This is a genomic window from Brevibacillus fluminis (assembly GCF_052072235.1).
Taxonomy (GTDB): domain Bacteria; phylum Bacillota; class Bacilli; order Brevibacillales; family Brevibacillaceae; genus Brevibacillus_D; species Brevibacillus_D fluminis_A.
The window spans coordinates 3288088-3403430 of record NZ_CM125436.1 but is presented as its reverse complement, the minus strand read 5'-3'; the positions used below and the strand labels follow the sequence as shown (position 1 = coordinate 3403430).

Annotated in this window: 114 protein-coding genes, 3 tRNA genes and 1 pseudogene (1 of these 118 running past the window's edge); 99 read left to right on the top strand and 19 right to left on the bottom strand. The window is 51.7% G+C overall.

All coding sequences use genetic code 11. The features are described from left to right. From rnpM to ACTID9_RS16825, 19 genes are all read left to right on the top strand, one after another. Positions 1 to 133: the 3' portion of an RNase P modulator RnpM gene (gene rnpM, locus ACTID9_RS16915; RefSeq protein ID WP_122916718.1), read on the top strand. Its footprint begins 158 nt before the window's first position; only the last 133 of its 291 coding nucleotides appear in the window; its start codon lies off the left edge, out of view; it ends in the stop codon at positions 131 to 133. After that, on the top strand, positions 130 to 438 hold the full coding sequence (locus tag ACTID9_RS16910; protein ID WP_122916498.1) for a YlxQ family RNA-binding protein: 309 nt from the start codon (positions 130 to 132) through the stop codon (positions 436 to 438). The genes rnpM and ACTID9_RS16910 overlap by 4 nt, the downstream gene beginning before the upstream one ends. A gap of 11 nt (positions 439 to 449) precedes the next feature. Next, positions 450 to 3026, top strand: coding sequence for a translation initiation factor IF-2 (gene infB / locus ACTID9_RS16905; protein ID WP_441065801.1), 2577 nt, complete (start codon positions 450 to 452; stop codon positions 3024 to 3026). After that, entirely contained in the window at positions 3026 to 3307 is a 282-nt protein-coding gene (locus ACTID9_RS16900; RefSeq protein WP_441065799.1) for a DUF503 domain-containing protein, read from the top strand. Before infB ends, ACTID9_RS16900 begins: the two co-directional genes overlap by 1 nt. Before the next feature lie 32 nt (positions 3308 to 3339). Beyond that, positions 3340 to 3711, top strand: a complete 372-nt coding sequence (gene rbfA, locus ACTID9_RS16895) for a 30S ribosome-binding factor RbfA (protein WP_441072627.1) — start codon at positions 3340 to 3342, stop codon at positions 3709 to 3711. Then, positions 3698 to 4699: a DHH family phosphoesterase gene (locus ACTID9_RS16890; protein ID WP_441065797.1), complete on the top strand. Its 1002-nt coding sequence runs from the start codon at positions 3698 to 3700 to the stop codon at positions 4697 to 4699. The genes rbfA and ACTID9_RS16890 overlap by 14 nt, the downstream gene beginning before the upstream one ends. Beyond that, positions 4692 to 5615 carry a tRNA pseudouridine(55) synthase TruB gene (gene truB, locus ACTID9_RS16885; RefSeq protein WP_441065795.1) on the top strand — a complete coding sequence of 308 codons (924 nt, stop codon included), beginning with the start codon at positions 4692 to 4694 and terminating at the stop codon, positions 5613 to 5615. The genes ACTID9_RS16890 and truB overlap by 8 nt, the downstream gene beginning before the upstream one ends. Before the next feature lie 2 nt (positions 5616 to 5617). Continuing rightward, the gene (locus ACTID9_RS16880) at positions 5618 to 6559 is read left to right on the top strand and encodes a bifunctional riboflavin kinase/FAD synthetase (RefSeq protein WP_441065793.1); all 942 of its coding nucleotides are present in this window, start codon (positions 5618 to 5620) and stop codon (positions 6557 to 6559) included. A gap of 141 nt (positions 6560 to 6700) precedes the next feature. Beyond that, entirely contained in the window at positions 6701 to 6970 is a 270-nt protein-coding gene (gene rpsO / locus ACTID9_RS16875; RefSeq protein WP_122916492.1) for a 30S ribosomal protein S15, read from the top strand. Between the two features lie 158 nt (positions 6971 to 7128). Continuing rightward, positions 7129 to 9258 carry a polyribonucleotide nucleotidyltransferase gene (locus ACTID9_RS16870; RefSeq protein ID WP_441065790.1) on the top strand — a complete coding sequence of 710 codons (2130 nt, stop codon included), beginning with the start codon at positions 7129 to 7131 and terminating at the stop codon, positions 9256 to 9258. Positions 9259 to 9405: 147 nt separating this feature from the next. Then, positions 9406 to 10386, top strand: coding sequence for a polysaccharide deacetylase family protein (locus ACTID9_RS16865; RefSeq protein WP_441065788.1), 981 nt, complete (start codon positions 9406 to 9408; stop codon positions 10384 to 10386). Positions 10387 to 10513: 127 nt separating this feature from the next. Then, positions 10514 to 11770 carry a M16 family metallopeptidase gene (locus ACTID9_RS16860; RefSeq protein ID WP_441065786.1) on the top strand — a complete coding sequence of 419 codons (1257 nt, stop codon included), beginning with the start codon at positions 10514 to 10516 and terminating at the stop codon, positions 11768 to 11770. Positions 11771 to 11855: 85 nt separating this feature from the next. Continuing rightward, entirely contained in the window at positions 11856 to 12122 is a 267-nt protein-coding gene (locus ACTID9_RS16855; RefSeq protein ID WP_441065785.1) for a YlmC/YmxH family sporulation protein, read from the top strand. 141 nt (positions 12123 to 12263) lie between these two features. After that, on the top strand, positions 12264 to 13166 hold the full coding sequence (dpsA, locus tag ACTID9_RS16850) for a dipicolinate synthase subunit DpsA (protein WP_441065783.1): 903 nt from the start codon (positions 12264 to 12266) through the stop codon (positions 13164 to 13166). Continuing rightward, positions 13163 to 13759 (top strand): dipicolinate synthase subunit B, encoded by a 597-nt coding sequence (locus ACTID9_RS16845; protein ID WP_441065781.1) that lies wholly within the window; start codon positions 13163 to 13165, stop codon positions 13757 to 13759. Before dpsA ends, ACTID9_RS16845 begins: the two co-directional genes overlap by 4 nt. Positions 13760 to 13793: 34 nt before the next feature. Continuing rightward, positions 13794 to 14834 (top strand): aspartate-semialdehyde dehydrogenase, encoded by a 1041-nt coding sequence (locus tag ACTID9_RS16840; RefSeq protein WP_441065779.1) that lies wholly within the window; start codon positions 13794 to 13796, stop codon positions 14832 to 14834. Between the two features lie 12 nt (positions 14835 to 14846). After that, a complete protein-coding gene (dapG, locus tag ACTID9_RS16835) occupies positions 14847 to 16070 on the top strand; it encodes an aspartate kinase (RefSeq protein WP_441065777.1) in 1224 nt (407 codons plus the stop codon). A 47-nt stretch (positions 16071 to 16117) separates the two neighbouring features. Further along, positions 16118 to 16984 (top strand): 4-hydroxy-tetrahydrodipicolinate synthase, encoded by an 867-nt coding sequence (gene dapA / locus ACTID9_RS16830; RefSeq protein WP_441065775.1) that lies wholly within the window; start codon positions 16118 to 16120, stop codon positions 16982 to 16984. 173 nt (positions 16985 to 17157) lie between these two features. After that, on the top strand, positions 17158 to 18834 hold the full coding sequence (locus ACTID9_RS16825) for a ribonuclease J (protein ID WP_441065773.1): 1677 nt from the start codon (positions 17158 to 17160) through the stop codon (positions 18832 to 18834). A gap of 93 nt (positions 18835 to 18927) precedes the next feature. Here the strand turns inward: ACTID9_RS16825 and ACTID9_RS16820 are convergent, their stop codons facing one another. The 4 genes and pseudogenes from ACTID9_RS16820 to ACTID9_RS16805 form a co-directional block, all read right to left on the bottom strand. Continuing rightward, a complete protein-coding gene (locus ACTID9_RS16820) occupies positions 18928 to 19059 on the bottom strand; it encodes a hypothetical protein (protein ID WP_441065771.1) in 132 nt (43 codons plus the stop codon). Positions 19060 to 19085: 26 nt separating this feature from the next. Next, positions 19086 to 19355: a hypothetical protein gene (locus ACTID9_RS16815; protein ID WP_441065769.1), complete on the bottom strand. Its 270-nt coding sequence runs from the start codon at positions 19353 to 19355 to the stop codon at positions 19086 to 19088. A gap of 172 nt (positions 19356 to 19527) precedes the next feature. Then, a pseudogene (gene thrC / locus ACTID9_RS16810) lies at positions 19528 to 20681 on the bottom strand (threonine synthase); the annotation flags it as partial. 79 nt (positions 20682 to 20760) lie between these two features. Then, on the bottom strand, positions 20761 to 20985 hold the full coding sequence (locus ACTID9_RS16805) for a hypothetical protein (RefSeq protein ID WP_441065768.1): 225 nt from the start codon (positions 20983 to 20985) through the stop codon (positions 20761 to 20763). 182 nt (positions 20986 to 21167) lie between these two features. On the opposite strand from ACTID9_RS16805, the gene ACTID9_RS16800 reads away from it, so the two are divergent. From ACTID9_RS16800 to ACTID9_RS16655, 30 genes are all read left to right on the top strand, one after another. Continuing rightward, the gene (locus ACTID9_RS16800; RefSeq protein ID WP_441065766.1) at positions 21168 to 21956 is read left to right on the top strand and encodes a ClpP family protease; all 789 of its coding nucleotides are present in this window, start codon (positions 21168 to 21170) and stop codon (positions 21954 to 21956) included. Next, complete coding sequence (locus tag ACTID9_RS16795; protein WP_441065764.1) at positions 21953 to 22183, top strand: YlzJ-like family protein; 231 nt, start codon at positions 21953 to 21955, stop codon at positions 22181 to 22183. Before ACTID9_RS16800 ends, ACTID9_RS16795 begins: the two co-directional genes overlap by 4 nt. A 439-nt stretch (positions 22184 to 22622) precedes the next feature. Beyond that, positions 22623 to 25001 carry a DNA translocase FtsK gene (locus tag ACTID9_RS16790; protein WP_441065762.1) on the top strand — a complete coding sequence of 793 codons (2379 nt, stop codon included), beginning with the start codon at positions 22623 to 22625 and terminating at the stop codon, positions 24999 to 25001. 214 nt (positions 25002 to 25215) lie between these two features. Next, positions 25216 to 26247, top strand: a complete 1032-nt coding sequence (locus ACTID9_RS16785) for a LacI family DNA-binding transcriptional regulator (protein ID WP_441065760.1) — start codon at positions 25216 to 25218, stop codon at positions 26245 to 26247. Between the two features lie 7 nt (positions 26248 to 26254). Then, complete coding sequence (rbsK, locus tag ACTID9_RS16780) at positions 26255 to 27157, top strand: ribokinase (protein WP_441065759.1); 903 nt, start codon at positions 26255 to 26257, stop codon at positions 27155 to 27157. Further along, the gene (locus ACTID9_RS16775) at positions 27138 to 28067 is read left to right on the top strand and encodes a nucleoside hydrolase (protein ID WP_441065757.1); all 930 of its coding nucleotides are present in this window, start codon (positions 27138 to 27140) and stop codon (positions 28065 to 28067) included. The genes rbsK and ACTID9_RS16775 overlap by 20 nt, the downstream gene beginning before the upstream one ends. 288 nt (positions 28068 to 28355) lie before the next feature. Beyond that, on the top strand, positions 28356 to 29414 hold the full coding sequence (locus ACTID9_RS16770) for a BMP family lipoprotein (RefSeq protein ID WP_441065755.1): 1059 nt from the start codon (positions 28356 to 28358) through the stop codon (positions 29412 to 29414). Between the two features lie 106 nt (positions 29415 to 29520). Further along, positions 29521 to 31059 (top strand): ABC transporter ATP-binding protein, encoded by a 1539-nt coding sequence (locus tag ACTID9_RS16765; protein WP_441065753.1) that lies wholly within the window; start codon positions 29521 to 29523, stop codon positions 31057 to 31059. Beyond that, a complete protein-coding gene (locus ACTID9_RS16760) occupies positions 31052 to 32125 on the top strand; it encodes an ABC transporter permease (protein WP_441065751.1) in 1074 nt (357 codons plus the stop codon). The genes ACTID9_RS16765 and ACTID9_RS16760 overlap by 8 nt, the downstream gene beginning before the upstream one ends. After that, a complete protein-coding gene (locus ACTID9_RS16755) occupies positions 32125 to 33066 on the top strand; it encodes an ABC transporter permease (RefSeq protein ID WP_441065749.1) in 942 nt (313 codons plus the stop codon). Before ACTID9_RS16760 ends, ACTID9_RS16755 begins: the two co-directional genes overlap by 1 nt. 184 nt (positions 33067 to 33250) lie before the next feature. Further along, complete coding sequence (locus ACTID9_RS16750; protein WP_441065747.1) at positions 33251 to 34441, top strand: stalk domain-containing protein; 1191 nt, start codon at positions 33251 to 33253, stop codon at positions 34439 to 34441. 46 nt (positions 34442 to 34487) lie between these two features. After that, entirely contained in the window at positions 34488 to 34640 is a 153-nt protein-coding gene (locus ACTID9_RS16745; RefSeq protein ID WP_183192296.1) for a hypothetical protein, read from the top strand. Positions 34641 to 34752: 112 nt separating this feature from the next. Then, positions 34753 to 36048, top strand: a complete 1296-nt coding sequence (gene yfmF, locus ACTID9_RS16740) for an EF-P 5-aminopentanol modification-associated protein YfmF (protein WP_441065745.1) — start codon at positions 34753 to 34755, stop codon at positions 36046 to 36048. A gap of 2 nt (positions 36049 to 36050) precedes the next feature. Beyond that, positions 36051 to 37340, top strand: coding sequence for an EF-P 5-aminopentanol modification-associated protein YfmH (yfmH, locus tag ACTID9_RS16735; RefSeq protein ID WP_441065743.1), 1290 nt, complete (start codon positions 36051 to 36053; stop codon positions 37338 to 37340). Between the two features lie 14 nt (positions 37341 to 37354). Beyond that, positions 37355 to 38086, top strand: coding sequence for an elongation factor P 5-aminopentanone reductase (gene ymfI, locus ACTID9_RS16730; RefSeq protein ID WP_441065741.1), 732 nt, complete (start codon positions 37355 to 37357; stop codon positions 38084 to 38086). A gap of 83 nt (positions 38087 to 38169) precedes the next feature. Further along, positions 38170 to 38427 carry a DUF3243 domain-containing protein gene (locus tag ACTID9_RS16725; RefSeq protein ID WP_441065740.1) on the top strand — a complete coding sequence of 86 codons (258 nt, stop codon included), beginning with the start codon at positions 38170 to 38172 and terminating at the stop codon, positions 38425 to 38427. Positions 38428 to 38546: 119 nt separating this feature from the next. After that, positions 38547 to 39332: a DUF3388 domain-containing protein gene (locus ACTID9_RS16720; protein ID WP_441065738.1), complete on the top strand. Its 786-nt coding sequence runs from the start codon at positions 38547 to 38549 to the stop codon at positions 39330 to 39332. 12 nt (positions 39333 to 39344) lie between these two features. After that, positions 39345 to 40253, top strand: coding sequence for a helix-turn-helix domain-containing protein (locus ACTID9_RS16715; protein WP_441065737.1), 909 nt, complete (start codon positions 39345 to 39347; stop codon positions 40251 to 40253). A gap of 108 nt (positions 40254 to 40361) precedes the next feature. Next, positions 40362 to 41708: a 30S ribosomal protein S12 methylthiotransferase RimO gene (rimO, locus tag ACTID9_RS16710; protein WP_441065736.1), complete on the top strand. Its 1347-nt coding sequence runs from the start codon at positions 40362 to 40364 to the stop codon at positions 41706 to 41708. Next, positions 41709 to 42284 (top strand): CDP-diacylglycerol--glycerol-3-phosphate 3-phosphatidyltransferase, encoded by a 576-nt coding sequence (gene pgsA, locus ACTID9_RS16705; protein WP_441065734.1) that lies wholly within the window; start codon positions 41709 to 41711, stop codon positions 42282 to 42284. 40 nt (positions 42285 to 42324) lie between these two features. Continuing rightward, positions 42325 to 43566 (top strand): competence/damage-inducible protein A, encoded by a 1242-nt coding sequence (locus ACTID9_RS16700; protein ID WP_441065732.1) that lies wholly within the window; start codon positions 42325 to 42327, stop codon positions 43564 to 43566. A 7-nt stretch (positions 43567 to 43573) separates the two neighbouring features. Continuing rightward, entirely contained in the window at positions 43574 to 45157 is a 1584-nt protein-coding gene (locus ACTID9_RS16695; protein WP_441065730.1) for a DEAD/DEAH box helicase, read from the top strand. A 148-nt stretch (positions 45158 to 45305) separates the two neighbouring features. Then, positions 45306 to 46364, top strand: coding sequence for a recombinase RecA (gene recA, locus ACTID9_RS16690; RefSeq protein ID WP_441065728.1), 1059 nt, complete (start codon positions 45306 to 45308; stop codon positions 46362 to 46364). 105 nt (positions 46365 to 46469) lie between these two features. Continuing rightward, on the top strand, positions 46470 to 47120 hold the full coding sequence (locus ACTID9_RS16685) for a RecX family transcriptional regulator (RefSeq protein ID WP_441065726.1): 651 nt from the start codon (positions 46470 to 46472) through the stop codon (positions 47118 to 47120). A gap of 260 nt (positions 47121 to 47380) precedes the next feature. Then, complete coding sequence (rny, locus tag ACTID9_RS16680; RefSeq protein WP_425456275.1) at positions 47381 to 48928, top strand: ribonuclease Y; 1548 nt, start codon at positions 47381 to 47383, stop codon at positions 48926 to 48928. Positions 48929 to 49003: 75 nt separating this feature from the next. After that, complete coding sequence (locus ACTID9_RS16675) at positions 49004 to 49804, top strand: TIGR00282 family metallophosphoesterase (RefSeq protein ID WP_441065724.1); 801 nt, start codon at positions 49004 to 49006, stop codon at positions 49802 to 49804. A gap of 119 nt (positions 49805 to 49923) precedes the next feature. Further along, positions 49924 to 50184, top strand: coding sequence for a stage V sporulation protein SpoVS (spoVS, locus tag ACTID9_RS16670; protein ID WP_003385776.1), 261 nt, complete (start codon positions 49924 to 49926; stop codon positions 50182 to 50184). A 176-nt stretch (positions 50185 to 50360) separates the two neighbouring features. Next, a complete protein-coding gene (locus ACTID9_RS16665) occupies positions 50361 to 51299 on the top strand; it encodes a dipeptidase (protein WP_441065719.1) in 939 nt (312 codons plus the stop codon). 178 nt (positions 51300 to 51477) lie between these two features. Next, complete coding sequence (locus ACTID9_RS16660) at positions 51478 to 53256, top strand: 2-oxoacid:acceptor oxidoreductase subunit alpha (RefSeq protein ID WP_441065718.1); 1779 nt, start codon at positions 51478 to 51480, stop codon at positions 53254 to 53256. Then, positions 53228 to 54094 (top strand): 2-oxoacid:ferredoxin oxidoreductase subunit beta, encoded by an 867-nt coding sequence (locus ACTID9_RS16655; RefSeq protein ID WP_441065716.1) that lies wholly within the window; start codon positions 53228 to 53230, stop codon positions 54092 to 54094. Before ACTID9_RS16660 ends, ACTID9_RS16655 begins: the two co-directional genes overlap by 29 nt. 137 nt (positions 54095 to 54231) lie before the next feature. Here the strand turns inward: ACTID9_RS16655 and ACTID9_RS16650 are convergent, their stop codons facing one another. Then, a complete protein-coding gene (locus ACTID9_RS16650) occupies positions 54232 to 55296 on the bottom strand; it encodes a YkvI family membrane protein (protein WP_441065714.1) in 1065 nt (354 codons plus the stop codon). Positions 55297 to 55436: 140 nt separating this feature from the next. Between ACTID9_RS16650 and ACTID9_RS16645 the strand changes: the two genes are divergently transcribed. Together ACTID9_RS16645 and ACTID9_RS16640 are read left to right on the top strand one after the other, a co-directional pair. Then, entirely contained in the window at positions 55437 to 55994 is a 558-nt protein-coding gene (locus ACTID9_RS16645; RefSeq protein ID WP_441072625.1) for a class I SAM-dependent methyltransferase, read from the top strand. An 85-nt stretch (positions 55995 to 56079) separates the two neighbouring features. After that, a complete protein-coding gene (locus tag ACTID9_RS16640) occupies positions 56080 to 57126 on the top strand; it encodes a YheC/YheD family endospore coat-associated protein (RefSeq protein ID WP_441065712.1) in 1047 nt (348 codons plus the stop codon). A 75-nt stretch (positions 57127 to 57201) separates the two neighbouring features. Here ACTID9_RS16640 and cbpB read toward each other — a convergent pair whose 3' ends face one another. From cbpB to ACTID9_RS16620, 4 genes are all read right to left on the bottom strand, one after another. Beyond that, a complete protein-coding gene (cbpB, locus tag ACTID9_RS16635) occupies positions 57202 to 57639 on the bottom strand; it encodes a cyclic-di-AMP-binding protein CbpB (RefSeq protein WP_122916449.1) in 438 nt (145 codons plus the stop codon). Positions 57640 to 57830: 191 nt separating this feature from the next. Next, on the bottom strand, positions 57831 to 58979 hold the full coding sequence (locus tag ACTID9_RS16630) for an acyltransferase (protein WP_441065710.1): 1149 nt from the start codon (positions 58977 to 58979) through the stop codon (positions 57831 to 57833). Then, positions 58943 to 59842, bottom strand: a complete 900-nt coding sequence (locus ACTID9_RS16625) for a lipoate--protein ligase family protein (protein ID WP_441065708.1) — start codon at positions 59840 to 59842, stop codon at positions 58943 to 58945. Before ACTID9_RS16625 ends, ACTID9_RS16630 begins: the two co-directional genes overlap by 37 nt. Positions 59843 to 60000: 158 nt before the next feature. Beyond that, a complete protein-coding gene (locus ACTID9_RS16620) occupies positions 60001 to 61239 on the bottom strand; it encodes an S-layer homology domain-containing protein (protein ID WP_441065706.1) in 1239 nt (412 codons plus the stop codon). A 391-nt stretch (positions 61240 to 61630) separates the two neighbouring features. Between ACTID9_RS16620 and miaB the strand changes: the two genes are divergently transcribed. The 6 genes from miaB to mutL all read left to right on the top strand — a co-directional run bounded on the left by miaB (position 61631) and on the right by mutL (position 70660). Continuing rightward, positions 61631 to 63142: a tRNA (N6-isopentenyl adenosine(37)-C2)-methylthiotransferase MiaB gene (gene miaB / locus ACTID9_RS16615; RefSeq protein ID WP_441065704.1), complete on the top strand. Its 1512-nt coding sequence runs from the start codon at positions 61631 to 61633 to the stop codon at positions 63140 to 63142. 5 nt (positions 63143 to 63147) lie between these two features. Continuing rightward, positions 63148 to 63597, top strand: a complete 450-nt coding sequence (locus ACTID9_RS16610) for a RicAFT regulatory complex protein RicA family protein (protein WP_441065702.1) — start codon at positions 63148 to 63150, stop codon at positions 63595 to 63597. Between the two features lie 110 nt (positions 63598 to 63707). Then, complete coding sequence (cotE, locus tag ACTID9_RS16605) at positions 63708 to 64271, top strand: outer spore coat protein CotE (RefSeq protein WP_441065700.1); 564 nt, start codon at positions 63708 to 63710, stop codon at positions 64269 to 64271. 104 nt (positions 64272 to 64375) lie between these two features. Continuing rightward, the gene (locus ACTID9_RS16600) at positions 64376 to 65722 is read left to right on the top strand and encodes a putative amidoligase domain-containing protein (protein ID WP_441065698.1); all 1347 of its coding nucleotides are present in this window, start codon (positions 64376 to 64378) and stop codon (positions 65720 to 65722) included. 41 nt (positions 65723 to 65763) lie between these two features. Continuing rightward, entirely contained in the window at positions 65764 to 68469 is a 2706-nt protein-coding gene (gene mutS, locus ACTID9_RS16595; protein ID WP_441065696.1) for a DNA mismatch repair protein MutS, read from the top strand. Between the two features lie 10 nt (positions 68470 to 68479). Continuing rightward, positions 68480 to 70660 (top strand): DNA mismatch repair endonuclease MutL, encoded by a 2181-nt coding sequence (gene mutL, locus ACTID9_RS16590; protein ID WP_441065694.1) that lies wholly within the window; start codon positions 68480 to 68482, stop codon positions 70658 to 70660. 83 nt (positions 70661 to 70743) lie between these two features. Here the strand turns inward: mutL and ACTID9_RS16585 are convergent, their stop codons facing one another. Next, positions 70744 to 71271: a GNAT family N-acetyltransferase gene (locus tag ACTID9_RS16585; RefSeq protein ID WP_441065692.1), complete on the bottom strand. Its 528-nt coding sequence runs from the start codon at positions 71269 to 71271 to the stop codon at positions 70744 to 70746. Between the two features lie 189 nt (positions 71272 to 71460). Here ACTID9_RS16585 and ACTID9_RS16580 point away from each other — a divergent pair, with 189 nt between their 5' ends. The 3 genes from ACTID9_RS16580 to ACTID9_RS16570 all read left to right on the top strand — a co-directional run bounded on the left by ACTID9_RS16580 (position 71461) and on the right by ACTID9_RS16570 (position 73488). After that, complete coding sequence (locus ACTID9_RS16580) at positions 71461 to 71628, top strand: hypothetical protein (protein ID WP_441065690.1); 168 nt, start codon at positions 71461 to 71463, stop codon at positions 71626 to 71628. A 229-nt stretch (positions 71629 to 71857) separates the two neighbouring features. Next, positions 71858 to 72889 carry an NADH:flavin oxidoreductase/NADH oxidase gene (locus ACTID9_RS16575; RefSeq protein ID WP_441065688.1) on the top strand — a complete coding sequence of 344 codons (1032 nt, stop codon included), beginning with the start codon at positions 71858 to 71860 and terminating at the stop codon, positions 72887 to 72889. A gap of 164 nt (positions 72890 to 73053) precedes the next feature. Next, a complete protein-coding gene (locus tag ACTID9_RS16570; RefSeq protein WP_441065686.1) occupies positions 73054 to 73488 on the top strand; it encodes a MarR family winged helix-turn-helix transcriptional regulator in 435 nt (144 codons plus the stop codon). A gap of 138 nt (positions 73489 to 73626) precedes the next feature. Here the strand turns inward: ACTID9_RS16570 and ACTID9_RS16565 are convergent, their stop codons facing one another. After that, positions 73627 to 73986 (bottom strand): DUF805 domain-containing protein, encoded by a 360-nt coding sequence (locus ACTID9_RS16565; protein ID WP_441065684.1) that lies wholly within the window; start codon positions 73984 to 73986, stop codon positions 73627 to 73629. Positions 73987 to 74144: 158 nt separating this feature from the next. Beyond that, positions 74145 to 75539 (bottom strand): MATE family efflux transporter, encoded by a 1395-nt coding sequence (locus ACTID9_RS16560; protein WP_441065682.1) that lies wholly within the window; start codon positions 75537 to 75539, stop codon positions 74145 to 74147. 222 nt (positions 75540 to 75761) lie between these two features. Between ACTID9_RS16560 and ACTID9_RS16555 the strand changes: the two genes are divergently transcribed. The 10 genes from ACTID9_RS16555 to ACTID9_RS16510 all read left to right on the top strand — a co-directional run bounded on the left by ACTID9_RS16555 (position 75762) and on the right by ACTID9_RS16510 (position 85482). Then, a complete protein-coding gene (locus ACTID9_RS16555; protein WP_441065680.1) occupies positions 75762 to 76547 on the top strand; it encodes a class I SAM-dependent methyltransferase in 786 nt (261 codons plus the stop codon). 2 nt (positions 76548 to 76549) lie between these two features. Further along, positions 76550 to 77503, top strand: coding sequence for a tRNA (adenosine(37)-N6)-dimethylallyltransferase MiaA (gene miaA / locus ACTID9_RS16550; protein WP_441065678.1), 954 nt, complete (start codon positions 76550 to 76552; stop codon positions 77501 to 77503). Between the two features lie 29 nt (positions 77504 to 77532). Continuing rightward, a complete protein-coding gene (gene hfq / locus ACTID9_RS16545) occupies positions 77533 to 77772 on the top strand; it encodes an RNA chaperone Hfq (protein WP_122916418.1) in 240 nt (79 codons plus the stop codon). A 170-nt stretch (positions 77773 to 77942) separates the two neighbouring features. Continuing rightward, a complete protein-coding gene (locus tag ACTID9_RS16540; protein WP_441072623.1) occupies positions 77943 to 78899 on the top strand; it encodes an AAA family ATPase in 957 nt (318 codons plus the stop codon). 79 nt (positions 78900 to 78978) lie between these two features. Then, positions 78979 to 80277, top strand: a complete 1299-nt coding sequence (gene hflX / locus ACTID9_RS16535) for a GTPase HflX (protein WP_441065676.1) — start codon at positions 78979 to 78981, stop codon at positions 80275 to 80277. Positions 80278 to 80299: 22 nt separating this feature from the next. Further along, positions 80300 to 81571 carry an aminotransferase class I/II-fold pyridoxal phosphate-dependent enzyme gene (locus ACTID9_RS16530; RefSeq protein WP_441065674.1) on the top strand — a complete coding sequence of 424 codons (1272 nt, stop codon included), beginning with the start codon at positions 80300 to 80302 and terminating at the stop codon, positions 81569 to 81571. 192 nt (positions 81572 to 81763) lie between these two features. Then, the gene (locus ACTID9_RS16525; protein WP_441065672.1) at positions 81764 to 82168 is read left to right on the top strand and encodes a MerR family transcriptional regulator; all 405 of its coding nucleotides are present in this window, start codon (positions 81764 to 81766) and stop codon (positions 82166 to 82168) included. Between the two features lie 32 nt (positions 82169 to 82200). Further along, a complete protein-coding gene (gene glnA, locus ACTID9_RS16520; RefSeq protein WP_441065670.1) occupies positions 82201 to 83535 on the top strand; it encodes a type I glutamate--ammonia ligase in 1335 nt (444 codons plus the stop codon). Between the two features lie 154 nt (positions 83536 to 83689). Next, a complete protein-coding gene (locus ACTID9_RS16515; RefSeq protein WP_441065668.1) occupies positions 83690 to 84898 on the top strand; it encodes a macrolide family glycosyltransferase in 1209 nt (402 codons plus the stop codon). A 98-nt stretch (positions 84899 to 84996) separates the two neighbouring features. Further along, positions 84997 to 85482, top strand: a complete 486-nt coding sequence (locus tag ACTID9_RS16510; RefSeq protein WP_441065666.1) for a DUF456 domain-containing protein — start codon at positions 84997 to 84999, stop codon at positions 85480 to 85482. 99 nt (positions 85483 to 85581) lie between these two features. Here the strand turns inward: ACTID9_RS16510 and lexA are convergent, their stop codons facing one another. Further along, entirely contained in the window at positions 85582 to 86205 is a 624-nt protein-coding gene (gene lexA, locus ACTID9_RS16505) for a transcriptional repressor LexA (RefSeq protein WP_441065664.1), read from the bottom strand. Positions 86206 to 86357: 152 nt separating this feature from the next. Here lexA and yneA point away from each other — a divergent pair, with 152 nt between their 5' ends. From yneA to ACTID9_RS16490, 3 genes are all read left to right on the top strand, one after another. Further along, entirely contained in the window at positions 86358 to 86714 is a 357-nt protein-coding gene (gene yneA, locus ACTID9_RS16500) for a cell division suppressor protein YneA (protein ID WP_441065662.1), read from the top strand. Positions 86715 to 86807: 93 nt separating this feature from the next. Beyond that, positions 86808 to 87005 carry a DUF896 domain-containing protein gene (locus tag ACTID9_RS16495; RefSeq protein WP_441065660.1) on the top strand — a complete coding sequence of 66 codons (198 nt, stop codon included), beginning with the start codon at positions 86808 to 86810 and terminating at the stop codon, positions 87003 to 87005. 104 nt (positions 87006 to 87109) lie between these two features. Then, positions 87110 to 89374, top strand: a complete 2265-nt coding sequence (locus tag ACTID9_RS16490; RefSeq protein ID WP_441065658.1) for a HelD family protein — start codon at positions 87110 to 87112, stop codon at positions 89372 to 89374. 51 nt (positions 89375 to 89425) lie between these two features. Here ACTID9_RS16490 and ACTID9_RS16485 read toward each other — a convergent pair whose 3' ends face one another. Continuing rightward, a complete protein-coding gene (locus ACTID9_RS16485) occupies positions 89426 to 89728 on the bottom strand; it encodes a HesB/IscA family protein (protein WP_441065656.1) in 303 nt (100 codons plus the stop codon). A 241-nt stretch (positions 89729 to 89969) separates the two neighbouring features. Between ACTID9_RS16485 and ACTID9_RS16480 the strand changes: the two genes are divergently transcribed. Next, positions 89970 to 90179: a hypothetical protein gene (locus ACTID9_RS16480; RefSeq protein ID WP_441065654.1), complete on the top strand. Its 210-nt coding sequence runs from the start codon at positions 89970 to 89972 to the stop codon at positions 90177 to 90179. Here the strand turns inward: ACTID9_RS16480 and ACTID9_RS16475 are convergent. Continuing rightward, positions 90170 to 90298, bottom strand: coding sequence for a hypothetical protein (locus ACTID9_RS16475; protein ID WP_441065652.1), 129 nt, complete (start codon positions 90296 to 90298; stop codon positions 90170 to 90172). The genes ACTID9_RS16480 and ACTID9_RS16475 overlap by 10 nt on opposite strands. A gap of 141 nt (positions 90299 to 90439) precedes the next feature. On the opposite strand from ACTID9_RS16475, the gene ACTID9_RS16470 reads away from it, so the two are divergent. From ACTID9_RS16470 to ACTID9_RS16455, 4 genes are all read left to right on the top strand, one after another. Continuing rightward, a tRNA-Ser gene (locus ACTID9_RS16470) sits at positions 90440 to 90532 on the top strand. Between the two features lie 8 nt (positions 90533 to 90540). Beyond that, positions 90541 to 90616 (top strand) — tRNA-Thr (locus tag ACTID9_RS16465). A 5-nt stretch (positions 90617 to 90621) separates the two neighbouring features. Beyond that, positions 90622 to 90708 (top strand) — tRNA-Leu (locus tag ACTID9_RS16460). Positions 90709 to 90871: 163 nt separating this feature from the next. Further along, entirely contained in the window at positions 90872 to 91984 is a 1113-nt protein-coding gene (locus ACTID9_RS16455; protein WP_441065650.1) for an aminopeptidase, read from the top strand. Positions 91985 to 92062: 78 nt separating this feature from the next. Here ACTID9_RS16455 and ACTID9_RS16450 read toward each other — a convergent pair whose 3' ends face one another. Further along, the gene (locus ACTID9_RS16450; RefSeq protein WP_441065648.1) at positions 92063 to 92608 is read right to left on the bottom strand and encodes an MgtC/SapB family protein; all 546 of its coding nucleotides are present in this window, start codon (positions 92606 to 92608) and stop codon (positions 92063 to 92065) included. A 274-nt stretch (positions 92609 to 92882) separates the two neighbouring features. Between ACTID9_RS16450 and ACTID9_RS16445 the strand changes: the two genes are divergently transcribed. The 14 genes from ACTID9_RS16445 (at position 92883) to ACTID9_RS16380 (ending at position 105298) form a co-directional block, all read left to right on the top strand. Next, entirely contained in the window at positions 92883 to 93956 is a 1074-nt protein-coding gene (locus ACTID9_RS16445) for a putative 2-aminoethylphosphonate ABC transporter substrate-binding protein (protein WP_441065646.1), read from the top strand. Between the two features lie 46 nt (positions 93957 to 94002). Then, positions 94003 to 95055: a putative 2-aminoethylphosphonate ABC transporter ATP-binding protein gene (locus tag ACTID9_RS16440; protein WP_441065645.1), complete on the top strand. Its 1053-nt coding sequence runs from the start codon at positions 94003 to 94005 to the stop codon at positions 95053 to 95055. Between the two features lie 15 nt (positions 95056 to 95070). Further along, on the top strand, positions 95071 to 96777 hold the full coding sequence (locus tag ACTID9_RS16435) for a putative 2-aminoethylphosphonate ABC transporter permease subunit (RefSeq protein WP_441065643.1): 1707 nt from the start codon (positions 95071 to 95073) through the stop codon (positions 96775 to 96777). A gap of 16 nt (positions 96778 to 96793) precedes the next feature. Next, positions 96794 to 97588 (top strand): phosphonoacetaldehyde hydrolase, encoded by a 795-nt coding sequence (gene phnX / locus ACTID9_RS16430; protein WP_441065641.1) that lies wholly within the window; start codon positions 96794 to 96796, stop codon positions 97586 to 97588. Between the two features lie 2 nt (positions 97589 to 97590). Beyond that, positions 97591 to 98712, top strand: coding sequence for a 2-aminoethylphosphonate--pyruvate transaminase (gene phnW, locus ACTID9_RS16425; protein WP_441065639.1), 1122 nt, complete (start codon positions 97591 to 97593; stop codon positions 98710 to 98712). A gap of 117 nt (positions 98713 to 98829) precedes the next feature. Next, positions 98830 to 99996 carry a saccharopine dehydrogenase family protein gene (locus tag ACTID9_RS16420; RefSeq protein WP_441065637.1) on the top strand — a complete coding sequence of 389 codons (1167 nt, stop codon included), beginning with the start codon at positions 98830 to 98832 and terminating at the stop codon, positions 99994 to 99996. Positions 99997 to 100021: 25 nt separating this feature from the next. Continuing rightward, positions 100022 to 100807: a DeoR/GlpR family DNA-binding transcription regulator gene (locus ACTID9_RS16415; RefSeq protein ID WP_441065636.1), complete on the top strand. Its 786-nt coding sequence runs from the start codon at positions 100022 to 100024 to the stop codon at positions 100805 to 100807. A gap of 39 nt (positions 100808 to 100846) precedes the next feature. After that, positions 100847 to 101236, top strand: a complete 390-nt coding sequence (locus tag ACTID9_RS16410; RefSeq protein ID WP_441065634.1) for a BMC domain-containing protein — start codon at positions 100847 to 100849, stop codon at positions 101234 to 101236. Further along, positions 101233 to 102711, top strand: a complete 1479-nt coding sequence (locus tag ACTID9_RS16405; RefSeq protein ID WP_441065632.1) for an acetaldehyde dehydrogenase (acetylating) — start codon at positions 101233 to 101235, stop codon at positions 102709 to 102711. The genes ACTID9_RS16410 and ACTID9_RS16405 overlap by 4 nt, the downstream gene beginning before the upstream one ends. 46 nt (positions 102712 to 102757) lie before the next feature. Beyond that, complete coding sequence (locus ACTID9_RS16400; RefSeq protein WP_122916394.1) at positions 102758 to 103045, top strand: BMC domain-containing protein; 288 nt, start codon at positions 102758 to 102760, stop codon at positions 103043 to 103045. A gap of 11 nt (positions 103046 to 103056) precedes the next feature. Beyond that, the gene (pduL, locus tag ACTID9_RS16395) at positions 103057 to 103842 is read left to right on the top strand and encodes a phosphate propanoyltransferase (protein ID WP_441065630.1); all 786 of its coding nucleotides are present in this window, start codon (positions 103057 to 103059) and stop codon (positions 103840 to 103842) included. 5 nt (positions 103843 to 103847) lie between these two features. Beyond that, positions 103848 to 104654 (top strand): hypothetical protein, encoded by an 807-nt coding sequence (locus ACTID9_RS16390; RefSeq protein WP_441065629.1) that lies wholly within the window; start codon positions 103848 to 103850, stop codon positions 104652 to 104654. 5 nt (positions 104655 to 104659) lie between these two features. Continuing rightward, positions 104660 to 104938 (top strand): EutN/CcmL family microcompartment protein, encoded by a 279-nt coding sequence (locus ACTID9_RS16385; protein ID WP_441065627.1) that lies wholly within the window; start codon positions 104660 to 104662, stop codon positions 104936 to 104938. Between the two features lie 165 nt (positions 104939 to 105103). Next, positions 105104 to 105298 carry a hypothetical protein gene (locus tag ACTID9_RS16380; RefSeq protein ID WP_441065625.1) on the top strand — a complete coding sequence of 65 codons (195 nt, stop codon included), beginning with the start codon at positions 105104 to 105106 and terminating at the stop codon, positions 105296 to 105298. Between the two features lie 25 nt (positions 105299 to 105323). Here the strand turns inward: ACTID9_RS16380 and ACTID9_RS16375 are convergent, their stop codons facing one another. Further along, positions 105324 to 106052 carry an alpha/beta hydrolase gene (locus ACTID9_RS16375; RefSeq protein ID WP_441065623.1) on the bottom strand — a complete coding sequence of 243 codons (729 nt, stop codon included), beginning with the start codon at positions 106050 to 106052 and terminating at the stop codon, positions 105324 to 105326. Between the two features lie 220 nt (positions 106053 to 106272). Between ACTID9_RS16375 and pdhA the strand changes: the two genes are divergently transcribed. The 5 genes from pdhA (at position 106273) to ACTID9_RS16350 (ending at position 111769) form a co-directional block, all read left to right on the top strand. After that, entirely contained in the window at positions 106273 to 107358 is a 1086-nt protein-coding gene (gene pdhA / locus ACTID9_RS16370) for a pyruvate dehydrogenase (acetyl-transferring) E1 component subunit alpha (RefSeq protein ID WP_441065621.1), read from the top strand. Between the two features lie 3 nt (positions 107359 to 107361). Continuing rightward, entirely contained in the window at positions 107362 to 108342 is a 981-nt protein-coding gene (locus ACTID9_RS16365; protein WP_441065619.1) for an alpha-ketoacid dehydrogenase subunit beta, read from the top strand. A gap of 112 nt (positions 108343 to 108454) precedes the next feature. Continuing rightward, positions 108455 to 109837, top strand: a complete 1383-nt coding sequence (locus ACTID9_RS16360) for a dihydrolipoamide acetyltransferase family protein (RefSeq protein WP_441065617.1) — start codon at positions 108455 to 108457, stop codon at positions 109835 to 109837. Positions 109838 to 109843: 6 nt separating this feature from the next. After that, positions 109844 to 111256, top strand: coding sequence for a dihydrolipoyl dehydrogenase (gene lpdA, locus ACTID9_RS16355; RefSeq protein ID WP_441065615.1), 1413 nt, complete (start codon positions 109844 to 109846; stop codon positions 111254 to 111256). Positions 111257 to 111358: 102 nt separating this feature from the next. Beyond that, entirely contained in the window at positions 111359 to 111769 is a 411-nt protein-coding gene (locus ACTID9_RS16350; protein WP_441065614.1) for a hypothetical protein, read from the top strand. An 84-nt stretch (positions 111770 to 111853) separates the two neighbouring features. Here ACTID9_RS16350 and ACTID9_RS16345 read toward each other — a convergent pair whose 3' ends face one another. Together ACTID9_RS16345 and ACTID9_RS16340 are read right to left on the bottom strand one after the other, a co-directional pair. Continuing rightward, positions 111854 to 112609, bottom strand: coding sequence for a hypothetical protein (locus tag ACTID9_RS16345; RefSeq protein WP_441065613.1), 756 nt, complete (start codon positions 112607 to 112609; stop codon positions 111854 to 111856). A gap of 79 nt (positions 112610 to 112688) precedes the next feature. Next, positions 112689 to 112838, bottom strand: a complete 150-nt coding sequence (locus ACTID9_RS16340; protein WP_441065611.1) for a small acid-soluble spore protein P — start codon at positions 112836 to 112838, stop codon at positions 112689 to 112691. 140 nt (positions 112839 to 112978) lie between these two features. On the opposite strand from ACTID9_RS16340, the gene ACTID9_RS16335 reads away from it, so the two are divergent. Both ACTID9_RS16335 and ACTID9_RS16330 read left to right on the top strand, forming a co-directional pair. Beyond that, positions 112979 to 113662: a hypothetical protein gene (locus ACTID9_RS16335; RefSeq protein ID WP_441065609.1), complete on the top strand. Its 684-nt coding sequence runs from the start codon at positions 112979 to 112981 to the stop codon at positions 113660 to 113662. 89 nt (positions 113663 to 113751) lie between these two features. Further along, positions 113752 to 115323 carry an ABC-F family ATP-binding cassette domain-containing protein gene (locus tag ACTID9_RS16330; RefSeq protein ID WP_441065607.1) on the top strand — a complete coding sequence of 524 codons (1572 nt, stop codon included), beginning with the start codon at positions 113752 to 113754 and terminating at the stop codon, positions 115321 to 115323. Positions 115324 to 115343: the final 20 nt, after the last annotated feature.

The following is a 115343-nucleotide window of genomic DNA, read 5'->3' as shown; positions in this document are numbered from 1 at the left end:
AACGTGCATGACACCGGATACGTTCGCCTCAGGCAAATGGAAAAAAACGTTGGAGCGCGCTTTGAACATGACGATTTCACAAGAGCAATATGATGCGTTTCGCAACCAATGGCTGGAGTTGATCGGGAAGTGAACCCGAAATTGACACAGATTCTAGGGCTTGCCATGCGTGCCCGTAAGGTGACAACGGGTGAGGAACTGGTAGTGCGTGCGATTCAAAGCAAACAGGCACGACTGGTTTTGTTATCCACAGATGCTTCTGCGAACACCGTCAAGAAGATAACGGACAAATGCCAGTATTATTCCATTCCTTGCTACCAGCCATTAAACCGGCAAGAGTTGGGTCATGCGATTGGAAAAGAAGCGCGCGTTACGCTTGCGGTTACAGACGTCCACTTTGCACAGAGCATCCAGCGCCTTCTCACACCTATTTCGTAAGGGGTGAAGTTATGAAAACACGCGTGTATGAATACGCCAAAAAACATAATATGAGCAGTAAGGAAATCTTGAATTTGCTTAAAAGGCTAAACATAGATGTATCGAACCACATGAGCATCATGGATCAGGAAATGGTGGATAAGGTAGAGCAGCATATGGCTAAATTAAGAGCAACAGCTCGAACCGGCAGCGAAAAAACCGCCGGTGAACCGAGTGCCGCTGTCAAACCGAGACCACCGCAAGTTTCCCAGCCTCAGCCGCAACAAAGCGGGCAAAGCAATCGTTCGCAACAGCAAAGTGGACAAAACAGCAGACCGCAACAAAATCAAGGTGGCCAGGGCTCTAGGCCACAGCAGGGCGGACAAGGCAGTCATGCAAGCAGACAGCAGGGGAACGCCCAGCAGGATCGAAGACCGGGGGGAGGCGGGCGACCGCAAACCGGTGAACGACCCAATCGATCCAATGCACCAGGCGCTTTTGAACAGCGCTCAAATCAACAAAAAACACAGGGGAAAAACCAATTGAGAAAATCAAACGACAATAAAAACCACACCGCAAAGCCGACGAACCAAGCCAAGGCGAACATTCAGCCGACTACGACTGTTGAAGACATCGACAACACTGCAGCACCAGCTGAAGATTTTGAGGACAAAGTGAAAATTCCCGCAAAAGTTGGATTGGAAAAGCGGGAAAAAATCAAGAAAAATCCGGGCGTAAAGAAAAGCTTCGAGGACAACAAAAAATCGCCATCCTTTACCAAAGGACAAAACAACCGCAACCAAAACAACCGAAGAGGTCAGTCCACTCCGCCGCCACAGCAGCGTCCACAGCTCGAACCGCCAGCAAAGATCGTGTTTACCGAATCTTTGACGGTAGGGGAACTGGCGAAAAAGCTGCGCAAAGAGCCGGCTGAAATCATCAAAAAGCTGTTTGGTCTGGGCATCTTGGCGACGATCAACCAGGATCTGGATAAAGACACAATCGAACTGATCTGCAGCGAATACAACGTTGAAGTAGAAGAAAAGATCGTCATCGACGAGACCAACTTCGAAACGATTGAAGAAGTGGATCAGCCGCAAGACATGCAGGAGCGTCCGCCGGTTGTCACCATCATGGGTCACGTTGACCACGGGAAAACAACGCTGCTTGACGCCATCCGTTCCACAAACGTGGTAGCGGGCGAGGCAGGCGGGATCACGCAGCATATCGGTGCGTATCAGGTAGAAATCAAAGGCAAGAAAATCACGTTCCTCGATACACCGGGCCATGCTGCGTTTACGACGATGCGTGCACGCGGTGCGCAAATCACCGACATCACCATTCTGGTTGTCGCAGCGGACGACGGCGTTATGCCGCAAACCGTGGAAGCGATCAGCCATGCCAAAGCGGCGAATGTACCGATTATCGTAGCGGTGAACAAGATCGACAAAGAAAACGCCAACCTCGACCGTATCAAGCAAGAGCTGACCGAGTACGGTCTGGTAGCGGAAGAGTGGGGCGGCGAAACGATTTTCTGCCCGCTTTCGGCAAAACAGCGCAAAGGGATCGAAGAACTGCTCGAGTACATCCTGCTTGTCGCAGAAGTGCAAGAGTTGAAAGCGAACCCGAACAAACGTGCCCGCGGTACGGTTATCGAGGCCGAGCTGGATAAAGGGAAAGGGCCTGTTGCCCGCGTTCTGGTGCAGCACGGCACGCTGAAAATCGGTGACCCGATCGTTGTCGGCGCTGCATTTGGCCGCGTGCGTGCAATGGTCAACGATAAAGGCAGAAGAATTAAAGAAGCAGGACCATCCACACCGATCGAGATTACCGGTCTGAACGATGTGCCGCAAGCAGGCGATCAGTTCATGGTCTTTGAAGATGAGAAAAAAGCCCGTGCAATCGGGGAAGTGCGTGCATCCAAGCTGCGCGAATCCGAGCGTCGTGCCAATACCCGCGTATCGCTGGACGATTTGTTCCAACATATCCAGGAAGGCGATATCAAGGAATTGAACCTGATCATCAAAGCGGACGTACAAGGCTCCGTCGAAGCGCTCCGCGGTTCGTTGGAAAAAATCGATGTGAACGGTACCCGCATCAAGATCATTCATACAGGCGCAGGCGCGATCACCGAATCGGATATTACGCTGGCAAATGCCTCCAACGCGATCGTAATCGGCTTCAACGTACGCCCTGAGCCGAATGCGCGCAACATGGCGGAGCAAGAGCAAATCGACATCCGTTTGCACCGCGTCATTTACAACGTCATCGAAGAAATCGAATCCGCCTTGAAAGGGATGCTCGATCCGGTTTACAAAGAGTCCATCATCGGTCAAGCGGAGATTCGCCAAGTATTCAAGATTTCCAAAGTGGGTAACATCGCAGGTTCCTACGTTACGGAAGGCAAGCTGAGCCGCGATGCAGGCGCTCGCCTGATCCGCGAAGGCGTTGTCATTTACGAAGGCAAGCTGGATACGCTCAAACGCTTCAAAGACGATGCCAAGGAAGTCGCAGCCGGTTACGAATGCGGATTTACATTGGATAAGTTTAACGATATTAAAGAGGGCGACATTGTGGAAGCCTTCGTAATGGTGGAAGTCAAACAATAATGGTTGGGACTGTGCGTTTGGAGCTGCATATCGCACACAGCCAAAGCTTGAAAGACAAACGTGCGGTTGTGAAAAGCCTCATTTCACAACTGCGCAACAAATTTAATGTGTCGGCGGCGGAAACCGCCTATCTGGAGCAGTGGCAGCGTACCGAAATCGTGGTCGCTGCCGTTGCCAATGAAATGGCGTTTTTGCAAAAGGAGCTCGATGCCGTCGTTCGGCTGGTGGAAATCGCTCCCGGCGTGGAGTTGATTGCCGTTGATACTGATTACTGCGACTGAGGCGGATAACAAGAGGTGAATGCCGCATGGGGATGAACAAAACACGCACGAATCGCGTGGGTGAAGAAATTAAAAAGGAATTGAGCCTGCTTTTGCAACGGGGCTTGAAAGACCCGCGGATCGGATTCGTGACCGTGACAGGGGTCGAGGTGACATCTGATCTGCAGCAGGCAAAGGTGTACATCAGCGTGTTCGGCTCTGCTGAACAGCGCAGCGGCAGCCTGGCCGGCCTGCAAAAGGCAAAAGGATTCCTGCGCACGGAAATCGGTCGCCGCATCAAGCTGCGCCATGTGCCGGACCTCGTTTTTAAACTGGATGAATCCATCGATTACGGCAACAAGATTGAAAACATCCTGCGCGAAATCTCCACACCTGAAGGAGAGGTCAAGCATGAGCAAGAATGAGTATCAGCTCGCTCTGGAGGCTGCAGGGGCGTTCATGCGTGAATCCGAACGATTTCTGGTTGTATCCCATGTCAATCCTGACGGCGATACGACCAGTTCGGTTCTCGCCTGCGCCTTGCTGCTTGAGCAGCTGGGAAAAACATATGTGATTGTCAATGAAGGGGAGACGCCAGCTAAATTCGGGTATCTCCCTCGTTTTTCGCATATCCGGAATTTGCAAAAAGATGAAGTGGCGGAGCGGTTTTCTCACGTGATTGCGATCGACGCTGCGGATTCCAAGCGAATGGGGAATGTTCGTCATTTGTTTCACGATGATGCACGCATTCTCAATATCGACCATCATCCGACGAACGATGAGTTCGGGAACGTAAACGTCATTCGGACCAATGCTGCCGCTGCTGCGGAAATCATGTACGAGCTTGCGGTCGCGAACGATTTTACGCTCAATCCGGAATTGGCGGTTTGCTTTTACACCGGCCTTTTGACGGATACAGGGGGCTTCCGCTACTCGAACACCTCTCCGAATGTGCTCAAGATCGCCTCAGAGCTGCTGCAATACGGCTTGAAGCCAGGAGAGCTTGCAGAGCGCTGCTTGGAGGAGACGACGCTTGAACATATGCTCCTGCTGCGCCGTTCGCTGCAGACGCTGGCCATCACGCATGGGAAACAGGTCGCTTCGCTAAAGGTGACGCGCGAGGATTTGCGAACGACAGGTGCTACCAGCGAGGATGCGGGCGGTTTCGTGAACCATTGCCGCAATATCGAGGGCGTGGAAGTGGGCGTGTCCTTTTTTGAAACGGAGGCGGGCCATGTAAAAGTGAGCCTGCGCTCGCGAAGCCGCGTGGATGTGGCTGAAATCGCCAAACAGCTGGGAGGCGGCGGTCATGCGCGCGCTGCAGGATGCACGCTGACCGTTTCGATGGACGAGGCCGAACGTGTGGTGTACGAAAAATTACGTGAAGCGCTTGGAGTCGATTCGGATGAGTAATGTCAACGGAGTCATCGTCATAAACAAGGCGGCGGGAATGACGTCGCACGATTGCGTGATGCGTGTTCGCCGGCTGCTCGGGCAAAAGAAATCGGGCCATACGGGCACGCTCGACCCCGATGTAACCGGCGTGCTGCCCATCTGCCTGGGGCAGGGGACGCGCATCGTCGAATATTTGCAGGAGCTGCCGAAGGCATATGAAGTGACGATGCGAATCGGCAGCACGACGACGACGGAAGATGCGAGCGGCGAGGTCATTGAAGAGCAGAAGATTGCCGAGGGAAGCATTACCCGCGAACAGCTTGAAGAAGTGTTCGCGCGCTTTTTGGGCGAAATCGAACAGGTGCCGCCGATGTACTCGGCCGTAAAGGTGAACGGGAAGCGCCTGTATGATCTCGCCCGCGAAGGAATCGTGATCGAGCGTCAGGCGCGAAAAGTGAAAATTTATGATTTTGTGTTTCACGGTTTTCAGCATGCGGATGATGGCTACGACGTTTCGTTTCTTTGCCGCTGCTCGAAAGGGACATACATACGCACACTATGTGTTGACATGGGCGCCGCATTGGGATATCCTGCCCACATGGCACGCCTTATTCGGGTGGAAAGCGGGCCGTTTCGTCTGGAGCAGGCCGTGACCATCGAGCAGCTGGAAGCTGCTGTTGAGGCGGGAACAAGTGCGGATTTGATCATACCGGTTGCGGACGCGCTCAGCTTTTTGCCGAGCTATGAGGTTGCGCCTGCGCGGAAGAAAGCGGTCTTGAACGGACTGGAAACCGCGCTGCCGGGCTGCAAGGAGCCGGAGGGCAGCCTGATCAGGCTGCTGTCGGAAGGTCAACTTCTGGGCTTGCATCGCATCGCCGCCAATTCGCGTGGATTGGTTGCCAAACCAGAAAAAGTTTTTCAGGGTGAGGTGTAAGGATGAGAACCATAGAGCTTGCGTATCCGCTGCCGCAAACGATCGAATTTGAGCCGTGCGCGCTTGCGATCGGTTATTTTGACGGCGTCCATCTTGGACATAGCCGTGTGATCCAGAAGGCGATGGATGTCGCTCATCAAAAAGAACTGAAAAGCGCAGTCATGACATTTGATCCGCATCCGCGCGAAGTGCTGGGACGCTCAGGCTATACGCGGTATTTGACGCCGCTCGATGAAAAATTGGAGCAGTTCGAGAAGCTGGGTGTCGACATCGTGTATGTGATGAAGTTTGACATTCCGTTCTCATCGATCTATCCGGAGGAATTCATCAACGAATGCCTCCTGCCGTTGCAATGCCGGCATGTTGTCGTTGGCTTCGATTACACGTTCGGCTATCGCGGGACCGGCACCGCGCAAACGCTGCAGGAGATGAGCGCAGGGCGCTACGGAATCGACATTGTCGGTCCGGTCAATCGCTTGGGCGAAAAAGTTAGCAGCACCATCATACGTGAATATCTTCACAATGGTGATGTGGAGCAAGCGCGCCATTTGCTCGGCCGTCCTTACAAGGTGAAGGGCGTTGTCGTGCACGGTGACAAGCGTGGACGCACGATTGGCTTTCCTACCGCCAACGTCGCCGTAGACAAGCCGTATCTCATCGGCAAAAACGGCGTGTATGGCGTACGGATGCATGTCGGCGGCAAAGCGTACTACGGCGTCATGAACATTGGCATCAAACCGACTTTCGAGCTGGAGAAGAAAGAAAAGTCGCTCGAGGTCCACATGTTCGATTTCCATGACACCATCTATGGGGAGCGCGTCGAGGTGGAGCTGTTGTTCATGCTTCGCGACGAGCAAAAATTCGCCGGTGTTGAACCGCTGATTGCCCAAATCAAAAAGGATGTCGCCGAGGCGAAGGAAAAGCTGGCCACGCAGCGCTATTAAATTTTTCTCTATGGTCCTTTGCTTTTCCCAACTCTATGTGCTATAATTCGAGTGTTGTATAAATTTAACCACAGCTTGGCTGACCGACTCTCACCGGCGGCGGACTCGGCTGATGGGGATACTAATAGGAGGTGAGTCTCGATGGCATTGACAGCTGAACGCAAAACTCAACTGATTCAAGAGTATCGTACTCATGAAAATGACACTGGTTCGCCAGAAGTTCAAATTGCGATCTTGACCGAAAACATCAACAATTTGAACGCACATCTTCGCACACACAAGAAAGATCACCACAGCCGTCGTGGTCTTCTGAAAATGGTAGGACAACGCCGTAACCTGTTGGGCTACCTGAAAGATTCTGACGTAGCGCGTTACCGTACGCTTGTTGACAAACTCGGTCTGCGTCGTTAATCAGAGGTCGATTGAAAAAGCGGGAAATTCCCGCTTTTTCTTTTACGTGCGTTTCTTTTTTTGCTGAGGAATTTTACGTTTCCCCTTAGCAGGAAATAATACATAAAAGTAGAAAAAATTCATGTTACACATTGTTTGTAAGGAGGGCTGCTAAGTACATGGAAGAACAGGTACGTACATATGAATTTGAGCTGGCAGGCCGAACGCTGAAACTGGAGTTTGGCAAAATCGCGAAGCAAGCGCAAGGTTCTGTTCTCGTTCGTTACGGCGACACAGCAATCTTGTCCGCTGTCACAGTATCGAAAGAACCAAAGCCGCTCGATTTCTTTCCGTTGACGGTCAATTATGAAGAGCGTTTGTATGCAGTAGGAAAAATCCCGGGCGGTTTCATCAAACGGGAAGGACGTCCAAGCGAAAAAGCGATTTTGGCGAGCCGCTTGATCGACCGCCCGATCCGCCCGCTGTTCCCGGAAGGGTTCCGCAATGACGTCCAGGTCGTCAACACCGTATTGTCGGTGGATCAAGACTGCTCTCCGGAAATCGCGGCGATGATCGGTACTTCCGCAGCGCTGTGCGTTTCCGAAATTCCGTTTAACGGACCGATCGCGGGTGTGATCGTAGGCCGCATCGACGGCAAGCTGATCATTAACCCGACGGTTGCGGAAGCGGAAGCGAGCGACGTGCATTTGACCGTTGCCGGAACATACGATGCCATCAACATGGTTGAAGCTGGCGCCAACGAAGTGCCGGAAGAAGTCATGCTCGAGGCGATCATGTATGGTCACAGCGTGATCCAGCAGCTGGTTGAGTTCCAAAACAAGATTCAAAGCGAAATCGGCAAGCAAAAAATGAACGTGGTCCTGCATGCGGTCGATCCTGAGATCAATGCTGCCGTTCGTGATTTTGCCGAAGCGAAATTGAAAGAAGTCATCCGTATCGAAGAAAAGCAAGCGCGCTATGATGCGATCGATGCGGTCAATGCCGAGACACAGCAGCATTTTGCTGAGATTTATCCAGAGCAAACCAGCGTGATTGCGGAGATTTTGCACGACATCTTGAAAGAAGAAGTGCGCCGCCTGATTACGCATGAAAAAATCCGTCCGGATGGACGAGCTTTGGATGAGATTCGTCCGATCTCCTGCGAGGTTGGCATTTTGTCCCGTACACACGGTTCCGGCCTGTTCACGCGCGGACAAACGCAAGCGCTCAGCGTGTGCACGCTCGGAGCACTGGGTGACGTGCAAATCCTCGATGGCTTGGGCCTCGAAGAATCCAAACGCTTCATGCACCATTACAATTTCCCGCCGTACAGCGTAGGGGAAGCGAGACCGCTCCGCCCGCCTGGCCGCCGCGAAATCGGTCACGGTGCATTGGGAGAGCGCGCGATTGAGCCGATCATCCCATCCGAAACCGAATTCCCATATACGATCCGCCTCGTATCCGAGGTAGTCGAGTCGAACGGTTCGACGTCCCAGGCTTCCATTTGCGCAAGCGTGCTCGCACTGATGCAAGCAGGTGTACCGATCAAAGCGCCGGTAGCAGGTATTGCGATGGGCTTGATCATGGATGAGAAAGGCGAGAAATTCTCCATTTTGAGCGATATCCAAGGGATGGAAGACCATCTCGGCGATATGGACTTCAAGGTCGCGGGTACGGCAAACGGCGTCACCGCGCTGCAAATGGACATCAAGATCGAAGGAATTAACCGCGAGATCCTTGAGCAGGCGCTGACGCAAGCGAAAAAAGGCCGCATGCACATCCTGGGCAAAATGCTGGAAGTGATTTCCGAGCCGCGCAAAGAGCTGTCGCCATACGCGCCGAAGATCATGACAATGAGCATCAATCCGGAAAAAATCCGCGATGTCATCGGGCCACAAGGCCGCATCATCAACAAAATCATCGAAGAAACCGGCGTCAAAATCGATATCGAGCAAGATGGCCGCATCTTCATCGCATCGGTCAGCGCTGAAGCCAACCTGCGTGCGAAACAGATCATCGAAGATCTGGTGCGTGAAGTGGCGGTTGGACAAACGTATCTCGGTACGGTGAAACGCGTGGAGAAATACGGTGCCTTCGTCGAGCTGTTCGCAGGCAAAGAAGGTCTGTGCCATATTTCCCAGCTTGCAGAAGAGCGCGTAGCTAAGACGGAGGATGTTGTAGCGGTAGGCGACAAGATCATGGTCAAAGTCACCGAAATCGATGAGCAAGGCCGCGTCAACCTTTCCCGCAAAGCCGTGCTGAAAGAGCAGGCAGCCGCAGCGGCAGCAGCGGAACCAAAAGCTGAATAACTCAAAAGCAAAAAAGCTTGGTCACATGAAGAACCTCTTCGCGTACACAAGCTTTTTCTTTTTACTTCTATCTGTTTTCCCTCTCTCATATGGTGAAGTAGTAGACAAACTTGACAGGTACTGTTTGGGATGAGGGGAGCTTTCCGGATGAAGAAAAAACCGTATGCCATGTTGCTCGTGACAGGCTTTTGGGCACTGGTCCTGGTGCAGCTGCTCAGTTCGGCTCCAGTGGAACATTACGTGCAAACGGTCAAGCATCAGGCGACGAAAGTGGATCGGGCATTCACCCGTGAAGAGGAATTGCGCAACATGATCGAAGGCTGGCGGCAGACGATGGAAAAAAAGCCGATAAACGCTTCCTATGACGAATCGTGGAAGGCCGCAGTTCCAGGCTATAACGGTCGTTCGATCGATACGGAAGCATCGATCATACAAATGAAGATGACGGGCAAGACAACCCAGGATCAATTGATCTTTAAGGAAGTGGAGCCGGACGTATCGCTAGAAGAGGTGGGCGTGTACCCCATTTATCGCGGCAATCCGGAAAAGCCGGCGATTTCCTTCATGATCAATGTCGCGTGGGGCAACGAATACCTGGATTCGATCCTGAAAACGTTGGAAGCCAATCAAATCAAAACCACCTTTTTTCTCGATGGCTCATGGGTGCGCCGCAATCCGGAGCTTGCCAAAAAAATCGCTTCCTACGGGCATGAGATTGGCAATCATGCCTATTCGCATCCCGACATGAAGTTCATGAGCGATTATCAAATTCGCCAGGAAATCGGGAAAACGCAGCAAGTCATTGAAAAAACACTGGGGATCAAACCGAACCTTTTCGCGCCGCCCTCCGGCTCTTTCTCCTCGCAAGTAGTCAAGATCGCCAAGAATGATTTTCAGATGAAGACGATCCTGTGGAGTGCGGATACGATCGACTGGATGAAGCCTTCACCCGATGTCGTCATTCGCCGCATCGACGCCAAAATGGGGAAAGGGGTCATGATCTTGATGCACCCGACAGCCGTAACCGCGCAAAGCCTTCCTGCTTTGATCAAAATGGCGAAGCAAAGAGGACTGACTCCGACCACCGTGTCAGAGGTGATTTCCAGCAAACGGATCGATACGCCGTAAGAACCATGGAGTGTTGAGAAGCCCATTGAAGTTTGCTATAGTTAGACATGTTCTATCTATACATAACTGAAATCGGCATAATCGGATATGCGAGGCCATGGGCCCATATCATAGAGGAGGATTCTATGTGATACAACGATATACATGCGAAAATGGCGTACGCATCGTCACTGAAAAAATTTCGTCTGTCCGTTCCGTTGCGTTAGGCATCTGGGTTGGCACAGGTTCCAAATTCGAGCGCGAAGCGAACAATGGGATTTCTCACTTTTTGGAGCATATGTACTTCAAAGGGACAAAGACGCGCACAGCCAAACAAATCGCCGAGGCATTCGACGAAATCGGCGGCAATGTGAATGCGTTTACCTCGAAAGAGTATACGTGCTACTATGCACGCATTTTGGATACGCACGCGCCGATCGCGCTGGATATTCTTTCCGACATGTATTTTAACTCGGTATTCGATGCTGAGGAGCTGGAAAAAGAGAAGAACGTCGTCATTGAAGAGATCAGCATGTACGAGGACACGCCAGATGATCTGGTGCATGATCTGATCGCGCGCGCCTGCTATGGCGATCACCCGCTGGGGTATTCCATTTTAGGTACGGAAGACGTGCTGCGCAGCTTGCGACGAGACGATCTGCTTGACTACGTGGAGAAGCATTACATACCGGAACAAACCGTCATCACCGTCGCAGGAAACTTTGACGATCGTCTGATCGAGGAAATTAAGCAAAGGTTCTCCACCTTTACGCGTCAAGGCTCTGTCCACGAGCTGACGGTTCCGCAGTTTGTAGGCAGAACGATCACCCAGCACAAAGCGACCGAGCAAGCGCATTTTTGCCTTTCGCTCCCGGGCTACCAGGTGGGACATGAGGAGATTTATTCGCTGATCTTGCTGAACAATGTATTGGGAGGCAGCATGAGTTCCCGCCTGTTCCAGGAAATCAGGGAAGAGCGTGGCTTGGCATATTCCGTCTATTCGTACCATTCCGCTTACCAGGAAGCCGGCACGTTCACCGTTTATACTGGCACGGCGCCTGAGCATGTGGGCAAAGTGTTCGACATCGTGACGAATGTGCTGCACGACATCAGCGAAAAAGGAATCACGTCGCAAGAGCTGAACAAAGGCAAGGAGCAGCTGAAGGGCAGCCTCATGCTGAGCCTCGAATCGACGAACAGCCGGATGAGCCGCCTGGGGAAAAATGAACTTCTTCTCGGGCGCCATCTGAGCTTGGACGAGATCATCGCGCGGATCGATAAGGTCAATCATGACTCGATTTTGCAGGTTGCCCGCGACTTGTTCCGCTCGCCGCTCGGCATCGCCATGGTAAGCCCATTGGAGGAGCTGCCTGCTAACATCAACAGCACGATTTTGGTTCCATAATGGAGCTGCGAACAATCGGAAAAACCCGGCATAGACCGGGTTTTTTTTCGTATAGTGTAGCAAACTCAAAAGGGGGACGAATCATATGAGGCTAAGCGAGTTGTGCGGAAAAGAAATCATCGAGATGAATAACGGTGAAAAAATGGGGAGCATCGCTCAGTCCGACCTGGAAATCAATCCGGCTACCGGCGAAATCCACTCCATCTTGCTTCCCTTGACCTCCTCCTTTTGGCGATTTTCCAAAAAGAAAACCGACCTCGTCATCCCCTGGAAATCCATTTATAAAATCGGTCCGGATATGATCATCGTTGCCCTCCATCGCAGCCAAAATGTGATTGCAGAACGTGAATAAGGCGTTTGTCACCGAACGCACCCAAAGCGAATAGGATGGGGGTAGACCACAACTTTTTCATGTGATTTTCTTTACGAACGGGAAAAACCTTTGCGTTGTGAGGTTTTTTTGCAGTAAAATGTGTGGAAAGGGGAACACAGCATGCTAACGGGGATACATGTTGCTTTCATCGGTGGGGATGCCCGCCAGATTGAAGTCATCAAAAAATGCATTCAGCTGGATGCAATCGTCACATTGATCGGCTTCGACAATCTGGAGAGTATCTTCACGGGAGCAACCAAAAAACCTTTAACATGCGATGTGTTGAAAGACGTTGACGCACTGATTTTACCCATTGTCGGGACAGACGACAAAGGATTTGTGGAGAGCATCTTCTGCTCGAAACAGCTCCAGTTTCTCGATACACATGCCGCTTCATTGAAGAAGGATTGTGTCGTCTATACAGGCATGGCCAAACCATATCTCAGACAGCTGTTAGCCGATCAGGAAATCAAGCTGGTCGAACTGTTGAGTCGCGATGATGTAGCCATCTACAACTCCATTCCGACTGTGGAAGGAGCGCTGATGATGGCGATCCAGAATACGGATTTCACCATTCACGGCTCGCAGGTGATTGTGTTGGGATTTGGTCGGGTCGGTATGTCGATGGCCAGAACGCTGGACGCGTTAGGCGCGCGTGTCAGGGTAGGTGTTAAACGTCCGGAGCACATAGCACGTATCTATGAAATGGGCATTCAGCCCTTTCATCTGGATGAACTGAAGCAGCAGGTCGGAAATGTCGATATCCTATTTAACACGATCCCGCAGTTGATCGTGACAGCGGATGTAATCGCGCAGATGACCCAAACCGCCTTGATTATCGATTTAGCCTCTAAACCTGGAGGGACTGATTTCCGCTTTGCGGAGAAAAGAGGAATGAAAGCGCTCCTCGCACCTTCTTTGCCTGGAATTGTTGCGCCGCGAACCGCAGGACAGATTATCGCCAACACATTGTCCCGCCTGATAGCCGAACAATCCAGCATCCAAAAGGAGGAATCCGTATGAGCGACCTGCAGGGGAAAACGATTGGTTTCGGATTATCCGGCTCGCATTGCACGTTTGAAGAAACGATGCCGCAGATTCAGCGGCTCAAAGATGCAGGAGCACGTGTTATTCCGATTGTTTCCAATACACTGATGACGACTGACACCCGTTTCGGGACATCGGCATCATGGCAGCAAAAGTTGCGGGATTTGACCGGTGAAGAGCTGATCTCCACCATTCCCGCCGCAGAACCGCTTGGACCGTCCAAACTGCTTGATGTGATGGTGATCGCACCGTGCACGGGCAGCACCACCAGCCGACTGGCCAATGCCATTACAGATAGCGCTGTGTTAATGGCAGCCAAGGCGACGATGCGGAACTTGCGCCCGTTGGTGCTGGCGATCTCCACCAATGACGGATTGGGCTTGAATGCAGCGAATATCGCGAAGCTTTTGGCAGCCAAGAATATTTACTTTGTTCCATTCGGCCAAGATGCGCCAGACAAGAAACCCAACTCGTTGGTGGCGCGGATGGAGTTGCTGAAAGAGACGTGCGAAGCCGCGCTCGACGGCAAACAGTTACAACCCTTACTTATAGAGAGGTTTAACTACTAATTATTGCTTATACGCGATAGGAGGAGCTTTAGAGATGCAGAACCAGAAAAAGGTGAATGTTGCTGTTGTTGGAGCAACAGGTGCAGTAGGTCAACAAATGATTTCTTTGTTAGAACAGCGTGATTTCCCGATCAATCAACTGAAGCTGCTGGCTTCCGGCCGTTCCGCCGGCAAGACGGTCAATTTTAAAGGGCAAGATGTTGTGATTGAGGAAGCGACACCGGATAGCTTTGCAGGAGTGGACTATGCGCTCTTCTCTGCTGGCGGTTCGATCAGTAAAGAGCTGGCTCCGCATGCCGTGCGCCATGGCGCTGTCGTCATCGACAACACGAGCGCTTTCCGCATGGACCCTGAGGTACCGCTTGTCGTGCCGGAAGTGAACATGGATGCGGCACACCAACACAAAGGAATCATCGCAAATCCGAACTGCTCCACCATCCAAATGGTCGCAGCTCTGAAGCCTCTCTACGATCGCTTTGGAATTGACCGCATCATCGTATCGACCTACCAAGCCGTATCCGGTGCAGGGCAGTCCGCAATCAACGAGCTGCAAGAGCAATCCCGGGACATCTTGGATGGCAAAGAAGCGAAAGCAAACGTGTTGCCTGTGAGCAAACTGCCAGTGCACCATCAAATCGCCTACAACGCGATTCCGCAGATCGATGTGTTCACAGACAACGGATTCACCTATGAAGAAATGAAAATGGTCAACGAGACCAAAAAAATTCTCGGCGATGACACCGTCAATGTTTCTGCAACATGCGTGCGCATTCCTGTCATTTATGGTCACAGCGAATCCGTTTATGTAGAGCTGAAACAGGACTACGATCTTGCTGAAGTGAAACAGCTGCTAAGCGATGCACCTGGTGTTGTCCTGCAGGATTCGCCAGAAGAACAGGTTTATCCGCTGGCGACTGAAGCCGCTGGTAAGCTGGATGTGTTCGTCGGTCGTGTACGCCGTGACCTGCACCATCCGCGCGGTTTGCACATGTGGATCGTATCTGACAACCTGCTGAAGGGTGCGGCATGGAATACCGTACAAATTGCAGAGGAATTAATTAAAGCACAGCAATAGGAGAGAGGCTCAATGAGAATTCTCGTCCAAAAGTTCGGAGGTTCCTCGCTTACGACGGCGGATTGCCGCAACCGGGCAATCCGGCACATCGAGAGAGCGTTGACAGAAGGGTATTCGCTGGTCGTAGTCGTTTCCGCTATGGGGAGAAAAGGGGAGCCGTATGCGACAGATACGCTCCTTGAACTCGTTTCCAGCAACGGCAATTCGCTGCCCAAGCGCGAAACGGATATGCTTTTGCACACGGGGGAAATTATTTCTGCAAGTGTGCTTGTAAGCATGCTGAATCAGCGAGGCATCGAGTCCATCATTTTAACGGGCGGACAGGCGAACATTGTGACGACGGATGACTATTCCAACGCACAGATATTGTCCATCGACGGTACCCGCATCAAACGGGAACTGGAAGGTGGAAAAGTTGTGGTCGTCCCCGGTTTTCAGGGACGAACCGAGGATTGGGAAATCACCACATTGGGGCGCGGCGGCAGTGATACGACAGCCACCGCGCTCGGTGTTGCCCTTGAAGCAGAAATGGTGGATATCTTCACTGACGTGGAAGGCATCATGACGGCTGACCCACGGCTTGTGGCTGACGCCAAGCCGCTCGACACCGTCACTTATACGGAAATTTGCAACATGGCACATCTCGGCGCGAAGGTGATCCACCCGCGCGCTGTTGAAATTGCCATGCAAACAAACGTACCGATCCGCGTCAGGTCTACGTTTTCCGATGACCCCGGAACGTTGGTCACGAGCATTAACGAGCTGAACGACCCTCATCATCATGTGAGGGATCGTCTGGTGGTCGGGATTGCGCATGTGGCCAACATCACGCAAATCAAAGTGTTTGCGAAGGATGGTCAATACGACACGCAGCTACAGGTCTTTAAAGCAATGGCGAATCACGGAATCAGCGTCGATTTTATCAATGTAAACCCGCGCGGCGTCGCGTATACGGTCCATGACCAAATGGCCGATAAAGCGACCGCGATTTTAACTGCGATGGATTATGAACCTGTCGTCATGCCGCATTGTGCCAAAGTCTCCGTTATCGGAGCCGGAATAGCCGGCGTTCCTGGAGTTATGGCACAAATCGTGGAAGCATTGACGAAAGAGGATATTCAAATACTCCAATCAGCCGATTCGCACACAACCATATGGGTGCTTGTGCCCGAAGCGGATATGGCAAAAGCAGTACGGGCATTACATCAGCAGTTTAAGCTGCATCTGTCACGCTGATCTCTCGGTTCCCGGGTGTTACGCTACCATGAAAGGAATGAATGAAATTGGCACGATTTGGGCGACTCCTTACCGCCATGGTAACCCCCTTTAACGACCAACTGGAGATCGATTACAAACGAACAGAGCAGTTGATAGATCATTTGTTGGCAAATGGTTCAGACGGTTTGGTTGTGAGCGGAACAACAGGTGAATCTCCGACCTTGACGAAAACAGAAAAACTGGAACTGTTCCGGCACGTCGTTTCTTATGTGAATGGACGCTGCCCCGTTATTGCAGGTACGGGCAGCAATGATACCGCATCGAGCATCGAACTGACCAAAGCGGCGGAAGAAACCGGTGTAGATGCCATCATGCTGGTGGCTCCTTATTACAGCCGCACCTCCCAGGAAGGGCTGTATCAGCACTTCAAGGCAGTAGCGGAAGCTACCAAGCTCCCGGTGATGCTCTACAACGTACCGGGTCGCGCTGCGGTCAATATGACGGCGCAAACAACGCTGCGACTGGCACAACTGCCGAATGTCGTTTGCATCAAAGAAGCGTCTGGAAACCTGTCGCAAATTGCAACGATTATCGAACATGCGCCGGAAGGCTTTGAAGTATATAGCGGGGATGATGGTTTGACACTTCCGATCTTGGCAGTCGGTGGAGTAGGACTGGTCAGCGTGGCGAGCCATGTAGTGGGTTCGGAGCTGGCAGACATGATCCACGCATATTTTGAAAAAGACAACGAGCGTGCGGCTTCACTGCATCGCAAATTGCTGCCGGTGATGGAGGGCTTGTTCGCTTATCCAAGTCCGACACCGACAAAGGTCGCCTTGGAAAAAATCGGCGTTCCTGTCGGCGGCGTGCGGTTGCCTCTCGTCGAGTTGAACGAACAAGAGCGCGATTTCGTATTCTCGCTTTTGAAATAAGCAAGAAGTGGGAAAGAGCTGTCCTCGGACGGCTCTTTTTTGTGCCATCCATCTGTTTGCGTCAATCCGTTTTTTGCTTGTGTTATCGTTTTGTTTTCGGATATAATGAGGGTAAGTGATTTGGGGCGGTCTTTGTAATGCAGTAACGCAACGAATTATAGGAGGTTTCTTTTTTGGCAAAGGTTACTAATCGAGTTCTCATTTTCGCACTGGGCGGAGTGGGCGAAATTGGGAAAAATATGTACGTCATCGAGAGCGACGATGATATTGTCGTGATCGATGCGGGTTTGAAATTCCCAGAAGAGGAAATGCTGGGGATTGACATGGTGATTCCCGATATCACCTATTTGCTTGAACATCGGGATCGAGTGCGCGGGATTATCATCACACATGGACACGAGGATCACATTGGCGGTCTGAGCTACGTCCTGAAACACTTGAATGTACCCGTATACGCAACCAAACTCACCTTAGGTCTCATTGATGCAAAATTGAAAGAAGCGGGTATACTAGGGGATACCAAGCGAATCCTGATTAACAGTGAGTCGGAAATTACGCTTGGTTCCATGAAAGCGACGTTTTTCCGTACAAACCATAGTATTCCAGATACCGTGGGCGTATGCGTAGAAACACCGGAAGGGTATGTCGTTCATACCGGTGACTTCAAGTTTGACCAGACACCAGTCAATGGACAAGCAGCAGATTTGGCAAAAATGGCTTTGATCGGAGAACGCGGCGTGCTTTGCCTGTTGTCCGATTCCACCAATGCCGAGCGTCCGGGCTTTACCGGATCAGAGCGTTCGGTAGGTGAGGCCATCAAGGATGTATTCAATCGTGCACCGGGACGAATTATCGTCTCCACGTTCGCATCCAATGTGCATCGGATTCAGCAAGTGTTCGATGCCGCGATGCTTTTCAACCGAAAAGTAGCGGTAGTGGGCCGGAGCATGGTAAACGTAATCAACATCAGCAAAGACTTGGGCTATCTTCACGTACCGGAAGGCGTTATTGTGGATACGGATGAAATCAACAAGCTCGCTGCTGATCGAGTCGTCATTTTATCAACTGGAAGTCAAGGAGAGCCGATGTCGGCACTCACACGCATGGCCCGATCCGCCCATCGGAAAGTCGATATCCTTCCAGGGGATACCGTGATCATTGCAGCAACACCGATTCCAGGCAACGAAAAGTACATCTCCCGCACCATCGATCAGCTGTACCGTATCGGCGCAGATGTGATTTATGGCGGTCATGGACCGAGCGGACCTGTACACGTGTCTGGTCACGGAAGTCAGGAAGAGCTGCGCTTGATGCTCAACCTGATGAGACCCAAATATTTCATCCCGATTCACGGCGAGTATCGCATGCTCAGAATGCATGGGATCCTGGCGGAACAGGTGGGAGTGCCGGAAGAAAACATTTTCCTGTTGGATAACGGGGATACGGTTGAATTCGCAGGTGGCAAAGCCCGCTATGGTCCGAAAGTGCATTCCGGCAACGTGCTGATCGATGGACTCGGCGTTGGGGATGTAGGAAATATCGTATTGCGCGATCGAAAATTACTGTCTCAGGACGGAATTCTGGTCGTTGTCGTTACGCTCAGCAAACAAAACGGTACGATCCTGTCGGGTCCTGACATCATTTCGCGCGGCTTTGTGTATGTTCGCGAATCGGAAGAACTGTTGGATGAAGCGAATCGTATTGTCACCCAAACACTTGTAAAATGCATGGAAGAAAACGTAAACGAATGGTCATCGCTGAAAAATAATGTGAAGGATACGTTGGGACGCTACTTGTATGAACAAACGCGTCGCCGCCCGATGATTTTGCCGATCATTATGGAAGTGTGACTGGAAAAGAAGCCGGACTGAAACAGGTCCGGTTTTTTACTATGTACGAAAAGAAGCATCTGGACGCGGTGCAATCCAGATGCTTCCAACGATTTATTTGATTCGTGCGTATTCGGAAACTTGTGCGGCTACGTCAATCAAGGCTTCGAAGCCCATGAAAGTTTGATAACCGATCATTGGCAGTGCGAATGCAAACAGCAATACCTCTCCGAAAATTTTAAACATTGTGTTTTCCTCCTTGTTAAATAAAGTCAGGGGCGGAAAAACAATGTGACAGGGTATGGATCACCATCGAGATCGGAGCGAATCGTTAACACATGATACAAGGGTGCAAGTGACGGATAGCGTTCAACCAAAACCGGGTTGATGTTCTTTTCATACGCCTGTTTCAGCACGATCGTAGTACGGGATGCAGGAAGTTGCACCCGACCGATCACGATGAACGGAGCAACCGCACCACACAGGAAGACGAACCACGAGATGAGCTCGTCAAAACTGACGTAGAGCAAAAGATCTTCCATGACGAGTCAACCCCCTTCCTGTAGTGGTTCCTAGTGTACACCCGGACAAAACGTATAGGCAATACGTAAAAGTTTTTTTATAGTATACGAATGGTCTTAAATAAAGTTTCACCCAAAGTGAAAAACCTGTTGGAATAGGCGTCTTCGCTTGATGGGAAAAGGAAAATAAAATTTAAGTGGCTGAAGAATGGAGACTGCTGTTTTGGATTGTACGCTGAAAACGACCATGTGATTCGCCGAGGTGGTACTGGTAGAGGGCGTCCGTATCTTTCAGCATGTTTCCGGTCAGAATGCAGAGGGCAGATTCCTCTTTATCGATGACATTCGTTTCGATTAAGGCACGCAGTCCGGCGATCGTTGCGGCAGAAGCCGGTTCACAACCGATTCCGGATTGATCAACCATCGCTTTCGCATCCAAAATTTCCTCGTCAGAGACCGCGATTGTCACACCGTTTGTAGCTTCAATCATGCGCAGTGCTTTTTTCCAACTGGGCGGATTCCCGATGTTGAGCGCGGAGGCAACCGTTTGTGGTGACGGTTCGGGCTCTAACGCATCAAGCTTTTGCACGACCATTCGGTGAAACGGGCTTGCGCCAACGGCTTGCACGATCGCAACCCGGGGGAGCTTATCGATGAAACCGAGCGTGTAGAGATCGTGAAGCCCTTTTCCCAAGGCGGTCGCATTGCTTAAAGCTCCGCCCGGAACGACGATCCAATCAGGCAGCTTCCATTCCAGCGTATGAGCAATTTCATAAATGATGCTTTTTTGTCCTTCAATTCGCATCGGGTTAACGGAATTGCACACATATAGACCGAGTTCTTCTGCGTGGTCGCACAAAAAGCGAATCCCGTCATCATACGTGCCGTCAAAACGGATCACATTCGCACCATAGGCCAACGTCTGTAATACTTTGTTTTGCGAGATGCGGTCTTGCGGAACATACACGTAAGACTCACCGTCTGCAAGCGCTGCATACATGGCCAGTGACGATGAGGTGTTTCCGGTCGAACTGCACGCGAATCGCGAAAATCCGAGGGAACGTCCGTGCGACACAGCAACCGTCATTCCATTGTCTTTAAAGAAACCGCTCGGGTTTTCACTTTGTGCTTTCACATAAAGCTGTTGAATCCCTGAGTATGACTGGAGTTTTTCCGATGTATACAAGCCAGTGTTCCCTTCATATTTGGTCGTAATGAAACGATCCTCCAGTTCAGGGAAGATCAGCTCTTTATACCGCCAGACCCCGCTTCGAACGGCGTTGTTCGCAAGGATAGCCTTTGATTAAAAACGTGCTTCAGTTGTTCAGCATCTGATCCACATGCGCAGCACCGGTCTGTAAGAAGGAAACGAAGCGATGAGAAAAGCCGAACCTCCCACTTTCGAGAAGTTCGGCTTTTTCATTTCTTACCGGTACTGCTGTTGCGGCTGGTGCTGGTCACCAACCTCGATGCTTTGCAGTTTCCCTTTCACTTTTTCGGTTTGGATCTGATAATCCTTTATCACTTCTGTTAAAACAGCCACCGATTCTTTCAGTTCATCATTGCTACTGATATGGTCGATTGCCCGGTGGATATGCATGATCTTGTCTTCGGTGGTTCTAAGGAACTCGACCAATTGCATGCCGTTCATGACTGTTCACCTCAATTCGTTTATTACTAATGTGTTTCTTTGAATCAGGGGATATGCATGCAGTTGTTGCCGAAACTTCAGGAGTGAAAAAACGAGCTGCATGGATAGGGTGCCCAAAGGTGGAGGTGCATTATTTCTGGCAGGCAATCCATACTATGTAGGACAGCAAAGGAGGTACCTACATGCCGAACAATGAGTTCCCGCCGCACCTGAACACCTTGCATCCGATGAATCGCCAAGGTCAGGAGCAGCCGCAACAGCCAGGGACATCTGATGAAGGAGCTGGCACTGACGATTCCAAGAAACGGATTCTCGATACCATTACACAGCTTGGGCAAACAAATGTGCCGCAGCTGGAAAGCAATATTTACTGCCTGACCATCATCGGTCAGGTGGAGGGGCACATCCAGCTTCCCCCGCAAAACAAAACGACGAAATATGAGCATCTGATCCCGCAGTTGGTAGCAGCCGAGCAAAATGCCAAAATTGAAGGCGTGCTCGTCATTTTGAATACGGTAGGCGGTGATGTGGAAGCCGGGCTGGCGTTGGCCGAAATCATTTCCTCCCTGTCGAAGCCGGTTGTAACGCTCGTATTGGGCGGTGGACATAGCATCGGGGTGCCGATCGCGGTATCGGGCGATTACTCGATGATCACGGAGACGGCAACGATGACGATCCATCCGATTCGCTTGACGGGATTGGTGATCGGCGTTCCACAAACGTTTGAATATCTGGATAAAATGCAGGATCGGGTTGTCCAGTTCGTTTCGCGGCATTCCAATATTACGGAAGAGCAGTTCAAAGACTTGATGCTGCGCACGGGAGAGCTGAGCCGCGATATCGGGACGAACGTAATCGGCGCGGATGCGGTCAAGTACGGACTGATTGATGAAGTAGGGGGCTTGGGCAAAGCGTTGGCCAAGCTGAACGAACTGATTGCGAAGCGCAAAGAGGAGAAGATTCTGCAATGATCATGTATACGACGATGCCGCTGGAATACATTTTTGAAAACCAGGAAGCAGTGGAAAAGCAGAGCGTGCAAGAGCTTTCGTTTGGCGATGTGACGATGATGGTTGAACCAACCGGGACGTTTGAAGGAAAAATCATTCGCCTCATCAGTCCCAATCCGCAAGATTATTTGAATCCGCGCTTTGCGCCTGGACAAAAAATTTATTTTCGTCCGGATTTGGGTGGATAAAAGCGGAGCTGCGGCAAACGGATCAGACAGCAAATGTTTCTTACCAAAAACACCCGGTCGCTCTGACGGGTGTTTTTTGCAGTTCCAAAAACAAAGCCAACCAACAAATTTTTTTATTTGCATTCAAGGTCTTTCATTCGTTAAAATATAAGAACATACATTCTGTGGACAAAACTTCCATTGCGGGTGCAGCAAGAACGAACCCGCATCTATGCATGCGAGCGGTTCATTTCGAGCAAAACTAGGGAGAATTCCAGTCATTTGGCACTGGTCATGAAGGAACAGCTTGTGAGGATCGATCGAGTGTCCCCATCATTTTTCGACCCGATTTGTCGGCATGATGTCCTGTATTTCTTTTATTTTCCTGTGCTATACTTGAAATTAGGCTTGCTGCAGCAAGGGTTTTGCTGCGCAGATTTCAGTAGAATGAAAAGGAGGCGTGCCAGTGAGAAAAGAGAAACACCCGCCTAAACCGGCATGGTCCTCGGTAGTCAAGGTAGAGCTTATCGGATTGGTAATCATCGCTGTTTCTTTAATCGGCTTGCTGGAAAGCGGCTGGCTGGGCAAACACGTGCTTGCGTTCCTCTTTCGATTTTTTGCAGGCTCCTGGGATTTCGTTTTGCCGATCATCATGATTGCCGTCGCCATACATATGATGTTCACCCGTAAAATGCCGCGGATAACGCCTCAGCTGTTCGGGACGCTGCTGATTTTGCTTGGCATTTTGATGTGGGACCATTTGCTGCTTTATAAAATGGTAACCGCTGACGGCAAATATGCCGATCAGAATATGATCCGGGCAACATGGGACCGTTTGCTGATGGACCAAAGCCAAAAAGTATCGACGACCGGCGTTGGGGGCGGCATGACAGGAGCGGTGTTCTTCACCATCAGCAACGCATTGGTTGGCACGGTCGGTACCGGCCTGATCATCGTGCTGCTGTTCCTGATTGGGGTCATGTTCTTGCTCAAGCTGTCCTACGTGGATATTCTGCTCTTCATCCGAACCAAGTGTTCTGAAAGCTATCGCAAAATCAAAGAGTCGGTGAAGGATTCTGTCCAGCTGCTGCAGGAAGAGTCGGAAAAACGCAAGCAACAGTCGGCGGAACGTGCTGCAGCCAAAAAAGAAGACAACCAGAAAAAGCCGATTGCCATCCAGGACACCTTCCAGTCGTATGACGATGCGCATGTAGACGAAGAGGAGCCAGTGGAAGAATCCCAGGCGGCACAGCTTGTCATCCACGATTTTGCCGATCGTCTCATCGAAGAGGCGCGAGCGGAAGGGCAAGACCGAAAGCCGCAGGCAGAGCAAAAAGCCAAATCAGCGGCAGATCCATCGCTTGAAGCCGACGATGCGTTGTTCGCTGACATTGAAATTAAGGAGCATATTGAAGCAAAACCGTACATCATGCCGGGTCTTTCGATGCTGCAACGGCTGAAGACACATGTGTCGGGCAAAGAGACGGATTTGCAGTCCAATGCGGACAAGCTGGTACAGACGCTGAAAAGCTTTGGTGTGCAGGCATCCGTATCCGCAGTACACCGTGGACCGGCGGTAACACGTTATGAAGTACAGCCTGCAACCGGTGTGAAAGTAAGCAGAATCGTCAGCCTTACCGACGACCTGGCACTTGCGCTCGCGGCGAAAGACATTCGGATCGAGGCCCCCATTCCAGGGAAATCGGCGATCGGGATCGAGGTCCCGAATTCGGAGGTAGCGGTCGTTTCTCTGCGGGAAGTGCTGGAGGAAGGGAAGTACAAAGACTCGCCGGCAAAACTGACGACCGCCCTTGGGCGCGACATCTCCGGGGAACCGATTGTCGCGGACTTGGCGAAAATGCCCCACTTGCTGGTAGCGGGGGCGACAGGAAGCGGAAAATCGGTATGCATCAACGGCTTGATCATGAGCATCTTGTTCAAGGCAACCCCTGATGAAGTGAAGCTGATGATGATCGACCCGAAAATGGTCGAATTGAACGTATACAACGGGATTCCCCATCTGCTCGCACCGGTCGTCACGGACCCGCGCAGAGCATCCGTTGCGCTGAAAAAAGTCGTGAGCGAAATGGAAAGACGCTACAACCTGTTCGCCAAAAACGGAAGCCGTAACATTGAGATGTACAACCAAATGATCCGCGAGCAGGAAGGACACGCAGCCGCTCTTCCCTATATCGTCGTAATCGTCGATGAGTTGGCGGACCTGATGATGGTTGCGCCAGGGGAAGTCGAGGATGCGATTTGCCGGTTGGCACAGATGGCTCGCGCTGCAGGCATCCACTTGATCATCGCGACCCAGCGCCCATCGGTTGATGTCATCACCGGTGTCATCAAAGCCAACATTCCTTCGCGCATCGCGTTTGGCGTATCGTCCATGGCGGATTCCCGCACCATTTTGGACATGGGAGGCGCAGAAAAATTGCTCGGTCGTGGCGACATGCTGTACTTGCCAATGGGCGCTTCCAAACCGACCCGGGTGCAAGGGGCGTTTGTTTCCGACAAAGAGGTGGAAGAGGTTGTCCGCTTTGTCAAAGAGCAGCAGGAAGCAACGTACCAGTCAGAGATGATACCGGAAGAGACCGAAGAAGAAAACAAAACGGTTGTCGATGACGATTTGTTTGACCAAGCGGTGCAAATTGTTGCGGAAGGCCAAACTGCGTCGGCTTCTCTGCTCCAGCGCCGTCTGCGCATCGGCTATACCCGGGCAGCGCGATTGATCGACATCATGGAAGCCAAAGGAATTGTCGGCCCGTATGAAGGAAGCAAGCCGCGTGAGGTGCGAATTCCACGCCCGGCGAATATCGAGACGAATATTTCATAATGAAAACGACCAGCAGCCGATTCAACACAATCAGCTGCTGGTTCCTTTTTTCGTGCAAAAATGTGCGCCACAACCCGTTGTTCATTGCAAAAAATTTCATTGATTTCTACGGAAAGCGCGTATATAATCGGAAATGTGGAAACGGTTACACAATACTTGTTTCTTTTTTTTAACCAGGGTGTAACCGATTACAGATACGGGTGGGGCATAGCAGATGGCAACCATTAAAGATGTGGCGAAACGAGCCGGGGTATCAGTCGCTACGGTATCACGCGTACTGAACAAGAATGGGTATGTGAATCAGGAGACGGAGCTGCGGGTGCTGGCTGCAATCGATGAGCTGGAGTATCAGCCGAATCTTGTGGCGCGCACCCTTGCGAACAAACGGTCGGGGACGATTGCCTTGATCCTGCCTGACATCACGAACCCTTTCTTTCCAGAATTGGCCAGGGCGATCGAGGATGTCGCTCGTTCCCACCAATATACGGTTATTTTATGCAATTCTGACGATCAGTTTGCCAGAGAAATTTCGTATGTGGAACTGCTAGCCCAGAGGTACATTGAAGGGATCATTTTTGCCTCCAACACCCTTTCTACCGAAGACATCATGCGTTTAAAAAATCAGAAGCTGCCGATGGTTGTACTTGACCGCGCGCTTGACTACGGCTACTGCAACGTTGTCCGCTGCAATAACTATCTCGGAGCCAAGATGGCAGTCGATCATTTGCTGTCGATTGGCTGTCAAAAAATTGCCCATATTTCGGGGGCAGCTCCTTTCATTACGGCGATGGAACGTTTGCGCGGCTATGAAGATCGTATTCGTACATACGAATGGTTTTCGCCAGATTTGACGGAGCCCGGACATTTTACCTTGGAGGGTGGACGGCAGGCGACACTCGAACTGCTGAGGCGCCATCCGGATTTGGACGGAATCTTTGCCGGAAACGATCTGATGGCGATCGGTGCATTGAAGGCATTGCGGCAACTGGGCATTGAAGTCCCCAAACAGGTGTCGATCTGCGGATTCGATGGAATTGCGTTGACGGAAATAACAGAACCGGAGCTTACGACAGTGGCCCAACCCATTTATGAAATGGGAGCTACGGCTGCCAAGCTGTTGTTTGCGGAGATTCAGGGGACGCTAGAAAACAAACAAGTCTATGAACTGGATGTTTCACTGATACAGAGAGCATCGACGGAAAGGAGCGGAGATGTTGTCGAACCCCAAAATAGTGGTCGTAGGTAGCTTGAATATGGATATCGTGGTGGAGACCGATGTCATCCCTATGCAGGGAGAGACCGTGCTCGGCCAGCAGGCGCATTTCATCCCAGGAGGAAAAGGGGCGAATCAGGCCGTCGCTTTGGCGCGCCTCGGCGCTGACGTACAGATGATCGGCGCTGTAGGAACGGACTCTTTCGGGAAAGATTTACTCCATGCCTTGCAAAGAGAAGGCATCTCTTTGGATGGAATCAAACAGGAAGATGGTGTCGCGACGGGAATCGCGATCATCCAGCTTTGCCAAAAAGACAATCGTATTACCGTAGTGCCAGGTGCGAATCACCGAGTGCTGCCAAGCGACGTGGATCGCCACGAATCGCTGATTGCTGCTGCGGATTTGGTCCTGCTGCAAATGGAAATTCCGCTGCCGACTGTGGTGCAGGCAGCCGGAATTGCCAAGCGCTACGGGAAAACGGTCATTTTGAACCCGGCACCGGCGCAAGTGCTGCCGGAGGGGCTGCTTGCGCAAATTGATTACATCACACCAAACAAAAGCGAGTTGGACGTCTTGGCTGGCAATGAGGGCCGAGACCAAAAAGGTTTGGAAGAAAGCGTTGCGCAAATGTTTGCCCAAGGGGCAAAATATGTCATTACAACGCTTGGGGCAAATGGTGTGGCTTTCGCTGGAAATGGCATCCCTTTGACGACCTGTCCGAGCTATGCAGTAGAAGTGGTGGACACGACTGGTGCGGGTGATGCGTTCAACGCAGGGCTTGCCTATTCCATCGCGACGGGAGCGAATCTTGCTGATGCGGCAAATTTTGCCAGCCGTGTCGCGGCATTGTCCGTCACAAAGCTGGGTGCGCAGGCCGGTATGCCGACGTTGGATGAGGTTATGACAAAGGGGATGTGTCTCGATGAGAAAGTTTCTGATTGATACAGATACGGCTTCAGATGACGCGATCGCGTTGATCATGGCACTGCGCGAGCCGACCATTCAAGTGGAAGCGATCACGGTTGTTTGCGGGAATCTGTCCGTGGACCAGGCGGTGAAAAACGCGCTTAACACCATCGAGGCTGTCAATTCCTATGCTCCGCCGGTTTATCGTGGCATGCACAAGCCGATCATGCGAGAGTTATTCACGTCAGAGTACGTTCATGGAAGCGACGGCATGGGCAATATGCATCTTCCAGCCCCCGCGGGAAAACCGGAAGACATGCATGCCATTGATGCAATCATTCATCATATCATGGCGAATCCGCATGAACTTGAAGTGGTAACACTCGGCCCGATGACCAATCTCGCTCTTGCCTATTTGAAAGAGCCGCGCATCGCCGAGTATGTCAAGCGCGTTATCGTTATGGGCGGACAAGGATTGGGTCCGGGCAATGTTACGCCTGTCGCCGAATTCAACTTTTACGTGGATGCTGAAGCCGTGGAGATTGTGCTGCAATCGGGCATGCCGCTGACTTTTGTCGGCTGGGATGTCAGCATGGGCAAAACGTTCATTGACGAGGGGGATATGGAGCGAATCGCCGCTTTGCAAACGCCGCTTGCTAAATTTGCGCTTTCCTGCACAAAAGTGCTGCAGGAGCACAATTTGTCCCAATATGGAAGGCGCGGCTTTGACTTGCCTGATCCAACGGCGATGGCTGTAGCGATTTGGCCCGATATGGTTTGTGCTGCATTCGAGACATACGGGTACATGGAGACGAAAAGCGAGCAAACATACGGACAATTGATCATTGATCGATTCCATGTTCATCAAAAGCCGGCGAATGTGACCATTTGCCAAGAAATCGACGCGGATCGTTTCAAGCAGAAACTGCTGGAATTGTTGTCCTAACATTGCGCAACGTCCAAGTTTTTGCATCATATTCATAACAGGCATACTGTACTTTTTTAAGCAAATGCTAACAGTATACCATTTGCAAGCAGACGCACGAACATCGTCTTGTCCTTGTCGTGCGCAAAAACAGTATCCGATTCCATGGATAAAAAATTATTGCTTGCACAAATCTTCTTAGATAGGGTAAAATTTCAAGCGTTCATAGGTATTTGCGGAAATTGGCGAGAATACTTGTTAGACTCGCTTGCAATTTCATGAACAACAATTCAATGGGGGTATCAGAGGATGAAAAAAATCGTTTCCGTTCTCTCCGTTGCAACACTCAGCCTTTCCTTGCTGTTGGCTGGCTGTGGCGGAAAGACAAATGAAGCTGCGCCATCCGGCAATGGACAAGCACCAGCTGCTGGCGGTTCCAGCATCACAGCAAAAATCGGTATGGTTACAGACGTTGGCGGCGTGAACGACAACTCCTTTAACCAAAGCGCATGGGAAGGTCTTTCCAAACTGAAGACTGACCTGAAGCTGTCTGATGAGCAAGTAAAATACTTGCAATCCACTGGTGACGCTGACTACGTTCCAAACCTGACCCAGTTTGTAAAAGACAAATGGGATCTGACTTGGGGGATCGGCTTCATGATGGCAGACTCCGTCAAAAAAGTAGCCGATGAAAACAAAGACGCGAAACTGGCGATCATTGACGCTGAAGTACAAGCGCCAAACGTGGAATCCGTTCTGTTCAAAGAGCAGGAAGGTTCTTTCCTGGTTGGGGTTGTAGCAGCTTCCATGACAAAATCCAACAAAGTTGGTTTCGTTGGCGGCGTGGACATCCCGGTTATCAAACGCTTTGAAGCTGGCTTTAAAGCGGGCGTAAAAGCAGTAAAACCGGATGCCAAAGTAATCACCATCTACACAGGTGCTTTCGACAAACCTGATATGGGTAAATCCGCAGCTTCCCAAATTTACGGTCAAGGCGCGGACATCATTTTCCACGCTGCTGGTTCTACTGGCGACGGCGTGTTTAATGAAGCGAAAGACCGCAAAGCAAAAGGCGAAAACGTATGGGTAATCGGTGTAGACAAAGACCAATCCCTGACTTTCGGCGATGATGTAACCCTGACTTCCATGGTGAAACGCGTAGACGAAGCGGTTTACCGCGTGTCCAAAGATCTGACTGAAGGTAAATTCGATGGCGGCAAAACAACTCTGCTCGGTCTGAAAGAAGACGGCGTAGGCTTGCCAGAAACATCGAAGAAAAACGTTCCGGAAGACGTTCTGAAAAAAGTAGAAGAGTTCAAAACAAAAATCGTCAATGGCGAAATCACTGTGCCAGACAAACCTGAGTAATTGATGTGTGTCGTTTTACAAAAGACAAGGCTAGTCGTTTGAACTAGCCTTGTCTTTCCTTCCTAAGCCAAAAATGATAACCCATAAAAACGGGGTGAATGTGAAGATGCAAACGCAGTCAGTTGTACAAATGCGCGGAATTACCAAACGCTTTCCCGGAATCATAGCGAATGACAATATTACTCTCGATGTAAAAAAAGGTGAAATCCATGCGCTGCTCGGTGAAAACGGAGCAGGCAAATCAACATTGATGAACATTTTGTTTGGTCTTTATCAACCAGATGAAGGTCAGATTTTAATCAACGAAAAACCTGTTACCATTTCAAACCCGAATGTGGCAAATGAGCTGGGTATCGGGATGGTGCATCAGCACTTCATGCTGGTGGAGCCGTTTACGGTCACCGAAAACATTATCTTGGGAAAAGAACCTAAAAAAGGGTTGAAGATAGATTCGCGCAAAGCGGCGGAAGATGTAGAGCGGCTTTCGCAGCAGTATGGGTTGAAGGTCGACCCGCATGCGAAAATCAGCGATATTTCCGTCGGGATGCAGCAGCGCGTAGAGATTTTGAAAACGCTCTACCGGGGCGCTGAAATTCTCATTTTCGATGAACCGACTGCCGTATTGACCCCGCAAGAGATTCAAGAGCTGATTGAAATCATGCGCAACCTGGTGAAGGAAGGCAAAACGATCATCCTCATCACGCACAAATTGAAAGAGATTATGGCGGTATGTGACGCAGTTACCATTATTCGCCGCGGCAAAGTGATTGATTCCGTCAAAGTTTCGGAGACCAACCCGGACGATTTGGCAGCCAAAATGGTTGGCCGCGAAGTCAACTTCAAAGTGGAAAAAGCGCCGAGCGTTCCGAAAGAAGTGATTTTGACCGTCGATAAAGTAACGGCAAAAGACAGCCGTGGCATCGATGCGCTGCGAAACATCTCGTTTGAGGTGAGAGCGGGCGAAATTTTGGGGATTGCCGGTGTAGATGGAAACGGGCAAAGCGAGCTGATCGAAGCATTGACTGGCTTGAAAAAAATCGAGTCGGGAAAAGTGCTGCTGAAAGGCAACGACATTACCAACAACAAGCCGCGGGCCATTTCTGAATCGGGCCTGTCCCATATTCCGGAGGACAGACACAAGCGCGGATTGGTACTCGATTTTACGATGAGCGAAAACATGGTGCTCGAAACGTATTTCCATCCGACATTCAACAAAAACGGCTTCTTGAATTACGACGCGATCAACAAGCACGCTGCCAAACTGATTGAGGAGTTCGACGTGCGCACGCCGAGCATCCATACGTTGGCGCGCGCCTTGTCCGGTGGAAACCAGCAGAAGGCGATCATTGCCCGTGAAGTGGACAAAGACCCGGATCTGCTGATTGCAGCGCAGCCGACGCGCGGCCTCGACGTCGGGGCGATTGAATTTATTCACAAGCGTTTGATTGAACAGCGTGACAAAGGCAAGGGAGTTCTGCTTGTTTCATTGGAATTGGATGAAATCATGAACGTATCCGACAGAATTGCGGTTATTTATGAAGGGCAAATTGTCGGGATCGTCAACCCACGTGAGACGACGGAGCAGGAGCTTGGCCTGATGATGTCCGGCGGAAAACGCATCTCAGGAGGAGGAAGCGATGAATAAAGTGATAGCAGTCTTTACAAAAGACTCGTTTCTTGTCCCTGTAGCAGCCATCATCCTTGGTTTGCTGGTCGGTGCGGTAGCGATGCTGGCGGGCGGATTTGATCCGATTCTGGCGTACCAGTCGCTGCTGAAGAAAGTTTTTGGTGATGTCTACAATTTCGGGGAAACGATTCGTCAGATTACCCCGCTCATTTTCACCGGTTTATCCGTTGCATTCGCGTTCCGCACAGGGCTGTTTAATATCGGTGCGGAAGGCCAATTTATCATGGGGTCGATTGCTGCCACATATGTCGGCGTCACCTTTGATCTGCCGGTATACATTCATGCGCCGCTCGCACTAATTGTCGGTGGTGTCGTAGGTGGACTGTGGGGCGCTTTGACCGGATGGTTGAAAGCTGCCCGTGGCGTGCATGAAGTCATTACGTCCATCATGATGAACTGGGTTGCCCTTTATTTCTCCAATTATATTCTCTCCGCTTTTCTCGTACCGGAGGGTCAACAGCGCTCCAAAGATGTGAAGGATACTGCAATCATTACATTCGGTTGGTTATCCGAGGTTTTTGACAATGCGCGTCTTCACTGGGGGACCGTCATTGCCCTTGCAGCTGCCGTTTTCTTTTTCATCGTGCTCTGGAAAACGAAAGCAGGCTTTGAATTGCGTGCGGTCGGCTTGAACCCGCATGCGTCCGAGTATGCCGGGATGAACGTGAATCGCAATGTCGTCAAGGCGATGTTTATCGGTGGCGTGTTTGCCGGTTTGGGCGGCGCTTGCGAAGTGTTGGGCGTTTTCCATTACCAAGCGATTGCTCCAGCGATGCCTGGTTACGGGTTTGACGGGATCGCGGTAGCGTTGATCGGCGGAAATACACCGTTTGGCGTCATCCTTGGCGCGATTTTGTTCGGGATTTTGACGTTTGGAGCCAACGGAATGAAGTTCGGCGCCGGCGTGCCGATCGAGCTGATTCGGATCGTAATTGCATCTGTCATTTTCTTTGTCGCTGCACATGGCATTGTCCGCTTCTTCTTGAAACCGATTCTTGCTAAGAAAAAGGAGGGACGTAGCTGATGGATTGGCTTTCGATCGGCAGCAACCTCGTTCACGATACCATTGTATTCTCTACCGCCCTCATCTTTGCAGCGCTCGGCGGCATTTACTCCGAGCGATCCGGCGTCGTTAACATCGGGATTGAAGGGATGATGACGATGGGTGCCTTTACCGGTGCTGTCGTCACCTTCTTCACCACATCGCCATGGGTCGGCTTCACGGCTGCCATATTCGCCGGCGCGGTTTTTGCGCTGCTGCATGCGGTAGCGTGTATCACATTTAAAGCTGACCAAACCGTCAGCGGTGTTGCGATCAACTTTTTGGCAACAGGGCTAACCGTATATTTGACCAAGATCATTTTCAATGGCGCAGGTCAAACAACAACATTGTCTACCGTTTTTACCAAATGGAAAATCCCGTTTCTCGGTGACATCCCGTATGTAGGTCATGCGATTTTTGAAGCGTACCCGACAAGCTACCTGGCGTTCGTCCTCGTTGCGGTTACCTGGTATGTCCTGTTCCGTACCCCGTTTGGCTTGCGTCTGCGTGCGGTAGGTGAACATCCGCGTGCAGCCGATACGCTCGGTGTAAACGTGGCGCGCATGCGTTACATTGCGGTCATGATCAGCGGCGCGTTGGCAGCGATGGGTGGCGCGACGATCGCACTCACGACGACCAGCAACTTCTCGCACAACACCGTTTCCGGACAAGGCTTCATCGCGATCGCTGCGATGATTTTCGGGAAATGGAATCCGACGGGCGCGATGTGGGCAGCGCTGTTCTTCGGTGTTGCGCAAGCCGTCAAATCGCTCGTGCAGGTGTTTGAGCTGAACAAAATCGTTCCGATTGAATTCATTTTTATGCTCCCGTACATTTTGACCATCCTCGTTTTGGCTGGGGTGGTAGGCCGCGCCAATGCGCCGGCAGCGTCGGGCAAACCATACGAGACCGGTTCTCGCTAATAAACCAGTGCAAAGCAGCACCGCATCGATTCGAGCGGTGCTGCTTTTTACATGGAAAAAGCGGGACGAATTCAGGCAATGAATTGCGGTTCCTGCACGGATGACTGGTACATTTTGTGCCTACGCTCCCCACTCGAATTATGTGATAATACCCTTTGTATTGAATGCATGGGGAGTGAACAGGATGAGTGTACATGTCAACAGACGGAGCCGCAGGCTGGCAGGGCTTGCGTTGGGGGTACTTCTAGGGACAAGCACGCTCTTTACAGGGATGGCCCCGGCCCATGCCGCTGGTACTACCGCATTGCCAACGATTTCGCTTTTGATTGATGGAAAAGGTGTGGCGAGCGATGTCAAACCGACGATTGAAAACGGGCGCATGCTGGTGCCGATTCGTGCCATCGCGGAAAATACGGGGGCAGCGATTTCCTATGAAGATGCAACCCAAACCGTTACGGTGACGCAAGGGACAAACAAGATTCGTTTGTATATTGGGAAAGCCATCGGATATGTTAACGAAAAACGCACGATCTTGGATGCGGCGCCGATGATCAGCAAAGGGCGCACATTGATTCCGCTGCGATTTGTCAGCCAAAGTCTCGGCTATCAGGTAGAGTGGGACAAACGGGCCGAGGTCGCGATTGTGAACACCAAAAAATCGGCGGGACAAGCTGTTTCAGCTACCGTCGCGCCTTCTCGCATGTACGTGGTGCAACCTGGCGATACGCTCGGCGAAATCGCCAAAGTGCATGGGACGGATGAGGATGACATCAAGAAGATCAACGGGATTGATGACAAAAATCTGTATCCAGGCCAACTAATAGCGTTGCCGAAAGATGCCAAAGACGCGACACATCCGGTAAGTGCGCTTCTTAAGGAAACGCCTCTGCTTGCAGAGGATTATGTTTTTCCTTTGGCATCAAACAGCTATGAACCGTATGGCGATTCATACGGGAATGGCAGGGACTGGGTCGACGGCCACTATGAAGAAAATGCGCGAAGCCACGAAGGCGTCGATATCATGACGCAGAAGGGCAATCCGGTCTATTCCGTTTGCGACGGCTACATCAACCGATTGGGCTGGAACGAGTACGGCGGCTGGCGCGTGAACATCACGGATGAGTCAGGGAACTATCGCCTGTATTATGCGCACATGGAAGCCTATGCGCCCGGACTTGAGCTGGGCGGCTATGTGAAAGCGGGGCAGCTGCTCGGTTTCGTCGGCAATACTGGGTACGGACCGACTGGGACCGAGGGCCAATTCGATCCTCATCTGCATTTCGGCCTGTATTACAACGATACCGGCAAATCATTTGATCCATACATGTACTTGCAATACTGGGAAAAAGAGAGCGGTAGCATTCCGGCCTCCTGATTCGGGCAAGCTAACGGATGAATCCGACGTAAGGGAGGAACGTTCGTTGATGTGGTCTTGTCCTTATTGTGGCGGAAGTGCGGGCCAGCCGTTTGAAGATCGGTCGCTGCGGGGGACGCTATGCCTTAACCCCGAGTGCGGCCGCTTTGACGATGTGGCGGAGAACATACAGGATGACTGGGATACAACCGATTTGTAAAGCATGGTAAAAGAGCCGGACAGGCTCTTTTATTTTTTTTGCTGAAATACCCAATCTTTGGTTACAATAGAAGCATTCAACCGTCATGAACCAAACGAGAGGAGCATGAGAGATGACAGCGTCGACCAAAGAGATTTTGTTTGAAACGTCTCACGTCAATGAAATGAACCTGCACATCCTTTCGACTGACAAGTTCAAAACAACAACCATCGTCTTGTTGATCCAACAGCCGCTCGCGGAAGAAACCGTCACCAAAACCGCGTTGCTGTCGATGGTCATGAAGCGTGCAACGGCACGTTTTCCTGAAACCAGACTGCTGCGAGAACATCTGGACTTCCTTTATGGCGCGATTTTTGACGTGGATGTGACGAAAAAGGGAGAGCGCCAGATTTTGCAAGTGTATATGGAAATCCCGAACGAAAAGTTCCTTTCCGAGCAAACGCCTTTGCTCGAGCAAGCGATCCAGCTTGTCGGCGAAGTCGTGACACAGCCTTACCTGGAGAATGGCAAATTTGCAGAAAAATACATCAGAACCGAAAAAGAATCGCTGCGCAAGCGGATCGAAAGCATCGTCGATGACAAAATGCGCTATGCCAATCAGCGCGTAACGGAAGAAATGTGCGCGGGCGAGCCGTTCGGTCTGCCCGTGAACGGACGAATTGCCGATCTGGCCGAAATTGACGGGGCTGTGCTGCACGCCCATTATGAAGACCTGCTTGCCCATTATCCGATCGACATTTTTGTGGTCGGCGATGTAGGGGCCGAACAAGTCAAATCCTATATCCAAACATACATAAACGTAAATGGGCGCCAGGTGAAAGCGTTCACAGTAAAAAGCGCGCCAAAGCATGTAACAAAAACCCGGGAAGTCATCGAGCGGCTCGATGTAAATCAAGGGAAACTGAATATCGGCTGCCGCACGCAGATCAGCTATCCGGATGACGATTACCCGGCCTTGCTGATCGCAAATGGCGTACTGGGCGGGTTTCCCCATTCCAAGCTGTTTGTCAATGTTCGCGAGAAGGCGTCGCTGGCATACTACGCGGTATCCCGGCTGGAAAGCCACAAAGGGATCTTGATGATCATGTCCGGCATTGAGGTGGGCAACTATGAAAAAGCGCTGCTCATCATCAACGAACAGTTGAAGCTTGTTCAGGCGGGGCAAATCAGCGAGCAGGAGATGGCCCAGACAAAAGCGACGCTGATCAACCAATTCCGTGAACTGCTCGACAGCCCGCGCATGATGGTCGACTTTACGTACAACGGCATTTTGAGCGGTCGTACAAGGCGGCTTGGCGAACTGCTGGATGAATTAACCCATGTCACCGTCGATCAAGTCAAAGCGGTAGCTGGCAAAATCCAGATGGATACCATTTATTTGCTGCGCGATCAGAAGGGGGAAGCGTAATCATGCAGACAACCACTTTTGAACAACTGAAGGAAACGCTTTACCATGAAACGCTGCCGAACGGCTTGTCTGTCTTTTTGCTGCCCAAGCACGGATTTTCCAAAACGTACGCGGTTTTTACTACGCGCTACGGTTCGATCGATTCGCATTTCCGCTTGAAGGATGGACGCGAGGTGCAGGTGCCGGATGGTGTCGCGCACTTTTTGGAGCATAAAATGTTCGACAAGAAAGATCGCGATGTGTTCAAGGAATTCAGTCAAAACGGTGCCTCCTACAATGCCTTTACCAGCTTCAACCGTACGGCATACCTGTTTTCCTGCACGGACAATCTCGAGGCGAACACGCGACTGCTGCTTGATTACGTTCAGGAGCCGTATTTCTCGGATGCCAGCGTAGAAAAGGAAAAAGGGATTATCGGGCAGGAAATTCGCATGTACGATGACAATCCCGATTGGAAAGTCTACATGAATCTGTTGAAAGGCATGTATCAAAAACATCCGATCAACATCGAGATCGCCGGGACGGTCGAATCGATTTCGGCGATTGATAAAGAAGTGCTGTACCAATGCTACGAGACGTTTTACCATCCAGCGAACATGGTCTTCTTCATGGTCGGTTCGTTTGATGTGGAGCAAATGATGCAGCTCATCAAAGAGAACCAGGCCGCGAAAACATTCCCGCCCGCGCCGGATATTCAGCGAATTTTTCCGGAAGAACCGGCTAAGATCGCCAAAGAGCGGACGGAGTTTGCCCTGCCGGTCGGACTCCCCAAATGCTTCCTCGGTTTCAAGGATACAGAAAACGGGCTTACCGGCGAACAGCTGCTGCGCCGGGAGTTCGCGACCAAGCTGGCGCTCGACTTGTTGCTCGGCAGCAGCACGCAGCTGTACCAGCAAATGTATGACGACGGCATCATCACGGAGTCGTTCGACTTCGACTACTCCAATGATAAAATGTACGGCTATACCATCATCGGCGGGGATACGCCCGACCCGGATCGATTCGTCTCGCAGATCACAGCCGAACTTGCCCGCGCGCAGCAAGCCGGCGTGTCCGAACAAGATTTTGAACGGGCGAAACGGAAAAAAATCGGGCAATTTTTGCGTTCCTGCAATTCGGTTGAGTTTATCGCCAACCAATTTACCAACTACCAGTTTAATGGCACCAGCCTGTTTGCGGTTGTGCCGGTGCTTGAACAAATCACTCGCAAAGAAGTGGAGGAGCGCATTCGCGAACATTTTAAACCGGAACAAATGGCGCTTTCCATCGTTCGTTCTGCCGCTGGAAAATAAGAGAGAGGTTTTGTATGACAGAAACACCGTGGGCATTGATTACAGGGGCTTCCGGGGAGCTGGGCGGCGCGATCAGCATGGCGCTCGCCCAACGGGGAGTTCCGCTTTATCTTCATTACCATCAGTCCGGACACAAGCTTGAACCGATTTTGGCTTTTTGTGCTGAGCGCGGCGTTCCGGCGCTTGCTGTTCAGGCCGATTTGCGCGACCCGCTTCAAATCGAGGGATTGTTCCAGCAGTTGCCAATCAAGCCGCTGCTGCTTGTGAACAATGCCTCGATCGAGCACTTTGGTTTGGTGCAGGACGTGACGCCGGACGCATTTGACGAACTGGTCGCGGCCAATGTCCGCTCCGCATTTTTTGTTTCGCAAAAGATGATTTCGGCGATGCTCCAGCATCGATACGGGCGCATCGTCAATGTCGCGTCGATTTGGGGCCAGACAGGCGCAGCGTGCGAGGTGCTTTACTCGCTGACGAAAGGTGCGGTCTTGGCCTTTACAAAGGCGCTTGCCAAGGAACTCGCCCCGAACAACATCACCGTCAATGCTGTCGCACCTGGCGCCATCCAGGGCGGCATGATGAACCGCTTCAGCGCAGAGGAAGTGGAGTGGATCGCCCAGGACATCCCGATGGGCCGGCTGGGACGGGCAGATGAAGTGGCCTCGCTCGTCGCTTATTTGCTTTCCAGCGAAGCGGGGTATGTCACAGGCCAGGTCGTCGCCCCAAATGGCGGATGGTACACGTGATGCATATTCCTTCTCCAAAAAAGGAAAAGTAGTAATATGCGGGCCAGCGATGTCCGTTCGAACTTTCAGGAGGAGGAATAGACATGTCTGTTCTTGAGAATTTTCACGATTGGAAATCATTTTTGGGTGAGCGTGTACAACAAGCCAAGACCGCTGGTATGGAAAGCGATACGATTGAAAACGTCGCGTATCAAATCGGTGGCTACCTCGCTGAGCAGGTTGACCCCAAGAACGATCAGGAGCGTCTGCTCAAGCAGCTGTGGGATGTTGCGGATGAAACCCAACGCAAAGACCTGGCATCCATGATGGTGAAGCTCGTTCAAGGCGGAAACGCACAATAACAGCGACAAATAGCAGTGAACCGTGAAAATCCCCTTTATTCAGGGGATTTTTCTTTTTTGCTTTGTCGAATGGGCACGAAATGGTATACTGTGTAAAAATAGGTGCGGGAGGAAACGCGATGGAGGTTAAAGAGAAAAAAGAGTGGTATTTCGAGTATGAAATTCACATCAACCGTCCAGGTCTGTTGGGGGATTTGGCTTCCATTCTGGGGATGCTAAAAATTAACATCGGCACAATCAACGGTGTCCAAAATAATCGACGCGGTTTACTCCTGATGACGGATGACGATGAGAAAATCGAAATTCTGCGTAATATTCTTCAAAAAGTGGACAACATAACCATAACCAAGCTGAGACCGCCTACGTTGCTGGATCGTTTGGCAGTACGGCATGGACGCTATATTGAACGCGACAACGAGGACAAGAAGACGTTCCGCTTTGTGCGTGACGAACTGGGGATTCTCGTCGATTTCATGGCTGAGATTTTCAAGAAGGAAGGACATCAATTGGTCGGGATTCGGGGGATGCCGCGCGTAGGCAAAACCGAGTCGATGATTGCGGCCAGCGTTTCGGCGAACAAGCGCTGGACATTTTTATCCTCGACACTGCTGCGCCAAACCGTGCGAAATTCACTCGCCATTGATGAAATGTCCAGTGATCATGTATATTTAGTTGATGGGATCGTCTCGACCATGCGTTCAACCGAGCGACATCACAGCCTGCTGCGTGAGATGATGGCGTTTCCGGCGACGAAGGTCATTGAACATCCTGATATATTCGTGCGCGAATCCGAGTATCAACTCTCCGATTTTCATTACATCATCGAGCTGCGTCACCATGCCGATGAAGAGATTACGTATGAGTTGATCAACACCAGTGGGATGAGCGACTTTGATTTTAGGTAAGGAGGATAAGTTGTGTCGGAGCTTGGCCAAGTGCTGCAAAGAGCTCGTGAAGAGAAAAACATTTCACTCGACGATGTCCAACGGGTGACCAAAATACAGCGCCGCTACCTGGAAGCCATCGAGCGTGGGCATTACCATCTCTTGCCGGGCCACTTTTACGCGCGTGCGTTTATCAAAAGCTATGCCGAAGCGGTTGGGCTTGAACCGAATGATCTGCTCGCCCATTTTCAGACCGATCTGCCTGCCCAACCTCCTCAGGAGCAGATGGCGCGTTTGCGCAGGAGAAGAGCGGCATCGAAAGAGCCGCTGCAATCCAGCAGATGGGTGACGCAGACGCTTCTCGTTTTGTTCGTGGCGCTTGTGATCGGCGTCATTTATATGGCGTTCGTCAATCGAACTCCGGTGGACACCAGTCCTTTGCCGGGGAATACGGCGAACGACAATCTGGACATGAAGCAACCGTCACCGAACATGAACATTACGCCGCCACCTGCGGCGACGATCCCGCCAACGACGACCAATCCGGCAGGGCAGGCGACGCCTCCGCCGGCGGGGACCGATACGCTCCCGCCAGCCACCGCTGATGGGACGACGGTAGAGAAGCCAGTCCTCACGTTCGTATCGCAGCAAGGCTCGCAATACGTGTTTAGCGTAGAAAAAGCGGAGAAGCTGTCGATCAAACTGGTGGGAACGGATAAGTCGTGCTGGACACAAGTGCGTGAAAAGCGCGGCGGCAAAAAGCTGGATGAAACAACGATCAAAAAAGGGGACGAGAAAGTGATCGAGGCAGGTAGCACAGCGTATATTGTGCTGGGCAACCCGACAGCCGTGCAATTGTCCATCAACGACAATCCGGTTGATATGTCCAAACTCACCTTCTTCCCGTCCAATCTTTCTGTTACAATTAAACAAGCGCAGTAAGGAAAAGGCGGGAAATACCTGCCTTTTTCTATTTTTGACACTCAAATAGCCATATATTATACTGTATAGGTGTAATCTGGGCAGGTGTGACTAATTGGAGGAAAACAAATGGCAGAGACAGGAATATCGCGGGAAAAAGTCGCGATTGTAACGCTTGGTTGTGAAAAAAATCTAGTAGATTCAGATATGATGGCTCACCTGATCGACGAGCGGGGCTATGAGCTGGTGGATGATCCGAATGAAGCGACCGTTGTCATCGTCAATACGTGCGGGTTCATTGATGCAGCGAAGGAAGAGTCCGTCAACAAGATTCTCGAAATGGGCGAATTGAAAGAGACCGGCAAGCTCAAATCGTTGGTCGTAGCGGGCTGCTTGACGCAACGATACAAAGAAGACATTTTAAACGAGATCAAAGAGGTTGACGGGATTGTCGGAACAGGCGATTTCATGTCGATTACGAAGGTGATTGACGATTCGCTGATTGGCAAACGGACCGCGCTCGTCGGGAATCCAATCTTTACCTACGAGGAAGTCGTGAAACGGAAAGTCAAGGAAGGCACGTTTTCGGCGTATATCAAAATCGCCGAGGGCTGTGACAACGCCTGTACGTTCTGCAGCATTCCGATGATGCGCGGAGCTTTCCGCAGCCGCACGATGGAATCGATCATCGAGGAAGCGCGCCACCTCGTTGCACAGGGTGTTGTGGAAGTCAGCTTGATCGCGCAAGATTCGACCAATTATGGTACCGATATTTATGATGGCAAGCTGATGCTGCCCGAATTGTTGCGCAAGCTGTCTGAAGTGGATGGACTTGAATGGATTCGCCTTCATTACGCTTATCCAGGCTTCTTCACGGATGAGTTGATTGAAGAATTTGCGAACAACCCGAAGGTTTGCAAATATATCGATATGCCGCTGCAGCACTCGGAAGACGCGATTTTGAAACGGATGCGCCGTCCAGGCCGTCAGCGCGATATTCGTGAATTGGTGGCGAAAATCCGTGCGCAAGTTCCGGATGTCGCCGTACGCACTTCGCTGATCGTCGGTTTCCCAGGCGAAACCGAAGAAGATTTCGCCAATCTGCAAGCATTTGTCAAAGATATTCGATTTGATCGGCTGGGCGTCTTTACGTATTCAAAAGAAGATGATACGCCTGCCTCCCGCCTGCCGGACCAAATCGATGAAGAAACGATGGAAAAACGATCCAACATCATTATGGAAATGCAACGCGAGATCGCTTCGGAACGGAACGGACGATTCGTCGGCCGTGAACTGGATGTATTGATCGAACGCTACGATGGACGAAACGACGTTTTTGTAGGACGCAGTCAATATGATGCGCCGGAGATTGATGGGGAAGTGTTCGTTTCCGGTTACAAAGGCGAACTGGGGAAAATCGTGAAAGTGAGGATTACGCATTCGTACGAATACGATCTTGCCGGGGAGGTTATCTAAGTGAATCTTGCCAATCGCATCACGCTCGTTCGCATATTCCTCGTGCCGGTCGTCATGTTCTTTTTACTGATAGGCCACAACTTCGGCACGTTTACGATTGGCACATTGAGCATCACCTACAATGAAATCATCGCTGCTGTTGTCTTCATTATCGCAGCCAGTACGGATGGTCTTGACGGGTATATTGCCCGAAAACGCAAGATCGTAACCAACCTGGGGAAATTCCTGGATCCGCTGGCAGACAAGCTGTTGGTTTCCGCAGCGCTCATTTCGTTGGTCCAAATGCAACGGTTAGAAGCGTGGATTGCGATTGTCATTATTAGCCGTGAGTTCGCTGTGACAGGGCTTCGCCTGGTCGCAGCGGCCGACGGCCAAGTGATCGCGGCCAGCGCGTTGGGAAAACTGAAAACGTGGGTGCAGATCGTGGCGATCGTGCCGCTGATGATCCAAAATTTCCCGTTTGAGTATATCGGTTTTCCATTTACGACGATTGCCAGTTGGGCGATGGTGATTATCACGATTTACTCCGGCTATGACTATTTTGCAAAAAATCGCAAGGTGATCCGCTACAGTTGACGGATGTACACCTAGTTAAGCAAAGATTGGGATGAGTCAGATGAAAGCTGAGATTATTGCTGTTGGTACAGAGCTTTTGCTTGGACAAATTGCAAATACGAATGCGCAGTTTCTGTCGCGCAAGCTGGCAGAAATCGGCGTCAGCGTTTATTTTCATTCCGTTGTTGGCGATAATGCAAAGAGGCTGGATGAGACGATCAAACTGGCGGCATCTCGCTCTGACCTCGTTATTTTCTCTGGCGGCCTGGGCCCCACGCAAGACGATTTGACGAAGGAAACCGTAGCGGCACATCTCGGGCGCTCCCTGGTGACAGATGAGCTTGCGATGCAGCGTATTACCGCGTTTTTTGAGCAGCGCGGCATCGTGATGACGGAGAACAACCGGAAGCAAGCGCTGGTTATCGACGGTTCGGCCGTATTTGCAAACGATCATGGGATGGCACCGGGCATGGGGTATACGAAAGATGGTGTCACCTATGTACTGCTGCCTGGGCCACCGAGCGAACTGTACCCGATGGTCGATCGGTATGTCATGCCCTTTTTGACGGATCTTTTGCCAGGCAAACAAGTTTTCCATTCCCGTGTCCTGTGCTTCTTCGGGATTGGGGAATCGGCCTTGGAAGAGCGCCTGCTTGATCTGATCGAGGGCCAGTCCAATCCGACGATCGCGCCGTATGCCAAAGAGTTTGAAGTGACGCTGCGCATCACCGCGCGGGCGCAGACCGTGGAGGAAGCCGAACGGTTGATCGTTCCAGTCGAAACGGAGATTCGCAGCCGTTTGGGGCAGTACGTGTATGCGACAGGGGAAACATCGCTGCATCAAGTGCTGGTCGAATCATTGAAGGAACGTAAGGAAACGATCGCTTTCGCGGAAAGCTGCACAGGCGGCACGCTTGCGTCGCTGATCACATCGATCGCAGGCAGCTCTGCCGTGTTTCCGGGGAGCATCGTCTGCTACAGCAATCAGGCGAAACATGATCTGCTGGACATTCCGCAGGAAGTCCTTGATGTCGAGGGCGCAGTCAGCGAAAAGACAGCCAAGCTTTTGGCTGAAAATGTACGAGGGAAACTACATACCACACATGGTGTCTCTGTAACCGGCGTAGCAGGACCGGATTCCACGGAAGGCAAACCCGTCGGACTGGTCTACATTGGGGTCGCCAGTGAGGGATGCCCGACTGTTGTCAAACAGCTGCAGTTATCGGGACGCCGCCAGGCCATCATCGGGCGCACCGCGAAAACGGCACTGTTTCATGCGTTGCAACGCTTAAAAGAAAGGTGAACGAGTAATGACCATTTTTTCAGACTTCGCTTTACATAAAACCGTACAACAAGCCATCTTCGATATGGGATTTGAAGAGCCATCGCCAATTCAGGCGGCTTGCATCCCGAAAATTTTGGAAGGCGGAGATTTGATCGGCCAAGCCCAGACGGGAACAGGCAAAACAGCAGCATTCGGCATCCCGCTGATTGAAAAAATGACGCCGGCAAACAAAATCCAGGCCATCATCCTGACGCCGACGCGTGAGCTGGCGATTCAGGTGGCAGGCGAGCTGCGCCGGATCGCCAAATATAAAAAGATCCGCACGCTTCCCATCTACGGGGGCCAATCGATTTCGCACCAAATCCGCGCTTTGAAGCAAGGCGTGCAAGTCGTGATCGGTACGCCTGGACGCGTGCTGGATCATTTGCGCCGCAAAACGCTGAAGCTGGACAACGTTTCCATGCTCGTCCTCGATGAAGCGGACGAGATGCTGGACATGGGCTTTATCGAAGACATCGAAACGATCATTACGCATATGACAGACGAGCGTCAGACGCTGCTGTTCTCGGCGACCATGCCATATGAGATCAAGCGTCTGGCTACACGCTACATGAAAAATCCGGAAACGGTCGCGGTGAGCCGTGAAGAAGTGACTGCACCGCTGATCGAACAGGTGTACTATAAAGTGTTTGATCGCAACAAGGTGGAGAGTCTCTGCCGCATTCTTGACAGTGAGGATGTCGAGCTTGGGATCATCTTTTGCCGTACGAAGCGTGGCGTCGACGAGTTGACAGAGGTGTTGCAGGCGCGTGGGTATCTGGCTGATGGATTGCACGGCGATTTGTCACAGGCACAGCGTGACAAGGTCATGCATTCGTTCCGCGAAGGAACCATCGAGCTGTTGATCGCGACCGACGTGGCTGCGCGCGGGATCGATGTGAGCAACGTGTCGCACGTCATCAACTTCGATATTCCGCAAGATCCGGAAAGCTATGTGCACCGCATCGGACGTACCGGGCGTGCGGGCCGTAAAGGGATTGCGATGACGCTCGTGACACCGCGTGAGATGCGCCAGCTGACCATTATCCAGAAGCAGACGAAAGCGGAAGTAATCTCCCGCAGCGTGCCGACGCAGGAAGAAGTCGCCGAGCGCAAGCAGGAGCAGCTTCGCGAGCAGCTCGTCGCCCTCCTGGAAACGAACGAGATCGCAGACATGTATGAAAAACTGGTAGAAAGCCTGTCCGACCAGTTCCCGCCAAGCAAAGTGGCGGCGGCTGCGCTTCATCTCGCATTCTACAGCGAGACAGGCGGGGCTTCTGAAGAGGAGTCGTACAACTTTGGCGAAACAGGCGCTGCCAAAGGGATGGTGCGTTTCTTCCTCAATGTAGGGCGCAACGCGAACCTGAAGCCGCAGGACCTTGTGAAAGAGATTTCCGAGAGCGTAGGCATCCCGGGCAAAGCTGTCGGACGGATCGACATCTTCGAGAGCTTCACGTTTGTGGAAGTGCCGGAGGAAGTTGCGCCATTCGTTTACGAATCTTTGCGCCAGACGCGAATCAATGGCAAGCGGATCAACATGGAGCCTGCCAAGCCGCGCGGAAAAAAATAAGCGAACGTCGAGAAGCCACCGTGCCTTCGGGCATGGTGGCCTTTTTGTCCCATGCGAATATTTGTTCGCAAAAAATACTTGGCAAAGGCTTCTGTCTCGATGTATGATGAAGATAAGAAAGAAATGAACTTGAAGGGGAGTGTCCTATTTGTCAGATCGTCGTGCGGCTTTAGAAAGTGCATTGCGTCAAATAGAAAAACAGTTCGGGAAAGGCTCGATCATGAAACTGGGGGATATGGCCTCGATGCAAGTATCCACTGTTTCGAGCGGCGCATTGGCGCTTGATATCGCCTTGGGCGTAGGGGGCTTCCCGCGCGGACGGATCATTGAAGTGTATGGACCGGAATCGTCCGGTAAAACGACGGTTGCCTTGCATGCGATTGCCGAAGTGCAAAAGCAGGGCGGACAAGCTGCTTTCATCGACGCCGAGCATGCGCTTGACCCGGTTTATGCGGCCAAGCTCGGCGTAAACATCGAGGAGCTGTTGTTGTCTCAACCAGATACGGGCGAGCAAGCATTGGAGATCGCAGAAGCTCTCGTACGTTCCGGTGCGGTAGATATCATCGTCGTTGACTCGGTTGCCGCGTTGGTGCCGAAAGCAGAGATTGAAGGCGAGATGGGCGATTCCCACGTCGGTTTGCAAGCGCGTCTGATGTCTCAGGCATTGCGCAAATTGTCCGGTGCGATCAACAAGTCGAAAACAATTGCCATCTTTATCAACCAGCTGCGTGAAAAAGTCGGCGTCATGTTCGGAAACCCGGAGACAACTCCAGGTGGACGCGCCCTCAAATTTTACGCGAGCGTGCGTCTTGATGTTCGTAAAGCGGAGAGCATCAAGGCTGGCAATGACGTTGTGGGTAGCAAGACGAAGATCAAGGTCGTCAAAAATAAAGTGGCTCCTCCGTTCAAAGTAGCGGAAGTCGACATCATGTACGGCGAAGGAATTTCGCGTGAAGGCAGCATTTTGGACATCGGTGCAGAAATCGATGTGGTACAGAAGAGCGGCGCATGGTACTCCTTCAACGAAGAACGCCTGGGCCAAGGCCGGGAAAACTCCAAGCTGTTCCTGAAAGAAAACCCGCACATCGCGGCTCAAATCGAAGAAAAAGTGCGCGAGTATTTCAGCTTGAATCCCAATTCAGTCCCTGCGATTGAAGCGGTTATCGATCCTGAGCAAGAGGAAGAACCGCAATTCGATCTGGAATAGAGAAATCGGCTTATCATCCAAAAGTCGGGAAGTGGAAGTCGTTGCAGCCTGCCGTTACTACGGCAGGCTGCAGCTGTATGAAGAGAAGGAAAGGCGGAGAAAAGCGTGACCTTGAAGGCGGGGCAGATCAGTTCCATCGTACAGCATGCGAAAGTCAAGCACCGCTATCACATTTATGTGAATGACGAGCATGCATTTGACGTGCATGAAGATATTTTGGTGAAGTATTCGCTCCATAAAGGAAAAGAGCTGGACCCGGCATTGTTTGCCGAGATTTTGGAGGAAGAGGAACGGAATCGCGCCTATTTATATGCGCTGCGCTATTTGGGCTTCCGCCCGCGAACAAGCGCACAGGTGCAAAGCTACCTGATCGAAAAAGGGTTTCCCTCGTCGCTGGCGCAAGAGATTTGCAAAAGGTGCGAGGAGCAGGGCTACCTGGATGATGCGGCATTTGCCCAGCAGTGGGTAAGGGAGCGGATGCTGAATAAGTCACGTAGCCTGCTGCAGTTGCGGATGGAGCTGCGGCAAAAAGGGATTGCCGAGGACGATATTCAAGAGGCTTCAATGCAGGTGAAAAAAACGGATCAGGTTGAGGCGGCGGCGAGGCTGCTTGCCAAGAAGCTGCGCAACCGAACGGAGCCGCCAAGCTATGAAGAGAGACAGAAGCTGTCCGCTATGCTGCAGCGAAAAGGCTTTACGCATGAGATCATTCGACAGGCGTTTGGGCTCGTACAGACGGAAGAGGAGTCGTTTTGAGGCAAAAAATGGCAGGATCAGTGCCGTGCTTCTTGACAAGCATTATTCACAAATAATAAAATAGGTTTGTATTTACAAGGTGTTTCATATTGATTCGCTCTTTCATTTGCTAATTCGTAGTGGAAAAACTGAAGAACCGTACACCCCATGTACGGCGTTCAGCGGACCGAGTGGCATCGGTCTTGTTTTTTAGGTGAATCGAAAACAAGTGCTGTGAAAGCGGGGAGATGTTTTTAACAAGGAGGTGAAATGAAAAGACTATGGCAGTGAACCCATTAGTAGCGATCCTATTGCTCATCATCGTGTTGGCAGTCGGTTATGGAATCGGTTACTTTGTCCGCAAGTCGATTGCGGAAGCCAAGATTTCCAGCGCTGAGGAAGCCGCGCGCCAGATTGTTGAAGAAGCGAAGCGCGAGGCAGAAGCCGTCAAAAAAGAAAAAGTTCTCGAAGCGAAGGACGAGGTCCACAAACTGCGCAGCGATGCGGAGAATGAAATTCGGGAACGGCGCAACGAAATCCAGCGTCAAGAGCGCCGCGTTCTTCAAAAGGAAGAAACGCTCGACAAAAAGCTGGATCAGCTGGAGCGCAAAGATTCGGAACTCGTTGAACGCGAGAAGGCGACAGCCGAACTGCAGAATCGAGTAGAGCAATTATATAAAGAGCAGGTTGCGGAATTGGAACGCATTTCCGGCCTCACGCAAGAGGAAGCGAAACAGATTATCTTGACGAACGTAGAAAATACGGTCCGCCATGAGATGGCGATGATGATCAAGGAGATCGAAACGCAAGCCAAAGAAGATGCGGACAAGAAAGCGCGCGAAATCATTTCGACAGCGATTCAACGTTGCTCCGCAGACCATGTGGCGGAAACGACCGTCTCGGTGGTTACCTTGCCTAATGACGAAATGAAGGGACGGATTATCGGCCGTGAAGGCAGAAACATCCGTGCTTTGGAGACCTTAACGGGAATTGATTTAATCATTGATGATACTCCGGAAGCCGTCATTCTCTCTGGATTCGATCCAATTCGTCGCGAGATCGCCAAAACGGCGTTAGATAAACTGGTGGCAGACGGGCGTATCCACCCTGCTCGCATTGAAGAAATGGTAGAAAAAGCCCGTAGAGAAGTGGATGAACGCATCCGCGAATACGGGGAACAGGCTACATTTGAAACTGATGTTCATGGTTTGCATCCGGATTTGATCAAGATTCTGGGGCGCTTGCGCTATCGTACAAGCTATGGACAAAACGTGCTCAAGCATTCCATGGAAGTGGCTCACTTGGCAGGCCTCATGGCAGCCGAGATGAAAGAAGACATCAAGCTGGCGAAGCGTGCAGGTTTGCTGCATGATATCGGGAAAGCGATCGACCACGAAGTAGAAGGCTCTCACGTAGAAATCGGTGTAGAATTGGCGAAAAAATACGGTGAGCACCCTGTTGTCATCAACAGTATCGCGTCTCACCATGGTGATACCGAACCGACATCCGTGATTTCGATGCTCGTCGGAGCAGCTGACGCCTTGTCGGCAGCGCGTCCGGGAGCACGACGCGAAACGTTGGAGACGTACATTAAACGTCTGGAAAAACTGGAGGAGATCTCCGAATCCTTCGATGGAGTCGAGAAATCCTACGCGATTCAGGCGGGACGGGAAATCCGCGTAATGGTACAGCCAGAAAAAATCGATGATGCTGATGCAATCCGATTGGCTCGTGACATTACGAAACGAATTGAAAATGAACTCGACTATCCGGGACATATTAAAGTAACGGTTATCCGTGAAACCAGAGCCGTCGAGTACGCAAAATAAAGTGGCGAAATGCCACTTTATTTTTCTATTACGTACATACTATGTTGGAAGAATGTTAGTGAAGAGGTGGACGCCATGCAAGTTAAGTTGCTTTTTTTGGGTGATATTTGTGGATCAAGCGGACGAGAGATGGTCAAGGAATACCTGCCACGGTTAAAGCGGAAGTATGACCCGACCTTCATCATTGCGAACGGAGAGAACAGTGCAAACGGGCGCGGAATTACCCAAAAGATTGCCAGAGAGCTGTATGATGCGGGCGTGCATGGCATCACGCTTGGCAATCATACATGGGACAATAAAGAGATTTTTGATTTTATCGATCAAGAAACCAAGATGGTTCGCCCGGCGAATTTTCCGGCAGGAACGCCCGGGAATGGCATGATGTATATAAAAAACGGATCACAGGAACTCGCCGTGATCAATTTGCAAGGACGCACCTTTTTGCCTCCGCTCGATTGCCCGTTCTTGACCGCAGACAAGCTGGTGGAGCAGGCACGGAAGCGGACACCGTACATTTTCGTCGACTTCCATGCAGAGGTGACATCTGAAAAGCAGGCGATGGGCTGGTATTTGGACGGACGCGTCAGCGCAGTGGTCGGCACGCATACGCATGTACAGACAGGTGACGAACGGATTTTGCCGAATGGCACAGGCTATTTGACGGATGCGGGCATGTGCGGCCCGTCGGATGGAATCCTTGGCATGGACCGTGAAGCGGTGTTGAAAAAGTTTCTGACGCAGCTGCCGGTTCGCTTCGAAGTGGCAGGCGGCCCGACGCAGTTGAATGCTGTCTTATATCATTTGGATAAAGGAACGGGGAAAACCGTCAAAATCGAGCGTATTCGCATTGACACATCCCACCCCTTAATGGAATAATAGGATCGAATCGGAATTTTTTGAATTTTTCCTTCTCTCTTGCAGGAATTTTTGGGGCACAAACGAAATATGATTCTAATAAACAACAGTATTCCTATCAGACGGGAGGTTTATAAGGGATGGAAGTATTAAAAGTTTCAGCAAAATCGAACCCCAACTCTGTTGCCGGTGCCCTAGCAGGCGTACTTCGTGAACGCGGTGCAGCCGAAATCCAAGCCATTGGTGCTGGGGCGCTAAACCAAGCTGTGAAAGCCGTCGCGATCGCACGAGGATTCGTAGCACCTAGTGGAGTTGACCTCATCTGCATTCCTGCCTTTACCGATATCGTAATTGATGGGGAGGAGCGTACTGCAATTAAGCTTATCGTTGAGCCCCGATAATGCGTGTTTTCATAAGAGAGGAGAGGTTCACCTGTTTATTCTCGGAATAGACAGGTTTTTTCGTATGTCCGGAAAAAAACGAACAAACACCATTTTTTGCTAGCCGCACATGGTCATGTTCCAGTACCATTGTGACGGGAGAGTCATTTTTCATACACAAGAGGGGGAACGCAAACATGCATGTATTTGATGCGCACTGTGACGCACTGTTGAAATTATGGAGACATGAGGATCTTTCGTTTACGGAAATGGATGAGCGGCTTCAAGTGAGCTTGCCTGCAATGGAGGCGGGACAAGTGCTGATCCAGACGTTTGCCATCTGGACGCCGCGCGAAATCGAGGCCGCGAGTCGATTCCATACGGCACTCGAGATGATCGAGCTGTTTTACCGCAAAATTGTACCGGCTGGACTAGCCCCTGTGCTCACCGCTGCGGATTTGGAAGACTGCGTATTAAACAACCGGAAAGGGGCTATTCTGTTTGTAGAAGGAGCGGAGCCGGTTGGCGAAAGCATGACCTACCTGCGGACGCTGCATCGTTTGGGCGTCAGAGGCATGGGCCTCACCTGGAATAACCGGAATGCGATTGCCGACGGTTGTTTGGAGCCATCGGCCGGCGGACTTTCGCAATTTGGCCGAGAAGTAATAGAAGAGATGAATCAGCTGGGCATGGTGATCGACGTGTCCCATCTGGCCGAGCCAGGTTTTTGGGATGTGCTGTCTGTAACCAGGAAGCCGATCATTGCGTCTCATTCCAATGTAAGAGCCTTATTCGATAGTCCGCGCAATTTGTCCGATGAACAAATCGCGGCTTTGATCGCCAATGGCGGCGTGATGGGGCTTGCACTGTTTCCGCCGTTTTATCGAGAGGACAAGGAAGGGCCCAGCATCGACGATATTTTGCGCCATGTCGAGCATATTTGTGGGCTGGGCGGGATTGATCATATTGCGATCGGCGCAGATTTTGACGGGATCGACGCGACTTTCCCGGGCTTGGAACACGCAGGTACATACCCACTTTTAGTCGAGGCCTTATTAAAGCGCTATCAGGAAGCGGAAGTTGAAAAAATTATGTATAAAAACTGGTTGCGTGTTTTCGGAAACGTGCTAAAATAGTAACTGGGAACATTAATGTACCGAGTACATCTAACGAATCGTTCTATAAGTAATTCCAGTAAAAAGTCTTGCAATTTATCGGTACGAGGTCTACAATTGGTAATGCTTGTTCACATTTTGCTCACATAATCGTTGAGCAGAATGCTTTTCTCACAGTCACTGAAGGGGTGGAATTAGAATGATTAATCAACTTTCTTGGAAAGTTGGCGGGCAACAAGGGGAGGGTATCGAGAGTACGGGCGAGATCTTCTCCATGGCGATGAGCAGACTCGGTTATCATCTGTACAGCTATCGTCACTTTTCTTCCCGTATCAAGGGCGGCCATACGAACAACAAAATTCGTGTGAGCACAAAACCGCGCCGTGCGGTTTCTGACGATCTCGACATCTTGGTTGCATTTGACCAAGAAACGATCGATTTCAATGCACATGAACTTCGTGAAGGCGGTATCATTATCGCCGATGCCAAGTTTAATCCAACGTTACCGGAAGGCTTGAAGCCTGTCCGTATGATTACAGTGCCTCTGACGCAAATCGCGGAAGAGTTGGGTACTTCCCTGATGAAAAACATGGTGTCGATCGGTGCTTCCAGCGCAATCCTCGGTTTGCCGGTAGAAAGCTTCCGCAACATCGTAGAAGATATGTTCCTCCGCAAGGGTGAAAAAGTTGTTGAGAAAAACATGGACGCGATCCGCAAAGGTTTTGATTTCGTAAATGAAATCACCGGCGGTATTCTGCCTGACTTCCAATTGGAAGCGGCAGACGGTCAAAAGCGTCTGTTCATGATCGGTAACGATGCGATCGGTTTGGGCGCTGTAGCGGCAGGCTGCCGTTTCATGCCTGCATACCCAATCACGCCTGCATCTGAGATCATGGAATACTTGATCAAAAAATTGCCGAAATTTGGCGGAACCGTTATTCAGACAGAAGACGAAATCGCAGCGATCACCATGGCAATCGGTGGTAACTACGGCGGTGTTCGTACAATGACTGCGTCTGCAGGTCCTGGTCTTTCCTTGATGATGGAAGCGATCGGCCTCGCAGGGATGACCGAAACTCCTGTTGTTATCGTAGATACACAACGTGGCGGTCCATCCACAGGTTTGCCGACAAAACAAGAACAATCCGACATCAACGCGATGATCTGGGGTACCCACGGTGAGATTCCAAAAGTGGTTATGTGCCCAAGCACAGTGGAAGAGTGCTTCTATGATACGATTGAAGCGTTCAACATCGCTGAAGAATATCAAGTGCCTGTCATCTTGGTAACGGACTTGTCCCTGTCCCTTGGGAAACAAACCGTTGAGCCATTCGATTACGACCGCATCCAAATCCGTCGCGGTAAACTTCTGACAGGTCAAGAATTGCCAGAGCTTGAAGCGAACGGTCAATTCAAACGCTACGAAGTGACAGAAGACGGCGTGTCTCCACGCCCAATTCCAGGTCAAAAATTCGGTTTGCACCACGTAACAGGGGTAGAGCATGCTGAAAACGGCCGTCCTTCCGAGAGCGCGGAAAACCGCAAAGCGCAAATGGATAAACGTCTGCGCAAGCTGAACAAGCTGGTTGAAACGTTCCCGAACCCTGTCTTGTTCGATGGCAACCATGAAGATGCAGATGTTCTGGTTGTAGGGATCAACTCCCTCGGTGGAACCATTGAAGAAGCGAAAGGCCGCCTTGAGCAAGAGGGCCTGAAAGTGAACCATGCGCAAATCCGTTTGGTGCATCCGTTCCCAACCGATGTACTGAAACCTTATGTAGATAAAGCAAAACATGTTGTGGTTGTCGAAAACAACGCAACCGGTCAAATTGCTGACTTGATCAAGCTGAACGTCGGTTCTGCTGAAAAAGTAAAATCCGTATTAAAATATGACGGTAACCCATTCTTACCTTCCGATATCTACAATGAAATTAAGGGGCTGGTCAAACATGGCGACTATGAAAGAATTTCGCAATAATGTAAAGCCCAACTGGTGCCCAGGCTGTGGAGACTTCTCTATCCAGGCTGCGATTCAACGCGCAGCGGCAAACGTTGGTCTTGAACCTGAACAATTAGCTATCATCTCCGGTATCGGCTGCTCCGGCCGTATCTCCGGTTACGTTAACTGCTACGGCTTCCACGGTGTGCATGGTCGCGCACTGCCAATCGCACAAGGTGTGAAAATGGCAAACCGTGAGCTGACTGTCATCGCTTCCGGCGGCGACGGTGACGGTTTTGCGATCGGTATGGGTCACACTGTACACGCAATCCGTCGTAACCTGGACATTACCTACATCGTAATGGACAACGCGATCTATGGCTTGACCAAAGGACAAACGTCCCCGCGTTCCGCTGCAGGTTTCGTGACAAAATCGACTCCACAAGGTTCGATCGAGTCCGCAATTTCTCCAGTTGAACTGGCGCTGTCTGTCGGTGCGACATTCGTGGCGCAATCCTTCTCCAGCGATTTGAAAGGCCTGACTGAACTGATCGAAAAAGGAATGCAGCACAAAGGCTTCTCCTTGATCAACGTATTCAGCCCTTGCGTAACCTATAACAAAGTCAACACATACGACTGGTTCAAAGAAAACATCGTCCCTGTTGACACAATCGAAGGCTATGATCCGCATGACCGCATCAAAGCGATGTCCTACTCCATGCAAAACCATGGCTTGCTGACCGGTTTGATTTATCAAAACACCGAGCAAAAATCGTACGATCAACTAGTTCCTGGTTTCAAAGAGCAAGGCTTGGCACACCAAGACCTCACGCTCAGCAAAGAAGATTTTGCGAAACTGGTTGCTGAATTTGCATAAGTCGACATTAGAAAACCTGGCTTCGCCAAGCTTTTGGCTTAAGCCGCGGTTGCACTTATACTGGATAAGAATTTTATAAATTCTTATCTGTACTAAAAAAGCTTCTCTGCAATTGCAGGGAAGCTTTTTTCTGTTCTTCAAGTCTTGCGGGGAGCTGTGGTGAATTGGGCTTGCAGCTGCCGGAAGCCGAGCATGACGAGAAAGACAAGCACGAGCTGTCCGAATAACGGGTAAAGGAACCCGAGAAGCGATCCAAAACCGACGAAGCTCACGACATAGCTGATGCCGAGTATAAACAAAACGCTGCCAAGGCGGGTGATCGCCATCTGCTGCATCATTTGGCGGGCAAGGCCGAAGACGTTGGCGGATAATGTCGAAAAGATTTCGCAGTAGACGAGCAAGGAGAAGAACACCGGGATCATGCGCCCGAGACCGGACAAGAGCGCGATCATGGGCATTTCGGCATCGTGGACAGTCGTTTGATGAGTTCGCAGCGACCAATAGCCGAGCAGCAGCAGCAAACCGATCCCGAGTCCGCCCATGATGCCGCCAAGCAGCAACGGCTTTTCGCTTTTGCATTCCTGGCCGATGGGGACGAGCACGGCTTGTGTCAACGCGATATTCATCGCGACATAGTAAAGGGGGGAGGTGATCCAGGCAAACGGCTTGACGACCTCTACGATCACGCCCGGCCCTCCATGTCCCGCCCAAGGCTGCACGTAGAAAAAAACGAGGCAGGTGAATGCAAGCAAAAGCGGGACAAACAACGTATTGACCGCATGGATGGCACCAAGGCCCCGATAGGAGACGATAAAGACCAACAGGATCGAAAGCCAAATCCCTGCCTGTGAATGAAAGCCGAACGATTCGATGAAAAGTGCACCTGTTCCCGCCAGCATGACAGAGGTTGTGCCCAGCAGCACGATGAACAACAAAATATTAAAGAGTGTCCCGAACGTTCGGCCGAATAAAAAAAGGCTGAAATCCTGGAAAGACCGCGCTTTCGTCCGGTGGGCGAACAGCATCACCTGCGTGCCTGCCCACGCAAAGAGCACAGTGGAAAGCAGGACGCCGATGAGTCCTTGGGTGCCATATTGCACAAAAAAGGTGAGGAGTTCTTTCCCTGATGCGAATCCGGCTCCGACGACTGTTCCGATATACGTGAAAGCGATTCGACGCGCTTCCCTCCACGAGTTGTGCATGAGTACCTCCTGTTCCCTTTTCCATCATCCTATGAGAATGGCGGGACAAACATGTCTGGCAGCCCGGACTTGCAGTTTTCAGGCTGACCGAATAGAGTGGGAAGAGAAAAGAAAGAATGACGAAAGTGGAGGAGATACGAATGCTGCCCAATATTTTGGAAGAAGCGAGACGATTGATTACACAACGGGTGCAAGCGGGTGAAACCGTTGTGGATGCGACGATGGGCAATGGCAATGATACGTTGTTTTTGGCGCATGTGGTTGGCGACACGGGCAAAGTGATTGCCTATGACATCCAGCCCCAGGCGCTGGAAAAAACGAAAGCGCGCCTGGCACACGAAGGGATGCTGCAGCGGGCAGATTTGCGGCTGCAGAGCCATGAGGAGATCGCGTCGATCGGGGAGCTGGTAGGAGCGGTCATGTTTAACCTGGGCTATTTGCCAGGCGGGGACAAAGAGGTCACGACCAAAGCGGAAAGCACGATTCGCGCGATTGAAGCGGGGTTGATGGCGCTGCGTCCCGGCGGAATCATGACGATCGTCGTATATTGGGGCCATGCGTCAGGGGTTGTGGAAAAAGAAGCGGTAGAAGCATTTTGCGAGCAAATCAATCAATCTGTCGCTCTTGTGCTCCGCTATCAATATGTCAATCAGCAGAATCAGGCGCCGTTTCTGTTTGCAATTGAGCGCCGCGCGTAAAAATAGGCAATCCTCCCGGACGGTGTGCACATACCTTGAAAAAGAATGCGAAGAAGTACAGCATCTGACACAAGAGGGGATCAGTGTGAAGCCGATAGGGATCATTTTGGATTGGACGATTATCGAGGATGCGCTTAAAGGGAAGAGCAACTACGAAAACCTCATGTACTATGTAGAGTCGGGGCGGCGTCTTGGCATGGAACCGATCTTCTTTCATCCGCGTCTCGTCAATTTCGCCACGGGAACGGTGCGCGGGTATGTCTGGCAGAACAACCGGCTTACGCCAAAACGCGTGCCGATCCCACCTGTCATGCATAACCGGGTCTTGTCCGGCCAAGCGGCCATACGCAACGGGATCAAACGGCTGAGCAAGCATGGAAAGCTGTTCAACGGGATCGTCGTCCGCAACAAGGAAGCGGTGCATCGCATGCTCTGGAAAAATGAGAAGCTGCAGCGCTACTTGCCGCATACGATCAGCTTTTCCCGCCAAGCGTTCATCGACATGCTCGGCAAATACCGTGTGCTGTACGTCAAACCGGTCGTCGGATCGGTTGGGATCGGGGTGGCGCGAATCGAGCGTGAAGGTGACCGGTATCATTTCACTTCATCCAAAATTCGCAAGGTGCTCACCAGGCAAGGATTGATTGCCGAGACGCTGCGATGGGTGAAGGGGCGGCGCTTCATTATCCAGGAGGCGATTGCGCTCGCAAAGTATAAGGGGCATACGTTTGATTTGCGTGTATCCGTTCAAAAAGGCGAGTCGCGGCAATGGGGCGTTTCCGGTATGGTATGCAAAGTGGCCAATTCACAAAACAAATTGAGCAATCTGTCGCGCGGCGGGCATGCTGAGCCGATCGACGAGGTATTTGCCACCTTGTTTACCACAGAGCAGGCAGAACAAGTCAAAGAGCGCATACGCATGGCTGCGATCGCGATCGCCAAGCAGTATGAGCGGCATTTCCGTTCGCTGGCCGATCTGGGCATGGACATGGGCGTAGATTTGCAGGGCAATCCGTACTTAATCGAGGTGAATGTTCGCGACCAGCGTTACTCGTTTTTCAAAGCGGGCGAGCTGGAGATGTTCAAGCGGACGTACCACACTCCGATGGCGTATGCTCGCACCTTTTACTAAGTCGTGCAGCCGTGTGCCTTGGGAAATGCAAAAGCCGTCCGGAAATCCAGACGGCTTTTCGCACTCGTGCAACAATTACGACTGGCGGAAATATTGATAAACGGCTGCCAGAATCGCGCGGCGCGTGAGGATCCCTTGAAACACACCCTCACTATCTTCAATACATACATACGGATGGTTAATGGAGAGTTCGAGCGCTTTCAAGAACGTTTCGTCCTCTTTCATGCGAGGAATTTTTTCATCCATCACTTCAGAGACGACGCGTTCCTCGAGTTTTTCGTATTCGATCCGCTCCAGGCCAAGGATGCTTTCCAAGATCATCGTTTTGCTGATCTGACCTTTGATTTTATATTCGTGATCCAGTACGGGAATGGCCGAGTACCTTGACTTGATCAAAACCAAAAGCGCATGCTCCAGGGAATTTCCCAATTGGACATGGGCCACCTTTGAGGCCGGTACTACCAGTTCATTGATGCGGTTTTGTAAAAGTTGATCTGTCTCTTGATTTAACATACCCATCACCTGCCTAATAAAAGTTCCACCCCACCCAAGCAAACAACAATTTCTATTATAACAGAAATGGAAAAAAAAAGACCTAGCATCATAACGCTAGGCGAATATCGAGGTGTGGAACGTATTGTCCCTTACTGTATAGTATGCGAAAAATCCGCGCAAGTTACATTAGGAGCTTACAGGAAGTCGCGTTATCCGGCATGAAATGTCCGGTAAGCGGGTTGTTCCTTTTCTGGCGATTGATCGGCGGTTCGCTTTTTAAACCAGGCCGGCAGTTTATGCGTATAGACCAAAATGCTGAGTGGCAGGGTCACCACGAACATGGCGAGCATGAGCGCGAACGCAGACCAATCCAGACGGAAGATCACATAGCTTTCCAAAAGGAACAGGATCAGCGGGTGAACCAGGTAAATCGCCAAATTGTGTTTGGCCAGCTGTGCGAACCATCCGCCGCACACCCGGGTTTGTCCAATCCAGGCGGAAACGGGATAAAACAGCAGAATAAACGAACTGGTGTAAACCAGATACAGCGGCGAAAAAATGTTCAGCGCTTCCCCATAGCTAATGGTTTTGACCAAAAAGCCGTGGGCCAGATACAATGTTGCACCAGCGCAAATCACACAGGCCCAAGCCCAATGCTTTTTGACGAATTGCCGCCAGCGATCCGGGGTAAGACCGGCATAGGCGCCAAGCAAAAAGTAAAAGACATACATGTACGGGTAATTTTGCGCAGATTGATAGCCATGTGCCAACGCTTGCATATACAATGGCGAGGTCTCGTTGACATCGAGCAGCAAGCCGGTTTCCGGCATGTGGATAAACAATACGTACACGAGCGTCTGCAAAACGAAGGCGATGAGCAGGAGCGGCAGCTTCAAATGGCGCTCCAGCCAGCCTTTTGTCAACATGAACAGCAGGTTCATCTGCAAAAACAGCGGGATGTAATACAGATGGTAAAACGAGCTGCCGGTAAACAGGCTGTTGAAAAAAGCCGGGAAAAACACATCCGGCGCAAACGTTTGCAGTTTGACAAACGTGTAAATACCGGTCCAGCCGATATACGGCACGATGATGTTGTGCCATCTTTTTCGCCAGAAGGTACCCCAGTCCATCGGTTTGTGCTTATACCAATAAAACAGGAGCATACCGGTCCCGAAAATAAAAAGGGACCGGCCGAACCGCAACAAAATCAAAGAGAGAGCCTCCAGGTCATAATTGCCCGGATAATCGTTATTTGCTTGGACGAAGAAGCCCAAGATATGGATTACCAGAACCGTAAAGGCACCGAATACGTAAAACGCATTCAGATCCTTGAACGATCCTCTGCGTGTGGTTGCCATGACGTTTGTCTCCTTATCCAGTTCTCATCGGCCATTTCTTGCGCTGTGTAAGAAAAGAGGCCAAGTTTGTCTTGCAAATGCTTGCGGGCGCTTTCGATTTCCGCCTCCGTCACCGCAAGCGGGGCCGGTGTCAGCTTCCACTCGGCAGAGAGCGCGGCGTAGAGCTGCTCTTTCAGCTCGGAAACGGTGACCAGCCGCCTTGTTTCCGCTGACAGGCTGGTGTCGGTCGAGCCATCCATAAAGGGGATCGGCTTATTGCTGGTCATTTCCTGCAGTCCCGCCTGCTCGTAGAACAGTTCCATCAGCTGTCCACGGTTATCCGGTTCCGCGTTGATGCACAGCTGCAAAATCGATCCATGGCGCGTCCGGCGCTGGGCCATCCCGCCGATTTTTCGGCCATTCAGTGAAAAATCATAGTCGCCTACACAATACGAGCCGACAACCTCTCCGATGGCAATCTCTCCATATCGCCGCAAGCCAGCAGTAAGAAGCCGTGCTGCCAACTGGAAAAAATCATCAATGGCAACGGACGTACCAGGCAAGTGAATGGCAAGGTTCAGTACACCGGAATCGAGTGGTACACATGCGCCGCCCGAGGAGCGAAGCAATGCCCGATAGCCAGCTTTGCCGAAAGCATGCAGGACGCGATCGAGGTGGGGTAATTTGGCATCGCGTCTGCCTAAAAAGAGCGCTCGCTCGCACACCCACAGATGGATCAGGGGCAAAGCGCCTTCGCGTCCCATCGAAGTGGCGATCGCTTCATCAATGGCAAGCGGACGAATGGGATTGCCGTCGTACGTGCCCGTATCCGTCCATAAAAAAGCACCGCTGTTCTGCTGCCCATTGGCAGGTAGAATCGTCATATAATCCGACTCCTTTAGTGGTAAAAACAAATCGCCCTCTATTATACACATGATGATTTGATTTTTCTATGGAAGAAACATTTTCTCTCCTTGACATCATGCGTAAAACAAAAAGCAAAACGGCCCGACGATCCGCGAGGGAATGTCGAGCCGCCTCATTATTTCAGCGTGGCTTTATAGGAGAAGTTGTCAAAGGTCGTCAATTTATCCGGGAAGTCGGCATTGGCATCACGATTGAGATACAGACCCAACTTCGTGCCGGAAAGATTTTGCCCCTCTTGGGAATAGACGAAAGAATCGTTTACGTAAAGCGAGTAATCGTTGCCGTTTACTTTGATTTTCAGCTTCGCCGCTTTTTGCTGTTTCAATGGTACTTTTGCGATCGAGGTCATGTCTTTTTTGCTGGTGTCTGTCATGCGTTTTACATAGAGAGCATCTTTGTCAAGGAAAACCACCGTCGCTTGCTTGTCGGTTCCATTGAAAAATAAACCACCCAACCCGCGACCGTTTTGCGTCAGATCGACTTGCAGCTCGTAGCTGCTCGTTTTGGCCTCGCTCCAGTTCAGAGGGAGCAAGTAGTGGTACAGTTTTTCGTTTTCCGAGAAAGCCGTTACTCTTTGGCCGCTGACGACCCAGGAGCCGGTTTGATGGTCGGTATCCCATTTTTGCAATTTTTCGTCAGTAAACGAATCGCTGATGGAAATGGTTTTCGGTTCTTCCGGTTTTGGCTGCGTTGGTTCTGCAGGGAAGACGATCTTGGTTTCATCCAGTTTTTCTTTTGCGCGATACAGCAGTGTCGCTGCTTCCGCACGCGTGATTGCAGCTTGCGGACGGAATGTCTGGTCGTTAAAGCCTTTAATCAGATCCGTATCGACGGCGATGGCAATGTAAGGGCGCAATTCCTTGGAGATGTCCGATTTGTCACGGAAACGGTCGATTGCGCTCGTGCTGGACGATTTGGATTGATCATAGCCCATCAATCGCACCAATGCGACAGCGATGTCCTCTCGCACGGCGTTTTCATTTGGCTTATAATAGTAGCGTTTGCCTGATTTGTAGCCGGTCAAGTAATTTTTCGCCCGCTCGACATAAAGGAAAGCCCAGTTGTCGCGACCGACGTCTTCAAAGGTTTGGGTTACGTTTCGAGCCGAACCGAGGTCGATCCCCGATGCGGCGATCATGATTTTGGCGAATTCGGCGCGGCTGATCCGGTTATCCGGTCGAAAGCTTCCGTCGTTGTAACCGCTGATGATCCCTTCTTCCGCCATTTTCGTGATCGCTTCATACGCCCAGTGGCTGCGAGGAACATCCCAGAAGGTCGTCGTGGCTGCATGTGCAAATGGAATCGCAGTGACAAACAACATCATTGTCAGCAGCATCGCCATCCATTTTTTCATTTGAATGCCTCCTATTATTTTCTATTTGATTGCGTTCACACCTTCTGACGAGGGGAAGGTAAAAAAGGTTTCAAAGAAATTTCCAAAAAATAAGCGCTTGCCAAAAAAGAGGCAGGGTTGATCCGGCTGGAATTCCCGGTAAATGATTTTTTGTCGTGTAAGAATTTATAAGTGCTCGCGCTTATAAATTCTGGAGCGGAAGACGGAGTACCTCAGCGTTACTTCCAGCATAAGCATCGGTAAAAACTTCCATTGCCCGAAGGAACTGCTTCTCGAAAGGACTTCTGAAAGATGTTTTTCTTATTCATGCCAAGCTATGCTATAATATCGTGATGGAATCAATATTCCATCTTAACTCGACGCTTATTAATCAACAGAGGTGAATAGATTCATGACAGGTAAAAATGAGGCGACACCGGACTTAAAATCCGGCAAGTCTGCGAAAACAGCGGAAGACTATGCGAAATACTTTCAGCCCCCCAGTCTGAAGGATGCCAAAAAACGGGGGAAAGAGGACATTCAGGTCCATTACGATTTCGGGATTCCGGAGGAAATGCGTGAAATCGGGAAGGGCAAGCATTATTTGATCCGCACGTACGGCTGTCAAATGAATGAGCACGATACCGAAACGATTGCCGGAATTCTCGAGCAGATGGGCTATGAAGCGACGGAGGAATACCAGGAGGCGGACGTCATCCTGTTCAATACTTGTGCGATCCGCGAAAATGCGGAAGATAAGGTATTTGGCGAATTGGGCCACATGAAAGTGCTCAAGCGCAACAACCCGAACGTGATCCTCGGCGTCTGCGGCTGCATGTCGCAAGAAGAGAGCGTCGTGAACAAGATCATGTCCAAGCATGCGCACGTCGACCTGATCTTCGGTACGCACAACATCCACAGGCTGCCTGTACTTTTGCGCGATGCCATGTTCCAAAAAGAGATGGTCATCGAGGTATGGTCCAAAGAGGGCGACATCATCGAGAACATGCCGAAAGTGCGTGAAGACAAAACCAAGGCATGGGTCAACATCATGTACGGCTGCGACAAATTTTGTACGTACTGCATCGTACCGTACACGCGCGGAAAAGAGCGGAGCCGCCGGCCGGAGGATGTCATCGCAGAGGTGCGCGATCTGGCGCGCCAAGGCTTTAAGGAAATCATGCTGCTGGGCCAAAACGTCAACGCGTACGGGAAAGATTTCGAGGACATCCAGTATGGATTCGGGGACTTGCTGGACGAAATCCGTCTGATCGATATTCCGCGCATTCGCTTTACGACGAGCCATCCGCGCGATTTTGATGATCATTTGATCGAAGTGTTGGCGAAAGGCGGCAATCTGGTGGAGCAGATTCACCTGCCATTCCAATCGGGAAGCACGGAAGTCCTGAAGAAGATGGCCCGCAAGTATACGCGCGAACAGTATCTGGAGCTGGTACGTAAAATTAAAGCGGCCATCCCGAACGCTACGCTTTCCACGGATATTATCGTCGGCTTCCCGGGGGAAACCGAGGAGCAGTTCGAGGAAACGCTTTCCTTAGTGAGTGAGGTCGGCTTCGATTCCGCCTATACGTTCATGTATTCCCCGCGTGAAGGCACACCAGCTGCCGCCATGGAAGATACCGTTCCGGAAGAAGTCAAGAAAAGCCGACTGCATCGATTAATGGAAGTGCAGCAAAAGAGCAGCCTGGAAAAAAATCTGGCGATGCTCGGCCAGACGGTGGAGCTGTTGGTGGAAGGGGAGAGCAAGAACAACCCTGAAGTGCTATCCGGCCGCACAAGAGGCGGAAAGCTCGTACATTTCAACGGCGACAAATCTTTGATCGGCACGTTTGTTCATGTAACAATCACAGATGCGAAAACATTCACCCTCTATGGGGAGATCGTAGCGAAAGTCGAGGTATGATGGCAATGGACAGCACAAAACTCTACACGCAAAAGGAAATTTTGGATAAAGCGCGCGAACTGGCGACGATGATGGCGCGGACCAAGGAAGTGGATTTCTACAAGCGGGCAGAAGCGCAAATCAAGCTGAACGAGCGTGTGCAGGATTTGATCCAGGAGCTGAAGCAAAAGCAGAAGCAAGTGGTCATGTTTGAATCCATGAATAAAAAGGAACTGGTTCAAAAGCTGGAAGCCGAATTGGATCAGCTGCATGAACAGCTCGACGAGATTCCGGTTGTTGCGGAGTTCAAACAGTCGCAGGTTGACGTGAACGATTTGCTGCAAATGGTGACCAATGTCATCACGAATGCTGTTTCCGAGCGCATCATTCTGGATACCGGCGGCGACCCGCTGAAAGGCGAGACCGGCAGCCCATCGGTTGCAAAAGGCCATGGCGACGGCTGCTGCTCCCACTAGGCGACAGGCGGCTGGCCTGAAAAAAATGGATTGATTCCCTGGACGTTTGCACCCTAGACGGATGACCTGCATACAAATGTACAGAAACATTGTATGGAGGAGGAAACAACATGTCGGGTACAGATAAAGACCTGCAATGCCGGGAGTTAATTGCTAAAGCAGTCGTTGGCAAAGGACATAAATTTTCCCAACAAACGTACACGATCACACCGAATCATGCACCGTCAACCATTCTTGGGTGCTGGATCATCAACACCACCTTTCAAGCGGCCAAATCGGGCGATGCGGTAGATGTCACGGGTTCCTTTGACGTCAACCTGTGGTACTCTTATGCCAACAACACGCAGACGGAAGTGACCAAACAGACGGTGAACTTCTCCGTGAGGGTGCCATTGTCATTCTATGACACCAACACCCGCGGTGATCTGGAAGTTGTGGCTCGCGCTGTCGAACAGCCAAAATGCGTCAAAGCGGAGCTGGGCAGCGGTGGAACCGTTCAAGTGAGAGTAGAGAGCGAATTTGCTGTTGAAATCATCGGGGAGACAAAAGTTTGCGTGGTCGTTTGCAACAGCTGCGATGATAAGGATTTTGGCATGAGCACCGAGTATGACGAGACAAGTGATGATGAATTCGACGATTTTGAATCGGCAGGACTGCTGGATGACTTAGATTAACAAGAGGAGACGGGATTCTCCTCTTTTTTTATTCACCGTTCCGCATACACGGTTTTCTGGGCGCGGGAATATGCTATTTCACCACAAAAATGGAGGGGACGGTAATGGATTACACGCAAGCATCGCCTTCATTCGATCGGCTTCCCGGCTCGCTTTTGCCGATGAATCGGCCGGAAGCCATTGCACGGTGTCAGCATCTTCCCACGTTGCGCCAAATCTTGCGGATGAACGGCATTCCCGTATTACGCGAGCAAGATCGGAGCGGATCGATGCCGATGCGGCGCTATCGCATGCTCGTGCACCAATTCCGCGTGGTCAAAGTGTGGATGGCGGAAGGAAAGACCGTCTGGCTCGATACGGTGTCGGCGCTCCCGCAGTCATTGCGCTTTGAGGAGGTTCCTGACCATCAAGACAACATGGAGATCAAAAAAATCGAACCGATGGCCATCCGCAGCATTTATGCGACAGGATTGGATGTCGGCATCGTGGAAATTGCAGCCATGTCTGAATTTCGCCAAGCGGTCATTACGATTCGGGTCGATGATGCGTCGATCGAGCCGTGCATGACTTTGATTCGCAAGCTTCAGGAGGAATGGGAAGAACAGCAGCTGGAAGCGCTGCTCCGGCAAAACGAGGTGGTTCTTGGCGCCGATCCGGAGTTCGCGCTGCGCGATCCGTCGGGGCAGATGGCTTTTGCTTCCCGCTATGTCGGACGCAGCGGCGCGATCGGCTACGATGCTGTTCGCTTTCGGGAAAAACCGTCCGCGCTCCTTCATCCGCTGGTCGAGTTACGGCCGAAGCCGTCTGCTGATCCCAATGAGCTTTTCGTCGAGATGTACCGCGCAATGCGGTTTGCAGCGACCAAAAAAATCGCGCCGGAGCTGGAATGGATCGCCGGCGGGATGCCGTTTGACGGTTATCCAATCGGCGGTCATATCCATTTCAGCGGAATTGCGCTGAACGCTGCACTTGTCCGCAAGCTGGATACGTATTTGACTCTTCCGTTGATGTTGCTAGAAGATGAAGGATGCCAAAGGAGAAGGCCGCGCTACGGCTTTTTCGGCGATGTGCGCGAAAAAAGCTACGGGGGCTTTGAGTATCGTACGCTGCCAAGCTGGCTCGTCACACCGCGTATTGCCAAAGGCATTCTCGCATTGGCGAAAGTCGTCGCCACCCATCACCGGGAACTCAGACAAGACCCGTTGCGGCGAATTTTGGTGCAGTCCGCTTACTATCAGGGGGACAAAGCGATCATCCGCCCGATCGTGCGGGGCTTGTGGCGGGAATTGTCGCTTCTTTCTACCTATCACGTCTACCGGCAATCGTTGGACCCGTTTTTTGCGGAGGCGATGTCGGCAGCCGCCTGGCCTGCGGATGAAGATTTCCGGCCTGCATGGAAGCTCACAGTCCCATCCACTACCGATGATGAGGATGCGATAGCTGTGATATAATGAATGTCGAGATTTTAAAGAAGCAGGAGACGAATAAACCTATGGCTCAGTATACACCGATGATCCAACAGTACCTTGCGATCAAACGAGAGTATTCCAATGCTTTCCTCTTTTTTCGCCTAGGCGACTTTTATGAATTGTTTTTTGAAGATGCGATCAAAGCGTCCCGTGAACTGGAAATTACCTTGACCGGAAGAGAAGGGGGCGGAGAAGAGCGCATCCCGATGTGCGGCGTGCCGCATCACTCGGCAGAAGCGTATATCGCGCAATTGCTGCAAAAAGGCTACAAGGTGGCGATATGCGAGCAGGTGGAGGACCCGAAGGAAGCCAAAGGTGTCGTTCGGCGCGAAGTGACAAGGGTCATTACGCCGGGTACCATGATGGAAGGCAAATGGCTGTCCGAAAAGGAAAACAACTACATAGCTGCGATTGTGGCTACCGGCCAGAGCGGATCGATCGCGGCCTGCGACCTGTCGACAGGTGAAATGCATGTCACCTCGCTTAGCGGAAGCCTGGATGCAGTGGTGGATGAAGCGCTGCAATACCGGCCGAAAGAACTGGTCCTCTCGGGTGTCGAGCCGTCGATCTTGCCGGCAGTGAACGCGCCGGTCAACGTGCTGGCGCAGGAGCAGGTGGACAGCGGGGCGGCGGAGCGCCAGTATGGCCCGGCTGCTTTGGAGCTTGCGGCGGAGCAGCAGCTGGCGGTCAGCGCCTTGCTTACCTACATCGGCACGACGCAGAAACGCAGCCTCGCCCATTTGCGGGCGCTGCGCGTGTATGAAGCGCGCCAGTTTTTGCAGCTTGATCCGTTTTCTCGACGCAATCTGGAGCTGACCGAAACGATCCGGGACAAAGCGAAGCACGGCTCACTCCTCTGGCTGCTCGACCGGACGGAGACTGCGATGGGCGGACGGTTGCTGCGACGCTGGCTTGAGCGCCCGCTTTACACGCACAGCGAGATCGAGTACCGCCTCAATGCGGTGGAGCAGCTCAAAGCGGATATGCTGCTGCGCTCCGATCTGCGCACCCTGTTGGACCAAGTGTACGATTTGGAGCGGCTGATCGGCCGGACGGCGTACGGGAATGCCAATGCCCGGGATCTTGTGCAGCTGCGCCATTCCCTTGCTGCAATCCCGAATTTGAAAGCGGCTTTGCATGCAAGCGGCTCCGCGATTTTATCCGCGATTGCCGATGAGATGGACGAGTGTGCCGATATTAAAGACTTGCTGGAACGAGCGCTTGTCGACGATCCGCCGATCTCGGTGCGGGACGGCGGCATGCTGAAGACCGGGTACGACGATTATTTGGACAAGCTGCACATTGCCAGCCGGGAAGGCAAGCACTGGATCGCCCAGCTGGAGCAAGCAGAGCGGGAAGCGACCGGCATCCGTTCGCTGAAAGTCGGCTTCAACAAAGTATTCGGCTACTATTTGGAAGTGTCGAGAGCCAACCTGGCGTCGGTGCCGCTCGACCGTTATGAGCGCAAGCAAACGCTGACCAATGCCGAGCGCTATATTACGCCGGAGCTGAAAGAAAAAGAAGCGCTAATTTTGGAAGCGGAAGAAAAAATGATCGAGCTGGAATACCAGCTTTTTACCGAAATCCGCACGGAAGTAGCCAAGCATGTGACACGCATTCAAGCATTGGCAGAGCGCGTCGCTACCATCGACGTGCTGCAATCATTCGCGACGGTGAGCGATGAGCGTGGATTCACGCGGCCGCACATCGTCACGACGGGTGAATGCGTCATTACGGACGGTCGCCACCCGGTGGTGGAAGCGGTGCTCAACTCGGAAAAGTACGTGGCGAACGATGCCCATCTCGATCAGCAAGGACGGCAGATTTTGCTGATCACCGGACCAAACATGGCGGGGAAAAGCACGTACATGCGGCAGATCGCCTTAATGTTCGTCATTGCCCAGGTCGGCTGCTTTGTTCCTGCGTCGTATGCCAAGCTGACGCTGGTCGACCAGATTTTTACCCGTATCGGCGCTGCGGACGATTTGGTGGGCGGCCACAGTACGTTCATGGTTGAGATGCTGGAAACCAAAAACGCGCTGCAAAAAGCGACCGCGAACAGCCTGATTTTGCTGGATGAGATCGGACGCGGCACATCGACGTATGACGGGATGGCCTTGGCGCAAGCCGTTATTGAATATATCCATGAGGAAATCGGGGCGAAGACGCTTTTTTCCACGCACTATCACGAACTCACACGCTTGGAAGAGATGCTTCCGCGCGTCGTAAATGTGAATGCCCGCTGCGAGGAGCGGGGAGGAAAGCTGCTGTTCCTGCACCGGATCGAGCCGGGCCGAGCGGACAAAAGCTATGGCATCCATGTGGCCGAGCTGGCAGCATTGCCGGATAAGGTGATTTCGCGGGCGCGCCAAATTTTGCATGAGCTGGAGAATGAAAAGCCGACAGCTCCGGCAGCGGAACAAATTTCGTTTGACTCGCTGTGGACGGCGCCGCAGATTGTGGCTGAACGTGAAGTGGCACAAGTACCTGCAGCGCAATCTGCGCCGCTCGCGACCGAACAGCAACCAATCAAGGAGCAAGCGGCGGCCGCAGCGATGCAGGCGGCACCGGAACCACAGCCGCAAGCAAAAGAGGAACCTGCGTTGACAGCGGATCAGCTGCTGGCGATGGAACTGCTGCAGGAGCTGCGCAAGGTGGACGCCAATCAGCTGACGCCATTGGCGGCGCTGATGCAGGTGTATGATTGGCAAAAACGGATGAAACAGTAAGGGGTGCGACATGGGACGGATTCGTGTGCTGGATGAGCATCTATCCAACATGATTGCTGCCGGAGAAGTGGTGGAACGCCCGGCCTCCGTAGTAAAAGAGCTGATTGAAAACGCCGTGGACGCTGAGGCAAAGCGGATCGAGATTCACATCAAAGAGGGCGGACTGGACCTGATTCGCATCGTCGACGACGGGGTCGGGATGGACCGCGAAGATTGCGAGCGGGCTTTCGAGCGTCATGCCACCAGCAAAATCAAGACGACGCGCGATTTGTTTTCCATCCACACGCTTGGATTTCGGGGGGAGGCGCTGCCCAGTATCGCCTCCGTCTCCAAGACCGAGCTGTTGAGTTCGCAAGCGAGCGGACAAGTAGGGACGCGCGTGCTCATTGAAGCCGGGCAAGTGAAGGAACTGAGCGATGCTGCAACCGTCAAAGGGACGGATATCCAGGTGCGCGAGCTTTTTTTCAATACGCCTGCGCGTTTGAAATACATGAAGTCGATTTCCACCGAGGTCGGCCATATTTCCGACTATGTGAATCGCTTGGCGCTCACGTATCCCGGCATCGCATTTCACTATACACACAATGACAAGACGATCCTGCAAACGTCGGGTGACGGCAAACTGCTGCACGTCATCGCCGCGATTTATGGCGTGCAGGCTGCCAAGCTGATGCTGCCGATCGAAGGCGAGACACTGGATTTCCGCTGGTCGGGCTTCATCTCCAAAACCGAGCTGACGCGTGCCAACCGCAGTTATTTGACCACGCTGATCAATGGCCGCTATATCCGCAATTTTGCCCTGACGAACGCGATTATGCGCGGGTATCATACGCTGCTGCCGATCGGTCGCTTTCCGGTCGTCTGTCTGTCCATCGAGATGGACCCGACGCTGGTCGATGTGAATGTGCATCCTGCCAAGCTGGAGGCCCGCTTCAGCAAGGAGGACGAACTGGTCGCGGCAATGGAAGCGTCTGTAAAAGGTGCGCTGCGCAAAGGCTTGACGATTCCGCAGCCGCTTGCGACGCAGCGGACGACAGCACAAGCGGGGCCGAAAGTTGTGCAGCCTGCGTTTGAACTGCCGATCAGCCGGGAAGGCAACTTGTTGGGAAGTCGGCAGGAGCAGAACCGGTACCAATCAGAAATACGCTATGAACGACCGCAGCAGCCGGAAGCGCGTGTGCGCGAGCAGCTGCCGCGGGTTGACAAGCCGCTGCCACAACAAGATCAGTTTGAAAGCCCATCTGTCGATACAACTTTTTCTTTGGAAAAGGTAGCTGCACAGACCGACACGCTGCAGCCTGAACAGGTGGAGGAGACGCAAAGTGTGCAGCCTACTTCTTTTGAAGCAGGTAGTACGGAACAGCAAGTGCCAGCTGGTTCTGCGCCTGGGAATGAACGGATTGAACGGATTCAGGTGCGAAATCTGAACGTTGCAGCGGTGCAGACGAATCAGTCCCAGAGGACGGAAAATGCAGTGGGCGGCGAGCAAAGAGAGGCTCATTCGGATGATTCGTCTCGAACCGATGAGCCGCTGAGTGAACTGATGCCAACCGATGCGTCTGAATCGACACATGTGCCAGCCGATGGCGAAGCGCATCCAGCCGTTCCGCCGATGTTTCCTGTCGGTCAGGTGCATGGGACGTATATCGTGGCGCAAAACGAAAACGGGATGTACTTGATCGACCAGCATGCGGCACAAGAGCGAATTTTTTACGAGTATTTCATGGAAAAGCTGAAATCGGAGAGCGTCGCCAGCCAAATGATGCTGTTTCCGCATACGATCGAGTGCACGTCACAAGAGACCGAGCGCCTGAAGGCTCGACTTGAGACGCTGATTTCGCTTGGGCTGGAAATTGAATGGTTCGGGAATCGGACGTTCATCGTCCGCGCGCATCCGCACTGGTTCCCGGAAGGAAGCGAGCTTGAGGTCATCGATGAGTTGGTGCAGGTTGTGCTGGAAGCAGGCGAAAAAGGCGGGTTCGACGTGCGCGGGATGCGGGAGAAAGCGGCGATCATGATGTCTTGCAAGGCTTCGATCAAAGCGAATCGCTATCTTACCCAGCAGGAGATGGAAGCGCTGCTGGAACGATTGCGGCTCACGACCAGCCCATTCACCTGCCCGCATGGCAGGCCGATCATCATTCATTTTTCGTCATACGAATTGGAAAAGCTGTTTAAGCGGGTCATGTAAACACGTTTGAACGCATGAAAAAATGCGTAAAGCCGGTATCTGCATCGGTTTTACGCATTTTTTTTGAAGTTTGGCAAAAACATTCACGATACTTCCAACGAATAAAAACAGTCGGTAACCATTTTTCCATTGATTTCCGTCGAATCCGGCACGATTTTATCCAGTTTCATTCCAACCTTTTCCAACACCCGGCGTGAAGCTGCATGCTCCTCCGAACAGACCGCCGTAAATTTTTTGAAGCCATACGTCTTTGTGGCAAAATCGATCATGTGTTTGACTGCTTCAGTCGCGTAGCCCTTGCCTTTGTATGCATCCAGAAAGATAAAGCCGATTTCCGCAGTGAGTATTTCTCGGTTACGGGTACACATACTGATGAAACCGACGTCGTTTCCGGAAGCATTTTCGCGGATGATCCAGGTGAGCCAATGGGTGGATGCAAGACTCCATGGCGCGAGTTCTTTTTCAAAATGTAGGCGGATTGCTTCCTCAGTCATCGTGGCACCGATGTGTTGCATGAGCGTCTGATTGGAATAGATGGAGCGGACCAGTTCCCAATCGTGTTCGGCCAGTTTCGTAAAAGTCAGGCGCTCGCTATAAATTTGATTCGGCATGAATTTCTCCTTTGGAAAGAGATTGTGCCCAGATGGGTTCGTTACGTAAGGATCGCAATGCGGGTCATCTTGGCCTCATTAAAAAAATAATACCGAAAAACAGGATGGAACTTCCACATGATTTTTATAGATGCGCAAGGAAGTCTTCTCCGATTTGAGGGAGATAATAAGCATGGGGGTGAAGGAAGCATGTCACTTGGCAACGAAGAGAAAAATGAAAAACAAGAGATGGGCTATAACGGAAGCAACATGCACGGGTATTCGTTGACAAAAAAAGAACACAAGCTGGATCAATTCGCGGGAAGCGGCACCGTTTCAAGCGAAAAGCAGGGTGAGCGAACCAATGAATTGGGATAAGGAATGGAGAAGCAAAAAACCTTCCTCATGACGACAGGGGAAGGTTTTTTGCAGCTATAGACACTGGAGGTAAAGGCTGCTGTTTTCTCTGTTTCGCACGAATTGACGAAACCAACGCAATCCGTTATGATAGATGTATGCGTATGCATGTAATTTTTTGCCCAAGTAAATGTATGTGCATGCATTTAATGTGTGCGATGACCGTTTGATAGAAAAAGGAGAGATTTCCATGCTGGATTTATTCACCCCGTATCGCCTGAAAGGATTGGAACTGAAAAACCGCGTCGTAATGCCGCCGATGTGCCAATACTCCGTAACGGCGAAGGACGGGATCGCGAATGATTGGCATTACACCCACTATGTAAGCCGCGCCATCGGAGGTGCAGGGCTGATCATCATCGAGATGACCGATGTCGAGCCGGACGGCCGCATCAGTGATTATGATTTGGGACTGTGGTCAGACGAGCACATTCCGGCCTTGGCACGTATCGTCGAAGCTTGCCATCGCCATGGCGCGAAAGTGGGCATCCAGATTGCCCATGCAGGTCGCAAAGCAGAAGATGCGGCTGTGCCGGTAGCACCATCTGCCGTGCCGTTTGACGAAAAATCGAAGACGCCTCGCGCGCTGACGACAGAAGAAGTTAACGAGATGGTGGAAAAATTCCGCAATGCGGTGCGCCGCGCGGTACAGGCGGGCGTGGATACGATTGAGCTTCATGGCGCACATGGCTATTTGATCCATCAATTCCATTCCCCGTTAACGAACAAGCGTGACGATGAGTACGGAAAAGATTTGACCAAATTCGGTGTGGACGTCATCCGTGCAGCAAAAAGTGAAATGCCTGCCGATATGCCGCTGATCATGCGCATTTCTGCCAGGGAGTATGTGGAGGGTGGCTACGGCATTGAAGAGAGTGTAGCGTTCAGCAAAGTCTACAAGGCGGCCGGTGTCGATATGTTCCATGTGAGCGCAGGTGGAGAAGGGCCGATTGCGGCGGCTGGCCGACCAGGCACGCATGTCGCGTATCAAGTTCCATTGGCGCGAGAAATCAAGCAGCAGCTCGATGTGCCTGTCATCGCCGTAGGCAGACTGGATGAACCAGGCCTCGCCAATGCCGTGATTGGCAACGAAGACGCCGACCTCGTGGCAGTCGGTCGCGCGATGCTCAAAAACCCGTACTGGACGCTGAATGCCGCCGCAGAACTTAATAAAGAAACGGCAATTCCGAAGCAGTACCAGTTCGGGTTTCCGAAAAAATAAAGGATGAGGAGAGGCCCGTGGGAACGGGTTTTTCTTTTTTGCACCGCATTCATCGCCGATGCAAAAACTCGTGTATAGGCGATGCAGATGGTATAATCAACCCAATAGTGTTGTGCGACATGATGTACTTTCGCTTTTACTTATCATGAAGGGAACTTGGCACGATGGGGATCGATCTGAATCATGACTTGATAAACAGTTGGTTTTCCTTGACCAACATCCAAATAAGCGTGGCGAATCAATTGGAGCAAGCCTTGCAAGAACAGCACGGCCTGGCATTGAAAGAATTTTATATGCTGTTGTTTTTATCGCAAGCGCCTGAAAAAAAGCTGAAGCTACAGCAGCTCGAGTCGATGGTCGGCTTAAGCCAAAGCGCGATGTCACGGCTTGTTGCCCGTTTTGAACACAGAGGCTGTGGCGCGTTGCGCAGATACGCCTGCGAAGAAGACCGGCGAAGCGTCTATACAGCCCTGACAGACATTGGGCAGGTAAAGATCGACAATGCCTACAGCACATTCACGACGGTGCTGGCGGAGGCTTTGCCTGTGAACGAACTGCAATCCTTACTTCAAGCGTTGCTGCAACACAAGCGTGAGTAACCATGTCCCCCGCCGGTCCGACATAAAAGCCCTCATGGCTCATGCGGGCTTTTTGCGACATTCGCAATCGATTTGCTCCAATACGAACGTTCTTGAGAAAACAAAGAGCCTTCACAAAAGACGAAGGCTCGAGGGCGGTTAGATCAAAATATTGGTTTGACCTTTTGGATTGGAACCGTATTGGTTGTCAGGATGGCTATCTTGGCACAAGAAGACAAGCAAAATGATGGTTCCGATCACAGGGATAAACGAGATGAGCAGCCACCAGCCGCTGCGGCCCGTGTCGTGCAATCTGCGAACACCAACGCCGAGCGATGGCAGCAGAATGATGAGGGTGTAAATCGTCGAAAGGATTTGGGGAAGACCGATCAGGTTCTCAATGATTGAGAGTACAATGGAAATGATTGCGCTGATCAGGAAGAACATCCAATATTCTTTACGACGAGCCCTCCCTTGAAAAACTGCGTACTGCTTTAATACCTTTACATACCATTCCACGTAAAACGCACCTCCATGTTTTTTGAACACTATCTATCCTATCACAAAAAATTGGAAAAATGATCTAACTTTAGTTATATTTTCTGATTTCATTCGACAAGATAAATACATCCAAAGTATGGGAATCGACAGCTTTTTACGCTGGGAACAATGGAAAACTAGGTCGAGGCCGCGATGCCGTCCGCTTCCTCGGAAGGTGAGACCAGCCCTTTTTTCTCCCATGCCCTGCTGCGCCAACGGAAAAACATGATGATGCCGCGCGTCCATTCATCACAAGCGATGGCCAGCCAAATGCCGGGCAGTCCAAGTTCGAAATGAAAGGCGAGCACGTAGCCGAGCGGCAAGCTCATTCCGACCATCGATAACAATCCCATATAGACCGGAAATTTGGCATCGCCGGCTGCGCGCAGGGAGCTGATCAGTATCAGGTTGAAAACGCGCCCTGTTTCCAAGAGGATGCTCAGCAAGATCACTTGCGAGCCTAATCGGATGATTTCCGGATCGGTGGTGAAAATACGGATGAGCTGCTCCCGGAACAAGATCGCGATGACATTGACGATCACTGTGAGTACCAGACCCCAGCGCAGGCTGCTCCAAACCCGCTTGTATGCTTCCTCCAGCCGCCCGGCACCCACCAGGCGGCCCGTAATGATCGATGTCCCCATTCCGATCGCCAGACTGAACATATAGATGAACATGGAAATATTCATGGCATATTGGCGCGAGGCCAGCGATTCGGCGCCCAAAAATGTCACATAGTAAAGGAAAACGGACTGGCAGGCGCTGTAGGTGATTTGCTCAAATGCGGATGGAATGCCAATTCGCAAAATTTTGCCGACATGTTCTTTGCCAATGAAAACGTAATCGCGCTTTTCCATTTTGACTTCCATCACCCGGTACAGCATCCACAAAAACACAAGCATGGCCACGCCGCGGCTGATGACGGTGGAAATCGCCGCCCCTGTGACGCCCAGCTCGGGAAAACCGAAATGGCCAAAAATCAGCAAATAATTTCCGACGATGTGGATAAGATTCATCCCGAATGAGACATACATGCTTTCTTTGGTAAAGCCATACGTGCGGATGAGGCTTGCCAACGTATTGATGAGCGCTTGCAAAAACAGACCGCCGCCAACGACAAGCAAATAATGCTGCGCATAGTCGAACAGGTCGCCATGCAGATTGACCGCCTGCAGCAACGCTCTGCCGAACAAGACGAAGGCAGCGCTGATCAAAAGACCGATGGCCAGGTTCAGGGTCAAGGCGACAGCCGATATTTTTGCGGCCTCCCGCCACTTTTTGGAACCGATGTATTGAGCGACGACGATGGAAGCGCCGTTTCCGATCACTTCCAGAACGAGGACCGCGATGAAAATATATTGGTTTGCGACGCCGATGGCCGACACGGCACGGTCAGACACGCCGCTCAGCATGAACGTATCAGCGCTGCCCATCAAAGTGAACAAGAGCAGCTCCAAAAAAATCGGCCAGGTCAGCTTTGCCAAATGATACGATTGCTGATCGTTTTGTTTTTGTATGGGGGAGTCTTCCATTTCAGTACCTCCGTATGCAGTCTGCGAATGAACATTGTGTATCGTAGCACAGTTTTCATGAATTTTCATTTACAAATCGTTAATGAAGTTGCAGAATCAAACAGAGTGGTCAATTTTACTTCGCCTGTATAAATTGTGTAAAATAATGTTGGTCATTCGTTTGCCTATGCAAGGAAAACAGGCGTAGACCGTTTGATTTTTGAGTAAGCGAGTGATGGTGCAGTGATAATCACAACAGGGCTTGAGCCGAACGAAACGACGATGGCCCATGCAATTGAATTGGCTGAGAGCTTCGCCTTGCCGCTCGTCTTGCGGCGAGAGGCATCAATCCAACAGCTGCGCAGGCAGCATCAGGACGATGCGGTCCTGGTGGTCTCTGCCAAAGGAGCGCGACTCGAAATTCCCGATCAACCTGCTTTCTTTTTTCATCCGAACAATTCGGCTTTTCGTATAAAGCGTTTGGAGCGCGGCGATACTGATACTATGCTCTCTGTCTGCCAAATTCAACCAGGAGACGAAGTGCTTGACGCAACGCTCGGGTTGGGGGCGGATGCCATTGTCTTTGCGTATGCTGCCGGCGAGAACGGTCGAGTGGCAGGAATCGAATCGCAGACAATCATCGCCAAATTGGTGGAAGACGGAATGAAGCGTTGGCGAAACGGCTCCGACGCGCTGGAGAGTGCGATGCGCCGGGTTGAAGTCATCGCGGGACATCATTTGGACGTCATGCGCAGCATGGAGGACAAGTCGTTTGATGTGGTGTACTTTGATCCGATGTTCGAGACGACGGTGGAGGCATCGGCGGGGATCGGCGGCGTGCGAGTTTTTGCAAATGCTGAAACGATTTCGGCGGAAGCGGTGCAGGAAGCGTTGCGCGTAGCGAGGCGCAGAGTCGTGCTGAAAGAAGTCAGCGAGGGAAGGCTTCATGAACGATTCGGTTTCACCCCGTATCGGAAGCGTGAGCGCCAAGCCGTTTACAGCTTTAGAGAGATAGGCGGAGGGGAGTGAACATGGCACAAAAGGAAAAACTGGTTGTGATCGTAGGACCTACAGCCGTCGGAAAAACGGAACTAAGCTTGAAGCTGGCTGGTGCGTTTGACGGAGAGATTCTTTCGGGCGATTCGATGCAGGTATACCGTGGGATGGATATTGGTACGGCCAAAGCATCGCCGGAGGAGCGGGCTATGGTGCCGCATCACCTGATCGATATTGTAGAGCCAGATGAAGAGTATTCGGTTGCCATCTTCCAGACGATGGCACGTCGATTGATAAGCGAGATCAATCAAAGAGGGCATATTCCTTTCATTGTCGGGGGAACTGGCCTGTACATACAATCTGTGACACATGCGTATGAATTCGCCGATACGGCGCAGGATGTGGAACTGCGCGAAAGGCTGCAGCGCTACGCCGAGCTGGAAGGCGTCGATGCCTTGCACCAAAGGCTCGCTGCGATCGACCCGATCACCGCAGCGCGTCTGCACCCCAATGATGTGAAGCGGGTCATTCGGGCCATCGAGATTTATGAAGTGACCGGCAGCCGAATGGCTGATTACCAGCATCGCGAGGAGCAGTCCGGTTATGATGTCATGATCATCGGGCTCACGATGGACCGCGCGCTTCTTTATGAACGGATCAATCACCGAGTCGATTTGATGATGGAGGCGGGCTTGGTGGAGGAAGTGCGAGAATTGCTGGATCGCGGCTTCGATCCAAACAGTGCTGCCATGCAGGGCCTTGGCTATAAAGAATTGGTGCCCTATCTGTACGGTGAAATCACGCTGGAAAAAGCGATCAACGACATTAAACAGCGGACCCGCCATTTTGCCAAACGCCAGCTCTCCTGGTTCCGAAGAATGCCGGAGATTCAATGGTTTGACGTGACCGAACCCGGTAGCCGGGAAGCGGCTTTCGCAACAATTAGCCAGACGCTGGCAGGAAAGTTTTCCCGTACGCCGAATATATAATTTACAAGTCCTTGTAGGAGGTAGTTTTCATGAAACAGACAATCAACATTCAAGATACGTTTTTGAACCAATTGCGCAAAGAAAATATTGCAGTGACCATCTATCTGGTAAACGGATTCCAATTACGCGGCTATATTAAAGCGTTTGACAATTTTACAATCGTGATCGATAGTGAAGGTAAGCAACAGCTTGTATATAAGCATGCGATTTCCACATTCACGCCGCAGCGCCCGGTTTCCTTGATGTCGCAAGAGAACAACCAGGCGTAACGATTGGAAAAGCTGTCCGTCAGACGGGCGGCTTTTTTTGTTCCCATCGGAATCTTTCCGGTTTCGGGAAATTTTTCCTTGGGCATGCGTATACTTGAGGTAGATCAACCCCATCCCGCTCCAGCTCACAATGGATGTGCGGGGCCATCAGGAGAGGGCAGGTGAACCAGGTGAAACCACAACCGTATGCACCCAGCAATCCCGCGGCAAAAACGACGGAATCTTCCTCCCACCGCATACAAGTCGTCATTAATCAGCCGCCGCAAAAGGCAAAAGAACCGCAGACGATGGCGGAAAATGTGCGCATTACGGCAAACGCAGGCCTCGCAAACGTGTTTGATGAATTGGAGAGGCTGATCGGCTTGCAGGAAGCCAAACGAACGATGTACGAAATTTATGCGCTCCTGCGGATGAATCAGGAGCGGGAAAAGCATAAGCTTCGCATTGAAAAGCAAGTGTACCATATGGTGTTTAAAGGCAACCCGGGAACAGGCAAAACGACGGTCGCAAGGATCGTCGGCAAAATATGCAAAGAGATGGGCATATTGAGTAAAGGACATCTGATAGAGGTGGAGCGTGCGGACCTGGTTGGGGAGTTCATCGGCCATACCGCACAGAAAACAAGGGATTTGATCAAAAAGGCAATGGGCGGCATCCTGTTCATCGATGAGGCGTATTCGCTTGCGCGCGGCGGCGAAAAAGATTTTGGCAAGGAAGCCATCGATTGCTTGACGAAAGCGATGGAAGACCAGAAAACGGAGTTCATCTGCATTTTGGCGGGCTATACCGACGAAATGGAAGAGTTTTTGCAAATCAATCCCGGCCTTCCGTCCCGTTTTCCGATCCAGATCCATTTTCATGATTATAACGTCGACGACCTCATGCGCATTTCCGATCTCATCATCACCGAGAAAGAGTACGCATTGTCCGAGGCCGCTCGTGACAAGCTGCGCCACCAGCTGATCCGGGTCAAAAATGATCCGTTCCTGTTCAATTTCAGCAATGCCCGCTATGTCCGCAACATGCTGGAGCAAGCGATCCGGACGCATGCAGTCCGGATGGTCAAGGTACACGAGCCAACCGTCGAGCAATTGATGACGATAAAGGCGGAGGACCTCGTTTTTTGACGGGACACGGGCATTGCTCCCGGCGTTTACGTAAGATTTGCCAAGTATGGTATGATAACCTGAGAGGGGAAGTGAATAAATGAATCTTGGCCAGATGAAAACGAGGGAGACCGCTATCCTTGTCGGTTGTCTGCTCGATACACGCGATAAAGAACGGATGCGCCTCTCACTCGAAGAGCTGAAAGACTTGGCGGAGACGGCAGGCGTACAAGTGGTTGACATCGTAACGCAAAACCGCGACCGGGTTGATGCCGCCTGGTATTTAGGCTCAGGCAAAATGGTGGAAATCGCCCAGCGAGCCGAAGAACTGGATATTGACCTGGTTATTTTCAACGACGAGCTGTCACCAAGCCAGAATCGGAATCTGGAAAAAGTCTTCGACTGCAAAGTAATCGACCGCACACAGTTGATCCTCGATATTTTTGCGCTGCGCGCCCAGTCCTCCGAGGGGAAAATCCAGGTGGAGCTGGCGCAGTACAATTACTTGCTGCCACGGCTGGCCGGACAGGGGAAAAACCTGTCCCGTCTCGGCGGCGGGATCGGTACGCGCGGTCCCGGCGAATCCAAGCTGGAGTCGGATAGGCGCCATATTCGCAGACGGATCGGCGAACTGAAAGACCGGCTCAATGAAGTGGTTCGTACACGCCATCTGCACCGTGAGCGCCGCAAAAAAAACCAGGTGTACCAAATCGCGTTGGTCGGCTATACCAATGCGGGCAAGTCAACGCTTTTGAACCGCCTGACGAACGCCGGCACGCTGGAGGAGGACAAGCTGTTCGCTACGCTTGATCCGACCACCCGTCAGCTTCAACTGCCAAACGGTCTGGAAGTGTTAGTGACGGATACGGTCGGTTTTATTCAAGATTTGCCGACGGCACTGGTGGCCGCCTTCCGTTCGACATTGGAAGGCGTCAAGGAAGCGGACTTTATTTTGCATGTGGTGGATAGCCATCATCCCGACCTCGCCATCCACATGGAAGTGGTCGAAAAAGTGATGCGCGAGCTGGATGCAGAAGACATCCCGCAGCTGGTCGTGTTCAATAAGCGCGACCTGATCGGTCCGGATCACTATTTGCCGAAAGTGGAACGCTCTGTATTAATCTCGGCGAACGATGAAAACGATTTGGCAAAACTGCGCAAACAGATTGAAGAGCAGGTGCTCGCATCGTATCAGTCGCTGACGCTCAACGTGCCAGCGGATCGGGGGGACATTCTCTCGCTTTTGCATCGGGCGGGCGTTGATATGGAGCAAGCTTTTGACGAGGCAGAGGATGCGTATCGCATCCAGGTACGCCTGAACCGGGATAACCCGATCTACGGCAAAATCGCTGAATTCGTGAATGAACCAACTGGACAACAGATAGCAACCGCAGAATGAGGAGAAAGGTGAGTCAGTTACAATGTATGAATTATTTACGCACGGGGCGCAATTGAAGCCGATCGTGGAAGAAGTCGAGGCGATGATCGCCAAGCGTCATCAGGAAATCAATCAAATGGTCGACTTCAACCAGCTGAAGGTGCTGCGCTCGTACCAAAAGCATGCCGTCAACGAATTTCATTTCGCACCGTCAACCGGATACGGCTATGACGATACCGGCCGTTCGACGCTGGAATCCATCTATGCGGATGTTTTCGGCGGAGAGGCGGCGCTCGTCCGCCCGCAAATCGTGTCCGGCACGCATGCAATCGCAATCACGCTTTTTGGCATGCTGCGCCCTGGCGATGAACTGATCTATATGACCGGCAAACCGTACGATACGCTTGAAGAAGTGGTCGGCGTTCGCGGAGAAAACCAAGGCTCCTTAAAAGAGTTCGGCATCGATTATCAAGCGGTGCCGCTCTTGGCAAACGGTGATGTCGACTTCGATGGCGTCGCGAACGCGATCTCGCCGAAAACGAAAGTAATCGGCATCCAGCGCTCCCGCGGCTATGCGGACCGCCCGTCGTTTACGATTGCCAAGATCAAGGAAATGGTGTCGTTCATTAAAGAAATCAACCCGAATCTGATCGTATTCGTCGATAACTGCTACGGCGAATTCACGGAAGACAAAGAACCGCTCCAAGTAGGCGCCGACATTATGGCTGGCTCCCTGATCAAAAATCCGGGCGGCGGCCTGGCGAAAACAGGCGGCTACATTTGCGGCCGCGCTGACCTCGTCCGTCTCGCGTCCTACCGCATGGCAGCGCCGGGGATCGGTGCGGAAGGCGGGGCGACGCTTTATTCGCTGCACGAGATGTACCAAGGCTTTTTCCTTGCACCGCACGTCGTCGGCGAAGCGGTTAAGGGAGCGGTGTTCTCGTCCGGCATGCTTGAGCGCCTCGGCTTTAAGACCAACCCGCTGTGGCACCAGCCGCGCACGGATTTGATCCAATCGATCGAGTTCGGCACGGCCGAGCGCCTCATCGCGTTTTGCCAAGGCATTCAGAAGGCGTCACCAGTCGATGCCCATGTCACTCCGTATCCGAGCGAAATGCCGGGCTATGCCGACCCCGTCATCATGGCGGCGGGCAGCTTCGTGCAGGGCGCAACGATGGAGCTGTCTGCAGACGGTCCGATCCGTCCGCCGTACATGGGCTTTGTACAGGGCGGTTTGACCTACTCGCATGTAAAAGTGGGTGTATTGACTGCGTTGGATGGTTTGCTGGCGCAAGGGCTGTTGGATTTGAAATAAGGATGCAAGAATGGGAAAGCCGGTTTCTCCTAGCAGGGAAGACCGGCTTTTTTCGAGCGAATCGATCATGTTGGTCGTACCAAACACTTGCGTTTGACTAATTCGTGTCAATTTTTCTAACAGTGATTGACAGATAAGGCTGACGCGAATACAATAGGGGTATGAATCGGTTTACGAGAGGAGGAGACTCATATGAGTGATACGATCCGTAGAAATATGGCGCTCTTTCCGATTGGCATCGTGATGAAGTTAACCGAACTCACTGCTCGACAGATTCGATACTACGAACAGAATGGCTTGATCCAACCAGCACGTACCGAAGGCAAACAACGTCTTTTTTCCTTTAACGACGTTGATCAGCTGCTTGAAATCAAGGCACTGATCGAAAAAGGCCTGAATATCGCTGGCATTAAACAGGTCCTGCTAATCCAGAAACCGCCTGTAGAGAAAACGGTTATTACGGAAAAATCCGAGGCAAAACGGAAGGAAATGTCCGACAAAGAATTGCGTCAGCTGTTGAAAACGCAAATCATGAATCCGTCCCGCCTAAATGACACATCTTTAATCCGTGGGGAGCTTTCGCGGTTCTTCCACTAAGATAACATAAGCACTAGGAGGAGAGAAAAAGAATGGGCAAGTATACAAAAGAAGATATTTTGCGCTTGGCAAAAGAAGAAAATGTGAAGTACATTCGTTTGCAATTCACCGATTTGATGGGGATTATCAAAAACGTGGAAATCCCATTGTCCCAACTGCCAAAAGCGCTGGATAACAAAATGATGTTCGACGGTTCTTCCATCGAAGGTTTCGTTCGCATCGAAGAATCCGATATGTATCTTGCTCCAGATCTTGATACGTGGGTTGTGTTCCCATGGGGAACCGAATCCGGCAAAGTGGCTCGTCTGATCTGTGACATCAACAATCCAGACGGCACACCATTTGAAGGCGACCCGCGCCAAATCCTCAAAAAAGTGCTGAAAGAAGCGAATGACATGGGCTTCACTTCTTTCAACGTTGGACCGGAGCCAGAATTCTTCCTGTTCAAAATGAATGAAAAAGGTGAACCAACACTCGACTTTAACGACCAAGGTGGTTATTTCGACTTCGCTCCGCTTGATTTGGGCGAAAACTGCCGCCGCGACATCGTACTGGCCCTCGAGCAAATGGGTCTGGAGATTGAAGCGTCCCACCATGAAGTGGCACCTGGTCAACACGAAATCGACTTCAAATATGCGGATGCGGTACAAGCTGCTGACCAAATCCTCACCTTTAAACTGGTCGTGAAAACGATCGCTCGCCAACATGGTCTGCATGCGACATTCATGCCAAAACCAATGTACGGCGTAGCAGGTTCCGGTATGCACGCGAACCAATCCCTCTTCCGTGGCAAAGAAAACGCGTTCTACGATGAGAAAGACGAATTGGGCTTGAGTGAGACAGCGCGTCACTATCTCGCAGGGATCCTGGCACACGCTCGCGGTTTCGCAGCGATCACCAACCCATTGGTTAACTCCTACAAGCGCTTGGTTCCAGGCTATGAAGCACCTTGCTATGTAGCATGGTCCGCGAAAAACCGTTCGCCATTGGTGCGCATTCCTGCAGCACGCGGCCTGTCCACTCGTATCGAAGTGCGCAACCCGGACCCAGCTGCAAACCCATACCTGGCATTGGCAGTTTTGCTGAAAGCCGGTTTGGACGGAATCAAAAACAAAATCGAGCTGCCACCATCCGTAGACCGCAACATCTACGTGATGTCCGATGCCGAGCGCGAAGAAAGAGGCATCGAAAACTTGCCAGCGTCCTTGAAAGAAGCGGTTGACTGCCTGAAAAAGGACCCAGTCATCTGCGAAGCGCTGGGCGAGCATGCACTGCTGCACTTTGTCGAAGCAAAAGAAATCGAATGGGATATTTTCCGCACGCGTGTCCACGATTGGGAGCGCGAGCAATACATGAACATTTATTAATCAGCGAGACCCCTTGTGCCATCTGGTGCGAGGGGTTTTGTTTTTGCGCTGCATGGATGGCTATGATAAACTTGATTCCATTATTTGCTTTGAGCGATGGGGCGGGACGGTGCGCCCGTTACTCTTGCATAAAGTAGCCAAAGGAGCGGTACATATGGCACGAGTATTATTTATTAATGGTGGCTCAGAGGGACATGTCAACCCAACAATTGGAGTGGTGCAAGAACTGATCGCGCGTGGAGAAGAAGTCGTGTACGTCACAATCGAAGATTTTCGCGAGCGTATGGAGCAGACGGGAGCGACTGTACGAACGTTTGACGGTCAAAATTTTATCAAAGCGTTTCTTTCAGGTGGAAGAAATTATTTGCTTGAAAGAATCAACGGTCTTTTGCATACGGCAGATGTCGTCATACCAAGCGTTCTGGACCAGATAAAAGGGGAGCATTTTGACTACATCATTCATGATTCCATGTTTGGCTGTGGACGGATACTGGCCCAGATCCTGAAGCTTCCTGCTATTAGTTCTTGTACTTCGTTTGCGCAGTCAAAAGAGTCATTCGATAAAATGCTGGAACAGCTCACTGAAAAAATTCCTGGTGATCTCTTGAAACCAATTCAAGCTGACTATCAAAACCTGACGAAAATGGTGAAGGAAAAATATGAGGTGGAGATCCAGTCTCCATATGAAGTTTTTTGTAATCCTGCACCGCTAACGATCGTGTATATAACAAGGGAGTTTCAACCTTATGGAGAAGCATTTGACCCAACATACAAATTTGTCGGTCCATCCATCTCTTCACGATTCACGCAGGAAGCGTTCGACCTTTCTGCAATCAAGGGAAAAAGCCCCATTTACATCTCACTGGGAACGATCGTAAACCAATCGATTGATTTCTATCAGCTTTGTTTTCAGGCATTTGAGGACACAGCACATACGATTCTCATGTCGATTGGAAATAAAGTTCAAATTTCTGATTTGGGGGATATTCCTGCAAACTTCATTGTAAAAAGGTATGTTCCACAACCGGAAGTATTAAAACAGGCGAAATTATTTATTACGCATGGCGGAATGAACAGCACCAATGAAGGGCTCTATTTCGGAGTTCCGCTCGTTGTACTCCCACAAAGCGCGGACCAGCCAGTTATTGCCGAGAGGGTTGCCAAGATCGGAGCAGGCCTTTCATTGCAAATGCAAAGCTTGACTGCAAGTCAACTGCGTGAAACCGCAGAACATGTGCTGCAAGACCCTTCTTTCAAAGAAGCTGCTGCAAGGATCGGGGAATCCTTCCAGCGATCAGGTGGGTATCGCAAAGCTGTTGATGAAATTTTTGAATGGAAAAGCCAGCATCATATCGGCGATTGACAGAAGCCCTATGTCTTTTTTTGTAACCGAACGATCATTGATTCGTACATACTAGTACGAGTAACGCCGAGTGGTTGGTGCATGGAGGAGGATTGAAAATGGACATTGTCCTATGGGTTATCATAGCAGCGCTGTTTGCTGCCAGCATAATTGCCGTCTTTTTCCCGGTGCTGCCGGAAATGCTGCTGTTGTGGGCGGGGTTCCTGCTGTACCAGTTCACGATTGCGGGACCGGGTGCAGGGCTGCCGGCATCGTTTTGGTGGGGCATGGCAATCATGACTCTTTTACTGTATGGAGCCGATTTTTTCACGAACGCATATTTTGTCAAAAAATACGGGGGATCGAAATGGTCGCAGTTCGCCTCGATTGTCGGGGTCATTTTGGGGGCTGTTTTGTTTCCGCCGTTTGGCATCATTCTGTTTCCGTTCGCGCTGGTCATCATTGTCGAGATGATTGTGCAGCGGCAGCCGCTAGAACACGCTGTCAAAGCGGGGGTTGGTTCCGTCGTTGCGTTTTTGGGTAGCGCCGTCATGAAAGTCTTTTTACAGATCGTCATGATTGTCTGGTTTTTCCTGGCGATCTAAATCGGGCCTTGACGCTGATAGGGCGGCCATCGCGAATGAAAAAAGGAAACGAATCCGTGAAAGGGTTCGTTTCCTTTTTGTTTGAAACGTTCAGGTAACTTAGTGGAGTAACCGGTACACGCCGATGACTTTGCCCAAAATCGACACGCTGTCCAAAATGATCGGTTCGAGCGCGGCGTTTTCAGGCTGAAGCCGGAAATGATTTTTTTCCTTGAAGAAGCGTTTCACCGTTGCTTCATCCTCTTCTGTCATCGCTACCACGATATCGCCGTTATTGGCTACGTTTTGCTGGCGAACAATCACATAATCCCCGTCCAAAATCCCCGCTTCGATCATGCTCTCGCCAGATACGCGCAGCATATACACTTTGTCCGAGGTCACGATGCTCTCTGGAAGCGGGAAGTAGTCTTCCACATCTTCAATCGCGGTGATCGGCACACCAGCTGTTACTTTTCCCACAACGGGTACGCGTACGACAGAATCAGGAAAATCGTCAGCAACGCGACCCTCATCGCTTAAAAGCTCGATTGCGCGCGGTTTCGTAGGGTCTCGGCGAATGAGTCCCTTTTTCTCCAGACGAGCCAAATGTCCGTGTACGGTAGAACTGGAAGCAAGGCCGACAGCCTCTCCGATTTCCCGAACAGATGGCGGATAGCCCTTGTCTTTTACTTCCTTGCGAATAAAATCGATGATGGATTGTTGACGGTTCGATAGCTTGGACACGTTGACACCCCAATTCGTTTACCATTTTTCTCTATTATAACACGGGAATTCCTGTTCGACAAACATAAGTTCGACAATTTTCTTGACATGAACATGTGTTCGTATTATGATCGTATCAGAACAAAACGAACATCTGTTTGGGGGTCGTAACTATGGTAGGATATGTTTATGTACCATCACATCATTTGAATAAAGAAACAACGACAAAGCGACGCAAACTTTCGATTACACGCGGACAAGCCCTTTTTATTCTTGCACTTATCGCGCTATTCAGCTATTTTTTGACAAGCTTCGTGTTCGCATCGGAAGAAGGAACGACATCGGTTCCGGTCAAGGTGATTACGGTTCAGGAGGGTGACAGCCTATGGGAGATCGCTTCTGCTTACCGCGCGGATACCGGTTTGGAAATTAGCGACTTGATCGATCAGATCATGGCGTTGAACGAAATGAAGGATGTCATCATCTATGAAGGTCAGACATTGAAGATACCAATCAACTGGAAAAAATAACAGTTCCCCTCTTGTGTTTGACTTCCGCCTCTTGCTATAATAGATAGATGTTTGATTATAGCTGGTCAGCACGATGGTGAGGGAGGAGAAGTTATGGTTACCGACGCAGAAATTAAACGCATTAACGAACTGGCCAAAAAGGCAAAAGGCCCTGGTTTGACGGAGGAAGAAAAAGCGGAGCAGCAAGCGCTCAGACGTAAATATATCGACGCAGTCAAAGCCTCGCTGAAAGCCAACCTTGACTCCATACAATATGTTGAAGACCTTGAAGAGAATAAGTTTAAGCATTAATGACATCCACGCCGTTGCGAATGGATGTTTTTTTCACTCTGTAAAACCTGGTTTGGCCACTCGCTTTACTCGTGATCGGACTGGCGAAAAGGGAGGGTATGCGAATGACAACAAAGCACAGCGCTTACCAATTGGAACAAAAACGATTGGATGAGACAATCGACCTGATCGACAAAGAAGTGGATTGGATCAAAGAGGAAATTAAAGATCCAACTGACGATTATGTGAAGCAAATCGTGAACGCTGGCCTGGCGAAAACGTTGACCTATCTTCAGCAATCGCGCTTGAAGCCGTATTTTGGCCGCGTTGATTTTATGAAAGACGAGACGTATGAAACGGACAGCGTCTATATCGGAAAACGAGGCGTAGTGAGCAGCGATACTATGGATTCGATCGTTGTCGACTGGCGTGCCCCGATTGCCAGCCTGTATTATAGCGGCGAGAGCAAGGACGCCTTTTATCGAACGCCACAAGGAATCGTCAGAGGCGAGGTCAAACTGAAGCGCAACTTTGCGATCGAGGAAGGCAAGATCACAGGCATTTACGATGGGGCTGTAAAGGAAACGATCAATCGGGAAATGTCCGATCCGGACGATTTTCTTGATGAAGGCTACATCGACGAATTTTTGTCGGCCAGCCTCGATCAAACCAATGACAGCCGCTTGAAAGATATCGTCGCCACGATCCAGTCGGAACAAAACGATATTATCCGCGCGGAAAAAGACCGGCCGATTCTTGTGCAAGGGGTGGCAGGCAGCGGAAAGACGACGATCGCCCTGCATCGGCTCTCGTACTTGATCTACAACTATCAAGATTCGCTCGCGTCCAAGCGGTTCATGGTATTCGCGCCGAACCGACTCTTTTTGACGTACATATCGGAAGTGCTCCCTGAGCTGGGGGTGGAAGACGTACAGCAGTCGACTTTTATGGATTGGGCAGCCAAGCTGGTGAAGCCGCTCATGACGAAAGGCTGGCGGATTCTCGATCCGAACAAACCGCTGCAGCTATTTTTCGAAGAGGGAGAGAACCGGGAAGCGCTACGGCGAGAAGCGCGTCATCGGATGCACATGAAAGGCTCGCTCGCGTGCAAAGCGACGCTTGATGCCTATTTGGCAGACTTGATCGAGACACAGATCAATTATAAACGGTTAAGCTTCATCTACAGCAGAACGAAGCATGTGTTCGCGATCGATGGTAGTGAGATCAAACAGCTGTTCACGGAGCATTATGCCAATCTTCCATTCCGTGAGCGCCTTGTCCAATTGCGCAAGCATCTCAAACAGCAGCTGAACAAGATGGTGTACGCTCATCTGCGCGAACTGAAAGTGGATTTGGATAAGCAAGCGCTCGCCAAGTTTGAAAAAAATATCGATACGATTCTCGATAAGTATTTTGCCGCTTGGCCGACACTCGATGTGTTTACGGTGTATACCGAGCTATTTGCAAGTCGGGAGCTTTTGGAGAAATTTGCTCCCAAGGAGCTGGAGAATCGTGCGGAAGTCTTGGCCGATACAGCAAGGACGTCTGCTGAAATCTTTGCTGCCGAACGGATTGAAACGGAGGATTTGGCGCCGCTGCTGTATTTGCAGCATGCATTGGAAGGGATGAGTCAGGCGGGCAGTTTTGATCATGCGGTGGTGGACGAGGCGCAAGATTTGAGCGCACTGGAGATATTGATCGTCTCGCTTGCGACCAAGCGTAATTCCGTCACCATCGTGGGTGATATGGCCCAGGGAATTCATGCCTACCGTGGGCTGCATTCCTGGAATGAACTGATGAAAGGTGTATTTGCGGGTAGCTCTGTCCAGTTTTACAAGCTCGAACAAAGCTATCGTTCAACCGTCGAAATTATGACGTGCGCCAACGAGGTATTGGCAAAAATCGATATTCCAGATTTGTTTTTGGCAAAACCCGTATTACGGCACGGCAAGAAACCGCTTTACCAGCATAGCGAGAAGGCAGCGGATGAGGCGAACGCGGTGATTTTGCATGCTGGCAAACTTGCAGGGGAAGGATTTCGCTCGATCGCGATCGTGGCAAAGTCGATGGAGCAATGCAAAAAGCTGCATAAACAAATAAAGACAGGCTTGCCGGAAGCGGTCCTGCTTTCCTCGAAAGATACCGAGTTCCCCGAGGGCATTGTGGTTATGCCTGCATATATGACGAAAGGGTTGCAGTTTGACGCAGTCATTCTTGTAGGGGCCGATACCGAAAACTACGGGCGAAACGAAGAAGATGCCAAGCTGCTCTACGTCGCCATGACTCGCCCGGTCCACCGTCTGGTCGTGGTAAGTGCCAAAAATCGTTTTACCGAATTGCTGCAAACCGCACAGGTGCATATGGAACAGGTGACAGAACAGGAAGTCTAACAAAAAAAGCGGTTGAAGCTGGATGCTTCCTCCGCTTTTTTCTTTTTTTCGTTAGTGATCGCCATGATTTCCTTTGGCGGGATTGGTGATGACGAAGCCTTCTTCTGGCAGGTAGAGATAGTCGATGACAACACCGTCGAGCAGCTCGTCGCCTTTTTTCAAGATGACATCGATTTCTTTATCGGTCGAAACTACGACGTCATCGTCAGTAGGCTTGTCCAGTGCCATTCCGTAATGGGCATGGTCACCGTGTGCGTGTGTGATGTAGACGCGCAGTTTTAATTCTTTATCGGTCTCTTCAGCCAATACTTCGGCAATTTTCTTTGCTGCGTTGCGGGTGATTTTACATTTCATGGGGAATCTTCTCCTTACGTTCTTGACCTCTTCATCATATTACCAGAGAAAAACAATGACATGCAAATAGATTGTCTGTGATAAAGTGGAAAGAACTGGAGTATGTGGGAGGAGATTGCGTGGCAAACCTGTATGAGAACACGGCATTTCTGTATGACCAGGATCCGCGAATTCCATTTTCGATTGACATTCCATTTTACGTAAAGCAGGCGGAAACAAGTCGTTTGATCCGATTTTGCGCTTGCTTGATGTTGAACTCATCTACCGGATCAACCACAAGGAAAAGCCGGTGGAGGAGCATCGCGACAAGCTGCGGTTGCGTTATTATGAGGGGGACGACCTCCGCACGCTGCTGCGCGATGCCGGCTTCACCATTGAAGCGGAATATGGCGGTTATGCTGGACAGCCAATCGAACAGGGAAATGAGCTTCTGTTCATCTGTCACAAATAGCCATTCCACTCCAGCAAATCCATTTCGTGATACATTTCCTCGTCGCGTGGAGGATAGTACATCTCGTACAGATCTGCGAGCATTGACTCCGTTTCATCCAGATGACGGTTCGGGTCCATCGGAATCCCTCCTTTGGGAGTAGTATGCCCGAACCGCTCACAACCTATGTTCATGAAATCTAAAAAAGGTATTGCTTTGGATAACGTTTCGTAGTATACTCATTCTTGTCGCCGAGAACGAGCGATGAAATTGTACAAGCTGGATGGGTGTCCGAGTGGCCGAAGGAGCACGATTGGAAATCGTGTAGACGGGGATAACTCGTCTCGTGGGTTCAAATCCCACCCCATCCGCCATCAATATTGCCGGTGTAGCTCAATTGGTAGAGCACCTGACTTGTAATCAGGGGGTTGTGGGTTCAAGTCCTATCGCCGGCACCATGTTTGCGGTCGTGGCGGAATTGGCAGACGCGCTAGATTCAGGTTCTAGTGGTGGCAACACCGTGGAGGTTCAAGTCCTCTCGACCGCACCATACATAAGCGATCAAAGCCTTTGCATTACGGATGAGTAATGTGGAGGCTTTTTTTATTGTTGCCAGAAACGACAAACGGGACAAACTTTTTCTCTTCCTCTGATCTTTCTCTGATCTTGCGTTGTTACGATCGATAGCGAAAAGAACGAGGGAGTGACTGAACATGAAAGATAACCGACTTGCAAAAATTGCGGAAAATATCGTTTCGTACAGCCTGGATGTGCAGCCGGAAGAACGGATCATGATCGCGGTGACTGACGAAGGGGAGCCGCTTGCTCGCGAACTGGTGCGCAAGCTGTATGCCAAAGGCGCATTTCCGTACGTTCGTCTTCAGCGGCAGCAGCTGCAAAGCGAATGGCTGAAAGGTGTAACCGCCACGCAAGCCAATCAGCTTGCGCAATGGGAAGAGCAGATGTGGAATGAAATCGATGGCTATATCGGAATCCATGGCGAGCAAAACGACAGCGAGCTTAGCCGCGTGCCCGAGGGGAAATACCGGCTTTATGCATCAGCGTTTCAATCGATTGCCGAGCGCATTGATAATCGGATAAAAGGTGTGCGGCTCAACTATCCGAACACGGCGTTGGCCCAAAAAGCGAAAATGCCAACCGAGATGTTTGAAGATTTTTACTTTGATGTATGTGCGTTTGACTATAAACGGATGCACGATGCGGCTGTGCCTTTGTACGATTGGATGCAGCGAACCGATCGGGTGCGAATCGTCGGACCGGGCACGGACGTGAGTTTTTCCATAAAAGGGATTGGCGCGGTGATCGCGGCGGGAAAACGCAACATTCCGGACGGCGAGGTGTATACGGCGCCAGTGCGCGACTCGATCAATGGCACGATTTCCTACAACATTGGGAGCGTGTACAAGGGACATGCATTTGAGCACATCCAGTTTCAGTTCCAGGCTGGAAAAATCGTAGAGGCGACAGCGAACCATACGGAAAAACTGAACAGCATTCTCGATACGGATGAAGGCGCTCGCTATATCGGCGAGTTCGCCATCGGGTTTCACCCGGGCATTCTCCATCCGATGGGCGATACGCTGTTCGATGAAAAAATCGCCGGAAGCTTCCATCTGACCCCGGGACGGGCGTACGAAAAAGCCGACAATGGCAACCGCAGCAGGGTTCATTGGGATTTGGTCTCCATCCAGCGCCCCGAGTATGGCGGCGGGGAAATCTGGTTTGACGATGTGTTGATACGCAAGGACGGCCTGTTTGTACCAGCGGCTTTGGAAGGGCTGAATCCGCAGCGACTGCTAGGATAAAAATGGGGAAAAGGAGGGGATGAGCCCTCCTTTTTCTATTTCCCTTAGCGCTGCAAAGCTCGCTTCCTCACCTCGCCATCAACCATGCTCTTTATAGGAATGTGATTCATGAAACGGTTCGTGTGTCGAGTGAACTTGCGGATGCTCGGCGGTGCGGCGAAGCGATTTTTCTTCAAAACGGGAGCTGAAGCGCGCGCACAAAAACGTGACCAGCACGGAAAAAATGACGATGCCGTAAAACCCTGCGCCGATTCCGATGCCAACTCCGCCTGCAAAAAAGATCATCGCCGCCGAGGTCAACCCTTTTACTTGCAGCCCGTCCTTCAGGATGACACCGGCACCGAGGAAGCCCAGTCCGGTCACGATTTGCGCCGCAAGCCGCATCGGGTCCATCTGTGTCCCGGCGTTCGGCATGGCATACACTTTGGCGGAATAAATGGAGACCAGCGTGATCAGGGTGCATGCGACCGATACGTACGTATACGTTTTGAGCCCGGCAGGCTTGTGCCGGAACGATCGGTCCCAACCGATGAATAAGCCGAGAACCGCACTGATCAAGACCCGTATATACATCTCCAGATTGGCGATCACATGCTGTTCATACATCAGGGTCAAGTATTCCATGGCAACACCTCATTTTGCTGAAAATGTAGATAAAAAATATTTGAAATTTTTGCTCAATTAATTATATAATAATCACAACCAAAGTAAAATCAACTAAAAAAAGCAAAAAACAATCAAATTTCGTGGAATCATAGCGAGAATGGAGTGTGGTTGGAAAAATCCCAAGGAAAAACAAGGAGATTGCTGAAACAAAAGGGAATGAGAAGGAAGCAAAGGAAATTCAAGCGAATCTGAAAAAAGAAAAAAGCAATTCCATCCAAAAGGGGGCATTCAGATGAAAAAATGGTGGCATCCATTGGCTTTGACTGCTTTGGCCATTACGGTTTTGAGCGGTTGCGGCGGAGGCAAGAGCGCGGAAACGTCACAAGCAAATCCCTCGCAATCCGGCGGTTCGAAAGAAATCACGGTCTATACCGCATTGGAAGACGATCAGATCAAAGCGTATCTGGAATCGTTCAAGAAGACCAATGCCGATATCAAAGTCAATATCGTTCGCGATTCAACGGGTGTCATCACGGCAAAATTGTTAGCGGAAAAAGATAATCCACAAGCAGACGTGGTCTGGGGTGTCTCCGCCTCCAGCTTGCTGGTCGCCGACCATAACGGCATGCTGGAACCTTATTCACCAAAAGGGGTAGAGCGAGTGTCGCCACAGTTTAAAGATGATAAAGAGCCGACGCATTGGGTTGGGATCGATGTCTATGAAACCGCTTTCGTTGTGAACAAAGTCGAACTGGAGAAGCGCAACCTGCCGATCCCGCAATCTTACGCGGATTTGATCAAGCCCGAGTACAAAGGGTTGATCGTCATGCCGAATCCGTCGTCATCCGGCACGGGATTTTTCACCATCGCCGCATTCCTGCAGCTGTTTGGCGAAAAGCAAGGCTGGGATTACATGAGCAAGCTGCATGACAACATCGGCATCTATACGCATTCGGGCTCCAAGCCTGCGAAAATGGCTGCAGCGGGCGAGTATCCGATCGGCATCTCTTTTGGCTACCGTGGGGTGACGGAGAAGAAAAAAGGCGCTCCGGTAGAAGTCGTCTTCCCGAAAGAAGGCTCTGGCTGGGACCCGGAATCGAACGCACTGGTGAAGAAAAAAGAAATCAAGCCAGAGGCGAAAACATTCCTCGATTGGGCCATCTCGGATGATGCGATGAAGGAGTACGGCAAAAACTTCGCGATCCTGGCTGTCGCCAACCCTAATCAAGTGTATCCGGAAGGCTATCCGGCCGACCCGCTGAAGCAACTGATGAAAAACGATCTGAACAAGAGCGCGACCGAACGTGACAAATGGCTGGCCGAGTGGGATAAGCGCTTCAGCGTAAAGAGCGAGCCGAAAAACTAGGAATCGGACGTGTGCACCATTGCGAGAGGGAGGAGGTCAAAAAATCATGAGCCAGTCGTATTTCTCCATCCAAGGAATTTCCAAAACATTTGGAAAGTTTACGGCGTTGCACAATATCAACATCTCTATGGAGAAGAATGAATTTGTCTGTTTGCTTGGGCCGAGCGGCTGCGGCAAAACGACACTGCTTCGGATCATCGCCGGACTGGAACAGCCGAACGCCGGACGGATCATGGTCAATGGCAAAGAGATCACCTCTTTGCCTCCTGCCAAGCGGAATTTCGGCATGATGTTCCAGTCGTACGCCTTATTTCCGAATTTGACCGCCGCCCAAAACATCGCCTACGGACTGAAAGCCAAAAAAATGTCCAAAAAGGAGATTGCGGATAAAGTAAGCGAGGTGCTGGGGCTGATCGACTTGACCCACATTCGCGACAAATATCCATCCCAGCTCTCCGGCGGACAGCAGCAGCGCATCGCCTTGGCGAGGGCGATCGCGCTGTCGCCCGATTTCTTGCTGCTGGACGAACCACTGTCCGCGCTCGATGCCAAAGTTCGGCTGAAGCTGCGGCGGGAAATCCGCAATCTGCATGAAAAAATCGGGATCACAACGATCATGGTTACGCACGATCAGGACGAAGCGCTCACAATGGCGGACAAAATCGTCGTCATGAACAATGCGGAAGTCGTGCAGGTGGGGTCACCGCAGGAAGTGTACGATCGGCCAAATTCGCCATTTGTCGCTGATTTCATCGGCGCGATCAATTTCTTTGAACCGAACCACTTTGCCGGATTGCAGCAAGAGCAAAATGGACTGCTGGCGATTCGTCCGGAAAACGTCCACGTCGTGGAGCAGCAAAACGATGACGAAGGGTATGGAATCAAAGCGATCGTCAGAGACATGGAATTTCGAGGCTCGATCTACCGCGTGCTGCTTCAGCTGCGCTCTGATGCGGGGGACCATGCGGAGTCGTTCATGACGATCGATTTGCCCATGCACCAGGCAACGCGCTTGCGCTTGTCCAAAAACAAACCGGTTTGGCTTGAGCTGCCGATGGAGCGCCTGATTTCGTTTGATCAGGCGAAAGTGGCAAAGTGACGAGGGGGTGATGCGATGTTTTCGACTAGAGTCGTCCGTCAGAAAATGGGGCGGGACGAATGGCTCCAAAAGATTTTGATCACCGCGATGGTCGTGAGCCTGTTTATCAGCGTGCTGCTGCCATTGGGCGATTTGTTCAGCAAAGTGTTCGTGGACAGCCAAGGCAACTATATCGGGTTGACCAATCTCATCCACTATTTCTCTACCCCGGCGCTTTCGCTCTCGTTTTCCAACACGATGTACATCTCGGTTGTAACGACACTGATTTCCGTCTCGCTCGCCTTTTTGTACGCATACGCGCTGACGCGAACGGACATGAAAGGGAAAGTGTTTTTCCGGTATGTCGCACTGCTTCCCTTGTTTTCACCGACGATGATGCACGGGATCGCCCTCACCTATTTGTTCGGCAATCAAGGGTTGATTACCAAAGGGTTTTTCGGAATGTTTGAGCATGGCATCCAGATCGAGCTGTACGGACCGGTCGGGATCATCATTTCTGAGGTCATCTATACATTCCCGCAAGCCTATTTGATCCTCGCCGCCTCGCTGATGTTCGCGGACTACAATTTATATGAAGCAGCCGAGACGCTTGGCGCCGGGAAAACGCGCAAGTTTTTGACCGTCACGCTGCCGAATGTCAAGTACGGACTCGTAAGTGCCATTTTCGTCTGCTTTAGCATGAGCTTCACGGATTTTGGCGCCCCGAAAGTGGTGGGCGGGCAGTACAACGTGCTGGCAACGGATGTTTACAAGCACGTCATCGGACAGCAAAATCTGTCGATGGGCGCGACCGTGGGACTTATCCTGATTCTGCCGGCCATCCTGGCCTTCATCGTAGACCGCATCGTTGAACGAAAACAGAGCGCAGCCATTACGGCCAAATCAACGCCGTACAAAATCGTGCCGCAATCGTGGCGAGACAACTTGTATTTCGCCTATTGCGCCGTCATTTCAGCCGCGATCTTCATCCTGCTGATCACCGTCGTGTTCGCTTCCTTGGTGAAAGTATGGCCTTATGATCTGTCGTTATCGTTCATGCATTTTGATTTTTCCACCGTTGCGGGTGAAGGCTTGGAGCCGTTTTGGAACAGCTTGACCGTCTCTTTTTACTCGGCGGTGGCAGGAACGATCATTACATTCCTGTATGCCTACCTGATCGAAAAGTCCCGCTATCTCAAAGGCGTGCGGATGATCGGTTATTTTCTCTCCATTTTGCCGCTCGCATTGCCGGGGCTGGTGATCGGTTTGGCTTACATTTTCTACTTCAACAACCCGGATAATCCGCTGAACTGGATGTATGGCACGATCGCGATTCTCATTTTAGCCAATGTCATTCACTTTTACGCCGTTCCGTTCATTTCGGCGACATCGGCTTTGAAAAAGCTGGACCGTGAATTTGAGATGGCTTCCGAATCGATGGGGGTCCCGTTTTACAAGACGTTTTTCCGCGTGACCGTGCCGATGTCGCTGCCAACCATTTTGGAAATTGCGGTCTATTATTTCATCAATTCGATGGTCACGATCTCGGCAGTCGTCTTCCTGTATTCGGCCGATTTCAAGCTGGCCTCGGTGGCGATCGTCAATATGGATGATGCCGGCGATGTGGCGCCAGCCGCAGCGATGTCCGTGCTGATCGTACTGACGAACATCCTGATCCGCATCGTCTACGAATTCGTCACCAAGCGATTGCGCAAGCGCGTCGAGGCATGGCAAACCAGATAAGGTAGGGGAGGAAATCATGATCAAAGCTGTCATTTTTGACTGGGCGGGAACAACCGTCGATTACGGCTGTTTCGCTCCCTTGGATGTGTTCATTGAAGTGTTTCGCAAACGCGGCATCGAGGTGCTGCACGAAGAGGCGCGCGCCCCGATGGGCCTGTTAAAATGGGATCATATCGACACGATGCTGAAAATGGAGCGCATCGCCAATCTGTGGAAGGAGAAATATGGCAGGGCACCGACGGAAAAAGATGTGGATATGCTGTACGCGGATTTCGAGCCGATGCTTTTCTCCATTCTGAAAAACTATTGCACGCCGATTCCGGGTGTGCTGGAGCTGGTCGAGCGATTGCGGCGCGACGGGATCAAGATCGGTTCAACGACCGGTTACACGAAAGAGATGATGGCCGTCGTGGCGCCCGAAGCGAAAAAGCGCGGCTATGCGCCAGACTCGCTGGTGACGCCGACAGAAATGCCGCAGGGCCGGCCGTATCCGTGGATGTGTTATCAAAATGCGATCAACCTGGGGGTCTACCCGATGAAGCATGTCATCAAGGTCGGCGACACGTTAAGCGACATCAAGGAGGGGGTGAGCGCTGGCGCCTGGTCCGTCGGGATTTTGAAAGGGAGCAGCGAGCTGGGGATGAGCGAGCAGGAAGTGGCGGCATGCGACCCGGATGAGCTTGCGGACCGCATGGAGGCAGTCGCCAAAAAATTCAAGGCTGCCGGCGCGGATTACATTATCGACACGATTGGCGATCTGGACAAAGTGATTCCCAAAATCAATTTGCGACTTGCACAGGGGGAGAGATAACGATGACATTTGATCCAAACACATTGCCGGACAATCCGTATTTGCTGCTAACGCCAGGACCGCTTTCGACCACAAAAGGCGTGAAGGCTGCGATGCTGCGCGACTGGTGCACCTGGGATCGGGATTACAACGAACTGGTTCAGTCAATCCGTCACAAGCTTGTCGGAATCGCAGCCGAAAACCCGAAAGGCTACACATCTGTACTGATGCAAGGGAGCGGCAGCTTTTCCGTGGAAGCGGTGATTGGAACCGTGGTACCGCGGGACGGCAAGCTCGCTATCTTGACAAACGGCGCTTACGGCAACCGCATTGTGCAGATGGCGAATGTGCTGAATATTGCGAATGTCGTCCTCGACTTTGGCGAAATCTCGCCAGTCGAGCCGGAGAAACTTGATGCGCTGCTAAATAGCGATCCGTCGATCACCCATGTGGCAGTCGTTCATTGCGAAACAACCACCGGCATGCTCAATCCGATCGCGGAAGTTGGTCGAATCGCCAAATCGTATGGAAAAGTGTTTATTGTCGACGCCATGAGCAGCTTCGGCGGTGTGGAAATGGACATCGCGGCACTGCAAATCGATTTCCTCATCAGCAGCGCGAACAAGTGCATCCAGGGCGTTCCCGGTTTCGGCTTTGTGCTCGCAAAAGAGGAAGAGTTGGTCAAATGCAAAGGCCAGGCGCGGTCGCTCTCGCTCGATCTCGTCGACCAATGGCAGACAATGGAGGAGCAGCATGGCAAATGGCGGTATACGTCCCCGACGCATGTGGTGCGAGCCTTTTACCAAGCCATGCTGGAGCTTGAGAAAGAGGGCGGTGTCCGTGCGAGAGCCGACCGCTACCGTACAAGTCAGCGCACACTGGTCGAAGGGATGGAGCAAATGGGTTTTCGCACACTGCTATCGCGCGAACACCAGTCGCCAATCATTACGTCCTTTTACTATCCGGATGAGAGTGCCTTTACGTTTGCGGGATTTTATGAACGCTTGAAAAAAGAAGGCTTCGTCATCTACCCTGGAAAAATTTCGGCAGCAGATACGTTCCGCATCGGAAACATCGGCCACGTCTTTCCGGAAGATATGGAACGACTGGTGCAAGCGATCGAACGAAATCGGTTCTGGTTATAACCGTGTTTTTTTGTCAAATAAACCAAGGAAAAACAATGTAAACAACGTGTATGTTGTGCGATGAATTCATTTTTCTGTGTGGATATTACATGCTTGAACCAAAAGGGAGGGTTTACAATGAAAGTGTTTTGCTTGGGCGGTGCCGGCAATATTTGCAGAGAATCCGTGCTCGATCTCGTCCTGCATTCCCGATTCGAGAAAATTACGATTGGCGATTTCAACGAAGAAGTGGGCATCAAGCTGGTCGAACAATTGAATGATCCGCGGGTTGATTTTGTCAAAGTCAACGTGCGGGATCATGAAGCGACGGTCAATCAAATGCGCGGCTACGACATTGTCATGGACGGAACGACGATCACGTTGAACGGGTTGTCAACCGCATGCATTGCCGAAGCCGGGTGCCACGGGATCAATTTGAACGGATTCGGCGCCGAAGATGAGTTCGATCCGATTTTTCGGAAAAACGGCAAAACATGCTTGCCCGGTTTCGGGATGACACCGGGGGTGACGCAGATGATGGCGATGCATGCCGCGAATCAACTGGATGAAGTCGACGAAGTGCGGGTCAGTCACGGCGCGTTTCGGCCGATTGCCTTTTCCAAATCGATCGCGGAGACGACCACATATGAATACGACCCGAACCTGCCCGGACGGATCGTGTTTGAAAACGGGGAATTCGTTCAAGTGCCGCCTTTTGCACGCCCGCGCGAAATCAACCTGCCTGAACCATACGGCAAGACCGTGCAGTACATCATTCCGCATGCGGAGACAAAAACGCTTGCGAAAGCATTGAGCGGCAAAGGTGTCAAGCTGATCGAGGTGCGCGGCACATGGCCGATGAAAAATATGCAGCTGGTCAAAGCGCTGTACGACTGGGGCTTCATGCGCAATGACAAAATCACGGTGAACGGTCAGGAGGTCGGTGTGCTCGATTGCATCGCCGATTATCTCTACAACTCGAGGGAAGGCCGCGAGACAGAGCTGTACGGCTATTCCTTACACGTGGAAGTCACGGGGAAGAAAGATGGCAAAAACGTGATGCACACCTTGTACCACACCCATCCGCGCTCCGATGGCTCACAGCCGGGATGGGAAGGATTGCGGGCTTACACGCGCAATGTCGGCATCCCGATGGCGATCGCGACGGAAATGATCGCGCGCGGGCAAGTGAACGCGACGGGTGTGATCACGCCGGAAGAGGCGTTCGACCCGACGGCAGTATTCAAAGAGCTGGAGAAGCGGCAGATTTTCATCCATGAAGAGGTGCAAAAGCTCGCGGACTAGCCAATCGACGCAAGGAGGCGAATCCGTGTCATTAATCGGAGAAGAGCGCAAGGAAATCATTCTCAATATTTTACATTTCGCCGGGAAAGTGCGGACGAATGAGCTGGTTGAAAAGCTGCAAGTTTCGTCCGAGACGATCCGACGGTATTTGGAGGAGCTGGAGGGGGAGCAGCGGCTTAAACGGGTCTATGGCGGCGCGATCAAAATCAACTACGATCGCGAAGAGCCCTCGCACTTGAAACGGGAAGTGCTGTATGCGGAGGAGAAGCAGCTGATTGGCCGCGCCGCTTCCCTCCTGGTGCAAAACAACGACGTGATCGTCATCGATGACGGGACGACGACACAGCACATCATCCCGTATCTGGTCCATAAGCAAAATGTGACGATCTTGACCGGCTCGTTTCCCGCGCTCTCGCTGTTAATGGACTATCACAACAAAGGGCTTTTGACGGGCGAGCTGTATTTTATCGGCGGCAAGGTCCAGCCCAAACATTTGCGCACGTCAGGCGCATTGTCCGTGAACATGATTGAAAATTTTCACATCGACAAAGCGTTTCTGTCCATCGACGGCATCTCGATGCGGCAGGGCATCACCAGCTATGACGTCGAGAAGGCGTTGGTTGTGAAAACGTACATCGAAAACGCCAAAACGAGCATCGTCATGACAGACCAATCGAAAATCGGCTTGGGCACGTTTTACAAGATTTGCGATCTGAAAGAGATCGACATTATCATCAGCGGCGTGAGTGCCCCGAAGGACTGGAAACAGGAGCTGGAAGACCGCGACATCAATTGGATCGTCGCGCAATAGGCAAGGAACTATCAGCAAATCGCGTGAGGGTGATCGGAAGTGAGTGAAGCAAAAGCATTGGGCATGATCGAGACGATCGGATTTCCTGCCCTGATTGCAGCTGCCGATGCGGCTGCGAAGGCGGCTGATGTGCAAATCATGACGTATCAGCAGGCCGATGCGGGCATTGTGACGATCTACATCATCGGCGATGTTGCGGCTGTGCAGGCAGCTGTCGCGACAGGCGAGGCTGCGGCGATGCGGGTGGGGCGGTTGCGCCATTCGCACGTCATCGCCCGCCCGGATCAGAGCGTCCATCAGCTGATCAAACGGCTGGAGAGCAAAGTGGCCCCATTTGTCGCAAGCAAACAGGCGCAGGCGAAGAAAAAACCGCTGCCGCCATTGCTGGAGGCGACAGGACAAGAGAAGCGAGGTGAAGATGAAGCGTGATGATGGATACGGATCTGCAATCGATACAAGACGTGCGCGATGCGTTGACCCAAGCGGACGTCGCAGCGCGCGAGCTGGCTCTGTATAGCCAGGAACAGATCGACGCCATCGTGAAGGCCATGGCGCAAGCGGCCCAGGAAGCGGCGGCGCGGCTGGCCGCACTTGCCGTGGAGGAGACAGGATTCGGCAATGTGCCCGACAAGACCGCCAAAAACATGTTTGCGGCCCGCGATGTGTATGCCGCGATCAAAGAGATGAAAACGGTCGGCACGATTCATAAGGACGCCCATAAAAAAGTGTGGGAGATTGCACAGCCTTTTGGCGTCATTGCGGCGATCATTCCGTCGACCAATCCGACGTCTACGGTGATGTACAAGGCGCTGATCGCGCTTAAAGCGGGAAATGCCATCGTGTTCAGTCCACATCCGAACGCCGCGCGCTGCACTTTGGAGGCGGCGCGAATCATGCAGGCTGCGGCAGAACGGGCCGGTGCGCCAAAAGGGGCGATCGGCTGCGTGGCAAAACCGACATTGGCCGCGACCAACGAGCTGATGAGCCACCGGATCACAAGACTGATTTTGGCAACGGGCGGCGCGCAAATGGTCAAGGCGGCGTATTCCTCTGGCAAGCCTGCCTATGGAGTGGGACCAGGCAATGTTCCGGTTTATTTGCACGAAAGCGCGGACATTCCGGCGGCGGTTCGCCGCATTCTCCAAAGCAAAACTTTCGACAATGGGACGATCTGCGCTTCCGAGCAGGCTCTCATCGTCGATCAGCGAATCCGGCATAAAGTGATCGCAGAATTCAAACGGCAAGGGGCGGCCTTTTTGGACGATCATGAGAAGAAGCGGGTGGGTGCCGCACTCGTCGCAAATGGCGGGCTGTCTGCCGCGCTTGTAGGCAAATCGCCGCAAGCTATCGCGGACATCGCCGGGATCATCGTCGAGGCTGGCACGAAAGTGTTGATTGCGGAAGAGGACGGCGTCGGGAAAACCTATCCGTTCTCGTACGAAAAGCTGGCCCCGATTCTCGCGATGTACACAGCCAAAGATCAGCAGGAGGCCGAAGAGCTGTGCACCACATTGCTACAGTTCGGCGGTCTTGGCCATACGCTCGGCATCCATGCGGAGTCCGAAGCGGTTGTGGAGTCGTTTTGCCGCAACAAACCGGCTTCCCGCATCGTTGTGAACGCCGGTACAACCTTTGGGGGAATTGGCGCAACCACAGGTATTCTTCCAGCGTTGACCCTTGGCTGCGGTGCGCTGGGTGGCACTATTACGTCCGATAACATCGGGCCGCAGCATCTGTTCAATACGAAGCGTGTCGCTTACGGCCTAAAAGAAATGGAAGTTCCGCAGGCGGCCGCCGAGCAAGTCGTCGCTGAGGCGGTTTCCCAGGCGCAAACGGCACAGCTTTTCAGCAAAGATGAGTTAAAAGAGCTGATCCGCTCCGTCCTTGTGGAGCTGAAAGGCTAAATCGGAAACAAACATTTTTTGAAAAATGGTGAAGGAGGAAGGAACAATGGCAGGAGAAATGGGAGCACTCGGTATGGTGGAAACGAAAGGGCTGGTAGGTGCGATCGAAGCGGCGGATGCGATGGTCAAGGCAGCGAACGTCCATCTGATCGGAAAGGTGCACGTCGGTGGCGGGTTGGTGACCGTCATGGTGCGCGGGGATGTGGGTGCAGTGAAGGCGGCAACTGATTCGGGTGCGGCTGCGGCAGAAAAAGTGGGAGAACTCGTCTCGGTTCACGTCATCCCACGCCCTCATTCCGACATTGAATTGATCTTGCCCAAGCTGGAAGGCTAGGATGACTGCCGATGGCGGTAATTACGGAAGGGACGCTGCGGGCCATGTGGAAAAGGGGCATACCCAACCCCTTTCCCCTTGCAAAAGAAGAGAAACTGACTCCGGCGGCGGCTGACTTTTTAAAAGGGAGAGGGATTTCGGTGAAACCGCTCGAGCAGAAAGGAGTATCGGATAAGAGCAATGTTGCGGGAGAAAGCTTGTCCATCGTAGCCGGCGTGTCGAACAGGCACATTCATGTAAGCCAAGAGCATGTGGAGCAGCTCTTCGGCCCAGGGTATATGCTGACGCCGCTGCGCCCGCTGTCGCAGCCGGGACAATTTGCCGCAAAGGAACAAGTGACATTGGTAGGTCCAAAAGGAATGATTCCGAACGTTCGCATTCTCGGTCCGTCACGCGGAGCGACACAAGTGGAAATATCACGCACGGACGGGTTTGCCCTCGGCATCCATCCACCCGTCCGCCTCTCCGGCGCGATCGATGGGACACCGGGTGTCGCGGTCATCGGTCCGAAAGGGTGTGTCGTATTGGAGCAAGGGGTGATCATCGCGAAATGCCATGTGCACATGTCGACCGATGATGCAACGACATTCGGCGTGCAGCACGGCGATCACCTTATGCTGCTCACGGGCGGGGAGCGCCCGGTTTTGTTCCCCGAGGTGACGGTGCGCGTCAGTCCGCAGTATCGGCTCGATTTTCATATTGATCTCGACGAGGCGAATGCTGCGAACTTGCGAACGGGTGACACGGTATCCGTTGCGGGCGTCAACGGACGGTTGAGCCGCGGGTTGGCGAGGTGACGGCGGTGGACATACGGGCGCTGATCGAATCGTTAGCCAAAGAAGTCTTGCAATCCGTGCACAGCGATGAAAAAGGCAAGCGGCGTGTCCTGTTTATCTTTTGCGACAGCACCGCGCATGAGGCGCATCACGATCTGTTCATCACGCTTGCCAATCAGCAGATCCGCTATGACATGCTCTTTTTGGACGGGGAAACCTCATCGTGGCTCGGCATGAGCCGTGTTGAATGCGGCGGAGCTGGCAAAGTGATCGCCATGGACGAATATGCGCCAGCACCGCTGGAATTGCCGAAAGAGTATGATGCGATCATCATCCCGGAGATCGATCTGGACAATGCGGCGCGGATTGCATCCGGGTTGAAGGGGACCATCAAAGCGGAAATTGCGTTCGCTGCGCTTGTATTGGGAAAGCCGGTCATCGTCGGCGAGGACGTGGCAGGAATCAAACGGGCAGACCGCCGCACCTTGCAAACGGTGGAGTTGCCAAAGCCGTACCGTGAGCTGTTCGCACGACATGTGGAAGGGATGAAGGCGTTAGGTGTCGATTTCGCCCCGCAGCGATCGCTGGCTGATTATGCGGTGCGCAGGCTGAAAGCGAAGGCCCGCACGGAACCGGCCGGAGCGAAGGACGCTCTTGCCGAGGATGCAGAGTATCTTTTCGAAGGCAAACTGCTGACGGCTGATTGGATCAATCGCTGCGCAGGCGCGGCTGGCGGTACGATTTGGGTGGATGCAGGCACGATCATAGCGCCGCTCGCCTACGATGCGATGAAAGAGAAAGGCATTGCGCTGCAGATCAAAGACAAAGGGTGAGCCGGATGTTTATGGGAAAAGTGATCGGCAGTGTCTGGTCTACGCAAAAAGAAACAGGCATGGAACATTTGAAGTTGTTGCTCGTGCAGCCCTTTGATGCGCACGATCGGGCGATGGACAATGTGGTGGTTGCGGCCGACCGGATCGGCGCAGGCGTCGGGGAGCGGGTGATCGTCGCACAGGGAAGTTCGGCGCGCATGCTGTTTGACCGGAAGGAGACACCGGTGGACGCCGCCATCGTCGGGATCGTCGATTCATACGAAATGGCTGTGAAACCTTCATAACGCACAAGACGAAAAGACCTCACCGCGTTCAACCGGACGCTGACGAGGTCTTTTCATTTTTGCGCAGCCGTTGTGCGATGGAAGGAAACATCGCCCGTTTATTCATTTCTGTTTGATGAAATACTATTTCTATGCAAAAAATCGACTTCACCAAGGAGGAATCAGATGCTCAGCGCAAATGATCAAGCGAAGCTGCGGCAAAGCCTGCAGGCAGAGGAAAGCAAGATCGTCACGATCGTGCTCTCCGACGAAGACCAGGTGGCGGGCGAAATCGAACATGCCGGCATAAACGGGATTACCCTCACGGACGGGCGCCGCTACAACTATGCCGACATCCGCGAAATCAACGGTATCGATTGAAGCACGAGAGCTGTTTCTTATAAGCCTACAGCCCGACGGTCGGGAAGAAATGGCGCAAGCCGTCCGGCAGCTCCTTTTGCCAAAATCCCCACGTATGAACACCAGGCTTTTCACAGTAATGGAGCCTGGCATTCTTTTGTTCAAGCGCGTCTTTGGCAAGTCGGTTCCAATGGACGAAATCGATGTCGCCCATATGCGTCTCGACGCTTGTCTCTTCCAGTCCGACAATCATCCACAAGTCGAGCCAGGACAAGTCAGACTCCAGCGAAAGCGCCTCGAGCGTTGGCTGCAGGAAGGCGCCGGAGAGTGCGAGCACATGCGGGAACATGTCCGGATAGTCCAGTGCCAGATGCAGACTGACCGTTCCGCCGAGCGAATCGCCAGCGATGACGCGCTTGCGGTTTTGCACCGGATACCGGCTTTCGATAAAGGGGATCAGTTCCTCGGCGAAAAAGCGCTTGTACGCTTCATTGCGCTCGCCGGTTGCCGAATATTCGCTGGTGCGCTTGCTGCGCTCGACCGATACGCCCACGATCAAAAACGGCTCCATGCCTTCTGACAAAATCAGTTCGGTGGCGATGGTGGCGATCCGGCCCATCGTGAAGAAATCGCTGCCGTCTTGGCAGTAGACAACCGGATAGGAGACAAGCTCATTGTAGCCTGGTGGCAAGTACACTTTCACCGAGCGCGTGCCTTGCAAATGGTGGCTCGGCACTTCTTCTTTTACAATCGTTCGTTTTGTATAATCCGACATCGTTTCATCCCTCACAAACGCACAAAGTGGAAAAAAGCACTTGAAAAAAACTGATACAGAAATTATGATATAGCAGAACAGAAAAGAAATAAACCCTGTAATATCAGTGTTGTAACACATTGAAACAGAACTGCTTCTGAGATATAACAGGGTGTTATGAAACAGACTCTACCTAGCGTGAGTCCTCCGCTATTCCATTACTAAGTAAGAGGTGAATTCAATGAGTGTTTCAACTGCTGTAGAACAAACCGGCAACAATACACCATTGCAAATTTTAGCACCGGACGGTACTGTCGTTCGTCCTGACCTGATGCCAAACCTTTCCGACGACCAATTGCGCGAAGTGATGCGCCGCATGGTCTTTACCCGCGTGTGGGACCAACGCGCGATCAGCCTGAACCGCCAAGGCCGCCTGGGCTTCTACGCGCCTGTTGCAGGTCAAGAAGCGACCATGATCGGTTCCGAGTTCGCATTGGATAAAAAAGACTTCATCCTGCCAAGCTACCGCGACATCCCGCAAATGGTATGGCACGGCTTGCCTTTGTACCAAGCGTTCCTGTATTCCCGCGGACACATCCATGGTGGACAAATCCCGCAAGATGTAAACGTTTTAATGCCACAAATCATCATCGCTGCACAATGTACCCAAGCGACAGGCGTTGCCATGGGCTTCAAACTGCGCGGTGAAAAACAAGTGGCGATCAACTACTTTGGTGACGGCGCGACCTCCCAGGGTGACTTCTATGAAGGTATGAACTATGCGGGCGTATACAAGCTGCCGGTCATCTTCTTCTCGCAAAACAACGGCTACGCGATCTCCGTGCCGTTCGCGAAGCAAACGGCTTCCGAAAGCATCGCGATCAAAGCGAAAGCGGCTGGTATCGCAAGCGCGCAAATCGACGGTATGGACGTTCTGGCTGTTATCAAAACGACCCAAGACGCAAAAGAGCGCGGTATCAACGGCGAAGGCGCTACCTTGATCGAGGCGCTGACCTACCGTTACGGCCCGCACACCATGGCTGGTGACGACCCGACTCGCTACCGTACAGGTGAAGAGCAATCCGAGTGGGAACAGCGCGATCCATTGATCCGTTTCCGCAAATTCCTCGAAAACAAAGGCCTCTGGTCCGAAAAAGACGAGGAAGCTGTGATTGAAGAAGCAAAACAAGCGGTTGCGGACGCAATCAAAAAAGCGGACGAAACACCTAAAATGAAAGTATCCGAATTGATCGATGTCATGTTCGAAACGCTGCCACCTTCGCTGGAAGAACAAAAGGCAGAATATCTGGCAAAGGAGTCGAAATAAGCCATGGCACAAATGACGATGGTTCAAGCAATCACGGACGCAATGCGCGTTGAGCTTGCCCGTGACGAGAAAGTTCTCGTATTCGGTGAAGACGTAGGGAACAACGGCGGCGTATTCCGCGCAACCGAAGGCCTGCAAAAAGAATTCGGCGAAAAACGCGTGTTCGATACACCGCTGGCTGAATCCGGGATCGGCGGCTTGGCAGTCGGCCTCGCTGTCAACGGATTCCGTCCTGTAGCGGAAATCCAATTTTTCGGTTTCGTATTCGAGACGTTTGACGCAGTCGCTTCCCAAGCGGCGCGCATGCGTTATCGTTCCGGCGGACGCTTCACGTCCCCAATCACGTTCCGCTCCCCATTCGGCGGCGGCGTAAAAACACCTGAGCTGCATGCTGACTCGCTCGAGGGCTTGTTCCTGCAAACACCAGGCGTAAAAGTGGTCATTCCTTCCACGCCTTACGATGCAAAAGGCTTGCTGATTTCGGCAATCCGCGACAACGATCCAGTCATCTTCCTGGAGCACATGAAATTGTACCGTTCCTTCCGCGGCGAAGTGCCAGAGGGCGAATACACGATTCCAATCGGCAAAGCAAACGTTGTAAAAGAAGGCAGCGACGTGACCATTATCACGTATGGCGCAATGGTACACACCAGCCTGAAAGCGGCGGAAGAAATCGAAAAAGCGCGCGGTACAAAAGTCGAGGTCATCGACCTGCGCACGATCAACCCATTGGACATGGATACGGTGCTGGCTTCCGTGAAAAAGACAAACCGTGCCATCGTGGTGCAGGAAGCACAGCGTTCCTCCGGTGTTGCCGCTGAAGTCATTGCGCAAATCAATGAAAAAGCGATCCTTCACCTGGAAGCTCCTGTATTGCGTGTAACTGCGCCAGATACCGTGTATCCTTTTGCGCAAGCGGAAGATGCATGGCTGCCAGACGTGAAGCGTGTGGTTGACGGGCTGACGCAAGTTCTTGATTTTTAAGTAAAGTAGAGTGAGGCGAAAAACATTTGTGGTTTTCGCCTTCTTTTCGGAATAAAAAGTCCCATCGGTTGGACTTGCTCGGATACAAAGCGCGAATTAGGAGGGAATGACAGTGAGTCGTTTTGAATTTAGACTGCCGGATATCGGCGAGGGGATTCACGAAGGAGAAATCGTCAAGTGGCATGTGAAGCCAGGCGATGCGGTGGAAGAGGACCAAGTCATTTTGGAAGTACAAAATGATAAAGCGGTCGTTGAAATTCCATCTCCTGTAAAAGGGAAAGTGCTTGAACTGAAAGTGGATGAAGGCGTTGTTTGCGTAGTCGGCGACGTTTTGGTTGTCTTTGAAGCAGAAGGCGAGATTCCGAATCTGCCTGTACATGGTCATGGCGAGGCAGCAGCTGAGCCAGCTGGCATCGAGCCAGGCTGCGACATCGGCGCACAAATCAATCAAAACGCAAGCCAGCCGCTGGATACGCCTGCAGCAGCTCAACCATCAGCAGTAGCGGTTGCAGCAGCACCGGTTGCACGTGAATATACATTGGCGACGCCATCCGTTCGCAAATATGCGCGTGAAAAAGGCGTCGATCTGGCCGTCATCCCTGGCACAGGCAAACTGGGCCGCATCACGCGCGATGACGTGGATCGTTTCGTTGCTGGCGGCGCAACTGCGGCAGCCCCAACGAATGCTCCGCAAGCGGTGGCAGTCGAAGCTGCAGCTCCGGCAGTGGCAGAAACAGCACAAGCAGCAGCAACCGCTCCAGCAGCAGCTCCGCAAGCTGTCGCGGCAGCAGGCGGTCTCGAAGAGCGCGTTCCGCTCAAAGGCATCCGCAAAGCGATCAGCAAGGCAATGGTCAAATCGGCTTACACCGCTCCGCACGTTACCATTTTCGACGAAGTGGACGCTACCGGTCTGGTTGCCCTGCGCAAAGAAGCGAAAGGCTTGGCAGAAGCGCAAGGCATCAAGCTGACATACTTGCCATTCATCGTAAAAGCGGTGGTTGCCGGTCTGAAAAAGTTCCCTGAGCTGAATGCATCCATCGATGATGACAAACAGGAAATCATCTATAAAAAATACTACAACATCGGTATCGCAGCATCCACCGATGAAGGTCTGCTCGTTCCTGTCGTGAAAGGCGCAGATCACAAATCGATGTTTGCCATCGCGTCCGAAATCAGCGAGCTGGCTGTAAAAGCCCGCGACCGCAAAGCGTCTGCAGATGAGCTGAAAGGCTCCACGTTCAGCATCACCAATATCGGTTCGGCTGGCGGCATGTTCTTCACGCCGATCATCAACTATCCGGAAGTTGCGATTTTGGGCGTAGGCCGCATCAGCGAAAAACCGGTTGTGAAAAACGGTGAAATCACGGTAGCTCCGATCCTTCACCTGTCGCTCAGCTTTGACCACCGTCTGGTCGATGGCGAACCGGCGCAGCGCTTTGTCAACTATATCAAGCAGCTTCTGGAAAATCCGACGCTGCTGATCATGGAGGGATAAAGAATCATGGTAGTAGGAGAGTTTACCACTGAAGTGGACGTTCTCGTCATCGGTGCAGGTCCTGGCGGATACGTGGCTGCGATTCGCGCGGCACAGCTGGGCAAAACCGTGGCGGTTGTAGAAAAAGCCGAATTGGGCGGCGTATGCCTGAACGTAGGCTGCATCCCATCCAAAGCGATGATTCATGCATCCCACACATACGATCATGCGAAACATACCGAATCCATGGGGATCACCATGGAGAACGTAAAAGTTGACTTTGCCAAAGTCCAGGAATGGAAAGCCGGCATCGTGAAACAACTGACAGGCGGCGTTGCAGGTCTGTTCAAAGGCAACAAAATTCAAGTGATTCCAGGGGAAGCGCTGTTCGTTTCCGAAAATGAAGTGCGCGTGTTCCACGGCTATGACGTAAACCGCTACAAATTCAACCATTGCATCATCGCGACAGGCTCCCGTCCGATCGAGCTGCCGGCATTCCCGTTCGGCAAACGCGTGCTGTCCTCGACAGAAGCGTTGGCATTGAACGAAATTCCGAAAAGCATGGTCGTCATCGGCGGCGGCTATATCGGCATCGAGCTGGGCAGCGTATTTGCCCGTTTCGGTACCCAGGTAACCATCCTCGAAGGCTCCGATCAAATCCTGCCAGGCTTTGAACCGGAAATGACCCGCCTGGTAGAGCGCCGTTTGAAAAAACTCGGCGTGACGATCCATACCAAGGCATTGGCACAAGGCATGGAAGAGACCGAAAACGGTGTGATCGTGAAAGCGGAAGTAAAAGGCGAAGCGACTTCCGTCGAAGCGGAGTACGTGCTGGTCACCGTCGGCCGCCGTCCGAACACGGATGAGCTGGGCGTACGCGACATCGGCATGAAGCTGACCGATCGCGGCCTCATCGAAGTCGACGAAAAAGGCCAAACGAGCATTCCGAACGTGTACGCAATCGGTGACATCGTGGCAGGCCCTGCACTCGCGCACAAAGCAAGTTACGAAGGAAAAGTGGCGGCTGAAGCGATCGCAGGCCATGCGGCGAAAGTCGACTACAAGGCGATCCCGGCGGTTGTGTTCTCCGATCCGGAGATCGCGAGCGTAGGGATCAGCGAAAAAGAAGCAAAAGACAAAGGGCTCAGCTACGTTGTCGGCCGCTTCCCGTTTGCAGCAAACGGCCGCGCGCTGTCCGTCAATGCAGGTGAAGGCTTCGTGAAACTGATTGCCGACAAAGCGACAGGTCTTGTACTCGGTGCGCAAATCGTCGGTGCAGAAGCGTCCAACATCATTGCGGAGATCGGTCTGGCGATCGAAATGGGCGCAACGCTTGAAGATATTGAGCTGACCATCCATGCGCATCCGACATTGGGCGAGCTGACCATGGAAGCAGCAGAGCTGGCGCTTGGTCACCCTATCCACGTATTAAATAAATAATAAAGTTTAAAAAATAGACAAAAGAAGGGGGCCTCCCCTTCTTTTGTTGTCCTCCCAGACAAGCTATAATCATGGTAACGCTTTAAAAAAGGGGTTGTCATAATGGGTATCTGGGGTATTTTGCATGATACAGCTGCACTCGTTGTCATCATCTGTGCGCTGATCGTGCCTTTCACAGCGATGAAAATCAAAAATAGCGGAAAAGAAGAGGCTGCAAAACGTGCGGGTACTGCGTCGACCTTGCTGCGTATTCCGCAATATGTGCTGATCGTTTCGCTCATTACCGGTTTCGCTCGCTACGGCTTTCATTTCTCGACCTGGCTGTTGACGGTGTTGGTGATATTCCTGGCGATCCTCGCATTCGCCGGCATCGCCACAAAAGCGGCAAAAACCGTGAAACAGCAAGCGCAAAGCGGAGAGTCCTACACCGCAGCAGCGCAAAAGCTGTTTACCTTTAGCCTGCTCTCCTGTCTGGCTGTCATTATCATGGTTGTATTTAAGGTAGCAGGGTAACCGTACCCGTTTGAACAAAAAGACCTTGGACACCTGTGCTTGGGTTCCAAGGTCTTTTTCTGTCCGCTTGTCGGCTTGCTGCCACTATGCGCGGTCAGCCTCAACTGGCGAAATACGATAAATAATATGAATCTTGTTTTGCTGTTTGGAAAACTCCACCGGCTTGCTCGCGAACCAGCTCGGGTGAAGCACGATCGACCGGATGGGATTGGACGCCTGGACGTCCTCGACATTCGCGATCAAAATCGACCGGCTGACCTCATCATACTCCATTTGACTGGAGATCGAAGAGAGGTAATCGCCAAGCCGATTGCTGTGCAAACAAGCGTTGATCGTCTCCACCTCGCGCGACAGCCGTGGGACGATGCCCGACCACTGCGGCTCAAACACGATGTGCCAATAGGAGGAGACGAACAAGGTGAGACGGCTCTTGACCAAATCCGGGTCTTTCTTGACATCCAGTTCGACCGGATAAATCAGCTCTTTGTTCCGGCGGTTCTCCTGACGCAAGGCTGCCAATGCCGATCGGGCGAATTCCAGCGGCGACAAATGGACCAAATGTTCAAACAGTTCTTCCATCGTCACAAAACGCTCGATATAAGGCAGAGACAAAATGTCAGGCACAACTTCGGAAAAAACAGGCGCGAAATACAGCCACTCTTCTTCCAGTTGTTCGCGAATGAGCAGGTCACGGGTTTCTTTGAGCCAGGCGAGATGATGTTCGTGTGGGGTGGAAAGCGTTAACGCATGGATGCTTGCAGCCATCTCGTACAAGGGGGAGATCGTCGAGGTGGCAAAACGGCGCAGATCGTCTTTGACAGAAAACTGAATGGAAATCATCGTATTTCTCCTCTCTGGAGGACAGGCTTCTTTCATTCTACGCAGGAAATTGGGACAATTCAATAGGCTAGGGAACACCCTAGCCTTCTCTGGTCTTGATTTGACGCGAATGGTTTCGCTGCTTGACTTTTTTGCTACCGGGAAGCGGTTCGCCGGTTTGTTCGATCGGCTCAAATTCGTTATTATACGTTTGATGCGGATTTTCGTCGAGTTGTTTTCCATAATCCATTTGTACCAGCTCCTTTAGGAACTAGTATGGATTGAAATCGGCATCCTATGCGCACGGCTTTCCATGAAAAACAGGGATGTGTTTCGCGCGGAAAATTGGTATTCTTACAAAGGTATAGTTTGAGAGGAGAGAATAATCGCATGTGGAAAAAAACAATTGCAGCGGTAATGACCGCAGGCTTGCTGCTCGTCGCAGCCGGCTGCCAAAACGGGGATACAGCCACCAGCCAACCGGCACCATCGGTTGATTTGACCAAGGAGTTAACGATAAATCCGAGCTTGATCGTAGGCAAAACAACGTTTGCCGACGTTGAAAAAGCATATGGCAAGCCGAGCAAAGCCGGTCAATACGAAACGCCGTTCCGCAGCAACCTGGCCAACGGTGGCGCGAACAGCAAACCGATTGCCGAATATGCAGGCGTTTTCGGTGTCGATGTTGCAACGGGCAAAAAAGCGGCGAAGCCGTCGCTGCTCTTTTTCACCAATGACAAAAACAAGACGCTCGTCGCCTCCCGGGTCGTTTTTTCCCGCGATGAATTGGTCAAAAAAGAGAAGGAAGGCAAACTGACCCTCGACGATGTAAAAAAAGTGTATGGGGAACCAAACCGCGGCAACGATAACGGGCTGGAATACTACGATTTCGCCCACCACATCGTCATGCTCGTCATGAAAAACGAGGAAGCGAAGGTGGAGGCGCTGATCACCAAATACGATCTGCTGTATGCGGACAACCCGTCCGATTTGGCCGAGCATGAAAAAGTGATCAAAGAATTGGGCGATGAGGAAAAGGCCCAAAAAGCGGCGCAGCAAAAACCGAAGCAATAACGGGATTGAAAGGTTGAAAAAGCTCATTTTCTTTTTGTGCAGAATCTACTAAAATAAAGGGATATGCGCAAGAATTGGGGAGGAACTTCATGAGTGTCTTAATCGTTGAAAATCTGAATCACGGGTTCGCAGACCGCACATTGTTCAAGGATGTGTCGTTTCGTCTGCAGCCAGGTGAGCACGTAGGCCTGGTTGGGGCAAATGGAACAGGCAAATCCACGATGATGAGCATCATCACCCGTCAGCAAATCCCGGATTCGGGCAAGATCGAGTGGATGCCCAAGATCGAATATGGCTATCTGGATCAGCATACCAAGCTGCAAGCGGGCAAAACCATTCGGGACGTGCTGAAAGATGCGTTTTTGCCGCTCTTGGAACTGGAGCAGGAAAATATGCAAATCGCCGAGCAAATGGCTGACGCGACACCGGAAGAGCTGGAAGCCTTGCTGGAGCGGATGGGTGAAAACCAGGACCGCTTGGAGACGAGCGGCTTTTATTTGATCGATGCCAAAGTGGACGAGATCGCCAACGCGCTCGGATTGTCTGCCATCGGGCTGGACCGCGACGTCGCAGCGTTGTCTGGCGGACAGCGGACGAAAGTTTTGCTGGCGAAACTGCTTCTGGAAAAGCCGACGGTGCTGCTGCTTGACGAGCCGACGAACTATCTGGATGAAGAGCATATCGTTTGGCTGAAAAACTACCTGAAAGAATATCCGTACGCGTTCATCCTGATCTCCCATGACACGTCGTTCATGAATGAAGTGGTCAACGTGATCTATCATCTGGAGTTCACCAAGCTGACGCGCTATACCGGTGATTATGAATCGTTCCTGGCGCAATCGGAAATGAAGCGCACGCAGCATATGGACGCATTCGAGAAACAGCAGGAAGAAATCAGCAAAATGGAAGACTTCATCGCCCGCAACAAGGCGCGCGCTTCCACCAGCGGCCGGGCCAAGAGCCGTCAGAAACAGCTGGACAAAATCGACCGGATGGATAAACCGGAAACGGCAGCGAAGCCAGTATTTCAGTTCAAGGAATCGCGCGCGAGCGGCCGTTTTGTGTTCGAGGCGGAGAATTTGGAGATCGGGTATACGCATCCGTTGATGCCAAAGCTCACCATGAGCCTTGAGCGCGGCGATAAGGTCGCGATCGTAGGGATGAACGGGGTCGGGAAATCAACCTTGCTGAAGACGATTCTGGGCGTCGTGAAGCCGCTTGGCGGCAAGCTGGAGCGCGGCGACTTCCTCTATCCGGCCTACTTCGAGCAGGAAGTGAAGCCGAAGCCCGTCACCGCCCTCGATGAAGTGTGGAACGAGTTCCCGCATATGAACAACCATGAAGTGCGTGCGGCTTTGGCTCGCTGCGGATTGAAAAACGAGCACATCAACCGATCGATGGCGGCATTGTCCGGGGGCGAGCAGGCGAAGGTACGCCTGTGCAAATTGCTGCAGCGCGAAAGCAACTTCCTGCTGTTCGACGAGCCGACAAACCACCTGGATGTCGTCGCGAAGGAAGAACTGCAGCGGGCGCTGCGGGAGTTCAAAGGCACCGTCTTGCTCGTCTGCCATGAACCGGAATTTTATGAGAGCTGGGTCACAAAAGTGTGGAACGTGGAAGAATGGGCACAGCAGCAAGAAAAAGAGACGATTCGCGCCTAAAGCGCGTTTTACAGGCAAAC

Coding starts and splice junctions, on each gene's coding strand:
- truB (WP_441065795.1), top strand. CDS start 4,692: ATGAGTAATGTCAACGGAGTCATCGTCATAAACAAGGCGGCGGGAATG.
- glnA (WP_441065670.1), top strand. CDS start 82,201: ATGGGCAAGTATACAAAAGAAGATATTTTGCGCTTGGCAAAAGAAGAA.
- ACTID9_RS16570 (WP_441065686.1), top strand. CDS start 73,054: ATGGGGATCGATCTGAATCATGACTTGATAAACAGTTGGTTTTCCTTG.
- ACTID9_RS16645 (WP_441072625.1), top strand. CDS start 55,437: ATGCTGCCCAATATTTTGGAAGAAGCGAGACGATTGATTACACAACGG.
- dapG (WP_441065777.1), top strand. CDS start 14,847: ATGAGAATTCTCGTCCAAAAGTTCGGAGGTTCCTCGCTTACGACGGCG.
- ACTID9_RS16530 (WP_441065674.1), top strand. CDS start 80,300: ATGTATGAATTATTTACGCACGGGGCGCAATTGAAGCCGATCGTGGAA.
- ACTID9_RS16335 (WP_441065609.1), top strand. CDS start 112,979: ATGTGGAAAAAAACAATTGCAGCGGTAATGACCGCAGGCTTGCTGCTC.
- ACTID9_RS16665 (WP_441065719.1), top strand. CDS start 50,361: ATGCATGTATTTGATGCGCACTGTGACGCACTGTTGAAATTATGGAGA.
- ACTID9_RS16755 (WP_441065749.1), top strand. CDS start 32,125: ATGGATTGGCTTTCGATCGGCAGCAACCTCGTTCACGATACCATTGTA.
- ACTID9_RS16585 (WP_441065692.1), bottom strand. CDS start 71,271: ATGCCGAATCAAATTTATAGCGAGCGCCTGACTTTTACGAAACTGGCC.
- ACTID9_RS16600 (WP_441065698.1), top strand. CDS start 64,376: ATGGATTACACGCAAGCATCGCCTTCATTCGATCGGCTTCCCGGCTCG.
- ACTID9_RS16650 (WP_441065714.1), bottom strand. CDS start 55,296: ATGCACAACTCGTGGAGGGAAGCGCGTCGAATCGCTTTCACGTATATC.
- mutL (WP_441065694.1), top strand. CDS start 68,480: ATGGGACGGATTCGTGTGCTGGATGAGCATCTATCCAACATGATTGCT.
- ACTID9_RS16900 (WP_441065799.1), top strand. CDS start 3,026: ATGGTTGGGACTGTGCGTTTGGAGCTGCATATCGCACACAGCCAAAGC.
- ACTID9_RS16785 (WP_441065760.1), top strand. CDS start 25,216: ATGGCAACCATTAAAGATGTGGCGAAACGAGCCGGGGTATCAGTCGCT.
- ACTID9_RS16620 (WP_441065706.1), bottom strand. CDS start 61,239: ATGAAAAAATGGATGGCGATGCTGCTGACAATGATGTTGTTTGTCACT.
- yfmH (WP_441065743.1), top strand. CDS start 36,051: ATGCAGACAACCACTTTTGAACAACTGAAGGAAACGCTTTACCATGAA.
- ACTID9_RS16510 (WP_441065666.1), top strand. CDS start 84,997: ATGGACATTGTCCTATGGGTTATCATAGCAGCGCTGTTTGCTGCCAGC.
- pduL (WP_441065630.1), top strand. CDS start 103,057: ATGGCGGTAATTACGGAAGGGACGCTGCGGGCCATGTGGAAAAGGGGC.
- ACTID9_RS16445 (WP_441065646.1), top strand. CDS start 92,883: ATGAAAAAATGGTGGCATCCATTGGCTTTGACTGCTTTGGCCATTACG.
- ACTID9_RS16375 (WP_441065623.1), bottom strand. CDS start 106,052: ATGTCGGATTATACAAAACGAACGATTGTAAAAGAAGAAGTGCCGAGC.
- ACTID9_RS16865 (WP_441065788.1), top strand. CDS start 9,406: ATGAAGAAAAAACCGTATGCCATGTTGCTCGTGACAGGCTTTTGGGCA.
- ACTID9_RS16610 (WP_441065702.1), top strand. CDS start 63,148: ATGGACAGCACAAAACTCTACACGCAAAAGGAAATTTTGGATAAAGCG.
- ACTID9_RS16400 (WP_122916394.1), top strand. CDS start 102,758: ATGGCAGGAGAAATGGGAGCACTCGGTATGGTGGAAACGAAAGGGCTG.
- ACTID9_RS16870 (WP_441065790.1), top strand. CDS start 7,129: ATGGAAGAACAGGTACGTACATATGAATTTGAGCTGGCAGGCCGAACG.
- ACTID9_RS16350 (WP_441065614.1), top strand. CDS start 111,359: ATGGGTATCTGGGGTATTTTGCATGATACAGCTGCACTCGTTGTCATC.
- ACTID9_RS16655 (WP_441065716.1), top strand. CDS start 53,228: ATGGCGACTATGAAAGAATTTCGCAATAATGTAAAGCCCAACTGGTGC.
- ACTID9_RS16340 (WP_441065611.1), bottom strand. CDS start 112,838: ATGGATTATGGAAAACAACTCGACGAAAATCCGCATCAAACGTATAAT.
- ACTID9_RS16820 (WP_441065771.1), bottom strand. CDS start 19,059: ATGTTTAAAATTTTCGGAGAGGTATTGCTGTTTGCATTCGCACTGCCA.
- ACTID9_RS16330 (WP_441065607.1), top strand. CDS start 113,752: ATGAGTGTCTTAATCGTTGAAAATCTGAATCACGGGTTCGCAGACCGC.
- ACTID9_RS16630 (WP_441065710.1), bottom strand. CDS start 58,979: ATGGCAACCACACGCAGAGGATCGTTCAAGGATCTGAATGCGTTTTAC.
- ACTID9_RS16695 (WP_441065730.1), top strand. CDS start 43,574: ATGACCATTTTTTCAGACTTCGCTTTACATAAAACCGTACAACAAGCC.
- phnX (WP_441065641.1), top strand. CDS start 96,794: ATGATCAAAGCTGTCATTTTTGACTGGGCGGGAACAACCGTCGATTAC.
- ACTID9_RS16795 (WP_441065764.1), top strand. CDS start 21,953: ATGATCATGTATACGACGATGCCGCTGGAATACATTTTTGAAAACCAG.
- cotE (WP_441065700.1), top strand. CDS start 63,708: ATGTCGGGTACAGATAAAGACCTGCAATGCCGGGAGTTAATTGCTAAA.
- spoVS (WP_003385776.1), top strand. CDS start 49,924: ATGGAAGTATTAAAAGTTTCAGCAAAATCGAACCCCAACTCTGTTGCC.
- ACTID9_RS16805 (WP_441065768.1), bottom strand. CDS start 20,985: ATGAACGGCATGCAATTGGTCGAGTTCCTTAGAACCACCGAAGACAAG.
- ACTID9_RS16485 (WP_441065656.1), bottom strand. CDS start 89,728: ATGAAATGTAAAATCACCCGCAACGCAGCAAAGAAAATTGCCGAAGTA.
- ACTID9_RS16890 (WP_441065797.1), top strand. CDS start 3,698: ATGAGCAAGAATGAGTATCAGCTCGCTCTGGAGGCTGCAGGGGCGTTC.
- ACTID9_RS16580 (WP_441065690.1), top strand. CDS start 71,461: ATGTCACTTGGCAACGAAGAGAAAAATGAAAAACAAGAGATGGGCTAT.
- rimO (WP_441065736.1), top strand. CDS start 40,362: ATGGCAGAGACAGGAATATCGCGGGAAAAAGTCGCGATTGTAACGCTT.
- ACTID9_RS16560 (WP_441065682.1), bottom strand. CDS start 75,539: ATGGAAGACTCCCCCATACAAAAACAAAACGATCAGCAATCGTATCAT.
- ACTID9_RS16380 (WP_441065625.1), top strand. CDS start 105,104: ATGCTCAGCGCAAATGATCAAGCGAAGCTGCGGCAAAGCCTGCAGGCA.
- ACTID9_RS16435 (WP_441065643.1), top strand. CDS start 95,071: ATGTTTTCGACTAGAGTCGTCCGTCAGAAAATGGGGCGGGACGAATGG.
- ACTID9_RS16855 (WP_441065785.1), top strand. CDS start 11,856: ATGAGGCTAAGCGAGTTGTGCGGAAAAGAAATCATCGAGATGAATAAC.
- ymfI (WP_441065741.1), top strand. CDS start 37,355: ATGACAGAAACACCGTGGGCATTGATTACAGGGGCTTCCGGGGAGCTG.
- ACTID9_RS16675 (WP_441065724.1), top strand. CDS start 49,004: ATGCAAGTTAAGTTGCTTTTTTTGGGTGATATTTGTGGATCAAGCGGA.
- ACTID9_RS16450 (WP_441065648.1), bottom strand. CDS start 92,608: ATGGAATACTTGACCCTGATGTATGAACAGCATGTGATCGCCAATCTG.
- ACTID9_RS16490 (WP_441065658.1), top strand. CDS start 87,110: ATGACAACAAAGCACAGCGCTTACCAATTGGAACAAAAACGATTGGAT.
- ACTID9_RS16770 (WP_441065755.1), top strand. CDS start 28,356: ATGAAAAAAATCGTTTCCGTTCTCTCCGTTGCAACACTCAGCCTTTCC.
- ACTID9_RS16720 (WP_441065738.1), top strand. CDS start 38,547: ATGGAGGTTAAAGAGAAAAAAGAGTGGTATTTCGAGTATGAAATTCAC.
- miaA (WP_441065678.1), top strand. CDS start 76,550: ATGGCACAAAAGGAAAAACTGGTTGTGATCGTAGGACCTACAGCCGTC.
- ACTID9_RS16760 (WP_441065751.1), top strand. CDS start 31,052: ATGAATAAAGTGATAGCAGTCTTTACAAAAGACTCGTTTCTTGTCCCT.
- ACTID9_RS16750 (WP_441065747.1), top strand. CDS start 33,251: ATGAGTGTACATGTCAACAGACGGAGCCGCAGGCTGGCAGGGCTTGCG.
- pdhA (WP_441065621.1), top strand. CDS start 106,273: ATGAGTGTTTCAACTGCTGTAGAACAAACCGGCAACAATACACCATTG.
- ACTID9_RS16365 (WP_441065619.1), top strand. CDS start 107,362: ATGGCACAAATGACGATGGTTCAAGCAATCACGGACGCAATGCGCGTT.
- dpsA (WP_441065783.1), top strand. CDS start 12,264: ATGCTAACGGGGATACATGTTGCTTTCATCGGTGGGGATGCCCGCCAG.
- rpsO (WP_122916492.1), top strand. CDS start 6,701: ATGGCATTGACAGCTGAACGCAAAACTCAACTGATTCAAGAGTATCGT.
- cbpB (WP_122916449.1), bottom strand. CDS start 57,639: ATGTTAAATCAAGAGACAGATCAACTTTTACAAAACCGCATCAATGAA.
- yfmF (WP_441065745.1), top strand. CDS start 34,753: ATGACAGCGTCGACCAAAGAGATTTTGTTTGAAACGTCTCACGTCAAT.
- ACTID9_RS16525 (WP_441065672.1), top strand. CDS start 81,764: ATGAGTGATACGATCCGTAGAAATATGGCGCTCTTTCCGATTGGCATC.
- ACTID9_RS16815 (WP_441065769.1), bottom strand. CDS start 19,355: ATGGAAGATCTTTTGCTCTACGTCAGTTTTGACGAGCTCATCTCGTGG.
- ACTID9_RS16700 (WP_441065732.1), top strand. CDS start 42,325: ATGAAAGCTGAGATTATTGCTGTTGGTACAGAGCTTTTGCTTGGACAA.
- ACTID9_RS16345 (WP_441065613.1), bottom strand. CDS start 112,609: ATGATTTCCATTCAGTTTTCTGTCAAAGACGATCTGCGCCGTTTTGCC.
- rbsK (WP_441065759.1), top strand. CDS start 26,255: ATGGATATCGTGGTGGAGACCGATGTCATCCCTATGCAGGGAGAGACC.
- ACTID9_RS16515 (WP_441065668.1), top strand. CDS start 83,690: ATGGCACGAGTATTATTTATTAATGGTGGCTCAGAGGGACATGTCAAC.
- phnW (WP_441065639.1), top strand. CDS start 97,591: ATGACATTTGATCCAAACACATTGCCGGACAATCCGTATTTGCTGCTA.
- ACTID9_RS16475 (WP_441065652.1), bottom strand. CDS start 90,298: ATGGACCCGAACCGTCATCTGGATGAAACGGAGTCAATGCTCGCAGAT.
- mutS (WP_441065696.1), top strand. CDS start 65,764: ATGGCTCAGTATACACCGATGATCCAACAGTACCTTGCGATCAAACGA.
- rbfA (WP_441072627.1), top strand. CDS start 3,340: ATGAACAAAACACGCACGAATCGCGTGGGTGAAGAAATTAAAAAGGAA.
- infB (WP_441065801.1), top strand. CDS start 450: ATGAAAACACGCGTGTATGAATACGCCAAAAAACATAATATGAGCAGT.
- lpdA (WP_441065615.1), top strand. CDS start 109,844: ATGGTAGTAGGAGAGTTTACCACTGAAGTGGACGTTCTCGTCATCGGT.
- ACTID9_RS16880 (WP_441065793.1), top strand. CDS start 5,618: ATGAGAACCATAGAGCTTGCGTATCCGCTGCCGCAAACGATCGAATTT.
- ACTID9_RS16660 (WP_441065718.1), top strand. CDS start 51,478: ATGATTAATCAACTTTCTTGGAAAGTTGGCGGGCAACAAGGGGAGGGT.
- ACTID9_RS16840 (WP_441065779.1), top strand. CDS start 13,794: ATGCAGAACCAGAAAAAGGTGAATGTTGCTGTTGTTGGAGCAACAGGT.
- miaB (WP_441065704.1), top strand. CDS start 61,631: ATGACAGGTAAAAATGAGGCGACACCGGACTTAAAATCCGGCAAGTCT.
- ACTID9_RS16420 (WP_441065637.1), top strand. CDS start 98,830: ATGAAAGTGTTTTGCTTGGGCGGTGCCGGCAATATTTGCAGAGAATCC.
- ACTID9_RS16455 (WP_441065650.1), top strand. CDS start 90,872: ATGAAAGATAACCGACTTGCAAAAATTGCGGAAAATATCGTTTCGTAC.
- hfq (WP_122916418.1), top strand. CDS start 77,533: ATGAAACAGACAATCAACATTCAAGATACGTTTTTGAACCAATTGCGC.
- ACTID9_RS16625 (WP_441065708.1), bottom strand. CDS start 59,842: ATGACGATTCTACCTGCCAATGGGCAGCAGAACAGCGGTGCTTTTTTA.
- ACTID9_RS16495 (WP_441065660.1), top strand. CDS start 86,808: ATGGTTACCGACGCAGAAATTAAACGCATTAACGAACTGGCCAAAAAG.
- ACTID9_RS16440 (WP_441065645.1), top strand. CDS start 94,003: ATGAGCCAGTCGTATTTCTCCATCCAAGGAATTTCCAAAACATTTGGA.
- yneA (WP_441065662.1), top strand. CDS start 86,358: ATGGTAGGATATGTTTATGTACCATCACATCATTTGAATAAAGAAACA.
- hflX (WP_441065676.1), top strand. CDS start 78,979: ATGAATCTTGGCCAGATGAAAACGAGGGAGACCGCTATCCTTGTCGGT.
- rny (WP_425456275.1), top strand. CDS start 47,381: ATGGCAGTGAACCCATTAGTAGCGATCCTATTGCTCATCATCGTGTTG.
- ACTID9_RS16845 (WP_441065781.1), top strand. CDS start 13,163: ATGAGCGACCTGCAGGGGAAAACGATTGGTTTCGGATTATCCGGCTCG.
- ACTID9_RS16725 (WP_441065740.1), top strand. CDS start 38,170: ATGTCTGTTCTTGAGAATTTTCACGATTGGAAATCATTTTTGGGTGAG.
- ACTID9_RS16385 (WP_441065627.1), top strand. CDS start 104,660: ATGTTTATGGGAAAAGTGATCGGCAGTGTCTGGTCTACGCAAAAAGAA.
- ACTID9_RS16575 (WP_441065688.1), top strand. CDS start 71,858: ATGCTGGATTTATTCACCCCGTATCGCCTGAAAGGATTGGAACTGAAA.
- ACTID9_RS16800 (WP_441065766.1), top strand. CDS start 21,168: ATGCCGAACAATGAGTTCCCGCCGCACCTGAACACCTTGCATCCGATG.
- ACTID9_RS16765 (WP_441065753.1), top strand. CDS start 29,521: ATGCAAACGCAGTCAGTTGTACAAATGCGCGGAATTACCAAACGCTTT.
- ACTID9_RS16775 (WP_441065757.1), top strand. CDS start 27,138: ATGAGAAAGTTTCTGATTGATACAGATACGGCTTCAGATGACGCGATC.